This window comes from Martelella alba (assembly GCF_005217455.1).
In the GTDB taxonomy this organism is placed as follows: Bacteria; Pseudomonadota; Gammaproteobacteria; order Enterobacterales; family Enterobacteriaceae; genus Acerihabitans.
On record NZ_SZPQ01000009.1, the window covers coordinates 57,672 to 172,010 of the forward strand.

At 57.5% G+C, this 114,339-nt stretch carries 109 protein-coding genes, 1 other RNA gene and 1 pseudogene (1 of these 111 cut by a window edge); 60 read left to right on the plus strand and 51 right to left on the minus strand.

What is annotated here, in order from left to right; translation table 11 throughout:
* Positions 1–12 carry the 5' portion of a dermonecrotic toxin domain-containing protein gene (locus FCN80_RS07990; RefSeq protein WP_136989636.1) on the minus strand. Its footprint begins 3,600 nt before the window's first position, so the window shows 12 of its 3,612 coding nt (coding positions 1–12); its start codon is at positions 10–12; the stop codon falls past the left edge of the window.
* Positions 13–1,199: 1,187 nt separating this feature from the next.
* On the opposite strand from FCN80_RS07990, the gene FCN80_RS07995 reads away from it, so the two are divergent.
* The 9 genes and pseudogenes from FCN80_RS07995 to FCN80_RS08035 all read left to right on the plus strand — a co-directional run bounded on the left by FCN80_RS07995 (position 1,200) and on the right by FCN80_RS08035 (position 8,207).
* Positions 1,200–1,547 (plus strand): PRD domain-containing protein, encoded by a 348-nt coding sequence (locus FCN80_RS07995; protein WP_230492558.1) that lies wholly within the window; start codon positions 1,200–1,202, stop codon positions 1,545–1,547.
* A gap of 16 nt (positions 1,548–1,563) precedes the next feature.
* A complete protein-coding gene (locus FCN80_RS08000) occupies positions 1,564–1,929 on the plus strand; it encodes a glycine-rich SFCGS family protein (RefSeq protein ID WP_136989637.1) in 366 nt (121 codons plus the stop codon).
* Positions 1,929–2,225, plus strand: coding sequence for a DUF4312 family protein (locus FCN80_RS08005; protein ID WP_136989638.1), 297 nt, complete (start codon positions 1,929–1,931; stop codon positions 2,223–2,225). The genes FCN80_RS08000 and FCN80_RS08005 overlap by 1 nt, the downstream gene beginning before the upstream one ends.
* 68 nt (positions 2,226–2,293) lie before the next feature.
* Positions 2,294–2,650: a DUF4311 domain-containing protein gene (locus FCN80_RS08010; protein WP_306767860.1), complete on the plus strand. Its 357-nt coding sequence runs from the start codon at positions 2,294–2,296 to the stop codon at positions 2,648–2,650.
* 18 nt (positions 2,651–2,668) lie between these two features.
* A pseudogene (locus FCN80_RS08015) lies at positions 2,669–3,106 on the plus strand (DUF4310 family protein); the annotation flags it as partial.
* Positions 3,107–3,158: 52 nt separating this feature from the next.
* Positions 3,159–4,298 (plus strand): amidohydrolase/deacetylase family metallohydrolase, encoded by a 1,140-nt coding sequence (locus FCN80_RS08020; protein WP_136989639.1) that lies wholly within the window; start codon positions 3,159–3,161, stop codon positions 4,296–4,298.
* Positions 4,282–5,400, plus strand: coding sequence for a DgaE family pyridoxal phosphate-dependent ammonia lyase (locus tag FCN80_RS08025; protein ID WP_136989640.1), 1,119 nt, complete (start codon positions 4,282–4,284; stop codon positions 5,398–5,400). Before FCN80_RS08020 ends, FCN80_RS08025 begins: the two co-directional genes overlap by 17 nt.
* A complete protein-coding gene (dagF, locus tag FCN80_RS08030; RefSeq protein WP_136989641.1) occupies positions 5,397–6,137 on the plus strand; it encodes a 2-dehydro-3-deoxy-phosphogluconate aldolase in 741 nt (246 codons plus the stop codon). The genes FCN80_RS08025 and dagF overlap by 4 nt, the downstream gene beginning before the upstream one ends.
* A gap of 78 nt (positions 6,138–6,215) precedes the next feature.
* Positions 6,216–8,207, plus strand: a complete 1,992-nt coding sequence (locus FCN80_RS08035) for a BglG family transcription antiterminator (RefSeq protein WP_196239153.1) — start codon at positions 6,216–6,218, stop codon at positions 8,205–8,207.
* 7 nt (positions 8,208–8,214) lie between these two features.
* Here FCN80_RS08035 and npr read toward each other — a convergent pair whose 3' ends face one another.
* The 11 genes from npr to FCN80_RS08090 form a co-directional block, all read right to left on the minus strand.
* Entirely contained in the window at positions 8,215–8,487 is a 273-nt protein-coding gene (npr, locus tag FCN80_RS08040; protein ID WP_136989642.1) for a PTS phosphocarrier protein NPr, read from the minus strand.
* Positions 8,484–9,335 (minus strand): RNase adapter RapZ, encoded by an 852-nt coding sequence (gene rapZ, locus FCN80_RS08045; protein WP_136989643.1) that lies wholly within the window; start codon positions 9,333–9,335, stop codon positions 8,484–8,486. Before rapZ ends, npr begins: the two co-directional genes overlap by 4 nt.
* A 106-nt stretch (positions 9,336–9,441) precedes the next feature.
* Positions 9,442–9,921: a PTS IIA-like nitrogen regulatory protein PtsN gene (gene ptsN, locus FCN80_RS08050; protein WP_136989644.1), complete on the minus strand. Its 480-nt coding sequence runs from the start codon at positions 9,919–9,921 to the stop codon at positions 9,442–9,444.
* A gap of 96 nt (positions 9,922–10,017) precedes the next feature.
* Positions 10,018–10,305, minus strand: a complete 288-nt coding sequence (hpf, locus tag FCN80_RS08055; protein WP_136989645.1) for a ribosome hibernation promoting factor — start codon at positions 10,303–10,305, stop codon at positions 10,018–10,020.
* A gap of 23 nt (positions 10,306–10,328) precedes the next feature.
* Complete coding sequence (gene rpoN / locus FCN80_RS08060) at positions 10,329–11,762, minus strand: RNA polymerase factor sigma-54 (RefSeq protein WP_136989646.1); 1,434 nt, start codon at positions 11,760–11,762, stop codon at positions 10,329–10,331.
* Positions 11,763–11,811: 49 nt separating this feature from the next.
* A complete protein-coding gene (gene lptB / locus FCN80_RS08065) occupies positions 11,812–12,537 on the minus strand; it encodes an LPS export ABC transporter ATP-binding protein (protein WP_136989647.1) in 726 nt (241 codons plus the stop codon).
* An 18-nt stretch (positions 12,538–12,555) separates the two neighbouring features.
* Positions 12,556–13,113, minus strand: a complete 558-nt coding sequence (gene lptA, locus FCN80_RS08070) for a lipopolysaccharide ABC transporter substrate-binding protein LptA (RefSeq protein WP_136989648.1) — start codon at positions 13,111–13,113, stop codon at positions 12,556–12,558.
* Positions 13,082–13,660, minus strand: coding sequence for an LPS export ABC transporter periplasmic protein LptC (gene lptC, locus FCN80_RS08075; protein WP_136989649.1), 579 nt, complete (start codon positions 13,658–13,660; stop codon positions 13,082–13,084). The genes lptA and lptC overlap by 32 nt, the downstream gene beginning before the upstream one ends.
* Positions 13,657–14,220 (minus strand): 3-deoxy-manno-octulosonate-8-phosphatase KdsC, encoded by a 564-nt coding sequence (gene kdsC / locus FCN80_RS08080; protein ID WP_136989650.1) that lies wholly within the window; start codon positions 14,218–14,220, stop codon positions 13,657–13,659. Before kdsC ends, lptC begins: the two co-directional genes overlap by 4 nt.
* A 16-nt stretch (positions 14,221–14,236) precedes the next feature.
* On the minus strand, positions 14,237–15,223 hold the full coding sequence (gene kdsD / locus FCN80_RS08085) for an arabinose-5-phosphate isomerase KdsD (protein WP_136989651.1): 987 nt from the start codon (positions 15,221–15,223) through the stop codon (positions 14,237–14,239).
* 30 nt (positions 15,224–15,253) lie between these two features.
* Positions 15,254–16,210, minus strand: coding sequence for a calcium/sodium antiporter (locus FCN80_RS08090; RefSeq protein WP_136989652.1), 957 nt, complete (start codon positions 16,208–16,210; stop codon positions 15,254–15,256).
* Positions 16,211–16,534: 324 nt separating this feature from the next.
* Here FCN80_RS08090 and mlaF point away from each other — a divergent pair, with 324 nt between their 5' ends.
* The 7 genes from mlaF (at position 16,535) to murA (ending at position 21,367) form a co-directional block, all read left to right on the plus strand.
* Positions 16,535–17,344, plus strand: coding sequence for a phospholipid ABC transporter ATP-binding protein MlaF (mlaF, locus tag FCN80_RS08095; protein ID WP_136989653.1), 810 nt, complete (start codon positions 16,535–16,537; stop codon positions 17,342–17,344).
* A 7-nt stretch (positions 17,345–17,351) separates the two neighbouring features.
* Positions 17,352–18,134 (plus strand): lipid asymmetry maintenance ABC transporter permease subunit MlaE, encoded by a 783-nt coding sequence (gene mlaE / locus FCN80_RS08100; protein WP_136989654.1) that lies wholly within the window; start codon positions 17,352–17,354, stop codon positions 18,132–18,134.
* A gap of 4 nt (positions 18,135–18,138) precedes the next feature.
* A complete protein-coding gene (gene mlaD, locus FCN80_RS08105) occupies positions 18,139–18,657 on the plus strand; it encodes an outer membrane lipid asymmetry maintenance protein MlaD (protein ID WP_136989655.1) in 519 nt (172 codons plus the stop codon).
* Positions 18,658–18,671: 14 nt separating this feature from the next.
* A complete protein-coding gene (mlaC, locus tag FCN80_RS08110) occupies positions 18,672–19,307 on the plus strand; it encodes a phospholipid-binding protein MlaC (RefSeq protein ID WP_136989656.1) in 636 nt (211 codons plus the stop codon).
* Entirely contained in the window at positions 19,300–19,608 is a 309-nt protein-coding gene (mlaB, locus tag FCN80_RS08115; protein WP_136989657.1) for a lipid asymmetry maintenance protein MlaB, read from the plus strand. Before mlaC ends, mlaB begins: the two co-directional genes overlap by 8 nt.
* 195 nt (positions 19,609–19,803) lie before the next feature.
* On the plus strand, positions 19,804–20,058 hold the full coding sequence (gene ibaG, locus FCN80_RS08120) for a BolA family iron metabolism protein IbaG (RefSeq protein WP_136989658.1): 255 nt from the start codon (positions 19,804–19,806) through the stop codon (positions 20,056–20,058).
* A gap of 49 nt (positions 20,059–20,107) precedes the next feature.
* A complete protein-coding gene (gene murA / locus FCN80_RS08125) occupies positions 20,108–21,367 on the plus strand; it encodes a UDP-N-acetylglucosamine 1-carboxyvinyltransferase (protein ID WP_136989659.1) in 1,260 nt (419 codons plus the stop codon).
* 56 nt (positions 21,368–21,423) lie between these two features.
* Here murA and FCN80_RS08130 read toward each other — a convergent pair whose 3' ends face one another.
* The 4 genes from FCN80_RS08130 to zapG form a co-directional block, all read right to left on the minus strand.
* Positions 21,424–23,628: a hypothetical protein gene (locus FCN80_RS08130; protein ID WP_136989660.1), complete on the minus strand. Its 2,205-nt coding sequence runs from the start codon at positions 23,626–23,628 to the stop codon at positions 21,424–21,426.
* A 337-nt stretch (positions 23,629–23,965) separates the two neighbouring features.
* Positions 23,966–25,033, minus strand: coding sequence for an outer membrane-stress sensor serine endopeptidase DegS (gene degS / locus FCN80_RS08135; protein WP_136989661.1), 1,068 nt, complete (start codon positions 25,031–25,033; stop codon positions 23,966–23,968).
* A gap of 95 nt (positions 25,034–25,128) precedes the next feature.
* Positions 25,129–26,508, minus strand: coding sequence for a serine endoprotease DegQ (gene degQ, locus FCN80_RS08140; protein ID WP_136989754.1), 1,380 nt, complete (start codon positions 26,506–26,508; stop codon positions 25,129–25,131).
* 161 nt (positions 26,509–26,669) lie between these two features.
* Positions 26,670–27,074 carry a Z-ring associated protein ZapG gene (gene zapG / locus FCN80_RS08145; protein ID WP_136989662.1) on the minus strand — a complete coding sequence of 135 codons (405 nt, stop codon included), beginning with the start codon at positions 27,072–27,074 and terminating at the stop codon, positions 26,670–26,672.
* A 208-nt stretch (positions 27,075–27,282) separates the two neighbouring features.
* Here zapG and zapE point away from each other — a divergent pair, with 208 nt between their 5' ends.
* The 5 genes from zapE (at position 27,283) to sspB (ending at position 31,005) form a co-directional block, all read left to right on the plus strand.
* Complete coding sequence (zapE, locus tag FCN80_RS08150) at positions 27,283–28,407, plus strand: cell division protein ZapE (RefSeq protein WP_136989663.1); 1,125 nt, start codon at positions 27,283–27,285, stop codon at positions 28,405–28,407.
* A 295-nt stretch (positions 28,408–28,702) separates the two neighbouring features.
* Positions 28,703–29,131: a 50S ribosomal protein L13 gene (gene rplM, locus FCN80_RS08155; protein WP_136989755.1), complete on the plus strand. Its 429-nt coding sequence runs from the start codon at positions 28,703–28,705 to the stop codon at positions 29,129–29,131.
* Positions 29,132–29,146: 15 nt separating this feature from the next.
* Positions 29,147–29,539 (plus strand): 30S ribosomal protein S9, encoded by a 393-nt coding sequence (gene rpsI, locus FCN80_RS08160; RefSeq protein ID WP_136989664.1) that lies wholly within the window; start codon positions 29,147–29,149, stop codon positions 29,537–29,539.
* A 325-nt stretch (positions 29,540–29,864) separates the two neighbouring features.
* Positions 29,865–30,503, plus strand: coding sequence for a stringent starvation protein SspA (gene sspA, locus FCN80_RS08165; protein ID WP_136989665.1), 639 nt, complete (start codon positions 29,865–29,867; stop codon positions 30,501–30,503).
* 4 nt (positions 30,504–30,507) lie between these two features.
* Complete coding sequence (gene sspB / locus FCN80_RS08170) at positions 30,508–31,005, plus strand: ClpXP protease specificity-enhancing factor (protein WP_136989666.1); 498 nt, start codon at positions 30,508–30,510, stop codon at positions 31,003–31,005.
* A 42-nt stretch (positions 31,006–31,047) separates the two neighbouring features.
* Here sspB and FCN80_RS08175 read toward each other — a convergent pair whose 3' ends face one another.
* Both FCN80_RS08175 and gltB read right to left on the minus strand, forming a co-directional pair.
* Entirely contained in the window at positions 31,048–32,466 is a 1,419-nt protein-coding gene (locus FCN80_RS08175; RefSeq protein WP_136989667.1) for a glutamate synthase small subunit, read from the minus strand.
* A gap of 10 nt (positions 32,467–32,476) precedes the next feature.
* A complete protein-coding gene (gene gltB / locus FCN80_RS08180) occupies positions 32,477–36,937 on the minus strand; it encodes a glutamate synthase large subunit (RefSeq protein ID WP_136989668.1) in 4,461 nt (1,486 codons plus the stop codon).
* A 691-nt stretch (positions 36,938–37,628) separates the two neighbouring features.
* Here gltB and mnmL point away from each other — a divergent pair.
* The 4 genes from mnmL (at position 37,629) to mtgA (ending at position 42,581) form a co-directional block, all read left to right on the plus strand.
* Positions 37,629–38,570 carry a tRNA modification radical SAM protein MnmL/YtqA gene (gene mnmL / locus FCN80_RS08185; RefSeq protein ID WP_136989669.1) on the plus strand — a complete coding sequence of 314 codons (942 nt, stop codon included), beginning with the start codon at positions 37,629–37,631 and terminating at the stop codon, positions 38,568–38,570.
* A 67-nt stretch (positions 38,571–38,637) separates the two neighbouring features.
* On the plus strand, positions 38,638–40,971 hold the full coding sequence (gene arcB / locus FCN80_RS08190) for an aerobic respiration two-component sensor histidine kinase ArcB (RefSeq protein WP_136989670.1): 2,334 nt from the start codon (positions 38,638–38,640) through the stop codon (positions 40,969–40,971).
* A gap of 225 nt (positions 40,972–41,196) precedes the next feature.
* The gene (elbB, locus tag FCN80_RS08195; protein WP_136989671.1) at positions 41,197–41,850 is read left to right on the plus strand and encodes an isoprenoid biosynthesis glyoxalase ElbB; all 654 of its coding nucleotides are present in this window, start codon (positions 41,197–41,199) and stop codon (positions 41,848–41,850) included.
* Positions 41,847–42,581, plus strand: a complete 735-nt coding sequence (gene mtgA, locus FCN80_RS08200) for a monofunctional biosynthetic peptidoglycan transglycosylase (RefSeq protein WP_136989672.1) — start codon at positions 41,847–41,849, stop codon at positions 42,579–42,581. The genes elbB and mtgA overlap by 4 nt, the downstream gene beginning before the upstream one ends.
* Positions 42,582–42,616: 35 nt before the next feature.
* Here mtgA and dolP read toward each other — a convergent pair whose 3' ends face one another.
* The 4 genes from dolP to FCN80_RS08220 are packed head-to-tail and all read right to left on the minus strand — an operon-like array spanning position 42,617 to position 46,297.
* Complete coding sequence (gene dolP, locus FCN80_RS08205) at positions 42,617–43,192, minus strand: division/outer membrane stress-associated lipid-binding lipoprotein (RefSeq protein WP_136989673.1); 576 nt, start codon at positions 43,190–43,192, stop codon at positions 42,617–42,619.
* A 9-nt stretch (positions 43,193–43,201) separates the two neighbouring features.
* Positions 43,202–43,792: a DnaA initiator-associating protein DiaA gene (gene diaA, locus FCN80_RS08210; RefSeq protein WP_136989674.1), complete on the minus strand. Its 591-nt coding sequence runs from the start codon at positions 43,790–43,792 to the stop codon at positions 43,202–43,204.
* Between the two features lie 37 nt (positions 43,793–43,829).
* Positions 43,830–44,225: a YraN family protein gene (locus tag FCN80_RS08215; protein ID WP_136989675.1), complete on the minus strand. Its 396-nt coding sequence runs from the start codon at positions 44,223–44,225 to the stop codon at positions 43,830–43,832.
* Entirely contained in the window at positions 44,183–46,297 is a 2,115-nt protein-coding gene (locus FCN80_RS08220; RefSeq protein ID WP_136989676.1) for a penicillin-binding protein activator, read from the minus strand. The genes FCN80_RS08215 and FCN80_RS08220 overlap by 43 nt, the downstream gene beginning before the upstream one ends.
* 61 nt (positions 46,298–46,358) lie before the next feature.
* On the opposite strand from FCN80_RS08220, the gene rsmI reads away from it, so the two are divergent.
* Together rsmI and rnpB are read left to right on the plus strand one after the other, a co-directional pair.
* Complete coding sequence (gene rsmI / locus FCN80_RS08225; RefSeq protein WP_136989677.1) at positions 46,359–47,228, plus strand: 16S rRNA (cytidine(1402)-2'-O)-methyltransferase; 870 nt, start codon at positions 46,359–46,361, stop codon at positions 47,226–47,228.
* A 25-nt stretch (positions 47,229–47,253) separates the two neighbouring features.
* Positions 47,254–47,627, plus strand: an RNA gene (rnpB, locus tag FCN80_RS08230) — RNase P RNA component class A.
* Positions 47,628–47,666: 39 nt separating this feature from the next.
* Here the strand turns inward: rnpB and FCN80_RS08235 are convergent.
* The gene (locus tag FCN80_RS08235; RefSeq protein WP_136989678.1) at positions 47,667–48,365 is read right to left on the minus strand and encodes a pirin family protein; all 699 of its coding nucleotides are present in this window, start codon (positions 48,363–48,365) and stop codon (positions 47,667–47,669) included.
* Positions 48,366–48,505: 140 nt separating this feature from the next.
* Here FCN80_RS08235 and FCN80_RS08240 point away from each other — a divergent pair, with 140 nt between their 5' ends.
* Positions 48,506–49,396, plus strand: coding sequence for a LysR family transcriptional regulator (locus tag FCN80_RS08240; protein ID WP_136989679.1), 891 nt, complete (start codon positions 48,506–48,508; stop codon positions 49,394–49,396).
* A 23-nt stretch (positions 49,397–49,419) separates the two neighbouring features.
* Here the strand turns inward: FCN80_RS08240 and FCN80_RS08245 are convergent, their stop codons facing one another.
* The 9 genes from FCN80_RS08245 to FCN80_RS08285 form a co-directional block, all read right to left on the minus strand.
* Positions 49,420–50,421, minus strand: a complete 1,002-nt coding sequence (locus tag FCN80_RS08245; protein WP_136989680.1) for a glutathione S-transferase family protein — start codon at positions 50,419–50,421, stop codon at positions 49,420–49,422.
* Between the two features lie 79 nt (positions 50,422–50,500).
* Positions 50,501–50,893: a DoxX family protein gene (locus tag FCN80_RS08250; protein WP_136989681.1), complete on the minus strand. Its 393-nt coding sequence runs from the start codon at positions 50,891–50,893 to the stop codon at positions 50,501–50,503.
* Between the two features lie 259 nt (positions 50,894–51,152).
* On the minus strand, positions 51,153–51,431 hold the full coding sequence (locus FCN80_RS08255) for a YqjK-like family protein (protein WP_136989682.1): 279 nt from the start codon (positions 51,429–51,431) through the stop codon (positions 51,153–51,155).
* Position 51,432: 1 nt separating this feature from the next.
* On the minus strand, positions 51,433–51,879 hold the full coding sequence (locus FCN80_RS08260; RefSeq protein WP_136989683.1) for a phage holin family protein: 447 nt from the start codon (positions 51,877–51,879) through the stop codon (positions 51,433–51,435).
* Positions 51,879–52,184 (minus strand): ElaB/YgaM/YqjD family protein, encoded by a 306-nt coding sequence (locus FCN80_RS08265; RefSeq protein ID WP_136989684.1) that lies wholly within the window; start codon positions 52,182–52,184, stop codon positions 51,879–51,881. Before FCN80_RS08265 ends, FCN80_RS08260 begins: the two co-directional genes overlap by 1 nt.
* Before the next feature lie 294 nt (positions 52,185–52,478).
* Positions 52,479–52,856, minus strand: coding sequence for an EnvZ/OmpR regulon moderator MzrA (mzrA, locus tag FCN80_RS08270; RefSeq protein WP_136989685.1), 378 nt, complete (start codon positions 52,854–52,856; stop codon positions 52,479–52,481).
* A gap of 2 nt (positions 52,857–52,858) precedes the next feature.
* Positions 52,859–53,533 carry a DedA family protein gene (locus tag FCN80_RS08275; RefSeq protein ID WP_136989686.1) on the minus strand — a complete coding sequence of 225 codons (675 nt, stop codon included), beginning with the start codon at positions 53,531–53,533 and terminating at the stop codon, positions 52,859–52,861.
* A gap of 394 nt (positions 53,534–53,927) precedes the next feature.
* Positions 53,928–54,713 (minus strand): transcriptional regulator ExuR, encoded by a 786-nt coding sequence (exuR, locus tag FCN80_RS08280; protein WP_136989687.1) that lies wholly within the window; start codon positions 54,711–54,713, stop codon positions 53,928–53,930.
* A 342-nt stretch (positions 54,714–55,055) separates the two neighbouring features.
* Positions 55,056–56,348, minus strand: a complete 1,293-nt coding sequence (locus FCN80_RS08285; protein WP_136989688.1) for an MFS transporter — start codon at positions 56,346–56,348, stop codon at positions 55,056–55,058.
* Between the two features lie 550 nt (positions 56,349–56,898).
* Here FCN80_RS08285 and uxaC point away from each other — a divergent pair.
* From uxaC to FCN80_RS08305, 4 genes are all read left to right on the plus strand, one after another.
* Positions 56,899–58,308, plus strand: a complete 1,410-nt coding sequence (uxaC, locus tag FCN80_RS08290) for a glucuronate isomerase (RefSeq protein ID WP_136989689.1) — start codon at positions 56,899–56,901, stop codon at positions 58,306–58,308.
* 91 nt (positions 58,309–58,399) lie between these two features.
* On the plus strand, positions 58,400–59,851 hold the full coding sequence (locus FCN80_RS08295; RefSeq protein WP_136989690.1) for a tagaturonate reductase: 1,452 nt from the start codon (positions 58,400–58,402) through the stop codon (positions 59,849–59,851).
* A gap of 18 nt (positions 59,852–59,869) precedes the next feature.
* Complete coding sequence (locus FCN80_RS08300; RefSeq protein WP_136989691.1) at positions 59,870–61,357, plus strand: UxaA family hydrolase; 1,488 nt, start codon at positions 59,870–59,872, stop codon at positions 61,355–61,357.
* A 132-nt stretch (positions 61,358–61,489) separates the two neighbouring features.
* The gene (locus FCN80_RS08305; protein WP_136989692.1) at positions 61,490–62,050 is read left to right on the plus strand and encodes a YgjV family protein; all 561 of its coding nucleotides are present in this window, start codon (positions 61,490–61,492) and stop codon (positions 62,048–62,050) included.
* A gap of 56 nt (positions 62,051–62,106) precedes the next feature.
* Here FCN80_RS08305 and FCN80_RS08310 read toward each other — a convergent pair whose 3' ends face one another.
* From FCN80_RS08310 to FCN80_RS08320, 3 genes are all read right to left on the minus strand, one after another.
* Positions 62,107–63,063 (minus strand): TerC family protein, encoded by a 957-nt coding sequence (locus FCN80_RS08310; protein ID WP_136989693.1) that lies wholly within the window; start codon positions 63,061–63,063, stop codon positions 62,107–62,109.
* Positions 63,064–63,790: 727 nt separating this feature from the next.
* Positions 63,791–64,516: a glutamine amidotransferase gene (locus FCN80_RS08315; RefSeq protein ID WP_230492559.1), complete on the minus strand. Its 726-nt coding sequence runs from the start codon at positions 64,514–64,516 to the stop codon at positions 63,791–63,793.
* The gene (locus tag FCN80_RS08320) at positions 64,513–65,514 is read right to left on the minus strand and encodes a Gfo/Idh/MocA family protein (RefSeq protein WP_136989694.1); all 1,002 of its coding nucleotides are present in this window, start codon (positions 65,512–65,514) and stop codon (positions 64,513–64,515) included. The genes FCN80_RS08315 and FCN80_RS08320 overlap by 4 nt, the downstream gene beginning before the upstream one ends.
* A gap of 324 nt (positions 65,515–65,838) precedes the next feature.
* Between FCN80_RS08320 and FCN80_RS08325 the strand changes: the two genes are divergently transcribed.
* The gene (locus tag FCN80_RS08325) at positions 65,839–66,138 is read left to right on the plus strand and encodes a hypothetical protein (protein WP_136989695.1); all 300 of its coding nucleotides are present in this window, start codon (positions 65,839–65,841) and stop codon (positions 66,136–66,138) included.
* A gap of 30 nt (positions 66,139–66,168) precedes the next feature.
* Here the strand turns inward: FCN80_RS08325 and FCN80_RS08330 are convergent, their stop codons facing one another.
* The gene (locus FCN80_RS08330) at positions 66,169–67,509 is read right to left on the minus strand and encodes a hypothetical protein (protein ID WP_136989696.1); all 1,341 of its coding nucleotides are present in this window, start codon (positions 67,507–67,509) and stop codon (positions 66,169–66,171) included.
* Between the two features lie 664 nt (positions 67,510–68,173).
* Between FCN80_RS08330 and FCN80_RS27220 the strand changes: the two genes are divergently transcribed.
* The 11 genes from FCN80_RS27220 (at position 68,174) to FCN80_RS08385 (ending at position 81,619) form a co-directional block, all read left to right on the plus strand.
* Complete coding sequence (locus tag FCN80_RS27220; protein WP_136989697.1) at positions 68,174–70,174, plus strand: methyl-accepting chemotaxis protein; 2,001 nt, start codon at positions 68,174–68,176, stop codon at positions 70,172–70,174.
* A gap of 233 nt (positions 70,175–70,407) precedes the next feature.
* Positions 70,408–70,956, plus strand: coding sequence for an RcnB family protein (locus tag FCN80_RS08340; RefSeq protein ID WP_136989698.1), 549 nt, complete (start codon positions 70,408–70,410; stop codon positions 70,954–70,956).
* A gap of 188 nt (positions 70,957–71,144) precedes the next feature.
* On the plus strand, positions 71,145–71,570 hold the full coding sequence (locus tag FCN80_RS08345) for a DUF3830 family protein (protein ID WP_230492560.1): 426 nt from the start codon (positions 71,145–71,147) through the stop codon (positions 71,568–71,570).
* Positions 71,570–72,115 carry a cucumopine synthase-related protein gene (locus FCN80_RS08350; RefSeq protein ID WP_136989700.1) on the plus strand — a complete coding sequence of 182 codons (546 nt, stop codon included), beginning with the start codon at positions 71,570–71,572 and terminating at the stop codon, positions 72,113–72,115. Before FCN80_RS08345 ends, FCN80_RS08350 begins: the two co-directional genes overlap by 1 nt.
* 152 nt (positions 72,116–72,267) lie before the next feature.
* Positions 72,268–73,182: a MurR/RpiR family transcriptional regulator gene (locus FCN80_RS08355; protein ID WP_136989701.1), complete on the plus strand. Its 915-nt coding sequence runs from the start codon at positions 72,268–72,270 to the stop codon at positions 73,180–73,182.
* 238 nt (positions 73,183–73,420) lie between these two features.
* Positions 73,421–74,947 carry a histidine ammonia-lyase gene (gene hutH, locus FCN80_RS08360; RefSeq protein WP_136989702.1) on the plus strand — a complete coding sequence of 509 codons (1,527 nt, stop codon included), beginning with the start codon at positions 73,421–73,423 and terminating at the stop codon, positions 74,945–74,947.
* 479 nt (positions 74,948–75,426) lie between these two features.
* On the plus strand, positions 75,427–76,146 hold the full coding sequence (locus tag FCN80_RS08365) for an ABC transporter permease (RefSeq protein WP_136989757.1): 720 nt from the start codon (positions 75,427–75,429) through the stop codon (positions 76,144–76,146).
* A complete protein-coding gene (locus tag FCN80_RS08370) occupies positions 76,146–76,874 on the plus strand; it encodes an ABC transporter permease (RefSeq protein ID WP_136989703.1) in 729 nt (242 codons plus the stop codon). The genes FCN80_RS08365 and FCN80_RS08370 overlap by 1 nt, the downstream gene beginning before the upstream one ends.
* A 48-nt stretch (positions 76,875–76,922) precedes the next feature.
* Positions 76,923–77,786, plus strand: coding sequence for a transporter substrate-binding domain-containing protein (locus tag FCN80_RS08375; protein ID WP_136989704.1), 864 nt, complete (start codon positions 76,923–76,925; stop codon positions 77,784–77,786).
* A 56-nt stretch (positions 77,787–77,842) separates the two neighbouring features.
* A complete protein-coding gene (locus FCN80_RS08380) occupies positions 77,843–79,930 on the plus strand; it encodes a hydantoinase/oxoprolinase family protein (protein ID WP_136989705.1) in 2,088 nt (695 codons plus the stop codon).
* Between the two features lie 3 nt (positions 79,931–79,933).
* On the plus strand, positions 79,934–81,619 hold the full coding sequence (locus FCN80_RS08385) for a hydantoinase B/oxoprolinase family protein (protein ID WP_230492561.1): 1,686 nt from the start codon (positions 79,934–79,936) through the stop codon (positions 81,617–81,619).
* 66 nt (positions 81,620–81,685) lie between these two features.
* Here FCN80_RS08385 and FCN80_RS08390 read toward each other — a convergent pair whose 3' ends face one another.
* From FCN80_RS08390 to fucA, 11 genes are all read right to left on the minus strand, one after another.
* On the minus strand, positions 81,686–82,162 hold the full coding sequence (locus tag FCN80_RS08390; protein WP_136989706.1) for an RcnB family protein: 477 nt from the start codon (positions 82,160–82,162) through the stop codon (positions 81,686–81,688).
* A gap of 304 nt (positions 82,163–82,466) precedes the next feature.
* A complete protein-coding gene (locus FCN80_RS08395; RefSeq protein ID WP_136989707.1) occupies positions 82,467–82,958 on the minus strand; it encodes a glycine zipper family protein in 492 nt (163 codons plus the stop codon).
* 9 nt (positions 82,959–82,967) lie between these two features.
* Complete coding sequence (locus tag FCN80_RS08400; RefSeq protein ID WP_230492562.1) at positions 82,968–83,303, minus strand: hypothetical protein; 336 nt, start codon at positions 83,301–83,303, stop codon at positions 82,968–82,970.
* Between the two features lie 175 nt (positions 83,304–83,478).
* The gene (locus FCN80_RS08405; protein ID WP_170975341.1) at positions 83,479–84,444 is read right to left on the minus strand and encodes a LacI family DNA-binding transcriptional regulator; all 966 of its coding nucleotides are present in this window, start codon (positions 84,442–84,444) and stop codon (positions 83,479–83,481) included.
* Positions 84,445–84,550: 106 nt separating this feature from the next.
* The gene (locus FCN80_RS08410) at positions 84,551–85,312 is read right to left on the minus strand and encodes a glutamine amidotransferase (RefSeq protein WP_170975342.1); all 762 of its coding nucleotides are present in this window, start codon (positions 85,310–85,312) and stop codon (positions 84,551–84,553) included.
* Between the two features lie 46 nt (positions 85,313–85,358).
* Positions 85,359–86,267 (minus strand): ABC transporter substrate-binding protein, encoded by a 909-nt coding sequence (locus tag FCN80_RS08415; protein ID WP_136989711.1) that lies wholly within the window; start codon positions 86,265–86,267, stop codon positions 85,359–85,361.
* A gap of 75 nt (positions 86,268–86,342) precedes the next feature.
* Positions 86,343–87,482, minus strand: a complete 1,140-nt coding sequence (gene solA, locus FCN80_RS08420) for an N-methyl-L-tryptophan oxidase (RefSeq protein ID WP_136989712.1) — start codon at positions 87,480–87,482, stop codon at positions 86,343–86,345.
* Between the two features lie 44 nt (positions 87,483–87,526).
* Positions 87,527–88,339: an amino acid ABC transporter ATP-binding protein gene (locus FCN80_RS08425; protein WP_230492568.1), complete on the minus strand. Its 813-nt coding sequence runs from the start codon at positions 88,337–88,339 to the stop codon at positions 87,527–87,529.
* Positions 88,340–88,344: 5 nt separating this feature from the next.
* Positions 88,345–89,223: an amino acid ABC transporter permease gene (locus FCN80_RS08430; protein ID WP_230492563.1), complete on the minus strand. Its 879-nt coding sequence runs from the start codon at positions 89,221–89,223 to the stop codon at positions 88,345–88,347.
* A gap of 584 nt (positions 89,224–89,807) precedes the next feature.
* Positions 89,808–90,956: a lactaldehyde reductase gene (gene fucO, locus FCN80_RS08435; RefSeq protein WP_136989713.1), complete on the minus strand. Its 1,149-nt coding sequence runs from the start codon at positions 90,954–90,956 to the stop codon at positions 89,808–89,810.
* Positions 90,957–90,984: 28 nt separating this feature from the next.
* Positions 90,985–91,632, minus strand: a complete 648-nt coding sequence (gene fucA, locus FCN80_RS08440; RefSeq protein WP_136989714.1) for an L-fuculose-phosphate aldolase — start codon at positions 91,630–91,632, stop codon at positions 90,985–90,987.
* A 567-nt stretch (positions 91,633–92,199) separates the two neighbouring features.
* Here fucA and fucP point away from each other — a divergent pair.
* From fucP to FCN80_RS08470, 6 genes are all read left to right on the plus strand, one after another.
* Positions 92,200–93,510: an L-fucose:H+ symporter permease gene (gene fucP / locus FCN80_RS08445; protein WP_136989715.1), complete on the plus strand. Its 1,311-nt coding sequence runs from the start codon at positions 92,200–92,202 to the stop codon at positions 93,508–93,510.
* A gap of 38 nt (positions 93,511–93,548) precedes the next feature.
* Positions 93,549–95,324 (plus strand): L-fucose isomerase, encoded by a 1,776-nt coding sequence (fucI, locus tag FCN80_RS08450; RefSeq protein ID WP_136989716.1) that lies wholly within the window; start codon positions 93,549–93,551, stop codon positions 95,322–95,324.
* Positions 95,325–95,377: 53 nt separating this feature from the next.
* The gene (gene fucK, locus FCN80_RS08455) at positions 95,378–96,820 is read left to right on the plus strand and encodes an L-fuculokinase (RefSeq protein WP_136989717.1); all 1,443 of its coding nucleotides are present in this window, start codon (positions 95,378–95,380) and stop codon (positions 96,818–96,820) included.
* A gap of 1 nt (position 96,821) precedes the next feature.
* Positions 96,822–97,244 carry an L-fucose mutarotase gene (gene fucU, locus FCN80_RS08460; RefSeq protein WP_136989718.1) on the plus strand — a complete coding sequence of 141 codons (423 nt, stop codon included), beginning with the start codon at positions 96,822–96,824 and terminating at the stop codon, positions 97,242–97,244.
* A 204-nt stretch (positions 97,245–97,448) separates the two neighbouring features.
* On the plus strand, positions 97,449–98,180 hold the full coding sequence (gene fucR / locus FCN80_RS08465; protein ID WP_136989719.1) for an L-fucose operon activator: 732 nt from the start codon (positions 97,449–97,451) through the stop codon (positions 98,178–98,180).
* Positions 98,181–98,294: 114 nt separating this feature from the next.
* The gene (locus FCN80_RS08470; protein ID WP_170975343.1) at positions 98,295–98,672 is read left to right on the plus strand and encodes a DUF3024 domain-containing protein; all 378 of its coding nucleotides are present in this window, start codon (positions 98,295–98,297) and stop codon (positions 98,670–98,672) included.
* A 97-nt stretch (positions 98,673–98,769) separates the two neighbouring features.
* Here FCN80_RS08470 and FCN80_RS08475 read toward each other — a convergent pair whose 3' ends face one another.
* Together FCN80_RS08475 and FCN80_RS08480 are read right to left on the minus strand one after the other, a co-directional pair.
* On the minus strand, positions 98,770–99,312 hold the full coding sequence (locus FCN80_RS08475) for an NleF caspase inhibitor (protein ID WP_136989721.1): 543 nt from the start codon (positions 99,310–99,312) through the stop codon (positions 98,770–98,772).
* A 418-nt stretch (positions 99,313–99,730) separates the two neighbouring features.
* Positions 99,731–100,225: a DUF1198 family protein gene (locus tag FCN80_RS08480; RefSeq protein ID WP_136989722.1), complete on the minus strand. Its 495-nt coding sequence runs from the start codon at positions 100,223–100,225 to the stop codon at positions 99,731–99,733.
* Between the two features lie 403 nt (positions 100,226–100,628).
* On the opposite strand from FCN80_RS08480, the gene FCN80_RS08485 reads away from it, so the two are divergent.
* Both FCN80_RS08485 and FCN80_RS08490 read left to right on the plus strand, forming a co-directional pair.
* Positions 100,629–101,264: a LysE family translocator gene (locus FCN80_RS08485; protein ID WP_136989723.1), complete on the plus strand. Its 636-nt coding sequence runs from the start codon at positions 100,629–100,631 to the stop codon at positions 101,262–101,264.
* Between the two features lie 323 nt (positions 101,265–101,587).
* Positions 101,588–102,847 carry an MFS transporter gene (locus tag FCN80_RS08490; RefSeq protein WP_170975344.1) on the plus strand — a complete coding sequence of 420 codons (1,260 nt, stop codon included), beginning with the start codon at positions 101,588–101,590 and terminating at the stop codon, positions 102,845–102,847.
* Positions 102,848–102,896: 49 nt separating this feature from the next.
* On the opposite strand, the gene idnO is transcribed toward FCN80_RS08490, so the two are convergent.
* Positions 102,897–103,661, minus strand: coding sequence for a gluconate 5-dehydrogenase (idnO, locus tag FCN80_RS08495; RefSeq protein WP_136989725.1), 765 nt, complete (start codon positions 103,659–103,661; stop codon positions 102,897–102,899).
* A 347-nt stretch (positions 103,662–104,008) separates the two neighbouring features.
* Here idnO and FCN80_RS08500 point away from each other — a divergent pair, with 347 nt between their 5' ends.
* The 8 genes from FCN80_RS08500 (at position 104,009) to FCN80_RS08535 (ending at position 113,323) form a co-directional block, all read left to right on the plus strand.
* Entirely contained in the window at positions 104,009–105,001 is a 993-nt protein-coding gene (locus FCN80_RS08500; RefSeq protein WP_136989726.1) for a LacI family DNA-binding transcriptional regulator, read from the plus strand.
* Positions 105,002–105,210: 209 nt separating this feature from the next.
* The gene (locus FCN80_RS08505; RefSeq protein WP_136989727.1) at positions 105,211–106,158 is read left to right on the plus strand and encodes a 2-hydroxyacid dehydrogenase; all 948 of its coding nucleotides are present in this window, start codon (positions 105,211–105,213) and stop codon (positions 106,156–106,158) included.
* 53 nt (positions 106,159–106,211) lie between these two features.
* Positions 106,212–107,519 carry an MFS transporter gene (locus FCN80_RS08510; protein ID WP_136989728.1) on the plus strand — a complete coding sequence of 436 codons (1,308 nt, stop codon included), beginning with the start codon at positions 106,212–106,214 and terminating at the stop codon, positions 107,517–107,519.
* Between the two features lie 300 nt (positions 107,520–107,819).
* Complete coding sequence (locus FCN80_RS08515; RefSeq protein WP_136989729.1) at positions 107,820–108,539, plus strand: DUF969 domain-containing protein; 720 nt, start codon at positions 107,820–107,822, stop codon at positions 108,537–108,539.
* Positions 108,536–109,522 (plus strand): DUF979 domain-containing protein, encoded by a 987-nt coding sequence (locus tag FCN80_RS08520; protein ID WP_136989730.1) that lies wholly within the window; start codon positions 108,536–108,538, stop codon positions 109,520–109,522. The genes FCN80_RS08515 and FCN80_RS08520 overlap by 4 nt, the downstream gene beginning before the upstream one ends.
* Positions 109,523–109,569: 47 nt before the next feature.
* Positions 109,570–110,571, plus strand: coding sequence for a DUF2891 domain-containing protein (locus FCN80_RS08525; RefSeq protein ID WP_136989731.1), 1,002 nt, complete (start codon positions 109,570–109,572; stop codon positions 110,569–110,571).
* Between the two features lie 509 nt (positions 110,572–111,080).
* Positions 111,081–112,316, plus strand: coding sequence for an Ig-like domain-containing protein (locus tag FCN80_RS08530; protein WP_136989732.1), 1,236 nt, complete (start codon positions 111,081–111,083; stop codon positions 112,314–112,316).
* 95 nt (positions 112,317–112,411) lie between these two features.
* Positions 112,412–113,323, plus strand: a complete 912-nt coding sequence (locus FCN80_RS08535) for an Ig-like domain-containing protein (RefSeq protein WP_136989733.1) — start codon at positions 112,412–112,414, stop codon at positions 113,321–113,323.
* Between the two features lie 205 nt (positions 113,324–113,528).
* Here FCN80_RS08535 and FCN80_RS08540 read toward each other — a convergent pair whose 3' ends face one another.
* Positions 113,529–114,218: a phospholipase D family nuclease gene (locus FCN80_RS08540; protein ID WP_230492564.1), complete on the minus strand. Its 690-nt coding sequence runs from the start codon at positions 114,216–114,218 to the stop codon at positions 113,529–113,531.
* Between the last annotated feature and the right edge of the window lie 121 nt (positions 114,219–114,339).

The following is a 114,339-nucleotide window of genomic DNA, read 5'->3' on the forward strand; positions in this document are numbered from 1 at the left end:
CAAATGGCCCATTGGCTTTTCCCCGGACCAAAGGCCGTAGCAATCACGTGCTGTAATCAATATCGATAAAGGAATATATATACCGGCACGAGATAAAGACAGAATGGAAAAATGTTCCGCTTCATGAGCCGTTACTATATTCATGAGTTGCAGAAATAGATGTTTAAGGTCATCGCGCAAGGGGGTATTAGGGACGGGGGGGGATTCATGGCAGTTTACATTAAAGGAACCATCCTGGTTACTGTTTTGTAGGTGTTCATCACGGTCATACAACACTTCTGATGAATCATTTTCCGCTATTATATAATAACATCCTTCTATGACGCGCATGTATTACTCTCCGTCGTTTCTTTTGAAGGACGTGATACGCGTTGTATTTCACGTCGCCTCTGGGTGGGTTGCTTTCGATCACCCCAACCTTATGGCTGTCATGCGCTGGATAATGTATGGCGCGGGAGGGTCGCAACCGAGAAGAAAATGTATCTCATGGCAAGCATTTTCGCGTGGTAATTTTTGCCGGCCGCGGTAAAAAACATTTTTCATTTCGTGGCGGGATACATACCGGCATGCATTGTGTTTTTAGAGCCGGCAAAAACGGATTTGTAATGGTTTCCCAAGCCCTTCGCCGTCGGCCATAAGTGTTGGCGATGGGTATTTTTTCCGTTCCCCCGACCATCGGGATAATGCCTTGAGGCGCAAAAAAATCGAAATTTCAGGGCTGACGGGGGCTGACGTTATGCCGTGGGGTAAAAAAACCGCGCTGGCGAATGGACTATATAAAATCCATTATAATATTAGCTTATTTTTTGTATTCAAATTTATATTCTGCCATTATAGAAATATATATATTTATATTCTATAAAAATTGTTTTTATATAGTATAACAACAATGCCATGGCTGCGCTGATATAAAGATAATAGGGTGAGAAATTCTTTCCGCTTCAAAGTGGAAAAATAACGTCTACACACTCTCCGGCAATAACGCTAGGGTAAATGACGATGGCATCGGTACTTGATGCGCTAGGAGCCTATCCCGGTAGACGTCATCGGCGCAACCGGTTTGGACATGGACAGCGCTCGCCGCGTTTTGTCCTCGGGCCGGCTCCGGCTGTGGGTCGCTTTCCCGATTTAAGCCGGCCGCGGCGGATGTCCCGGCTGTGAGACGTTATTTATTTCTGTGATTGAGGTGGAAGCAAACAGTGATCGACAAAGCCGTACCCGTGACAGGGAATAATAGCGAAGGCGACATGACCGCCAGGCTCGCCGACCAAACACTGTCGGGTATCATGGATATGCTGAAAACGCGCAACATCCGATTGAACGAGGTACAGGAACAAATGCTGACATCCCATGTGAAAGCCATGGTCCGGCGTTCCCTCACCGGCGAACCCCTGCCGGAAGTGGATGTCAGTCTGTTTGAGGAAATTTCGCCGGATTCCATGGACATGGCTCGGGAGATAGTAGCCCGACTGGCTAATTTACCGGTAGAAGAGGCTTACCTTCTATCAGTGCATTTCGAAGTGGCGAAAAGTAACGACGCCACCTAACGCTAAAGGAGAAGTTATGGGTCAGCTAACGGTGATCATCGGCGATCGTCTGGGGAAAGGCCAGAAAGTCGCCCAAGGTATCGAAAAAGCCGGCGCGAAAGTGGTGGTTATACCCGGAATGGCGGCGGATATGAAACTGGGCGACGTCATGCAAAAAGAACAGGCGGATTTTGGCATCTCCTTTTGCGGCAGCGGCGGCGCCGGCGCCATTACCGCCCAAAACAAATACGGCTACAAAGCCAAATACGGTATGCGTTCCATTGAAGAAGGCGTCACCGCTATTCAGGAAGGATGCAAGGTATTGGGATTCGGTTTTATGGATAAAGAAGAACTAGGCCAGAAATTGATTGAAACCTGGCGTAAAAAATACGGCGACGTCTGATGAAAGAACAGGCGGCGATGAAAGTCAGGGTGACGGGGCGCGGTGAGACCAAACAGAGCGCTCTGGCCGCCGCGCTCGGCCATGTCCAGTCGGCGGTAATGAAGCGCACCGGCAATATTTTGCTGCGTATTGAACCGGTGCAGGTGGACGTGGTGAAAGCGGAAGAAATATGTCGCGTGGAAAAATTTCTGTTTTTCTTTTTACCGCGCGAAAAGAAAACCTATGTCGTGGAGTTGGATATTAGCATCAATGTCGCCATGCTTGACCCCGAAAAACTGCATTTTTCCAGACGTTAAACAATCGGGCCTTAAAAAGGATAATTCGATGTTTCTCATCATTTTAATTAAATCACTCATTGACGGCGGTGAAAGTCCTGGTTCCCGCCGCCAATTTGCTGGTGAATATGGTCATGCCGGTAATCTTCTGGCTGGCGGCCATTGACGCCGGCCGGCGTTCGGGATTCTGGGCGACCGTTTTCGGCGGTCTGGCGCAATTGATTATGGGCAACGCCGTGCCGGGGCTGGTGTTGGGCATTTTGATCGGTAAAGGCGTGGAAGAAAGCGGCTGGAACAAAATCACCGCCATTATGATGACGGTCATTGTCGCCCTGTTTGTGCTAAGCGGATTTTTCCGCGGCTTCGATCTCAAAATGCTGCAGTCATTCAGTCTGGGTATCCCCGGCTGGCTGGACGTCATCCACAACCAGTTAAGCGGTAAATAACCGTAAGGAGAGACTGAAATGGAACAAGAACAACGCGGTTTTTGGTATGCCGACTGGTCATTCCCCTTCTTTGTCGGATTGCTGTCCGCCGGGATTTTCGCCGGCACCCACATGTATTACCTCTACGGTATCGGCGCCTTCAACGAAGTGGCGTTTGTGTCCATGCTGCGTACCGGTATCAATACCGGCGTGTATGGCGCGGTGGCGGCGTTTGGCGCCAGCTTTCTTTTCGCCCGGATTATCGAAGGCTCGCTGGTGGGTATTCTGGATATCGGCGGCGCCTTGCAAACCGGCGTGGGGCTAGGCGTGCCGGCATTGCTGCTGAGCGCCGGCCTAAAATTTCCGGTGGAGAATTTTGCCGCCTCGCTGGTGACGGGACTGGCGTTGGGCCTGATCATCGGTTACCTGATTATTCTGGCGCGCAAGTTCACCATCAATCAAAGCAACTCCACTTACGGGGCGGACCGGGCGGGACGACGGATGTCCGGCAGGGCAGGGAGGAAAACCCATGTACGATCTTTTGTTGCGTGGCGCGAAACTGGCCGACGGCGGCCTGACGGATATCGCGGTACGCGACGGAAAGTTCGCCGCGTTCGGCGCCATCAGCCGGGAAGCGACGGCGAAAACCACGTTGGCGTTGCGCGGCGCTGTTTATGCCAGCGCCGGATGGATCGATTCACATGTGCACTGCTATCGCAAATCGCCGGTCTATCACGACGAGCCGGATTGCGTGGTGGTGGCCGGCGGCGTCACGACAGTGGTCGATGCCGGCAGTACCGGGGCGGACGATGTCGATGACTTTTATCGCCTGGCTCGGGGCGCCCAAACCCGGGTCTATGCGTTACTCAATATCGCGCGGACCGGCATCGTCACCCAGGACGAACTGGCGGATATGGCGCGCATCGACGCCGACGCCGCCCAACGGGCCATTGAGAGTCGTCCTGATTTCATCATCGGCCTGAAAGCGCGCATGAGCAGCAGTGTGGTGGGCGGTAACGGCGTCAAACCGCTGATTCGCGCCAAAGAGATTCAGCGGCGCGCGGGCGGGTTGCCGTTGATGGTGCATATTGGCAACAATCCGCCGAGTTTGGATGAAATAGCCGATACGCTGACGGCGGGAGACATCATCACCCATTGTTTTAACGGCAAGCCCAACAAAATCCTTTCCGCGCAAGGGGGGCTGCGGACATCAATGCGACAGGCCCTGGCGCGCGGCGTTTGCCTGGATGTCGGCCACGGCAGCGCCAGCTTCAGTTTCGCCATCGCCCGACAGGCCATCGACCAGGGTATCTTGCCCTACACCCTCAGTTCCGACATTTATTGTCGCAATCGTCTGAAAGGGCCGGTCTACGGCCTGGCGGCGGTGATGTCCAAATTTTTGGCGCTGGGTATGACCTTGCCGCAAGTGATCGATTGCGTCACGAGTCATGCCGCCGAGATGTTGCGCCTGCCAATGAAAGGTCGGCTGGCGGTGGGCGCCGATGCGGATTTGACATTGTTCGCCATCAACGGCGAGTGCCGAACGCTGATGGATTCCGAAGGACAATCCGAAACCGGGCATCGCCACCTGGCGCCTCTGGCGGCGGTGGTGGCGGGGAAGGTTCTGTTAACCGATGAAGGTAAAGAAAAAAATGTCTTCGATTTATGAAAAGTACGGCCTGAAGGAAGTGATCAACGCGGCGGGCCGCATGACCATCCTGGGGGTCTCCACCCCGGCCGTGGAGGTGACCGAAGCGGTCAATGAGGGCTTGCATCATTACTTCGAAATGAAGGATCTCATCGATAAAACCGGCGCCTATATCGCCGGGTTGCTACAGGTAGAGAGCGCGGTGGTTGTCTCCTGCGCGTCGGCCGGTATTGCCCAATCCGTCGCCGCGACGATCGTTAAAACCGATCCTTGGCTGCTGGAACATTTGCATGGCGCCGACGTTTCCGTTCCCCGGGAAATCGTCCTGCCCAAAGGACACAATGTCAATTTCGGCGCGCCAGTGGGCACCATGGTGGAATTGGGCGGCGGCAAAGTGGTGGAGGCGGGATACGCCAACGCGTGCTCCGCCGATCAGCTGTCCGCCTGCGTGGGCGCCGAAACGGCCGCCATCCTTTACATCAAGTCCCATCACACGGTGCAAAAAAGTATGTTGATGGTGGCGGAGGCCGCCGCCGTGGCCCAGCGGCATCAGGTCCCGCTGATTGTCGACGCCGCCGCCGAAGAGGACCTGACCGTGTATTACCGGGCCGGCGCCGATTTGGTGATTTATAGCGGCGCCAAAGCCATCGAAGGCCCCACCAGCGGGCTGGTTATCGGTAGACAGCCCTATGTGGACTGGGTGAAACGGCAATCGAACGGTATCGGCCGGGCGATGAAGGTCGGTAAAGAGGGCATCCTCGGGCTGACCCGGGCCATAGAGCGTCATGTGTCCGCGCCGAAAACCGCCGGCCGGGAGATGGCCGATAAAATGGCGCCGTTTATCGCCCGGTTGAACACGCTGGAGGGGGTATCGGCAAGGGTGGTGTGGGATGCCGCCGGACGCGATATCGCGCGCGCGGAGATCGCTTTTGACGAGCACCAGCTCGGCCAGCGGACCACCGCTATCGTCGATGGGCTGAGGAACGGCGCAATCGCCATTTATTTCCGGGGCTATCGCGCCAACGAAGGCAAAATCGAGGTGGATGTCCGTAGCGTGACGCCGCCGCAATTAGCGGTCATCGCCGATTGCATTGAAAAACAGCTTGGAGGAGCCGCGGCATGACATTGACGCCGAATTATTATCGCCACCGGATTTGCCTGAACGTTCTGGCCGGATCCAAGGATAACGCCAGAGATATTTATGCCGCCGCCGAAGGTCATGTGCTGGTTGGCGTGCTGGCGAAAAATTATCCCGATGTGCCTTCGGCCGTGGCCGATATGCGCGCTTACGCGTCGCTTATCGACAACGCGCTTTCGGTGGGGCTGGGGGCGGGCGATCCAAGCCAGTCGCACAGGGTAAGCCTGATTGCCGGCCAGGTGCAACCGCAGCATGTTAATCAGGTTTTTACCGGCGTGGGGGTAAGCCGCGCCTTGCTGGGACAGCAGGACAGCGTGGTAAACGGGCTCGTGTCGCCCACCGGTAAGGCTGGGTGGGTGAAAATTTCCACCGGACCGCTCAGCGCCCACGCCCCCGACGGCATAGTCCCGGTGGCGACCGCCATTGCCTTGCTTAAGGATATGGGCGGCAGTTCCCTCAAATATTTCCCCATGGGCGGTTTGCGCGCCCGTGAAGAACTCGTCGCGGTGGCGCGCGCGTGCGCCGAACAGGATTTTTGGCTGGAACCCACCGGCGGCATCGATCTTGACAATATCGAGCCGATTTTGACTATCGCTCTCGAGGCGGGGGTCAGCCGGATTATTCCGCATGTGTACAGTTCGATTATCGATAACGCCAGCGGGCTGACCCGGCCGAATGATGTGCGGGCGCTGCTGGCGATAGTCAAAAAACTGCTGGGCTGATGGCCTGCGCCCTCGTCGGACAGGGGACCGGACGCGAATGCGTTCACCGAAAATAAGGAATGTGATGGAAATAAAAAAATGATGCCAATGCTCGCTTCTCTGGCTTCCCCGATACTTGCCGGCGGCGTCGCGCCGCTGTATGCCGACAATCGCCTGCATAAACAGCGTCGCGCGCATCGACGTCGACGAACAAGGCACCCTGGCTGGGCCGGCGAGGTCTGGACGCGCGGCGATTATCCGCGCACAATGACGTTGTCGCCGGACGGCGGTTATCTTTATGCCATGAATCAGCGTAGCGACAACATCACCCGGTTTCGGGTCGCCGCCGGCAGCGGCTACCGGCTAAAAATAGCGGACCCGCAACGGTTTGCCACGTTGCGGCAATCCGCCGGCCGGCTCGCCAACCCGACGCCGCGCACCGCCGCTGAACGCGTAAATCTGCTATTGGTGCGTTTTCTCACCTCGGCGTTTTCCCTCAAACTGGAAGATATCGCCGACGAATGGTTCGTCAGCCGGGGAACGCTGCAAAACGATATGGCCGAGGTGCGCGAGCGCTTGGCGCGTTACCGACTGCGCATCGAAACCCGGCCGCGCTACGGTATGAAGCTGTTTGGCGCCGAGCCGGCGATCCGCACCTGCCTGACCGATGTGCTGTTGACGCTTGATGCCCGCTATCAGACCCCGCCGCTGTTGGAAACCGATGGCTTAAACCGCGATGCCTTCGAGACGCTGTCCCGCTTTTTGCACCACCTGCTGGCCCAATCGCCCCTTCGCCTGACCGATGAAGGCGAACATTATCTGAGCGTCTACTGTACGGTGGCCGCCAGACGGATTGCCAACGGTTTTTCATTGTCCGATTTCGAGGCGGAAGAAAGCGATCCGGCGGTGACGCAGATCTCGGTACGGTTGGCGGAAGAACTGAAAGCGCGAGTGGGCAAAGAGATTCCGGCGGCGGAAGAGGCGTATCTGCGCGTGAACATTGCCGCGCGCCGGGTGGAGAATATTCTGCCCACCGATATCGGCGCAGATGATGACGAATCCCTGGTGGACTATATTCTGTCGTATATCAATACGCACTATTATTATAATCTGCGTGGGGATGAGCAGCTTTGCACTGATCTGCTCACCCATATCAAGACCATGATGACCCGGGTGAAATACCAAATTACCATTCCCAACCCGCTACTGGCCAATATCAAGCAGCACTACCCCATGGCTTATGACGTCACGCTGGCGGCGGTAACCAGCTGGGGCAAATATACGCCCTATGTCATCAGCGAGAACGAAATCGGTTTTTTGGTATTACATATCGGCGTCGGGCTGGAGCGCCACTACGATATCGGCTACCAGCGCCATCCCCAGGTGGTGCTGGTGTGCGACAGCGGTAATTCCACGGTGCGGATGATTCAGGCATTGCTTGTTCGCAAATACCCGCAAATCAGCGTAACCCGGGTGATCTCCTCGCGGGACTACGAAAAGTTGCCGCAGTTGGAGGAAGATTTCGTGGTTTCCACGGTGCGGCTCGAAGAAAAGAACAAACCGGTAATGGTGCTGGCGCCCTTCCCAACCGATTATCAACTGGAACAACTGGGCAAACTGGTTCTGGTGGATCGTACCCGGCCCTATATGCTGGAGAAATTTTTCGACGCGCGGCATTTTATGATCGTCGAAAAACCGCTGCGCCAGGCGGATTTATTCCGTCGGGTGTGCGGCCAGTTGGAACGCGAGGGATGGGTGGACAGGGACTTCCATCCGTCGGTGGTGGAGCGGGAGGCTATCGTAAGCACCCTACTGGGGGATGGCATCGCCTTGCCGCATTCGCTGGGGCTGCTGGCGAAAAAGACCGTTATTTACACCATCCTGGCCCCAGGCGGAATCCCCTGGGGGGATAACGAAACCGCCTATGTCATTTTCCTGCTGACCATCAACAAGACCGATTATGAAGAGGCCATGGCCATCTACGAGCTCTTCGTGAATTTCGTTCGGTCGCGCGCCATGCCTCGATTACGGGAAAGCCGCGACTTCGCCGCGTTCAAGGCTATCGCCATGGACAGCCTGAGCCGGGCCTGAAGCGGCGTCAGTCTTCGTCAAAGCCGGCGTTGAACAAATCAATGATGGCCGCCAGCGCCTGCTGCTCATCGGGCCCGGTGGCTTCAATCTCAATCAGCCCGCCCTTGGCGGAGTCGAGCATCAGCAGCGCGATGACGCTGCTGGCCTCCGCCACGGTACCGCTGTCGTTGCGCAAAAACACTTCGGCATCGAAGCTTTGCATCAGATCGAAAAGCTTCATGGCCGGCCGGGCGTGCATGCCCAGGCGGTTTTTGATTTCCACCGTCTGTTTGACTGTCATGAGCGTTTTTCCAGGGTTCGGTGTCTGGATTGGACGTTTTTACCGCGGGAGCGGAAATAATCCGCCAATTGTTCGGCGATGTACACCGATCGATGCTTGCCGCCGGTACAACCGATGGCCACGGTGAGATAGCTGCGGTTATTGGTTTCCAGCATCGGCAGCCATAACTCAAGATAACTGCGGGTCTGGTAGATAAAATTATGCACTTCGGTATGGCGATCGAGAAATGCCGCCACGGGTTTGTCCAGGCCGGTCATCGGTCTGAGCTTCGGATCCCAGTGGGGATTGGGCAGAAAACGCACGTCGAAAACATAATCGGCGTCGATGGGCAAACCGTGCTTATAGCCGAACGATTCGAACACCATGGTCAACTCGCGCTCGCGTTTGCCAAGCAGGCGGGTGCGCAGCATTTCCGCCAACTCATGCACCGACATCTCGGACGTGTCGATAATCAGGTCGGCGCGGGAACGCAGCGGCTCGAGCAATTCGTCTTCCCGGTCAATGGCGCTTTCCAGCGAGAGATTTTTGCTGGATAACGGATGCAGGCGGCGGGTATCGCTGTAGCGGCGGATCAGGGTATTGCGCTCAGCATCCAGAAACAGCAGTTGGGGGGCGAAATTTTCCGGCAAACTGTCCATGGCATGCTCGAATACCTCCGGCGTCTCGGGCATGTTGCGGATATCGATACTGACCGCGGCGGAGGTGTTGCGTTCCGCCAATGTCGCGGCCAACTGCGGCAGGAGCACCACCGGCAGATTATCGACGCAGTAAAACCCCATATCTTCCAGCGCACGCAGCGCGACGGACTTCCCTGAACCGGATCGACCGCTGACTATCATCAGCACCATGGCGACTCCCCTCTGGCATTGACATCGACGCATCGGCGAAAACGCCGCGTTCCCGCCGTTCCATGCGGCACGGCGAAGCTTTGGACCGGCGGTCCGCGGAGGATCGTTAAGACCCGTCTTCCGTTTCGGTCATGATTTCGTACAATTCTTCGTCGCTTTGCGCGGCCCGCAGACGGCGGCAGACGGATTTGTCCGCCAGGCGCTTGGCCACCAGCGACAACGTGTGCAAATGTGTTTTGCATTGCTCCGCCGGCACCAGCAAGGCGAATAGCAGGTCTACCGGTTGATTGTCGATGGCATCGAAAGCGATCGGTTGTTCCAGACGGATAAACACGCCCACGGCGCGCAGGGTATCCTCTTCCAGCTTGCCGTGGGGGATGGCGATTCCATTGCCGATACCGGTGCTGCCCATGCGTTCCCGGGTAAGTACGGCGTCGAACACCACCTGCGGCGATAAATTGAGTTGCCTGGCCGCCAGCTCGCTGATGATTTCCAGCGCGCGTTTCTTACTCTGGCAGCTCACGGCGCCGCGGGTACATTCGGGGCTTAACACCGTACTGATTTGCAATGCTGTATCGTTAGTCATTTCATTTCACTCAGGTGCTGTTTCACCTTTATGACGCATCGTCCCGCGATCAGCGGGACGATACGGGGTTAGATAGCAATAATGGCTACGCAAAAATTAAAACTGCTTCAATTTATCTTTATGCTTATTCAATTGTCGCGCCAGTTTATCAATCAATAAATCGATGGCGGCATACATATCCTCCGCCTCCGATGTCGCATGCAGCTCGCCGCCGTTGAGATGTAGCGTCGCTTCGGCGATTTTCTGGACCTTTTCCACTTTCAGCACAATATATACCTGATTGATCCGGTCGAAGTACTGTTCCAGCTTGGAAAATTTACCAGTAACGAAATCGCGTAATGCCTCGGTGATTTCAACATGTTGTCCGGCGATATTCAGCTGCATAGTGTCTTCCTTCTCTGATGAGGTCAAACCAATTGCTTGCGTTGGTTCGACGGCGGGATGGATAAAGACTCTCGGTATTTCGCCACGGTGCGGCGCGCCACCATGATACCCTGCTCGGACAGCAACGTGGTCAGCTTGCTGTCGCTAAGCGGCTTGGCCGGGTTTTCCGCGGCGATCAGTTTTTTCACCAGCGCGCGTATCGCCGTGGAGGAGGCCTCGCCGCCGCCCTCGGTATTAACGTGGCTTGAGAAAAAATATTTTAGTTCGTATATGCCGCGCGGGCTGTGCAGATACTTTTGCGTTGTCACGCGTGAAATGGTCGATTCATGCATGTCCACCGCCTGGGCGATATCCGCCAGTACCATCGGCCGCATATATTCTTCCCCCTGTTCAAAAAACGCCTGCTGCTGTTCAACGATGCAGCGGGTGACTTTCAACAGGGTATCATTACGACTTTCCAGGCTTTTGATCAACCACCGGGCTTCCTGGAGGTGGCTGCGGATAAACTGCCCGTCCGCGTCATTCCGCACGGAATTGCCCAACGCCGCATATTGCTGGTTGATTTTCAGGTTGGGGATGCTGTCGGTGTTAAGCTCCACGGTCCAGCGGTTATGGACTTTGCGCACCAGCACATCCGGGATGACGTACTGCGATTCGCTGGTATTGATGGACTGGCCGGGACGCGGGTCCAGCGACTGAATCAGCGCCATGGCCGATTTCAGCGTGTCTTCCTTTAGCCGCGTCGAACGAAGCAGGGTGCGAAAATCGTGGCTGGCCAGCAATTCAAGGTGGTCGCTGACAATCAGCCGAGCCTCCTCCAGACAGGGGCAGTCCGGCGGCAACTGGGATAACTGAATCAGCAGGCAGTCCCGCAAATCCCGGGCCGCCACGCCCACCGGATCAAAACGCTGCACGCGTTTGAGCACCGCTTCGACTTCCTCCAGCGTCACATCCTCATCGCCGATACTTTCCAGAATGTCTTCCAGCGGCACCGTAAGGTAACCGGTTTCATCCACGGCATCGACAATGGAGGTGGCGATGGCGGCGTCGGTGTCTGAGAACGGCGTCAATTCCACCTGCCACATCAAATAATCCTGCAGCGTCTGGATAGTCTCGCCCTGGTAAATGGGCAACTCCTCGTCGCGGTAGTCGGTGCCGGTGCCGGAAGGCGTCCCCGCCGAGTACATTTCGTCCCAGGTGGCGTCCAGCGGCAATTCGTCCGGCATGTCCTTTTGCTCCATGGCTTCCCGGGTGTCGAGCGCTTCGCTGTCAGGCGCGTCGCGGGACTCGATTTCATCGTGGTTGTCCGCCTGTTCGAGCAACGGGTTGCTTTCCAGCGCGGTTTGAATCTCTTGCTGGAGCTCAAGCGTGGACAATTGCAACAGACGGATCGCCTGCTGCAATTGCGGGGTCATGGCCAATTGCTGACTGAATCGGAGTTGCAAACCTTGCTTCATATGCTATGTAACTTGACCTCTTCTGGCCCTTAATATTCAGGACACCTTATCAGAGGCGGAACTCTTCGCCCAGATAAACACGTTTTACTTGCTCGTCCTGGAGTATTTCAGCCGGCGTACCGTGCGCAATCAATTGTCCTTGGCTGACGATGTAGGCGCGTTCGCAAACGTCCAGCGTTTCGCGCACATTATGGTCGGTAATTAATACACCGAGTCCGCTGTCGCGTAAATGCTCGATGATCTTCTTGATATCAATGACCGAAATCGGATCCACGCCGGCGAAAGGCTCGTCCAGCAAAATAAATTTGGGGTTGGCGGACAATGCCCTGGCAATTTCCACCCGCCGCCGTTCGCCGCCGGACAAGGATTGACCCAGATTGTCACGCAAGTGGGCGATATGGAACTCCTCCATCAGCTCGACAGCCCGATCCTCGCGCTGAGTATTATTCAGATCGCTGCGGATTTGCAGCACCGCCATCAAATTATCGTACACGCTCAGGCGGCGGAATATAGAGGCTTCCTGCGGCAAATAGCCGATACCGCGACGGGCGCGGGTATGCAGCGGCAGCAGGGTGATATCGTCCTCGTCTATCACAATGCGCCCGGCATCGCGCTGAATGATTCCCACCACCATATAAAATGTGGTGGTCTTGCCCGCGCCATTGGGCCCCAGCAATCCCACGATTTCGCCCGAACTGACCTTGAGGCTGACGTTTTCCACGACATGGCGGCCTTTATAGGCCTTGGCCAGATTCTCCGCGACTAATGTTGCCATAAAATTCTTACTCTTGTGTCATTGGGTGGCGGCGGGTTTGGGCGCCTTGGCGTTATTGCCTTTGTCTTGCAACTGGGAGGGCACCAGCACGGTGGTGACCCGCTTGCCCTTGTCGCTAAAGGCTTCCATTTTCTGCTGTTTCACCAGATAGGTGATGCGATCGCCCTTAACATTGCTGTCCAATTGTTCCAGATAGGCGTCGCCGGTGAGGATGACGTAGTCGTTGGCCAGCTCGTATCGGACTTTCAGGGCATGGCCTTTGACCGGCTTGCCGTTGTCCTGCATCTGATAGAACGTGACCGGATTGCCATAGCCCTCGACGATTTCCTTGCCTTGCTCGCCGTTGGGCCGGGTGATCACCACTTTGTCTGCGCGGATATCGATGGAACCCTGTCGAACCACCACATTGCCGGTGAGCGTGACGGTATTGGACAGCATATCGACGGACTGCTGGGCCGAATCGATTTTGATTGGCTGATCGGTATCGCCGGTCAGCGCCATCGCTTTGGCGCTAAACAGCAACAGCGCGCCAACGGCCATGCAACTACGGATTGTGCTGCTGGTTTTGAATTTCATAGGAGGTCTTGACCTTTTCAATCAACTGGGCAGTCTTGTTTCGCAGATTACCGCGCATCTTTTCGCCAACAGAGGTAAACCCGATGCCGTCGAGGGTGACCTCGTCATCGGAGGAAACGTCCTGCGTCACCAGGTTGACCACGGCATTATCGGTACGGATATGCTGTAGCTGCGAGGTGGCTATCAGGCTGTCCGCCTGAACATGGCCGTATAAATAAAGCATTTTGTCCCCGGTCAGCTTGGCCCGATCGGCCCTGACCGTCCAGGAGGCGACCTTGTTCTCATCGTACATCGTCGCCACCGGCCGGGTAAACCAGGTGATTTGTTCTAAGGCATAATGTTGGACATGATCCGCCACCAGCCGGTAGTTCAGCGCGCCCACCGGGTTGTATACCAGGGTCACGGTATGTTCGCTTTGGTAGGTGGGCTCGCCGTTATCGACCGCCACCGGCGCCGGCGCATTGTCGCTGTCCGCCAAATTCCAGCCGATAAGCACCAGCGCCACAATCACCAGCGCCAGGGTTACCCAGAACGTTGTCTTGCTCATACCGACAGACCTTTGGCGTCCTCAAGCTTCCCTTGCGCCAGCAGCAGTAAATCGCAGACTTCGCGCACCGCGCCCCGACCGCCGGCGATATGCGTCACATAGTCGGCCCTGGGCAGCAGCAGCGGATGGGCGTCCGCCACCGCGACGCTTAAACCGACCTCGGCCATTACCGGCCAGTCAATCATGTCATCGCCGATATAGGCGACGTCCCCAGGGGACAACGACAGCCTGGCCAGCAGATCCCGGAAGGCGGCAAGCTTGTCCGATTGTCCCTGGTAGAGGTGGGTAATCCCCAGCGTCCGGCAGCGATCCTCCACCAGCCTGGCGGATCGGCCGGTAATAATAGCGACCTCAATGCCGGATGTCAGCAGGCAGCGAATACCGTAGCCGTCGCGCACGTGAAAGGCCTTGAGTTCTTCGCCCTGGTTGCCCTGGTAAATCAGACCGTCGGACAATACGCCGTCCACATCGCAAATCAGCAGGCGGACGCCGCCGGCGCGCCGCAGCACATCCTGGTCCACCGGGCCGTAGCAGGTATCGATATGGGAGGTGTCAAGCATGGCCTGTTGTTCCTTGTTAAATGACGCCGGCGCGCAGCATATCGTGCATATGGACCACGCCCAGCAGCCGGTTTTGCTCCGCCACCAACACCGAGGTGATATGCCGGGACTGCATCAGATTCAAGGCCTCCACCGCCAGGGTTTGGGGCGTCACGCGGATGCCGCCCACCGTCATCAAATCCGCGATCCGCGCCTGATTGAGATCGATGTTCATGTCGAACACCCGGCGCAGGTCGCCGTCGGTGAAGATGCCGTCAATATCGCCGTCGCTATTGCAAATAACCGTCATTCCCAGGTTTTTCCGGGTGATTTCCAGCAGCGCGTCCCGCAAGGTGGCATCCCGTCCAATGACGGGGATGTCGTCGCCGCTGTGCATGATATCGGTGACCCGCAGCAACAGCTTGCGGCCCAGCGCGCCGCCGGGATGGGATAGCGCGAAATCCTCGGAAGTGAAACCGCGGGCCTGCAACAGCGCCACCGCCAGGGCATCGCCCATGACCAGCGCGGCGGTGGTGCTGGCGGTGGGGGCCAGGCCCAGCGGGCATGCCTCCAGCGGGACGCGGACGCAGATATGGATATCCGCCGCCCGGCCCATGGCGCTGTCGGGGTTGGCCGTCATGCAGATCAGCGGGATGTTCTGGCGCTTGAGTACCGGGATAAGCGCCAGAATTTCATTGGATTCGCCGGAATTGGACAGGGCGATGACGATGTCCCGATCCGACACCATGCCCAGATCGCCATGGGCCGCCTCGCCGGGGTGGACGAAAAAGGCCGGCGTGCCGGTACTGGCGAATGTGGCGGCCATTTTGCGGCCGATATGGCCGGATTTGCCCATGCCCATCACCACCACCTTGCCGCCGCAATAAAAGATTTTTTCGCAGGCGCGGCGGAAATCCTCGTTGATATACTGATCCAGTTGAGCAAGGCCCTCGCGCTCGATCTGGAGCACCTGCCTGCCCGCCGCCGGGAAGTCGAAATCCGGCGATAACGCAACATGTGACATACATTCATCCTGATGACCCGGAAGGCCGGGTTAAATAAACAGCGCCGTAAGATAAGCCGCAAAGCCGCATAACAGCAGCCCGCCCGTCAGTGGCGCGATCCGACGGCGTTTCCTCAGACAAAAAACGGCCAACAGCACGCTCGCCGCCAGCATCACCCAATAATCCCGCCGGATGATCGCCGGGTTAAAGGGACCCGGCGAGAGCAGGGCCGGAATGCACAGCACCATTGTACTATTGACAATATTCGAGCCGATGAGATTCCCCAAGGCAATGTCGTTTTCACCTTTCAGCGCCCCGGCGATCACTGTCGCCAGTTCGGGTAGGCTGGTCCCGACGGCCACCACCGTCAATCCGATGACCAAATCGCCCACCCCCAGCTGCCGTGCCAGTACCCCGGCGTTATCCAGCACCATATGCGAAGCCATCGGCATGATGATAAAACCGAGCGCCAGCCAGAGCACCGCCACAGTATTGCCGCCGCTTTGCGGCAGTTCCGCCATTTGCTGGCGGGTCAGACTGTCGTCCCCTTCGCTCGGCGCCGGACGGGAAATTTTCACCACCGCGGCGACATAGCCGGCCGCGGCCAAAAGCAATATTATACCATCCCGAAAGCTCAGAACGTTATTCGCCAGCAACAGTCCGTTTAACAACGCGGCGCCCAGCATCATCGGCAACTCCCGCCGCACGATGTCCGAATCGAACGTCAGGGGGCCAAGGAGCGCCGCGCCGCCGACAATCAGCAGAATATTGGTGATATTGGAACCGATAATATTGCCCAGCGCCAGGTCGATTTGATGATTCTGCGCGGCGGTCACCGATACCATAAGTTCGGGGAGGGACGTGCCGAACGCCACGATGGTGCAGCCTATCAGCCGGGGAGCGACGCCCAGCGAACGGCTCAGAACGGCAGCACTGTAAACCAATCTATCCGCGCCATAAACCAGTAGAATGAGTCCGACAACCAATAATGACGTGGCAACAAGCATGTAAAGTCCTTGATTCGACGTTAATCCTGGGCGAACGTCGGCATAAATGTCCGCGCCGCGCGGGCAGCGGTTCCGGGCCAAATCGGCGCAATAATCAATTTTGACCGCCCGCGCGCCAAAAGTAAAATCCGGCGGTTGCGCTTATCTTAGCGCCGATAGGTAAGATTTTGTAAAAGTTCGATGTTTGTGCGCCATTGCTTTACTATGTAAAGCAATGGCCTTGGTAAAACGTAGGGAAAGTGCAAATTTTATGAATCAGGCGGCACCTTTTATGAATATCCACGGTCTGAGCTTTTTTGGAAACCGAAGGACGTTGCAAATATCATGAATCAGACGGCACCCTTGGTGGATATCCGCGGTCTGAGCTTTCGGCGAGGCAGCCGGACCATCTTTGACAACATTTCCCTGCAGGTGCCCAAGGGAAAAATCACGGCCATCATGGGGCCGTCGGGCATCGGCAAGACCACCTTGCTGCGCCTGATAGGCGGCCAACTGCCGCCGGACAGTGGCGAAATCTGGTTCGATGGTGATAATATTCCCGCCTTATCGCGCCGTCGCCTGTATGATGTGCGCAAGAAAATCAGCATGTTATTCCAGTCAGGCGCGTTGTTTACCGATCTCGACGTGTTCGAAAACGTGGCGTTCCCGTTGCGTCAGCATACCCGTTTGCCGGAGCCTATTTTGCGCGCGACGGTGATGATGAAGCTTGAAGCCGTCGGGTTACGGGGCGCGGCGTCGCAGATGCCGTCTGAACTTTCCGGCGGCATGGCGCGGCGGGTGGCGCTGGCGCGCGCCATCGCCCTGGACCCGGAACTGATCATGTTCGATGAGCCGTTCGTCGGGCAGGATCCCATCACCATGGGAGTGTTGGTGAAGCTTATCGATGAGTTAAACCACGCGCTGGGCGTGACCTGTATCGTCGTTTCCCATGACGTGCCGGAGGTGCTGAGCATCGCCGATTACGCCTATATCGTGGCGGAACAGCAAGTGATCGCCGAAGGGACGGCGGCGCAATTGCGCGTCAACAACGACCCGAGGGCGCGCCAGTTCCTGGACGGTATCGCCGATGGGCCGGTGCCGTTCAATGTCCCCGCCGCGGATTACCAAACCCAGCTATTAGGTTCAGGGAGCTGACCGGGCCATGCTCATTCAAGCAATAGCGTCCCTGGGACGCCAGGGCATCAATGTCTGCCTGTCCTTCGGACGGGCGGGGCTGATGCTTTTCAACGCGCTGGTGGGCAAGCCGGATTTCCGCCAACAGGGACCGCTGCTGGTCAAGCAGCTTTATAGCGTCGGCGTGCTGTCGCTGGTGATAATCGTTGTGTCCGGACTGTTTATCGGCATGGTGCTGGGCCTGCAAGGCTATATTATTCTCACCACTTATAGCGCCGAAGCCAGCCTGGGCATGATGGTGGCGTTGTCGCTGCTGCGTGAATTGGGGCCGGTGGTGACCGCCTTGCTGTTCGCCGGCCGGGCCGGTTCGGCATTGACGGCTGAAATCGGCTTGATGAAAGCCACCGAACAGTTGTCCAGTTTGGAAATGATGGCGGTGGATCCTTTGCGCCGCATCGTGGCGCCGCGATTTTGGGCGGGGCTTATCAGCATGCCGTTGCTGACGGCGATTTTCGTGGCGGTGGGGATCTGGGGGGGCAGCGTGGTGGGCGTCGACTGGAAAGGCATCGACAGCGGCTACTTCTGGTCGGCGATGCAAAACGCGGTGGACTGGCGCGAGGATTTAGTGAACTGCTTGATCAAAAGCGTGGTCTTCGCGATTACGGTGACATGGATCGCGTTGTTCAATGGCTACGATGCGGTTCCCACCTCCGAAGGCATTAGCCGGGCGACGACCAGAACCGTCGTGTATGCGTCCCTGGCGGTGCTGGGGTTGGATTTCGTGCTGACAGCACTGATGTTCGGGAAGTGAGTGAATGCAAACGAAAAAAAGCGAAATCTGGGTTGGCGTGTTCATGCTTATCGCGTTGTGCGCCATCCTTTTCCTCTGCCTGCAGGTGGCGAATATCCGTTCGCTCGGGCATGTGGGCACCTATCGGATCTACGCGTCGTTCGATAATATCGGCGGCCTTAAGGCGAATTCGCCGGTGAAGGTGGGCGGCGTGGTGATAGGCCGGGTGTCATCCATCACTCTTGACCCCAAAACCTATACGCCCAAGGTGGCCATGGATATTGAAGATACCTATAACCAGATCCCCGATACCAGTTCCCTGGCCGTCAGAACGTCGGGGTTGCTGGGCGAGCAATACCTGGCGCTCAATGTGGGGTTCGAGGATCCGTCGATGGGAACGTCCATCCTCAAAAACGGCGGGACAATTCAGGATACGAAGTCGGCGCTGGTGCTCGAAGATCTGATCGGCCAGTTCCTTTATAAGAGCGGCGGCAATAACGGTAACGGCGGCGCACAGCAGCCTTCCGGCGCGGCGAATCATTAAGAGGAAATGTCTTTATGTGGAAATGTTTTGTGATGGTGCTTATGCTGGCGGCGGCGCCGCTGGCGCAGGCGGCCGACCAGTCGAATCCGTATAATCTGATGAGCGAAGCGGCGGCCAAGACCTTCAGCCGTCTCAAGGCCGAACAGTCGGAAATCCGGCAAAACCCCGATGTGCTGCGCGATATCGTTCGGGAAGAATTGCTGCCCTATGTGCAGATTAAATATGCGGGCGCCCTGGTGCTGGGCGCCTATTACCGCGAGTCCACCCCGGCGCAGCGCGAGGCCTATTACAAGGCATTCCAGTCCTATCTGGAACAGGCTTACGGCCAGGCGCTGGCCAGCTATCACGGTCAGACCTATCAGGTGGAACAGCCCCGACCCATCGGCGACGCCACCATTATCGCCATTCGCGTCACCATTTTCGACCAGAATGGGCGCCCGCCGATCCGTCTGGATTTCCAATGGCGCAAGAACAGCCAGACCGGCAATTGGCAGGCTTATGACATGATTGCCGAGGGGGTGAGCATGATCACCACCAAACAAAACGAATGGGCATCGACCTTGCGGCAAAAAGGCATCGACGGCCTGACGGCGCAACTGGCCGCCGCCGCCCGCCAGCCGATTACCCTGGATCGCCAGAATAATGGCTGAGCCGCTGAGCTGGCAAGTGGAGGGCGATACCCTGTCGTTGGAGGGCGAGCTTGACCGCGCGACGCTGTTGTCGCTGTGGGCGCGGCGCGCTAGCCTGCCGTCCGGGGTAAGCCGGCTGGATGTGTCCCGATTGCGACGGGTGGATTCGGCCGGCGTCGCGGCACTGCTGCATCTGTGCGCCTTCCAGTCCCGGCGCGGTGGTAGTCTTGCCGTGGCCGGCGCCACCGACAGACTGCGCACGCTGATAAGCCTCTATAAACTGGACGGCATCCTTCCTTGTCTTGATGCGCCTGCGCGGTAACGCCGTCCCTTGTCCGGCGCCTTTCGGCGCCGTTATTCCCTCTTTTCCGTGCCGGGCGCCAACCCGTTGTTCCGACTTGGCTCTTGTTCGCCGCTGCGTAAAGACCTGGCGAATATCGCAATGCCTGTTTCCGAAGAACGCGGATTCATCTAAGATAGCGGCTTGTTTCCCGACCCGTGACAGTGATGTGACCTTATGGAAAACCACGAAATCAAAGCAATACTCATGAGCGCCCTGCCTTTGCAGGAAGCCCATGTCTCGGGCGACGGCAGCCATTTCCAGGTCATCGTCGTCAGCGAGCAATTTGCCGGCATGAGCCGGATAAAAAAGCAGCAGGCGGTCTATGCCCCGTTGATGGAATACATTTCGGATAATCGCATACATGCGCTTTCCATCAAGGCGTATACGCCCGAAGAATGGCAGCGTGATCGTAAACTGAACGGTTTTTGAACCGACGGCGGCGTCCAGCGGCGTACCCGTAAAACAGAGAGCAGTTGTAATGGATAAATTTCGTGTCCAGGGGCCGACCCGGTTGAGCGGAGAGGTGATCATATCCGGCGCCAAAAATGCCGCATTGCCGATATTGTTCGCCGCGTTGCTGGCGGAAGAGCCGGTAGAAATACAAAACGTGCCGAAATTAAAAGACATCGACACCACCATGAAGCTTTTGCGCCAGTTGGGCGCCAATGTGGAACGCAACGGTTCGGTTCACGTGGATGCCGGCCGGGTAAATGTGTTTCGCGCGCCCTATGATCTGGTAAAGACCATGCGCGCGTCCATTTGGGCCCTCGGCCCCCTGGTGGCGCGTTTCGGCCAGGGCGAGGTCTCCTTGCCGGGCGGGTGCGGCATCGGCGCCCGGCCGGTGGATTTGCATATTTCCGGCCTGGAGCAACTGGGCGCCACCATCAAGCTGGAGGAAGGCTACGTTAAGGCGACCGTCGACGGGCGACTGCGCGGCGCGCATATCGTCATGGATAAAGTCAGCGTCGGCGCCACCGTGACCATCATGTCCGCCGCCACGCTGGCCGAAGGCACCACCGTCATCGAAAATGCCGCCCGTGAGCCGGAGATCGTCGATACCGCCAATTTCCTCTCCGCCATCGGCGCAAACATTACCGGCGCCGGCACTGATAAAATCACCATCGAAGGCGTGGCGCGTCTTGGCGGCGGCGTCTTCCGGGTACTGCCGGACCGCATCGAGACCGGCACATTCCTGGTGGCGGCGGCGATTTCCGGCGGACGGGTCGTTTGTCGCGCAACCCGGCCCGATATGCTGGACGCGGTGCTGGCCAAACTGCGCGAAGCCGGCGCGGATATTGAAACCGGCGATGACTGGATCAGCCTTGACATGCATGGCCAACGGCCCAAGGCGGTTAACGTGCGCACATCGCCGCATCCCGGCTTCCCCACCGATATGCAGGCGCAATTCAGCCTGCTTAACCTGGTGGCGGAAGGCACCGGCGTTATTACCGAAACCATCTTCGAAAATCGGTTCATGCATATACCGGAGCTGATTCGGATGGGCGCCCGGGCGGAGATTGAGAGCAATACCGCAATTTGCCATGGCGTGCAATCCCTGTCCGGCGCGCAGGTTATGGCGACCGATCTGCGCGCGTCGGCCAGCCTGGTGCTGGCCGGTTGTATCGCCGACGGGGTCACGGTGGTGGACCGCATCTATCATATCGATCGCGGCTATGAGCGTATCGAGGAGAAATTGCGCAAGCTTGGCGCCAATATCGAGCGCATGAGCGGGGAATAACCTCGCTGCCCGGCCGCCCCGGGACGCGAGCGGCCGATGTTGAACCGACCGGACGCCTACAGGGGAGCCGGGCGGCTCGCTACGGCAGCGATCGGATCGTCAGGGGGGCTCAAGACAGGTTGTCGCTTTAACGTGGCGTCCAGCTCCGGAATGGACAGACGAATCAACTTGCCGAGCACGACGGCGGTGGTGATGCCGCAAATTTTCGCCGCTCTGCGATGGTTGCCTGTCTTGCGCGCTTCCCGGGCCGCCCGTTCCAGCGCATGCTCTTCCAGCCCGGCCAACGCCTCGGTATCGGTGATGCCGTAGCGTTGGGCGGCGCGTCGACAGTCCATGCCCCGCCATACCGCTTTACCGGCGCAAATCCGTACTATCTCGTGTTGCAGCAGTACCAGTGAACCGGGCTGAGTAATGCCGTATTTCACGGCGATATCCCGGCAATGTCCTCCGGCGCGAATGTCCGTTTCAAACAAACCGCTTTTGATCAGATCATGTTCCCATCGGGCTATGACGGACCTGTGGGTAATACCGTAACATTTCAGGGTGCGGGGGAGATTCACGGGTGTTTCCAGCCGATTTGCGGCGCAAAGCTCCATCGCCTGGTTTTGCAACGACAATAACGCGGCGTGGGTGGCGATTCGGTATTTTTCAGCGATACCCTGGCAATTCAGGCCGGCGCGCAGCGCCTTACCGGCTATTTCCCGAATTTTATGCATTTCAATGGCGGTTTGTACACTTGGGGTGATGATGCCATATTTTTTAATAAGTTGTTCACAATTGAGCCGCTTGTTGCATTTGCGGGTGCTTAGCGCCTCGAAGGCATATCTTTCCAGAAACTGCCGGGGCATTGATTGAGTGATGCCGTACTTGGCGGCCAGCCGGTTGCAATTGTGTCCGCGGCAGGCATCTTCTTTGGCCGCGCCGCCGACGGCGTATTCCTCAAGCAATAGCCGAGCGCCCAACGTGGTGATGCCGAAACGTTCGGCAAGCTCCCCGCAGTGAAACCCCAACTGCGCCAACGCGCCAAGGGTATGGTTGACGATCCGCTTTTCCAGGCTGGCAAGAACATTATGTGTGCTGATGCCGTAAGTTTTGGCGAGGTCCTTACAGGTCTGGCCGTGCCGCAAGTTTGGCAGGATGTAGTTTTCAAGTACAAACCGTTCGATCAATTCACAGGCTTTCGGCGTGGTGATGCCATATTGGCGGGCGAGCTGCCGACAGTGGCAATCCGGCCTGATTTTTTCCAGAACGACATCGTTGACGATGTATTGCTCCAGCAGCCGCACGGCCGGTGGAGCGTCGATGCCGTAACGCGCCGATAGCGCCGAGCCGTTGGCGTTTTGACCTAATGACCCGCGAAGATGCTCGACCGTGTGCAGTTGCAGGGTAATGCGCCCGGCGGGGGTATGAATACCGTACCGTTTGGCGATATCGTGGCAGTGCGCCCCAAGGCGAATAGCGTGGATGCCCTGGTTTTCGATGGCGGCATATTCCAGCAGAACCAGGCTGTTGGTCACGATGATGCCGTATCGGGCGGCGACCTTGCGGCAATTCTCGCCGGTGGCGACCGCATCGCGGGCGTGTTTATCAATGAGATACATCTCGATGCGGGCCAGCAGCGCTTCGCTGTCGATATGGCAATCGGCGGCCACCGATCTCAGATCGCGCCGGGGCGTGATTTTCGACACTAAGAGCTGGAATAACCCCTCCTCTTGTTTTAAGCCCGCCAGCCTGTCGGCTAATGCGGCATCGGGAAGACATTGTCGGATATGGGCGTCGAACAACGTCTGGGCGGCGGCCCGATCGGAATGTTTTATCTCGCATATACGCGCCGCCAGGCCAATCAAAATCGGCTCCTGATATTTGGCCGGTAAGGTTTCGATATTCGCCAGAACGCCATCGACATCGGACACAGTGCGGACTTTGGGTAATAAGGCCGAGGTGACTTTGGCGCCGACGAGTTCATGGGCGATGTAATGCCGCTGCTCGGCGTCGAGAAGTTGCGCCAGGGACAGGCGGTCTTTGTCCGCCAGAAAGCGCACGATATTTTTAACCACCAACAAAGGCAATTCCCTGATTCGGTTGCGTGGCGACAGGTTAACGCGTAATTGCGGCGGCAGACGAAGCGTGGGGCCGCTGGTGATGGCCGGCGGGCGGCGGTAGGGTCGAAAGACGCTGCGCGTGCTGTGATAAAACCGATTGGATCCTGAGGGGGCGAGCGGGCAGGACTGGGTCGGAAAATGGGACCGTGACGGCAACATGATGAACTCCCTAGACATGATATGCTGCAATTAATTCGAGTCGCGTCGCGCCCGACAGAGAGACGACGTGAATATGACCAAGAAAAAGCCTTATCCAGCGCTCTTTGCTTTAAGGGGGCGAGGAGCGACACGGACCGGCCCGCGGTATGATCATTGCGATGGACGACTTTTTGAAAGAAAACCGGAGCCGGCATATCTAGCGATGTGGTATCACCGTGTCGCTAACGGAAAGATAAACCGCTTAAGGGAAAGGCGCTCATAAGTTAATTGCCGCCAAGATGTCGAACGGCGGCCTTGCCGGCCGCCGTTCGGGTTCCGCCTTGCCCGCCGGCAGGTTTTATTCGCTGGAAGGGTATTCCTGAACGGTGACATTCAAGGTCATTTTGGTGCCGTTGCGCAGGATAACCACCGGAATCACCGCGCCGGGGCGGATTTCCGCCACCTGGTCCATGGTTTCCAAAGCGGACACCGCCGGTTTGTTGTTAACGCTTAAGATGACGTCGTTCACTTGAATTCCGGCTTGAGCCGCCGGACCGCCAGGCGTCACCTCGTTAACGATAATCCCCTGAATCCGGTCCATATTGGCGCCGCTGGCATGCAACGGCGCCACATCGCGTCCGCCGATGCCGATATAGCCGCGGATCACCCGCCCGTCACGGATCAGTTTATTCATGACTTTGGTGGCCAGCGCGGTGGGGATGGCGAAACCGATACCTTCCGGCGTCTCGCCGTTATTGCTTTTATCGAAAGACAGGGTATTGATGCCGACCATCTCCCCCAGGGTATTAACCAGGGCGCCGCCGGAATTGCCATGGTTGATGGACGCATCCGTTTGCAGGAAATTCTGCCGCCCAGACGGGCTTAGCCCGACGCGTCCGGTGGCGCTGATGATGCCCTGGGTGACGGTTTGGCCGAGGTTATAGGGGTTGCCGATAGCCAGCACCACATCGCCGATGTGCGGCGCGCGGTGGGGATTGATGGGAATGACCGGCAAATCCTTGGCATTGATTTTGAGCACCGCCAAATCGGTCAGGCTGTCGGAACCGACCAGCATGGCTTCGTAAACCCGTCCGTCCTGCAACGCCACGATAATCTGTTCGGCATTATTGATGACATGCTTGTTGGTCAGCACATAACCTTTCTCGTTCATGATAACGCCGGAACCCAGGGTCCGTATCTGCAACTCATTGTGCGAATGGGTGTCCATGCTGCGGTTATAAACGTTCACCACCGCGGGCGCGCTACGCCGCACCGCCTGGTTGAAGCTAAGCGGTGTCTCGTCGTCCGTGGCGCTGCGCCCGCTGAATATCTCACCCGTGGTCGAGCGCAGTGTCGGCACCGCCAATAACAGGACGGCGGCGATGATCAACCCGGAAATAATCGCACGTATAAGCTTAATCAGCATGATATCCGACTATCGAACAAGAACGGTAAAAGGTAGCGGCAGGATAGCATGAGTTCATCGGACGCCGCAGCGCGGCTGTCCGATTTTTTTAAAAATCAACGCAATAACAGGAAAATATTCTCGTCGCCGCGAACGATGTTCATCGCCATGACCGGCGGCTTGGCCTCCAGTACCTTGCGCAGTTGATCCAGGTTTTCCACCCGCTCGCGATTGATGCCGATGATAACATCGTCCTTGTGCAGACCGATTTGCGCGGCCGGCGTATCCTTGGCCACATCGTCCACCTTGACGCCCTTGGTGCCGTCTTTAAGCTGCCCATTGCTCAAGGTGGCGCCCTGCAGCGCCGGAGACAGGTTATCGGCGCTGGTGGCGCTCGAGGCGCTGTCGTCCAGGGTAACCGTGACATCCAGAGGTTTGCCGTCGCGCAATAAACCGATCTTGACCACCTTGCCTGGCGCGGTGGTGCCGATTTTTACCCGCAATTCGGCGAAGCTGGTAATGGGCTTGCCGTTTACCGCGACAATGATATCTCCGGCTTTAATGCCGCCCTTGGCCGCGGCGGAACCGGGCAGCACCTCGCTGACGAAAGCGCCCCGCTGGGACTCGTCGATATGAAACGCTTTGGCCATATCGGCGTTCATCTCGCTGCCCTTGACGCCAAGGAGACCGCGTTTCACGGCGCCGTATTCAATAAGCTGCTGGCTTAAATTGCGCACCATATTGCTCGGAATGGCGAAACCGATGCCGATATTGCCGCCGCCGGGCGCCAGTATCGCGGTATTGATGCCGATGAGTTCGCCATTCAGATTCACCAGCGCGCCGCCGGAATTGCCGCGGTTGATGGAGGCGTCGGTCTGGATGAAATTCTCCAGGCCTTCAAGGTTAAGCCCGCTACGCCCCAGCGCCGAGATGATGCCGGACGTCGCCGTTTGACCCAGTCCGAAGGGATTGCCCACCGCCACCGCGAAATCGCCGACCCGCAGCGCATCGGAATCGGCCATTTTGATTTCCGTGAGATTTTTCGGGTTGGGTAACTGCAATAAGGCCAGATCGGTCTGTTCGTCGCGGCCGATCAATTTGGCGTCGAACTCGCGGCCGTCGTCTAATTGCACCTTGATTTTGTCGGCGCCGTTGACCACATGGTTATTAGTGATGACATACCCTTTGGCGGCGTTGATAATGACGCCGGAGCCCAGCCCCTCGAACTGGCGGGTTTCGCCCTGCTGGGGATCAACCGGACCGTTGGGGCCGAAAAAATATTTGAATTCCTTGGGCAAATCTTGCCGCTGTACCTGCTGCGTGCCCTCGACATGCACGCTGACCACCGCCGGCAATACCTTTTCCAGCATGGGCGCGAGACTGGGCACGGCCTGTCCCTGTACCTGGGCGGGCAACGCCGCTTCGGCGGAAAGATAGGGGATTGAACCGAGACCGACGCACAATGCCAATGTGCTCAATAGGTGAGTAGTTTTCATTAAAGTGGATGCTCGCTTGCTGTCTTTGGACGACGCCATTAATCATTCCTATTAAAACGCCACGTGGACTACCCTATGACCCTGCCATATTAGCGAAAGTTCAGTATTATCCGCTTAGCGCAGCGTGTTCCGGCGGCTTTGTCCCACCGGAACGAACCTGATTATTTACGTGTTTCCCGCGTGGTGCGCAACAGGCCGGAAGCGCTTTGGGGATAATCCCGCGGTTGCAGATCGGGGGGAACTTGATCATTGTCGGCTTCCGCCTCGGTCAGGCGATAGCGGAACGGACTGCTTTCCCCAGACTGGTTCGGCAGCAGGCTATCGGAGCTCTTGACCATATGCTGGTACAACTGACGGTAATCATGCGCCATGTTATCCAACAGTTCCGCGCTACGGGCGAAGTGGCTGGTCAATTCCTCGCGATATTCTTCCAGTTCCGCCTTGCTCTGTTCCAGTTCGTGCTGCAATGTCTGCTGCTGACGAAGTTTCCGGTTGCCGAACCGCATCGCGACCGCACCGATGATAATACCAACCACCAAACCAATCAGCGCATATTCCCAGGTCATAATGACTCCTATATTTGACTTCGTTGTCCCGTAGGGTTTTTCAGACTCTACCATCCACTATAACCGTTTAGCCGGCCGGAGTGGAGCCTTGTTAGCACGCGTCCGCCGCCGACGGGGGAGATGTTAACGGGTTGTGTTCCGCCGCCGGGGTGTTTAGGATGTTCGCAACGAAAATGCTTAACCGTTCCTTCAGCCAGGATCCCTTTTCATGCAAGAAACGTCGCCATTGCGCCTTTACCAGCGTCTGCTGGCCGAGGGCGAATTCCAGGCCGATGCCGTTCAGGCCGAGGCCATAGGCAAATTGGATGGAATATCTCGGCAATTGGCCGAACGCCGCGGACAAACGGCGCAAGCCGGCGGGATCCTGGGCAGGCTTAGCCGCAAGTGGCTGGGCAAAGGCGGCGAGACGGCGGTACCGGTACGCGGGTTGTATATGTGGGGCGGGGTGGGGCGGGGCAAGACCTGGTTGATGGACCTGTTTTTCCAAAGCCTGCCGGCCCAAAGAAAGCTGCGATTGCATTTCCACCGCTTTATGCTGCGGGTGCATGAGGAACTGGCGACGCTGCAAGGCCGCGAAGACCCGCTGGAGATCGTCGCCGACGGCTTTAAAGCCCAAACCGATGTGCTGTGTTTCGATGAGTTTTTCGTTTCCGACATCACCGACGCCATGTTGTTGGGCACGTTGATGCAGGCGTTGTTCGCCAGGGGCATCACTCTGGTCGCCACCTCCAATATTCCGCCGGACGACCTGTATCACAACGGGCTGCAACGCGCGCGTTTCCTGCCGGCCATCACCCTTATCAAGCAATATTGCGAGGTGATGAACGTGGACGCCGGCGTGGACTACCGGCTACGCACGCTGACCAAGGCCAATTTGTACCTGACGCCGAACGATGCCAGGAGCGCCGCCGCCATGGCCGCGATTTTCGCCAAGCTGGCGGGGAAGACGCCGGAAAATGCCCCCGTGCTGACGGTAAACCACCATCCATTGCCGACGCTTGGCGCCGAAGGGGGCGTGGCGGCGCTGGATTTCAATGTGTTGTGCGCCGAGGCGCGCAGCCAGAACGACTATATCGTCCTTTCCCGGCTTTATCACAGCGTGCTGCTGCACAATGTCCATGTGATGGGCGCGGCCGAGGAGAACACCGCTCGTCGGTTCATCGCCCTGGTGGATGAATTTTACGAACGTCGGGTCAAACTGGTGATGGCCGCCGACGCCCCCCTGGAGGAACTGTATCAGGGCGCGTTACTGGCCTTCGAATTCCGCCGGTGCCTCTCGCGCCTGCATGAGATGCAAAGCGAAGAGTATCTCCGTTTGCCGCATCAGCCGTAACCGGCGTGCAAACGGCGGCGGCGCGCGCCGTCTTTATCATGTCGATGGGCCGGAGGGGGTGAGGCGGCCGAACGCCGTGCCGGCCCGGCTTTCGCCGCAAATAATTGTCGACCTTTTGCGCAGACTTCTCTATAATCTTGCGACCCCACGTTACGGGAGGTTTTTTCCCAAAACTTCCATCGCGCCGGCAAGGCTACTCGAAGGGGTAGGTCTGTCGGACCAGAAAACCGCGTGAGCTTCATGATAGGCAGTTTAGTCGCTCACCAACGTGTAACTTAAATTGGGTAAGTTTTTAATGAAAACATTTACAGCGAAACCAGAAACTGTAAAACGCGACTGGTATGTTGTCGACGCCAGCGGCAAAACCCTGGGTCGTCTTGCCACCGAATTGGCTCGCCGCCTGCGTGGGAAGCATAAACCGGAATATACGCCGCATGTGGATACTGGTGATTATATTATCGTGTTGAACGCCGAAAAAATCGCCGTTACCGGCAACAAGCGCAACGACAAGATTTATTATCACCACACCGGTTACATCGGCGGTATCAAAGACGCGACCTTTGAAGAGATGATTGCCCGCCATCCTGAGCGTGTGATTGAAATCGCGGTTAAGGGCATGCTGCCGAAGGGCCCGCTGGGTCGTGCCATGTACCGTAAACTGAAAGTTTACGCCGGTACCGAGCACAACCATGCGGCTCAGCAACCGCAAGTTCTGGACATTTAATCGGGATTATAGTCAATGGCTGAAAATCAATACTACGGCACTGGTCGCCGCAAAAGTTCTTCCGCTCGCGTCTTTATCAAGCCGGGCAGCGGTAATATCGTTATCAACCAGCGTAGCCTGGAGCAATACTTCGGTCGTGAAACCGCCCGCATGGTGGTCCGCCAACCGCTGGAATTGATCGGCATGGTGGAAAAGTTCGACCTGTATATCACGGTTGCCGGCGGCGGCATCTCCGGTCAGGCCGGGGCTATCCGTCATGGCATCACCCGCGCGCTGATGGAATATGATGAGTCTCTGCGCAGCGAATTGCGTAAAGCCGGTTTCGTCACCCGCGATGCCCGTCAGGTTGAACGTAAGAAAGTCGGCTTGCGTAAAGCGCGTCGTCGTCCGCAGTTCTCCAAACGTTAACCTCTGGTTGCGTACCTTAAAAACCCGGACTGGTCCGGGTTTTTTCATGCTTCGGATTTCTCTGGGCAAGCTTTGATTTGCCGCCAAATCTCTGATTGCGTCCATTCATTCAACATGAATTACCCTTGCCACCCACCTAAATACCCAAAAATCTGGTACACTATTCCACGCTTTTGTGCCTACTGACTTCGCCGGCGCGAGCGCCAGTAGGGTCGAGCGCCGTGATGCCGGATGAAGCAACGATGGGTAACGGCGACACAATTCAGGATAGTAGCCGGGGTATAGGGCTATTTGCGGTAATTACTCAATAGACTTGGAGGTTTTCATGGCTGTCGCTGCCAACAAACGTTCGGTGATGACGCTGTTTTCCGGCCCGACCGACATTTTTAGCCATCAAGTACGGATTGTACTGGCGGAAAAAGGTGTCAGTGTCGAAATTGAGCAGGTGGAAATGGATAATCTGCCGCAAGACCTGATTGATCTCAACCCTTACCGCACCGTGCCTACCCTGGTCGATCGCGAACTGACCCTGTATGAATCCCGCATCATCATGGAATATCTTGATGAACGTTTTCCTCATCCGCCGCTGATGCCGGTTTATCCGGTCGCCCGCGGCACCAGTCGCCTGATGATGCACCGTATCGAAAACGACTGGTATTCCCTGATGCATAAAATCGAACAGGGTGGCCAGGACGCGGATAGCGCCCGGCGGCAATTGCGCGAGGAATTACTGGCGGTGGCGCCGGTGTTCAACGAAGCGCCCTATTTCATGAGCGAAGAATTCAGTCTGGTGGATTGTTATCTGGCCCCGCTGTTATGGCGCCTGCCGCAGATGGGCATTGAACTGACCGGTAGCGGCGCCAAAGAGTTGAAAGGTTATATGACGCGCGTTTTCGAGCGTGATGCCTTTCTGGCCTCCCTTACTGAAGCCGAGCGCGAAATGCGCCTGCAAACCCGGGGCTGAAATTATGGAAGTCTCGCAACTCACCCCTCGTCGTCCCTACTTGCTACGGGCTTTTTACGAGTGGCTGCTGGACAACGACCTGACGCCGCATCTGGTGGTGGATGTCACGGTGGATGGCGTATCGGTGCCCATGGAATACGCGCGCGACGGGCAAATCGTCTTGAACATTGCCCCGCGCGCGGTGGCCTCGCTGGAGATGACCAATTCCCATGTGAGCTTCAACGCCCGTTTTGGCGGCATACCCCGTCAGGTCAGCGTACCCGTGGCCGCGGTTTTGGCGATCTATGCCCGTGAAAACGGCGCCGGCACCATGTTCGAACCCGAAGTCGGCTATGAGCAGTACAGCGCCGAGGAAGACGCGCCGGCCGCCGAGAGCGGGTCGGAAACCACCATGTCGATTATCGACGGCGATCGCCCCGATAGCCAGGATGACCATCATCCGGACGACGAACCGCCAACACCGCCTCGCGGCGGGCGCCCTTCCTTACGTGTGGTAAAATAATCGTTTGCCGCCGCCCCGCCCGCGAAAGCGGGCAGGGTTTGCTCAGACTTCCAGAAAATTCATGATGCCGTCGGCGGCTTTGCGGCCTTCGGCAATGGCCGTCACCACCAGATCGGAACCGCGCACCGCATCGCCACCGGCGAAAATCTTCGGATTGCTGGTCTGAAAAGCATTTTCGTTGTTTTCCGGTGCGAGGACTCGTCCCTGTCCGTCCAGTTCCACGCTGAAATCCGCCAACCACGGCATGGCGTGGGGGCGGAAACCGAACGCCAGAATCACGCTGTCGGCGGGTAACACATGCTCCGAGCCGGGAATGATTTCCGCGCGACGGCGCCCGTGGGCATTGGGCTCGCCCATCTCGGTGCGCACCATTTTCACGCCGCACACCCGGCCCGAGGCATTGATTTCGATACTGACCGGCTGCAAGTTGAACATAAACTCGACGCCTTCCTCGCGGGAATTTTTCACTTCCCGCCGTGAGCCGGGCATGTTTTCCTCATCGCGGCGATAGGCGCAGATCACCTCGGTCGCGCCTTGGCGGATGGATGTCCGCACGCAGTCCATGGCGGTATCGCCGCCGCCCAGCACCACTACCCGCTTGCCCGCCATGGAAATATAAGGCGCCTCGGGGGCGTTCTCGAACCCCATCAGTTGCTTGGTGTTGGCAATGAGAAACGGCAAGGCCTCCACCACCCCGGGAGCCTCTTCGTTATCCAACCCGCCGCGCATGGATTGATAAGTGCCGACCCCGAGGAAAACCGCGTCGAATTCCCCCAGCAAATCACTTAACATGACATCTTTGCCCACCTCGGTATTCAGACGAAACTCAATACCCATTTCGCTGAAAATCTGCCGGCGTCTCACCATCACCTCTTTTTCCAGCTTGAACGAGGGAATGCCGAACGTCAGCAAGCCGCCGATTTCCGGATGACGATCAAACACCACCGCTTGCACGCCGTTGCGGGCCAGCACATCGGCACAGGCCAAACCGGCCGGACCGGCACCCACAATCGCCACGCGTTTGCCGGTGGGCGTCACGTTGCCGACGCTGGGCTTCCAGCCCATCTCAATGGCCTTGTCGTTGATGTAGCGTTCGATATTGCCGATGGTAACGGCGCCGAACTCGTCATTGAGGGTACAGGACCCTTCACATAAACGATCCTGGGGACAAACACGACCACACACTTCCGGCAGACTGTTGGTTTGGTGAGAGAGCTCGGCTGCTTCGATAATACGGCCTTCGTTCGCCAGTTTAAGCCAGTTGGGAATATAGTTGTGTACCGGGCATTTCCATTCGCAATAAGGATTGCCGCAAGAAAGGCACCGGTCCGCCTGTGCTTTGGACTGCGAGTCGGAGAAAGGCTCATAGATTTCAACAAATTCAATTTTCCGAATTTTCAGCGGCTTCTTGGGGGGATCAACCCGCTGCAAATCGATAAATTGATAAACATTTTGACTCATTATTAACCTCTTACTGCGCTTGTACGCGTAGCTCCGCCGCGGAACGGCTACGGTGACCCAGCAACGCTTTGACATCGCTCGACTTCGGTTTGACCAGGGTAAACCTGGATGCCCAGGCCGGCCAGTCCGCCAGGATTTCCTCCCCGCGGTTCGAACCCGTCAGATGCACATGCTCGGTAATCAGGCCGCGCAAATGTTCTTCATGGATGGCCAGTTGATCCACATCCAGCACCTCCACCAGCTCGGTATTGACGCGTTTGCGGAAATCGCCGCTTTCATCCAGCACATAGGCGAACCCGCCGGTCATGCCGGCGCCGAAGTTGACGCCGGTACGGCCCAGCACGCAAACGATGCCGCCGGTCATGTATTCGCAACCGTTATCACCGATGCCTTCCACCACGGTGATAGCGCCCGAATTGCGCACGGCGAAACGTTCTCCGGCCCGGCCGGCGGCGAACAGTTTGCCGCCGGTGGCGCCGTAAAGACAGGTATTGCCGATGATGGTGCCTTCATGACTGCGGAACGCCGAACCTACCGGCGGACGGATAACGATGCTGCCGCCCGCCATGCCCTTGCCCACATAGTCATTGGCGTCGCCGGTCAATGTCAGTTCCACGCCGCCGGCGTTCCATACGCCGAAGCTCTGGCCGGCGGTGCCGGTGAAGAAGGCCTTGATCGGATCGGCGGACAGGCCCTGATCGCCATGACGGGCGGCTATCGCGCCGGACAGGGTGGCGCCCACCGAACGATCGGTATTATGGATATCGTGGTAGAACGTCTTGCTTTGCCGCGCTTGCACATAAGGAGTGGCTTGCTCCAGCAGCGTCGCGTTCATCAGCCCTTTATCAAATGGCGGATTACTCGGTTCCGTGCAGTAGGGCGCTTTGCCCGGATGCGGCGTCGCGGTTTGCAGCAGCGGCGACAGATCCAGTTTCTGCTGGCGGGCGGAAATGCCATCCAGCGCCTGTAGCAAATCAGTGCGGCCGATAAGATCCACCAAACGGGTGACGCCAAGCTCCGCCATGATTTCCCGGGTCTCCCGGGCGATAAAGCGGAAGTAATGCGCCACCAGCTCGGGCAGCCCGCGGTAATGGTCGCGCCGCAGTTTTTCATCCTGGGTCGCCACGCCGGTGGCGCAGTTGTTCAAATGGCAGATGCGCAGGTATTTGCAGCCCAACGCCACCATGGGGCCGGTACCGAAACCGAAGCTTTCCGCCCCAAGGATCGCGGCCTTGACGATGTCCTGGCCGGTTTTCAGACCGCCGTCCACCTGTAGCCGGATTTTATGGCGCAGACCGTTGGCCACCAACGCCTGTTGGGTTTCCACCAGACCCAGTTCCCAGGGGCAGCCGGCGTATTTTACCGACGACAACGGGCTGGCTCCGGTACCGCCGTCGTAGCCGGCGATGGTGATAAGATCGGCATAAGCCTTCGCCACTCCGGTGGCGATGGTGCCCACGCCGGGCTCGGAAACCAATTTCACCGAGACCAGGGCCTTTGGATTGACCTGTTTGAGGTCGAAAATCAGTTGCGCCAGGTCTTCGATGGAATAGATGTCGTGATGGGGCGGCGGCGAAATCAATGTCACGCCGGGAACCGAATAACGCAGCCGGGCGATATACGGCGTGACTTTGTCGCCGGGCAACTGGCCGCCCTCGCCGGGCTTGGCGCCCTGGGCGACTTTGATTTGGATGACATCGGCGTTCACCAGATAGGCCGGCGTCACGCCGAAACGGCCGGAAGCCACCTGCTTGATGCGCGAAACCTTATTGGTGCCGTAGCGGGCGGGATCCTCGCCTCCTTCGCCGGAATTGGAAAAGCCCCCCAGCCCGTTCATGGCCTGAGCCAGGGACTCGTGCGCCTCCGGACTCAGGGCGCCGATGGACATCGCGGCGGTATCGAACCGTTTGAACAGGTTTTCCGCCGGCTCCACCTGGTCCAGCGCCACCGCCTGACCATTGGGTTTAATGGCCAGCAGATCGCGCAACGTGGTCACCGGACGTTCGTTCACCAGCTTGGCGTACTGTTGGTAATCATGGTAATCGCCGCTGCGTACCGCATGCTGCAATGCTTTTACCACATCCGGGTTATAAGCGTGGTATTCGCCGCCATGGACGTATTTCAGCAGGCCGCCCTGATCCAGCGGTTTGCGTTGCAGCCAGGCGCGTTTCGACAGATTAAGCAAATCCTGCTCGAAATCGCTGAAATTGGCGCCGCCAATCCGGCTGGCGACCCCCTGAAAGCACACATCGGTTAACTCGCGATGCAGGCCCACCGCCTCGAACAGTTTGGAACACCGGTATGAGGCCACGGTAGAGATGCCCATCTTGGACATGATCTTGTACAGGCCTTTGTTGATGCCGTTACGGTAGTTCAGCATCACGGTGCGGTAGTCTTTCTCGATGGTGCCGCTGTCCACCATGGCCGCCAGGGTTTCATAGGCCAGGTAGGGATAAATGGCCGTCGCGCCGAAACCTATCAGTACCGCGTAGTGATGCGGATCGCGCGCGCTGGCGGTTTCGACGATGAGGTTGGCGTCGCAGCGCAGGTTTTTCTCCACCAGCCGGGTGTGGATCGCCCCTACCGCCATTGGCGCCGGGATCGGCAGGCGGCCGGGGGCGATAGCCCTGTCGCTTAGCACCAGCAGCACCGTCCCGCCGCGGACCTTTTCCACCGCGTCGTCGCACATGCGCAACAGCGCCTTGCGCATGTCCTCCTCGGCCGGTTCGTAGGTAATATCCAGCTTGTCGGCGCGATAATGGCTCTCTTCCCGGGTGGTCAGTTGGGTAAAGTCGGAATACAGCAAAACGGGGGATTTAAACGCCAGCCGATAAGCCTGGCCTTCCGCTTCGCAAAAGACATTCATTTCCCGGCCGATGCAAGTCGCCAGCGACATGACGTGTGCCTCGCGCAACGAGTCGATGGGCGGATTGGTGACCTGGGCGAATTGCTGGCGGAAGTAATCGTAAATCACCCGCGGGCGGCTGGAGAGCACGGCGAACGGCGTATCGTCCCCCATGGATCCGGTGGCTTCCTGGCCATTTTCTCCCAGCACGCGCAACACGGCGTCCAGTTCTTCGTTGGAATAGCCGAACTGTTTTTGATAGCTGGCCAGCCGGGTATCGTCCAGGTCGCGATAGCCCACCTGGTCGTCGGCAAGCTCTTCGAACGGCGTCAGACGCCGGACGTTCTTTTCCATCCACTCTTTGTACGGGTGGCGGCTTTTGAGGTCATTGTCGGTTTCCGCCGAATGCAGGATACGTCCCGCGCGGGTATCGATAACCATCAGCTCGCCGGGACCAACCCGGCCTTTTTCCACCACTTCGTCCGGCTGGTAGTCCCAGATACCCACTTCCGAGGCGCAGGTGATAAGCTTGTCGGTGGTGATAACGTAGCGGGCCGGACGCAGGCCGTTGCGATCCAGGTTGCAGGCGGCGAAGCGGCCGTCGGACATGACCAGGCCGGCCGGCCCGTCCCACGGCTCCATGTGCATGGAGTTGAAATCGAAAAAGGCCCGCAGTTCCGGATCCATATTGGGATTGTTCTGCCAGGCCGGCGGCACCAGCAGGCGCATGGCGCGGATAAGATCCATCCCGCCGTTCAAGAACAGCTCAAGCATATTATCCAGCGAGCTGGAGTCCGATCCGGTCTCGTTGACAAACGGCGAGGCGTCCTGCAAATCGGGGATAAGCGGCGTTTTGAGTTTATAGGCGCGGGCCCGCGCCCATTGCCGATTGCCGGTAATGGTGTTGATTTCACCGTTATGGGCCAAATAGCGGAAAGGTTGCGCCAGGGGCCAGCGGGGCACGGTATTGGTGGAGAAGCGCTGGTGGAACAGGCAGATGGCCGATTCCAGCCGCAGATCCGCCAGATCCAGATAGAACCGCGGGAGATCCGCCGGCATGCACAGGCCTTTGTAGACGGTAACCAGATTCGACAGGCTGCAGACATAGAAGCTGTCGTCAGTGATCCGCTTCTCGATACGGCGGCGGGCCACATACAGGCGCCGTTCCAGATCGCGCGGCTGCCAGCCGGCCGGGGCATTGACGAAAATCTGCTCGATACGCGGCAGGGATGATAAGGCGATATCCCCCAGCACGTCGGCATTAATGGGCACCTCGCGCCAGCCGATGATGGACAGGGTTTCGTTTTGCAACTCCTCTTCCACGATTCGCCGGCTTACACTGGCTTCCTCCGGGTCCTGACTCAGGAATATCATGCCCACCGCATAGTTTTTCGCCAGGCGCCAGCCGCGCTCCTGCGCCACCATGCGATAGAACCGATCCGGTTTTTGCAGCAGAAGGCCGCAACCGTCGCCAGTCTTGCCGTCGGCCAGGATCGCGCCGCGATGCTGCATACGGGCCAATGCATGAATAGCAGTACGCACCACTTTATGGCTAGGCTCGCCTTCTATATGGGCAATCAGGCCGAAGCCGCAGTTGTCCTTTTCTTGGGTTTCATCGTACAACATATCATGGACCTCCCCAGGCTCCAGGTAACTCTTACAACCTACTGCGAAAAGGCGTATCGGTATTGAGCGGCAGCGAAACGAGCGTTTTGGCGCCTCGGTTTTTTGCTGTCCCTCTCTGCGGGTATCCTCGTCGTGGCGGTGTTACGAACAGGTAAACGAAATGCTTTAGAAGGAAACGCCATAATTGCATAATTATGAAGCGTCGTCAGCCCGCCCGAAATTCTTCCAGCGGCCTTCCAAATTAACGAGAAACCGCACGCAGGTCAAATGTCCCGCTTATGGATGCAAAAAACCGCAAAACCTGACTAATCACCTGAAAACAATCACAATAGTGACTTCCCCTTCCGACCCGACGTCGGCATACGCCCCACCATGTCAATGCGCTGTCGCACTATGGTGCAGGGCAAAAAGCTCTGCACCATGCTAGTGCGGAGATAATTTTTAGCATTTTATGCTAATTTGTGCATTTTCTACGCTTTTTGTCTCTTTTTTTACACTTCAGTGACGATATGAATCAACAGGCAGGGGGGAATAAGAATTATTAATCCGAGTAAATATGATTAATCCTGCGTCAAATATGCATATTTATTCTTGTGGCAAACGCGCGGGAAGGGATGTTGATCGATATCATCATGCCGGGCGGGGTTTTTGACTACCATGGGCGGCCTCGACCGGACCGGATGTACAGAATATGCAGTTACCGCAGGTAGTCAATATGTTTGGCGCGGATCTTTTACGGCGATATGGACAAAAAGTCTATAAATTGTCGCTGCATGGGGGGTTTAGCTGCCCCAATCGCGACGGCACCCTGGGACGGGGCGGTTGTACCTTTTGCAATGTGGCCGCGTTCGCCGATGAAAACCGCCGCGCCCAGACCCTGGCCGAACAGTTTGCCGGGCAAAAAAAACGCATCGACCGGGCCGCGCGCTACCTGGCCTATTTCCAGGCTTATACCAGTACTTATGCAGAAACGAGGATACTCGACCAGTTGTATCGCCAGGCGTTGTCGCAGGCGGATATCGTTGGTCTGTGTATCGGTACCCGTCCGGATTGCGTACCGCCGGCGGTACTGGATTTACTGGCGGGATACCGGCAGGAAGGCTTTGAGGTATGGCTGGAGCTGGGGTTGCAGACCGCGCAGGATAAAACGCTGCACCGGATCAATCGCGGTCATGACTTCGACTGCTATCGCCACGCCGCGCGGCAGGCCCGGCAACGGGGGCTGGCGGTATGTACGCATTTGATCATGGGACTGCCGGGAGAGGGGCGCGTCCAATGCCGCGATACCCTGGCCAAGGTGCTGGAAGTCGGTGTGGACGGGCTGAAACTGCACCCGCTACTGGTGGTGGAGGGCAGCATTATGGCGCGCGCCTGGCGGGCGGGCCGGTTGCCGGTGTTGACCCTGCCAGCCTATACCGACCTGGCTGGCGAACTTATCCGCCACACGCCGCCGGAGATCATCTTTCATCGGGTCTGCGCCAGCGCCCGCCGTCCCACTCTGCTTGCGCCATTGTGGTGCGAGAACACCTTCAGCGGTATGAACGCTCTTTATCAGGACTTGCTGTGCAAGGGGGCGCAGGGCGCGGCGCTTGGCGCTCCTTACCGCCCGCCGGCCCAGGCCGCGGGGGAATAACCCGGATTTCGCAAGGATCGCTCTTTTTGCGGTATGATTGCTGGCAATCCCTTTCAAGGAAGCCGCTATGAAGCAAATCCGCCTGCTGGCGCAATACTATGTCGACTTGATGGTCAAACTGGGTCTGGTGCGCTTCTCGCTGCTGCTGGCATCGGCGCTGGTGGTGTTGGCGATGATAGTCCAGATGGCCGTTACCATGTTGTTGCGCGGCGAAGTGGAAAGCATTGATGTGGTGCGGTCCATATTTTTCGGCCTGCTTATCACGCCCTGGGCGGTGTATTTCTTATCCGTGGTGGTCGAACAGTTGGAGGAATCGCGTCAGCGACTGTCGCGGCTGGTGGACAAGCTTGAGGAGATGCGTAATCGCGATCTGCTGCTCAACCAGCAATTACAGGATAATATCACCCACCTCAATCAGGAAATCGCCGATCGCGGAAAGGCCGAGGAAGCCCGCCGGGGCGCCATGGGCAAACTGACCGAGGAAATGGCGCGCCGTGAACAGGCGCAGATTGAACTGGAACAGCAATCCTCCCTGCTGCGTTCGTTTCTGGACGCGTCCCCCGACCTGGTGTATTACCGCAACGAAAATAAGGAATTTTCCGGCTGCAACCGGGCGATGGAACTGCTGGTGGGGAAGAGCGAAAAACAACTGATCGGCTTGACGCCGCGGGACGTTTATCCGCCGGAAACCGCTGAAAAGGTGATTGAGACCGATGAAAAGGTCTTCCGGCACAATGTGTCATTGACCTATGAACAGTGGCTGGTCTACCCGGATGGCCGCCGGGCCTGTTTTGAACTGCGCAAGGTGCCGTTTTACGATCGGGTCGGCAAGCGGCACGGCCTGATGGGATTCGGCCGTGATATCACTGAGCGCAAGCGCTATCAGGACGCGCTGGAAAACGCCAGCCGGGAAAAAACCACGTTTATCTCTACCATCAGCCATGAATTGCGCACGCCCTTAAACGGCATCGTCGGCTTGAGCCGCATCCTGCTGGATACCGAACTCGACAAAGAACAGTTGAATTATCTCAAGACTATCCATGTCAGCGCCATTACGCTTGGCAATATCTTCAACGATATTATCGAGATGGATAAAATGGAACGCCGGCATGTTCAACTGGACAACCAGCCTTTGGACTTTACCGCCTTCCTGGTCGATCTGGAGAATCTGTCCGGCCTGCTGGTGCAACCCAAGGGGTTGCAATTGGTCACCGAAACCCAAGATCCCTTGCCGCGCAATATCCTTGCCGATGGCACCCGGTTGCGACAGATTCTGTGGAATCTGATCGGCAATGCGGTGAAATTTACCCGCGAGGGCCGCATTACTTTGCGTGTTCGCCGCGAGGAAGGGGATGTGCTTTGTTTCGAGGTGGAGGATTCCGGGATTGGCATTCCCGATGAAGAACAAAACAAAATTTTCGCCATGTACTATCAGGTCAAGGACCAGCAAGGCGGCAAACCGGCCACCGGTACCGGTATCGGCCTGGCGGTATCCAAACGGCTGGCGCAGGCCATGGGCGGCGATATTCGGGTCAAAAGCGTTCTCGGCAAAGGCTCCTGTTTCATCCTGACAGTGGTGGCGCCGGAAGTGGAGCCGGCACAACCGGATCAGGACGACGCATTGCCGTTGCCGGCGCTGAATGTGCTGTTGGTCGAGGATATTGAACTCAACGTGGTGGTGGCGCGCTCTGTGCTGGAAAAACTGGGCAGCAGCGTGGATGTGGCCATGAACGGCCGCGATGCGCTGGCCATGTTCGATCCCGACGAATACGATCTGGTCTTGCTGGACATTCAATTACCCGATATGACTGGCCTGGATATTTCCCGCCAGTTGCGCCAACGCTATGGCGACAGGCCGCTGCCGCCGCTGATTGCCCTGACCGCCAATGTATTGAAAGACAAAAGGGAGTACCTGGACGCCGGTATGAATGACGTGCTGAGCAAGCCGCTGGCGGTACCGGCGCTCACCGCCATGATACAAAAGTTCTGGGATCGGCCGGCCGGCCGGCCGGCGGCGTCTTCGGCGGCGGCCCCGGACCCCGTCGCACGGGACATTCTGGATATCCCCATGCTTGAGCAATATCTGGAATTGGTGGGGCCGTCGTTGATAACCCAGAACCTGGAAATGTTCGAAAAGATGATGCCAGGCTATTTGGCCGCACTGGACAGCGCTTTGCAATCCGGCGATGACAAGGCTATTGCCGAGGAGGGCCATAAAATCAAAGGCGCCGCCGGTTCCATTGGCTTGATGCGTTTGCGACAGGTGGCCCAGTGCATCCAGGCGGACCAGGAGCCGGACTGGCGGAAGCATGTGCGCGGCTGGGCGGACGAACTGCAAAGCAAGTGGCAAAACGACGTGGACGTGCTGCGGGATTGGGCGGAACAAGCTGGGAAAAAATGACCCCGACCTAAGCCGGGGTGCGCGAATATAGCGCCAACACCAGGGAAACTGATTCTCGCCGTGCGTTCTTGGACATCATTGTCGGCAAGTGCAAAATTCGATTAGCGGTAGTATCAACATAGCAAAAGAACGAGATAATGTTACAAGAACCATTAAAATTTGGGATGTAGAATAGACTTTGTCAATAGAAATAATATTTTGACCCCTATGACAGAAGGTAGATCTATGCAACGGGTGGGCCTGGTTCTGTGCGGCTGCGGCGTCAATGACGGCAGCGATATCCATGAAACAGTACTGACGCAACTGGCTTTGGAGCGGGCCGGGGCCGAGGTGATCTGCTTCGCGCCCGACCGGCCGCAATCCATGGTTATCGATCATATCACCGGCAATGCGGTGACGGCGTCGCGCGGCATGCTTGCGGAATCGGCGCGTCTGGCTCATGGCCCGGTACATCCGCTGGCGGCCGCCCGAGCTGATGAACTGGACGCCTTGATTGTACCCGGCGGCGCCGGCGCGGTCCGCAATTTTAGCGATATCGCCGAACAGGGGGTGGAGGGGGACGTCGATGATGATTTACGACAGTTGGCCCGCCAAATTCATAAGCAGGGAAAGCCGTTGGGCTTTATTTGCATTGCCCCCGCCTTGCTGCCGAAAATTCTGGATGTGCCGCTGCGGTTGACTATCGGCAATGATAACGACACGGCGGAGCTTATCGACGCCATGGGCGCGATTCATGTGGTGTGCCCGGTGGAGGATATCGTGATTGACGCCGAGCACAAGGTGATAACCACGCCGGGCAATATGCTGGCGACCTCGCTTTGCGATCTGGCCAAAGGCATCGACAAACTGGTGAACCGCGTGCTGGAAATGTGTGAATGAGGCCCCGGTTCCGCCTTATACCGTCTTGGGCGCGGTGGGTATCGCGCTGGTTGCTGCGCGGGTGCGTCGTACTGGCGGCGGTCTGGCTGGCGGCCATTGCGCTGTTTTCGTTCTTGCCGGTACCTTTTTCGGCGGTGATGGCGGAGCGTCAGATAGGCGCGTGGTCGCGCGGCGATACGCACTATGTCGCGCATTCCGATTGGGTGGCGATGGATGATATCGCCCCGGCCATGGCCCTGGCGGTGATAGCGGCGGAAGATCAGAAATTTCCCTGGCATTGGGGGTTCGACATTGAAGCCATTCAGGCGGCCGTCGCGCATAACGAGCACAGCCAGCGTGTTCGCGGTGCTTCGACCCTATCGCAGCAAACCGCTAAGAATGTGTTGCTCTGGGATGGGCGGAGTTGGCTAAGAAAGGGATTGGAAGCCGGCCTGACCTTGGCGCTGGAGGCTGTTTGGACCAAACGGCGGATCCTGACCGTTTACCTGAATGTGGCTGAATTCGGCCGGGGCACATTCGGCGTGGAGGCGGCGGCGCGGCGTTTTTTCCACAAACCGGCCAGCCGACTGACCCCGGCGGAGGCGGCGCTGCTGGCGGCGGTGCTGCCCAATCCGCTGCATTATCGCGTCGACGCGCCTTCAGCCTATGTTCGTATGCGGCAACAGTGGATTTTGCGGCAGATGCGCCAGATGGGCGGCGATGGGTTCCTGCGGCAAAACCATTTGCGCTAGCCGGTTCATGGCGGCGATGAACCGGCGATAACGGTCTATTTCACATAGGTGAACGCGGTAGTGACATGGGTCACGCCGCTGACCCTGCTGGCGATTTGCGCCGCTGCCCGCCCTTCTTGTTCGGTAACCAGTCCCAGCAGGAAGACCTCTCCGTTTTCCGTCGTCACCTTCACGTTGGAGGATTTCACCTGATCGCTGGCCAGCAACTGCGAGCGGACCTTAGTGGTAATCCAGGTATCCATTGAGGCGCGGCCGATGCTGATGGGTTGGCCCCGGCGTATTTCGTTGTACACCTCGCTGGTGCCCTCAACGCCGACGGCGATCTGTTTGGCGCGGTTCGCCAGCGCATCTGAAGGCGATTGGCCGGTCAACAAGACTTTGCCTTGATAGGCGGTGACCGATATACGGGTTTCTTTCTTTAATTGCTGATCCTTGCCCAGCGCATTGCTGACACGTGCTTCCAGCGTGCCGTCGTCGACCTGGGTGCCTACGGTACGCGGATCCGTGGCGGCCTTGGTGGCCACCGCGGCGCTACCGACCACCACGGCGCCAAGGCATCCCTGTAGCAGCAGGGCGGTACACAGTAGTACAAATGGGTAAAACACCTTCATTTGAGCTCCTTAATCGTCCTGGTGAGGAAATAATGCATTATCAATTAAATCGCATAAACAGTTCACCGTCAGCATGTGCATTTCCTGTATGCGCGCGCTGCGGTGCGAGGGAATGCGGATTTCCACATCCTGCGGGCCGAGCAGGCCGGCCAGCTCGCCGCCATCATAACCTGTCAAGGCGATAATGGTCATGTCCCGGGTCACAGCGGCTTCAACCGCCTGAACGATATCACGGCTGTTGCCGCGAATGGAGATGGCGAGCAAAATATCACCGGCCTGGCCGAGGGCGCGAACTTGCTTGGCGTAGATTTCCTGATGCAGCCTGTCGTTGGCGATTGCGGTCAGTACAACGCTGTCGGCGTTTAGCGCCACGGCGGGCAGACTGGGGCGTTCGGTCTCGTAGCGGTTAATCATACTGGCGGCGAAATGCTGGGCATTGGCGGCGGAGGTTCCGTTACCGCAACAGAGAATTTTATTGCCATTGAGCAACGTATGAACCAGCGCGGTGGCGGCGCGGGAGATGGCGTCCGGCAGCGCTTCGGCCGCCGCGATCTGGGTTTGGATGCTTTCCGTGAAACAGCCTTTGATTCTTTCCAGCACAGTCGTTAACCTAATCTAAATGATGAATAAAACGCCTTTATCCTGAGGCGCCGAAGGCGTCCTGCACCCATTCTATCCGGTGACGGGTGATGGCCAGAACATCGAAACGGCAAGCGGATGTGTCAAAACTGCCGCCCTGGCGCAACAGCCAAATCGCCGCCGCCCGCAATAAGCGACGCTGTTTACGCGGCGTGATACTTTCGGCGGCGTCGCCAAAGTCGCCATTTCGGCGATAACGCACTTCGACGAACACCCAGGCACAATCATCCTGCATGATTAAATCGATTTCGCCGCCGCGAACCTGCATATTGGCGGCGACAAACCGCAGGCCGGCTTGTTCCAGATAACGGCGCGCATGGGCTTCCGCCAGCGCGCCGGATTGTCGGCGGCTCAGGACACCGGCACCAGTTGTCCTTGTTGATATTTCAGCCAAGACAGCTTCCTGTGAATAACGCAATCCGAATCGGCCGTCAGCACGCCGGTATCGCCGTTCACCTGATAACCGGGAAGCTGGCGGATTTCCGAGAAGTGATTGGCCAACGTCCAGGCATCCATACCCATGGCGTACAGCCGCACCAGCGAGTAATCATCTTTGAACTGGGCGCTCGCCTGTTGCATCAGCGCCGGATTGGCCCCCGTCAGCAGCGGGATATCGCTGAACTCCAGCCCTTCCATTTCCAGCCGGTAGTCCGGCCCGGCATCAGCCTGATAACTCCGCGAACTGGCATACAGGCCCAACTGCGCCCGAGAACTGACCCGTAAATCGATCATGGGCTTGATCAGCGCGAGATCGGACGGCGGCGCGATAATATAAACCGCGTCCACCGGACCGCCGCTGGCGGAGGGCGAAACCGCCGCGTCGTCGGTCGGGGCCGGCAGGGTCAGTCCGGCAACCGAGACCGCCTGCGGCTGCGCGCCGGCGGCCGGCGTCGTCGGAACCGGCTGACCGGTAAGCTGGATCCCGCCGCCGCCGTTAAGCGCCTGCTTGAGTTCGGCTCCCGTGCCGATGCGCTGTTCCAGCACCGTGCCGCCGCCGGCCTTGGTCCAGGCATCGGCGAAGGCTTTAACGATCCGATCGCCGAGCGAGCCGTAAGGCACCAGCAGCAAGGGTTGTTGTCTGTGCTGCCGAAAAATGTGATTGGCCGCGTCGCGCGCTTCGTCCTCGGGCGAAAGCGAGAAGTAGCAGATATTCGGCCGGTTTTGCAAATTCTCCGGCTGATTGAGCGCCAAAACGTTCAGCGGGCTGGAACGGGTATAAAGCTGCTCCACCTCGCTCTTGAGCAGCGGACCGACAATCACCTTGGCGCCGTCTTGTTGCGCCTGGGCCAGCAATGCCGGCAGGGGTTGCGACGCGGTATCGTAGATTTTCACCGCCGGTCCGCCGCTTGTCCCCGACAGCGTTTGGGCGGCGGCCTGGGGCGCGGCGGCGATGGCCGGTTGGCCCGTCGCATCCGTCTGGCCGGTCGGCGACGAGGGCGCGGGGGCGGCGGACGGCGGTTCGCCGTTCGCCGTGGCTTGACCGTTCACGGGCAGGCCGTTCGCCGTGGCTTGACCGTCTACGGGCAGGCCGTTCGCCGTGGCTTGACCGTTCACGGGCAGGCCGTTCGCCATGGTTGGACCGCCCGCGGGCTGCCCGATGGCTGAGGCGCCGTTTTTCGCGGCGTTGAAGCCTTGTTCAATGGCGTTGGCGAACACCAGCGCCTGACCGCTCATGGGCAGGAACAACGCGATTTGCCCGGTGGCCGAAGGCTGGTAATTCTGCACCTGGGTGAGCTGGGCGGGCAGGGATTTGGCCGCCGGATTATGCGGATAACGGGTCTGCCAGTCCTTGATGCCGGCTTGCAGCAGCGTGGGATTCTGTCTGTTGTCCTGATAGACGTGCAACAGATCCAGCCAGCCTTGCAGAACATTCTCATCGGCGTTGATGGTGAGGTTATTCAGCGTCTGGGGCGGCAAAGACAGCAACGTTTGCCAGGTACGGTCGATATTTTGCTGATGAGCCTGGCCTTGCAACAGCGGCTCCTGGGCGATATAGGCGCGGACCAGGTCCAGGGAGGGTTGCGACTGGCCGGCGGCGATCATCGCCTGATAATAACGCGCCCGTTGATCGGCGTTAAGCCGGGTGCTGTCCAGCTTTTGCAGCAGGTTGGTCGCGTCCTGGGGGCGATTTTGCGCCACCGCCAGCTCGGCGGAAAGCAGCAGGCTTTCGCGCCGCTGGGCATCGCTGATTTGTTGCGGCAGCGCGCCCAGTTGCTGTTGCGCCTGATCCAGACGCCCCTCTTTGATTAATGCGCCGATGGCGAGCAATTGGTAGGCGGTCTTGTTATCATTGCCCGCCTGTCGCATTTGTTGTAAGTAATAGTCGGCGTTGGCGCCGGGCTGGATGGCGGTGGTGCCGGCCGGGCTTTGCGGCGCCTGGCCGGAACAGGCGGCCAATATCAGTGCGGCCAGCACGGCGGGTAACAGACGTCCTGTTTTGAATCCCATAACAGATGAGGAAGGCATGCTGTGTCCAGTGATGTTTTTCCAAGATGCTCAATATTAAATCGGCAATCCGGATGAGACAATGAATCAACACCAACAAGCGGATATTTCCGCATCAACGCTTTATGTGGTACCGACTCCCATCGGTAATCTGGAAGACATCACCCAGCGGGCGTTGTCGGTGCTTCAGGGCGTTGATCTGGTCGCCGCCGAAGATACCCGTCATACCGGTTTATTGTTACAACATTTTGCCATAAATGCGCGCTTGTTCGCGTTACACGATCATAACGAACAGCAAAAAGCGGATGTACTGCTGGCGAAATTGCTGGAAGGGCAAAGTATAGCGCTGGTTTCCGATGCCGGCACGCCGCTTATCAATGATCCGGGCTACCATCTGGTGCGCCGTTGCCGCGAGGCCGGCGTTAACGTGGTGCCCCTGCCGGGGCCTTGCGCCGCCATTACCGCCCTGTCCGCCGCCGGCCTGCCTTCCGACCGGTTCTGTTATGAAGGCTTTTTGCCGGCCAAAAGCAAGGCGCGCCGCGATGGATTGCTGGCGCTGGCGCGGGAGCCGCGAACGCTGATTTTCTACGAATCCCCCCATCGACTGCGGGAATGCCTGCAGGATATGGCCGATGTCTGGGGACCGGAGCGCTACGTGGTGCTGGCGCGGGAATTGACTAAAACCTGGGAGAGCATTTACGGCGCGCCGGTGGGCGAATTACTGAACTGGGTGCGGGAAGATGACAATCGCGCCCGGGGCGAAATGGTCTTGATTGTCGAAGGCGCGACGCCGGCGCGAGACAGCCTGCCGCCAGAGGCCTTGCGGACTTTGGCGTTGCTGCAAGAGGCGCTGCCGTTGAACAAGGCCGCCGCGCTGGCGGCGGAAATTCATGGCGTGAAAAAAAATGCGTTATACCGCTATGCCTTGGCGCAGCTTGGGGATGACAATTAAGCCAAAAGCCCTTATACTCCGCGCCGGAGTTGACCAGACAGTCGCCGCATAGCCGTTTTCCCTTGGGAAAACGGGCATGGGGAGGAAAGTCCGGGCTCCATAGGGCAGGGTGCCAGGTAACGCCTGGGGGACGTAAGTCCACGACAAGTGCAACAGAGAGCAAACCGCCGATGGCCCGCCATGCGGGATCAGGTAAGGGTGAAAGGGTGCGGTAAGAGCGCACCGCGCGGCTGGCAACAGTCTGCGGCACGGTAAACTCCACCCGGAGCAAGGCCAAATAGGGGTTCATAAGGTACGGCCCGTATCGAACCCGGGTAGGCTGCTTGAGCCAGCGCGCGAGCGCTGGCCTAGATGAATGACTGTCCACGACAGAACCCGGCTTACCGGTCATCTCCGCTATTGCGTTAACCCCATGCCCGACATGGCATGGGGTTTTTTTTAACTTGCAAGCTCAATGAGCAACGCCCGCAACGGGGTTTGGGCATGCACCCGCACTTGCCGCTCGTCATGGATAAACGCGCCGTCGCCGCAGGTCAGCGACGCCAGACTGGCGACGGGGCCGGCGATATCCGCGCTGCCGTGGATGGATTGCAGATAGGCCCGCGCGCCCGTTAACTCCTGGGTCAGGCGTTGTCCGGCGTCCAGGGCGATATGCCGAATCCAGGCCTGCTGGCGCAACTGGGCGCTGCCGTAACAGCCGTCGGGGGAAGCCAGCAGCGTTTGCGCCCGGTCGTCGATCGACAGGCGCTGGATCGCCGGATTATCCCGCCCCGGACAGGCATCCAGCCAGAGCTGCATCCGGGTGAGGGCCGTGTCGCCGATGTTATGTTCGCTGTAGTTGACGCCGGGCTGGGCGGAAATGACGATGACGTCGCCGGTGCGGGCCAGGGTGTGATGGCCTTCGCTGTCGCGGTATTCCGCCTGGCCTTGCAGGATCAGGTTGAGGATGTCCACCCGTGGATAGGTCCGCGGCTGGAAAGCGGCGCCGGGTGCCAGCACTTCCTGATTGAGCACGCGCAACGCGGCGTAACCGAGCATGCAGGGATCGAAGTAATGTCCAAAAGAAAAGGTATAGCGCGCCTGCAGCCAACCGTAATCCGCATGGCCGCATTGCTTGGCCGTTCTATATGTAATCATGGCGCTTTCTGCTTCTTATCGTTGATTGAGTTGTCATACTTTACTGTCGAAATTCACTCTTAAGATTGTAAGGGTCTGGACGGCGCATTGTTAGCAAGTTAATCTGGCTGCCATATTCAAATTTTCTGAATGTGATTGAGATGGCAAAAGAACGGGCGCTAACGCTGGAAGCATTGAGGGTCATGGACGCGATCGACCGGCGCGGCAGTTTCGCCGCGGCCGCCGACGAGCTGGGGCGGGTTCCCTCGGCCTTGAGCTATACCATGCAGAAGATGGAAGAAGAACTGGACGTGGTGTTGTTCGATCGCTCAGGTCACCGCACCAAATTCACCAATGTGGGCCGGATGCTGCTGGAACGCGGCCGAATCCTGCTGGAGGCGGCGGATAAGCTCACCGCCGACGCCGAGGCGCTGGCGCGGGGCTGGGAGACGCATATCACGCTGGTCACCGAGGCGTTGGTGCCCAGCGAAAAATTTTTCCCCCTGATCAATAAACTGGCCCTTAAGGCCAATACCCAGGTGTCCCTTGTCAAGGAAGTGCTGGCCGGCGCCTGGGAACGCCTGGAGCAGGGCCGGGCGGATATCGTCATCGCGCCGGATTTGCATTTTCGCGCCTCGGCGGAAATCAACAGCCGCAAGCTTTACACCGTGCTGAATGTGTATGTGGCTCACCCGGATCATCCCATCCACCAGGAACCCGAGCCGCTTTCAGAGGTTACCCGGGTTAAATACCGGGGCATCGCCATCGCCGATACCGCCCGCGAACGCCCGGTTCTGACGGTTCAATTGCTCGACAAGCAACAGCGTCTGACGGTCGGCACCATGCACGATAAACACCAGGCGCTGCTGGCCGGTCTGGGCGTCGCCACCATGCCCTACGATCTGGTGGCGGAGGATATCGCCGCCGGCCGCTTGCGGGTGGTCAGTCCGGAATACAGTATGGAAAGCGACGTTATCATGGCCTGGCGACGCGACAGCATGGGCGAGGCCAAATCCTGGTTTTTGCGGGAAATTCCGCGCCTGTTCGCCTAGGGGCCAGCAGTCCCTATGCCGCGTCAATCGGCTCGCCCGTGGCCGAAACGGTGGTCGCGTCCGTGTGGTTCGAGCAAATGTTGTTCCGGTCCGATGGAGATAATGCCATGGGGATTGAGGCTGGCGTGGCTGCGATAGTAATGATGGCGGATATGATCGAAGTTCACCGTATCAGCGATACCCGGCATCTGGTAAATATCGCGCAAAAAACCGGATAAATTCAAATAATCACTGATTCGGCGGCGATCGCACTTGAAATGCGTGACATACACCGGATCGAAACGGATAAGCGTCGTCCACAAGCGCAAGTCCGCCTCCGTGAGCCTGTCGCCGGTCAGGTAGCGGTGCTGGCCGAGAAGGGCCTCCAGCCGGTCCAGCGCCGTAAATACGCCGGCGACGGCATCGTCGTAGGCGGCCTGGGAAGTGGCGAAGCCGGCCTTGTAGACGCCATTGTTTACGTATTCGTACACCCAGCCGTTGATTTCATCGATTCGCGGCCGCAAAGACGGCGGATAATAATCGCCCGCCAACGCGCCGGCGACATCGAAGGCGGAATTGAACATGCGGATGATATCAGCGGATTCGTTACTGACAATCGTCTGCTGGTGTTTGTCCCAAAGCACGGGTACCGTGACGCGCCCGCTATAGGCGCTGTCCGCCCGCAGGTAGAGCTGATAGAGAAAATCGTGGCGATAGAGCGGGTCGCCGGTGGCGGCGGGAAAATCATCGGCGAAGGTCCAGCCGTTTTCCAGCATCAGCGGATGCACCACGGATACCGGTATGAGATGCCGCAATCCTTTCAGGTGCCGCATCAGCAGCGTCCGGTGGGCCCAGGGGCAAGCCAGCGACACGTAAAGATGATAACGGTCGGCCTGTGCCGCGAAACCGTCCCGGCCGGTGGGGCCGGGGCCGCCGTCGGCCGTAATCCAATTGCGAAATTGCGAAATCGAGCGTTCGAACCGGCCGCCGGTGGATTGGGTATCGTACCAGCGGTTTTGCCATTGACCATCTACCAGCAGGCCCATAATGGTTTCCTTATTCAGGCGACGGACGCCGTGCGCGCCCGATAGGATGAGTATAATTCAACGCCCGTTCGCCGGCGCGTTACCACTTTTTGTTCAGTAGCCGGTCGATGCTGAAATAACCGGCGCCCAATACGCCCAGTAGCAGATAGCCGCCGGAAATAGAGAGGTTTTTCATAAAATTGATCTGATTACCGACTTGTGAAAAATCGCTATGAAAGATAAACGCGGTCAGCAAAACGAATACCACGGTGACCAGGGCCACGGTGCGGGTCAGGAAACCGAACAATATAGCCAGGCCGCCGCCGAATTCCAGCAGAATGGTCAAGGGCAGAAAAAATCCCGATACGCCCATGGATGCCATATATTGCTCCGTGCCGGCATAATTGCCGATTTTGCCGAACCCGGAAACGATAAACAATATCGGCATCAGAATCCGCGCAATGAGGATGGCGGTATCATCTAATTTTTTCATCTTCTTCCTACCCGGTGTGAAAAGTGACGCACCTGCTGGTAAAATAGGCAATGCCTTAAGCGAACGGGCAAAAACCGGTTTCAGGTGCCTGAATTCTCTGACGGGAGGAAGTGTATCCGGTGCGGGTGAAAGGCGATAGCAAGTAAAACTGTCGCTTACTGTCAAAAAAACTGATTATTGCCTTCAAGGCGTTGCCCCGCGCCCACGCCTCTAGGCGGGTGGCGGAAAAATCGCCGAGGGCTTGAGCCGCGGCCCGGCGTCACCGTAGCTGGAAGGTGGAGCGCAGCAATTTCAACGTGCCGATCACGCTTATCAGCCGCTTGGTCCAGCGCACCATCCGGCTGGGATGGCGGATGTTGTACAGCGCCAGCAGACTGGAACCGACCACCAGGTATTTTCGCCAATGCAGCACGCGCACCCAGCCACGGTCAAAGCGGGATGTGGCGTGCAGCCATTGATCCTTCGCCGCGGACATCTCCTGGCGTTGCCGATGGATGCGGGCGATAAGCATAGCCTTGCGCTGCCGGTGATGGGGCATATCAGTCGTGCCTCCGGTCGTCTTTGCGCCGCTGTTCTTCCTGATGAATTTCATCCTGAATTTTCTCCAGAATATTGCGATCGACTTGCAGTTCTTCGCGGGAGGCGCCCAACAGGGAGGATTTGCGTGCTTTGCCAAGCGTCCACAACGCCCCGATAATCGCCAGCACGAACAGCAGGGCGGTGGTGGTGGCGATGGCGGTCAACCGGTATTGCGGATCGATGGCCCAAATCACCAGCACCAGCAGACTCATCAGACCGAAGGCGGCCAGCAACAGCGTAATGCCGGCCATCATCAGTATCTGGATGATGTTGTTCTTTTCTTCCTCCAGTTCCGCCACCGCCAGGCGCAAACGGGTTTCCGCCATGCCCACCAACAGCGTGAGAATCCGCTGGGCGATATTGAATATGCCCTGTCCAGGGCCTTGGTTTTGCGGCTCAGTCATCATCACCGCCGCGATATCAGCGCACCAAGGACAAACCCCGCCAGGGCGCCGATACCGATCCCGGTCCAGGGATTTTCATGGACATATTCATCGGCGCGCTCCGCGACGACCCGGGTTTGTTCAGCCAGTCGCTCGCCGCCTTCCCCCAAACGGCTACGGGTTTCTTTCAATGCGCTTTCCGCTTTGCTGCGCAGGTTTTCGAATTCGGCTTTGGATTTTTGCGAAGACCCGCGCAAGACCTCTTCCAGGGTGTCCGCCAGCGATTTCAACTCAGCGCGTAAATTTTCAGAGGTGGCATCTTTAACCATGTTGTTTTACTCCTTAGACGATGACGAATTTCCCTGCAACGGACGATCGTGCGTGCGCGGCGCAGACCGCACGGCATTTGCGGCGAACAACATCGCGCCGTACCACATCAATCCTCAACCCTCCCTGGCATCGAATACCTCTGCCGAATAAATGCCCGGTATGTACTCATATTTAACACATACTTAAGCGTAGCCCCGGATTTAACAAACCGCAAAACTCATCATGTTGAATCGGCGTTGAATACCGGCCGAAATTGGCGCGGGACGGGAACGAAGCGGTGGAACGGACCGCCGTCACCCCAGGTGGGCCATATTCCGGTCAAGGCGGTAAAGCCAGATCCAGCGTGGATATTGGCGGCTGCGGGATATGCTGTAGTCGCGGGGCAAGAGATCCCGCAGGGCGGATAGCGCGGCTGGAGCCTGATCCGGCGATTCCAGTAAAATGACCATGCCGTCTTTGGCCGGGGTGATGCTTTTGATACGGATCCCCCGTTCGTCCAGCCGCTGGTAGAGGTAAAAACCGTCGGGCAGCGAGCCCTGATCGCCGGCCAGGGTGATTTGCAGGGCCGTTTCCTTGCGCAGCAGTGCCAGCGCCGCAATCGCCGCCACTAGCAGGACGGCCGCCGCCGCCAATCCCAGCCGCCAGGGAAGGGGATTATGGGCGGAACGCACCGCTAACCCCCTTTTCCCATATCCGGCGCGATTTTTTTGCGCCACAAAATCACCAGTGAACCCGCCAGGCCCGCCACCAGGAACACCAGCGGCAACAACATCAGGCAGAGCATCAGTTCATCCTCGTAATATTGAAACAGCGCGGTCTTGCCCAAAGCGAAACCCACCGATGTCAGCAGCAAAACCCATATCAGGGCGCTAAGCCAGTTGAACAGTTGAAATCGGGTGTCGCTCAGTCCCGACAAACCGGCGATAGTGGGCAGCAAGGTGCGCACGAAAGCGACGAACCGGCCGAGCAGCAAGGCCGACAGACCATGGCGGTGGAACATCAAATAGGCGCGTTGATGATAGTGGGTGGGCAGATGCGCCAGCCAGCCGCGTACCAGGCGGGTATTACCCAGCCATTTGCCCTGAATGTAACTTATCCAGGACCCCAGACTGGCGGCGGCGGTCAACACCAGCAATGTCATGGGGAAGCCAAGCGATCCTTTGGCAATTAATACGCCCACCAGGATAAGCAGGCTGTCGCCGGGCAGAAAGGCCGCCGGCAGCAGTCCGTTTTCCAGAAAAAGAATGGCGAACAACAGCAGATACAGCGTCCAGACCAGCGTCGGGTCGGATAAGGTTTCGAAGTCCTGTTGCCAGAGGGCGTGAACCAAGGCTTTCAGTATATCCATACGACAATTCTACCTGTAAAACGGAAAACGGCTCCCCGAACAGGCCATAACGCGCGATGTGCGAATCGGGGACGGCATGGCAGGGCGCGTTAACGTTGCCCAATGGCAGAGCCGGCGTGGTCGGGTCAACAACGCGCCTTAGGGACGGATGCCGGAAATACGAGGCGCCGGATTGCTATACCGGGTTTGTCGAGCAAATGTAAAAAAACGAATTTACTGTGACAAAATGAGACCTGCCAAGTCAGTGGAATATACCTGAGATCGCCGGAAACGGGTGGTTTTTTTTGAAAAAAAAGGCCTAATGGCAGCTGATTTTACCTGGGCTGACAGAAAAAAACATTAATTGACTCGCCCGGCGCGTGCGCAAACGCGTCACGGGCAACAGGAGCGGGCGTTATTTAGCGATGTTGGCCGCGTTGGCCACGTTGTCCAGATGGACGACCGGATTTTCGGTAAACATATACCGATCGACATTGAACTCAAAGTCGTCGGTGGTGGCGTGAAACAGCATTTGCTTGGTGTTTTCCAGGTGCTGCCACATCGCCAGCTTGGCGGCATAGGGGTCTTTGCGGATCAGCGCCTTAAGGATATGGTCGTGATCATCGCACCAGCTCAGAATGGATTCGTCGTCGATGTGCTCGTGCAATTTGCGCCAGTAGGGGTTGTGCAGCCGCTGGCTCCACATTTGCTCCACCAGAATGGCCATGGCGGTGTTTTGCGTCGCCAACGCCACCTGAACATGAAATTTCAGATCCCATTTCGAATCACGGAAACGATCTTCCTGCCGGGCGTTTTCCTGGATTTCCATTAATTGAACGATATCCTGGCGGGTCACCTGCGTTGCGGCGAATTCGGCGATATTGCTTTCAATCAACTGCCGGGCTTGCAGCAGTTCGAAAGGGCCGGGCGTGGTGAACTGCACCGCTCCGCTGGGCAGCAGCAGGTTTTTTTGCTGACTGGAGACCACATGGATGCCTGAGCCTTTGCGTACCTCGACGTAACCTTCGACCTCGAGCATAATGATGGCTTCGCGCACCACTGTGCGGCTGACATTCATTTCTTCCGAGATAAAACGCTCCGCGGGCAGCTTTTCCCCGACGCGGTAGACACCAGACTCGATCCGCTTTTTCAGCTCAGCGGCCAGCTGTTGATATAATCGCCGGGATTCTGTGAATTCCATAATGCATGCTCTTTAGGGTAGGTAAACGTATCATCCGTTCACGTTCAGTCTTTCGGCGTTTGGATGTCATGAGAACTGACGGGAACCCGATATTTGTTATACCACTTATAGCCTTCAACGCCTAGTTGACGCTTTGGCGCCGATCATGTTTTTCGATATAAGTCCAACCGGAAGGGAAAAATCCCCGGCGCGTTGTAGCAAGACCGGGGATATTCAATATACGCCGTGACAATCCCTTTGACTTTGCCGGTAGTGCATCATCGCCCGGTTTATGTGAAAGACATTGTCCGGTCTGATATTTCCTCGGGCTGGCGGCCATTGCCGCCGGCCCGAACGGGGGACTCAGCCGTGGGCCGGTTTTAGCGGACTGACGGAGGTTGCCGTCGACGGACGATTGCGCAGCACGGTCCAGACCACCAGCACAGCCAGCAGGTCGAAAACCGACAATACGGCGAACAGCGGGCTAAAGCCAATCTTGTCGGCCAGCGCGCCCACCACCAGGGCGAACAGCGTGCTGGCGGTCCAGGCGGCCATGCCGGTGAAGCCGTTGGCGGTCGCCACTTCATTGCGGCCGAACACGTCGGAAGACAATGTGATCAGCGCGCCGGACAAGGACTGGTGAGCGAAGCCGCCGACGCACAGCAAGGCGATGGCCACATAGGGGCTGGCGAACAAGCCGATAAGACCGGGGCCTATCATCAGGAAGCCGCCGAGGGTAACCACCAATTTACGGGAGACAATCAAGTTGACGCCAAACAGGCGCTGGAACAGCGGAGGCATATAGCCGCCCAATACGCATCCCAGGTCGGCGAACAGCATCGGCATCCAGGCGAACAGCGCGATTTCCTTCAGGTTAAAGCCATAAGCTTTAAACATAAACAGCGGGATCCAGGCATTAAAGGTGCCCCAGGCCGGTTCCGCCAGGAAACGCGGGATGGCGATGCCCCAGAAATCGCGGGTGCGCAGAATCTGCCAGGCCGACATTTTTTTGCTGTTGTCGATTTGATGTTGCGCTTCCTGACCGCCCAGGATGTATTCGCGTTCTTCACTGCTCAGTTTGCTCTGATTTTTCGGGTGTTTGTAGTAAATCAGCCAGGCGATGGCCCATACCAGGCTCAAGGCGCCGACGATGACAAAGGCCAGTTGCCAACTGTGGACGACAATGGCCCATACCACCAGCGGCGGAGCCACCATGGCGCCGATGGAGGACCCGACGTTGAACCAGCCCACCGCGATGGAACGTTCTTTGGCCGGGAACCATTCGCTACTGGCTTTCAAGCCGGCGGGGATCATGGCGGCTTCGGCCATGCCCACAGCGCCGCGGGCGATAGCCAGTCCGCCCCAACTGCTGGCCAGCGCGGTGGCCATACAGAACAAGGCCCAAACGATGGCGAATACCGCATAGCCCACTTTCGTGCCCAGCATGTCCAAGATGTAGCCGGCTACCGGTTGCATAATGGTATAACAAGCCGAATAGACCGCCACGATGTAGGAATATTGCTGTGTGCTAATGTGCAGTTGTTGCTCCAGCGTCGGAGCCGCCACCGCAATGGCGTTACGCGTCAGGTAACCCAATATTGTGCCAATGGTTACCAGGCCTATCATGTACCAGCGTAACCCTTTGATTTTACGCATTACTGCTTCTCCCGATGAGTATGTCCCGTCATCCTCACCCCAGACTACGCGGGACGACGGATACAGAGCCAGCCGGAGGACTCGCCCTCCGGGTATTGTTATAGTCTGGCGGGCCGAGGACCACTACGTGCCGACGCATGGCTTGTCATACCGGCGGGCGCCTTGCCAACGCCGCCGCTACCTGTGCATGACCGTCTCATCATCGGCGGAATTCCCGGGCCCCGACCTGCCTCATGACGCCACGACCTAAAATGCGGTCGTCTCATCAAAATGATTGAGCTCAGACTCAATGTGGCGTTACGATAACTTGTCATACAGATTTAAAAGTTGAGAGCCATCACAAAAACCATTTTTTATTTAAGGGATAATAAATTCGTCCATCAGAGGGGCGGATGCCCTAAGCTGACCAATAAATATTGAGTTTTTGTTGATATTGGTAGAAAAGGCTATAACCGTTTAGGCTAAAGGGCTATTCTCTAGCTAAATTGGTATAACACCTTTTACAATCCAGAAACATTGCTCAAGAGAAATGAAGGTGAGGAGCCTGAAAATGTCCCAGTTTCTGACTGAAGATTTTTTGCTGGATAGCGAATTCGCCCGTCGTCTGTACCATGAATTCGCTGTCGATCAACCGATTTTCGATTATCATTGCCATTTGCCGCCCGAACAGATCGCCGGGAATTACCGTTTCAAAAATCTGTATGATATCTGGCTCAAGGGCGACCATTACAAGTGGCGGGCCATGCGCACCAATGGCGTGGCTGAACGGTTTTGCACCGGCGACGCCGGGGATTGGGAAAAATTCGAAGCCTGGGCGCAAACAGTGCCGCATACCATCGGCAACCCTCTTTATCACTGGACGCATCTTGAACTGCGCCGCCCGTTCGGCATTACCGACACATTGCTTTCCGCCGATACCGCCCGTCAGGTCTGGGACCGCTGTAACGCCCTGCTGGCCCAGGATAACTTCACCGCGCGCGGCATCATCGGTCAGATGAACGTCAAGGTCATCTGCACCACCGACGATCCGGTGGATTCCCTGGCGCATCACGAAACCATCGCCGCAGACGGCGGGTTCAAGACTAAAGTATTGCCGGCCTGGCGTCCGGATAAAGCCTTTAATATCGAAGCGGACGGGTTTGTTGAGTATCTGCATCGCCTGGAAGCGGCCGCCGATACCGCTATTACCGATTTCGCCGCCTTCCGCGATGCGTTGCATAAACGGTTGGATCATTTCGCCGCCCACGGCTGCAAACTGTCCGACCACGCCCTTGACGTGGTGGTTTACGGCGAAGCGGACGAGCAGACCCTAAACGGTATCCTGACTCGCCGCCTGGACGGCAAACAGCCGACCCCGGAAGAAATCGCGCAGTTCAAGACCGCGGTGCTGGTGTTCCTTGGCGGCGAATATGCCCGTCGCGGCTGGGTTCAACAATACCATATCGGCGCGTTGCGCAATAACAACAGCCGCATGCTCAAACTGCTCGGCCCGGATACTGGATTCGATTCCACCAATGATCAACCGGTCGCCATGGCATTGTCCCGTTTGTTGGACGCCCAGGCGAAAAACGACGCGCTGCCGAAAACCATCCTGTACTGTCTGAACCCCTCCGACAATGAAGTGATCGGCACCATGATCGGTAACTTCCAGGGTGAAGGCATGGCCGGCAAAATGCAGTTCGGCTCCGGCTGGTGGTTCAACGACCAGAAAGACGGCATGCAGCGCCAAATGACGCAACTCGCCACCCTGGGGCTGCTCAGCCGTTTCGTCGGAATGCTGACCGACAGCCGCAGCTTCCTGTCTTATACCCGCCACGAATATTTCCGTCGCATCCTGTGCCGGATGATAGGCCACTGGGTACAAGACGGCGAGGCGCCGGCCGACATCAAGCTACTGGGCGAAATGGTGAAAAATATCTGTTTCGATAACGCGAAAAATTACTTTGCCGTTGAAATCTGATGGCCCGGGCGGGCCGATGCCCGCTTTGTTTCAGTTATCAATCAGTGGATTATCGCTCCTCGGCGGGCGATTTATTTAAGGTGAATTTCGAATGAAAACGTTAAACCGTCAAAACTTCCCGGGTCGTCAATACACTAACCGTGTGATTCAGTTCGGCGAAGGTAACTTTTTACGCGCTTTTGTCGATTGGCAACTTGATCTGCTCAATGAACACACCGACCTGGATGCCGGCGTCGTGATCATTCGACCGATAAATACCGATTTCCCGCCGTCGCTGGATACGCAGGATGGGCTATATACCACGATTATCCGCGGTTTGAACGAGCAAGGGGAAGCCGTTCGCCAACCCCGGCTGATCCGTTCGGTCAACCGTGAAATCAATATCTACAAGCAATACGACGAGTACCTGGCGCTGGCCCATGACGCCAATATTCGTTTTGTGTTCTCCAATACCACCGAAGCCGGCATCAGTTACCATGCCGACGACAAGTTTACCGATACGCCGCCGGCCAGTTATCCGGCCAAATTGACCCGTTTATTGTTCGAGCGTTTCAGTCATTTCGATGGCGCGGCGGACAAGGGCTGGGTGTTGTTGCCGTGCGAATTAATCGATTATAACGGCGAGGCCCTCAAGGAACTGGTGCTGCGCTATGCGCGGGAATGGTCATTACCAGAACGGTTCGTCGCCTGGCTGGAACAGCACAATACCTTCTGTTCGACCCTGGTCGACCGGATCGTCACTGGCTATCCTCGCGGCGAAGTGGAAACGTTACAAGCCGAACTGGGCTACCAGGATACATTCCTCGATACCGCCGAGTATTTCTACTTGTTCGTCATCCAAGGCCCGCAGTGGCTGGCGAAAGCGTTACGCCTGGACCAACTGGCTCTCAATGTCCGCATTGTCGACGACATCAAACCCTACAAAGAACGCAAGGTCGCCATCCTGAACGGCGCCCATACCGCGTTGGTGCCGGTGGCGTTCCTCTCCGGACTGGATACGGTGGGAGAAGCCATGAGCGATGCGCAAATCAGCGGCTTTGTGGAGAAAACCATCGCGGAGGAAATCGTGCCGGTGCTGGATTTGCCCCATGACGAACTGACGTTCTTCGCCCAGGCGGTACTCAGCCGTTTCCGTAATCCCTTTATCAAACACCAGTTGCTGTCCATCGCCCTAAACGGCATGACCAAATTCCGTACCCGTATTTTGCCGCAACTGCTGGCTTATCGCGAAAAACACGGCGTTCTGCCCGCCCGTCTGACTTTCGCCCTGGCCGCATTGATCGCTTTCTATCGCGGAGAGCGCAACGGTCAGTCTTATCCTTTACAAGATGACGAGAAATGGATCGCCCGTTACTCATCGCTATGGAGCCAAGTGCAAAACGGGGATATCCCCCTCACCACCCTGGTCAATGATGTATTAAGCGATACCGAACATTGGGAACATGATCTTCTTCAGGTTCCCGGCTTGGCGCAGCAAGTCGAACAACAGGTTCAGGCCATCCTGGATCTGGGCATGCGCGCCGCCGTTGCCGGCTATTGCTGAACGTATGAAGGTTATGTCATGAATATTATTAAAATTCATTCTTTAGACAATGTGGCGGTCGCCCTGCAAGATCTTGACGCACTCGAAACGGTGGAAATCGGCGGTGCGGCAATAACGTTGCCGCAACCCATCGCTCGCGGACATAAATTCGCCCTGACGCCGATAGGCGAAGGGGAGATGATAGTCAAGTACGGTCTGCCCATCGGCCATGCTCTGCGTGATATCGCGCAGGGGGAGCATATCCATTCACAGAACGCCAAAACCAATCTAAGCGATCTGGATGAATATCAATACCAGCCGGCGTTTAGGGATCTGCCGCCGCAGATGCCGGATCGCGAAGTACGAATTTTCCGGCGGGCCAATGGTCAGGTCGGGGTGCGCAACGAACTCTGGATCCTGCCCACCGTCGGATGCGTTAACGGCATTGCCCGGCAGATCCAGCAGCGTTTTCTCAAAGAGACGGCGGGTGCGGAGGATATTGACGGCGTTCATTTGTTCACTCACCCGTTCGGCTGTTCGCAACTGGGCCAGGACCATGAGAATACCCGGACCATGCTACAAAACATGGTGCGCCACCCCAATGCCGGGGCGGTGCTGGTCATTGGACTGGGTTGTGAAAACAATCAGGTGGATGTTTTCCGCGCCACGCTGGGCGAATATGATCCCGAACGCGTCACGTTTATGGTTTGCCAGCAGCAACAAGACGAGGTGGAAGCCGGCCTGGAATGCCTGCGCGGCCTGTATGAGCGGATGCGTGGCGATAAACGCCAGCCCGGTAAGCTCAGCGAGCTGAAATTCGGTTTGGAATGCGGCGGTTCGGATGGATTGTCCGGTATCACCGCCAACCCGCTGTTGGGCCGTTTTTCCGATTATATCATCGCTAACGGCGGCACGTCGGTGTTGACCGAGGTGCCGGAAATGTTCGGCGCCGAACGGATTCTGATGAGCCGTTGCCGGGATGAGGCGACATTTGATAAGACCGTCCGGATGGTCAATGACTTTAAGAAGTATTTTATGGCCCACGACCAGCCGATTTACGAAAACCCCTCGCCGGGCAATAAGGCCGGCGGCATCACCACGCTGGAGGAGAAATCCCTCGGCTGCACACAAAAAGCCGGCCAAAGCAAAGTGGTGGATGTGTTGAAGTACGGAGAACGCCTGCGGGTACCGGGGCTGAACCTGCTCAGCGCGCCGGGCAACGATGCGGTGGCCACCAGCGCCCTGGCGGGCGCCGGTTGTCACATGGTGCTGTTCAGTACCGGCCGCGGCACGCCCTACGGCGGTTTCGTGCCGACGGTTAAGCTGGCGACCAATAGCGAACTGGCCGCCAAAAAGCCGCACTGGATCGATTTCGATGCCGGTCGACTGATTCACGGCAAAACCATGGAAGAAATCTTGAGCGAGTTTGTGGATTTTATTGTGGCGATCGCCAACGGCAAACCCACCCGCAATGAGATCAACGATTTCCGGGAACTCGCCATTTTCAAGAGCGGCGTGACGTTGTAAGTCCGGACGTGGATCATTAAAATAGAACGGCGTTTCAGATATTGAAGCGCCGTTTGTTTTATCAGGTGCGCGGCGTACCCCGCCTTACAGGGCGGGGAGGATGCCAAGGTTCAAGCAAGGAATGACAGAGTCATGAACTTCTATTGGTTTGCCCAGGCGGTGGGCGGGGTGGCCTTTCTGGTCGGCATCACCATGTTTTTCAATCGCAACGATAAACGCTTCAAGTTGCAATTGGCGCTTTACAGCGCGGTCATTGGCTGCCATTTCTTTTTGATGGGCGCCGCCGCCGCCGGCATGGCCGCCGAACTCAACGCCCTGCGCACCCTGATAGCCACCCGCACGCGCAGTATGGCCGTGATGTTCATTTTCATTTTTCTGACCTTGGTATTGGGCCTAAGCCAGGTGCACCATCTGGTGGAATTACTGCCGATAGCCGGTACGGTAATCAGTACCTGGGCACTGTTTCGCACCCGGGGTCTGACGACCCGCTGTGTGATGTGGTGTTCCACCGCCGGGTGGGTCACCCATAATATCTGGCTGGGCTCCATCGGCGGTTCGCTTATCGAGGGCAGCTTTCTGATTGTTAATGGCCTGGCGATCATTCGTTTTCGGCGGATGCAATTGCGGGGCATTGATCCGTTCCAAAACGAACCCCAAGTGGCGACCGCCGGCAAACCCATCGGTACGCATTAAACGACGTCCGGCGGCGAACGTACATCGGCGCCGTGGGCGAAAAGGGGGTGATCCGGTCAACCATAATGCCGGTGTTTTTGCCGTTGCCGGTTCAGCCAGATATTGATGCCAAGCGTTATGGCCAGAATGGCGGCCACCACGCCCAGCGAGACGGCGATGGGGATTGAGATCAGGTCCATAAGCAGCATTTTGGCGCCGATAAAAGCCAATACCGCCGCCAGTCCGTATTTTAGCAAAGAAAATTTTTCCGCCACGCCGGCCAGCATAAAATACATGGCGCGCAAGCCAAGAATGGCGAACAGATTGGATGTCAGCACGATAAAGGGATCGGTGGTTACCGCGAAGATCGCGGGAATACTGTCCACGGCGAAGATAACGTCGCTGAACTCCACCAAAATCAGCGCCAGTAGCAATGGCGTGGCAAGCCATGCGCCGTCGCGCTTGATAAAAAATCGTTCGCCGTGCAACTGATCGGTCATCGGCAGATGGCCGCGCAGCCAGCGCACCAGCGGTTTGTCTCCCCAATCGACCGGGTCGTCGCCGCCACGGACCATTTTGATGCCGGTGAGCAGCAAAAACGCGCCGAACAGATAAAGCAGCCAATGGAACTGGGTCACCAGCCAACTGCCGCCGAAAATCATCAGCGTCCGCAGCACGATGGCGCCCAGCACGCCATAGACCAGTACCCGTCGCTGTAATTGCGCCGGAACGGCGAAGTAGCCGAATAGCATCAGCCAGACAAACACGTTGTCCACCGCCAGCGCTTTTTCGATAAGATAGCCGGTGAGGAAAGCCAGCGCCTGGCTATCGGCTTCGGCCCGGCCTACCGTGACGGAAAGGTACCACCATAAAGCGCCGTTGAACGCCAGGGAGAGCGTCACCCACAACACGGACCACCAGGCGGCCCGTTTAAGCGTCATGGCGCGACCTTGCAGCAGCAGGTCAACGGCCAGCATGACCGCCACCACCAGAAAAAATCCACCCCACAACAAGGGTGTGCCGACAGTATTCATCAAGATTATCCTTACAAAAAAAAACGGCTGACATCAAAAGGCGTCAGCCGTTAATTCCCCAGGGGCCTTGCCTTTAGGCAAGGTCTCACTTGCAACCCCTTTACCCGTCATATTTCCCGCTGCGGCTGTGTTGGCTACACTCACTCACCCCGGTCACTTGGTAATCCAAGCTCCCGGGGGTTCGCTCGCTTGCCGGCGCAATGCGGAAATCATCAAGGTGTTTGGTGATTGCCCGGCGACCGGATGCGTATGCACCGTAATGACGGCCGGCCGGCGAAAAGTTACTCCCCTTTGCTTTTTGAACGATAATGTAAAAATTTGCTACCGTCAACTGGCACTAAGGCCAGTTGGCAAACCTCGGTCGGATGCGGAAAATGGCCGGCGTCGCTTTCGGGCGCAAACGGTCGTTCAGGGAGGCAGGGAAAGCCGCAAACCCAGCGGGGCGGGCAAACTAAGCGAAAAGGGCGAATTAGGCCAGTTGAGCGAAGCCCACTCTCCATACGTCAAGTTGCATCGCGGCGGCAAGCGAGCGGGTCACCAGGCGCATAGCCGACTGTGTGACTGGGGCGAGCGAACACAGCCAAAAGAGGCAACGTGAAGTATGACGAGGATATGCCTACCGCGCAAGGCAAGCGAGAGCATCGGCCGCAAGGATAGCCGGGACGCGCAGCAGTATCAGCGAGGGATCGGAGTGTAAATCAGCAGCCAAGGGATATGGCTGCGTTAATTATTCCGTCATGTAAGTTCTGACGAAACGCGCCATCAGCGATCGGCTAACCGGGGTCTCCGCCACCTGCCGGCCGATATTCGCCAGTTCGTGTTGTTGTTCTGGCATGCTTTGCGCCATGCAACGCACGAAACCGCGCATGACGTCGGCGGTAAATTCGGGATGGAATTGCACGGTCAACACATTGTCCCGATAACGCAGGATCTGGTGGGCATCCTGGCTAGAGCGGGCCAGCACGGTGGCGCCCGGCGGCGGCACGGTCACTGTCTGTGAATGAATGAGATGGGCGCCGAACCGGGCCGGCAATGAGCCCAACAGCGGCTCCCGGGCCGCCTCGTCCAACATGTCAATGCGCTGGGTGCCGACCTCCATCCCGTCAGGATGGAAGTCGACTTCGCCGCCCAAGGCGTAGGCCAGTAGTTGATGTCCATAACAGACGCCGAAAATCGGCACTTGCGCCGCCATGGCGCGCCGCAGCCAGTCGGCCGCGAATTCGCTCCAAGGCAGGCGGTCGGTCACCATGGCGGAGGAACCGGTAATCAGGATACCACGGTAATCGCCGGGATCGCCCGGCCGCTCTCCGGCCGGTAAATGCACGACTTCCACCTCTCCGGTCTTCAATTGGGCTGCGTCGCTGAATAACCGGTCGTAATTACCGGAAATCCGTTCCACATCGGGCGGCGCGTCGCCGGTTTGCAGAATCACTATGGCCCGCGGCGGCATCATCCCCTCTCCACATCGCTATTCGGCCGGTCGGCCGGAAATATCACGCCGGTCTGCCGGCGGATTTCCGTCAACAGCTTGGCGGTGCAGCGGGAGACCGTCAGCCCCTCATGGTTTATCTCGCCGTTTTCCACCAGCGCGGCGAACTTTTCCGCCTCATATAGCATGGTGTTGATATGCTGTGGCTGCGTCAGATTTTGCTTATCGCCGGCGCGCGGCACAAAAACCAGTTGTTGACACTCGGAGAGTTTATCAATCACCAGCGATCCTTCTTCACCCTGGATCTCGCTAGGCAAGGCGGTCTGGGTCACCTTGGAATGGAGCAAAGTGACGTCGAAATCACCGTAAGCCAGGCATACCGCGCCGTGCCCGTCGACTCCGCTTGGCAACAGCGACGCCGTGGCCAACACGGATTGCGGTTCTCCCCAGAGCGCGACCGCGCTGGCCAGCATATAAAAGCCGATATCCATGATTGAGCCATTGGAAAACGCCGGATTGAAAGCATTAGGCATTTCCCCCGCCAGGTATTGCGCATAACGGGACGAATATTGGCAATAATTGAACAGCGCCTTGCGCATTTTGCCAATCTTGGGCAGCGCCGCTTTCAATGCCAGGAAGTTGGGCAGGCTGGCGGTTTTAAATGCCTCGAACAATACGACCTGATTATCCCGCGCGCAGTTTATCATTTGTTCCGCTTGCGCCAGATGCGACGCCAGGGGTTTTTCGCAAATGACGTGTTTGCCATGGCGCATAAACAGCAAGGATTGTTGGCAATGCAGGGAATTGGGGCTGGCGATATACACCGCGTCAATGGCATCGGAGCGGGCCATGTCTTCCAGCGCGTCGAAATAATGGGATACCGGATAATCGATACCCAGGTGGCGAGCCTGATCAATATGGCGTGAATAGATGGCGGTCAGTTTCATTTTACCGCTTCCGTGGGCGGCATCGATAAACTGGCGCGTAATCCAATTGGTACCTATTACGGCAAAGCGAATCATACCTGTCATCATCCTGCGCGATATTTGTGAAGAGTAGATTAACATGCTAATTAATCAAGGCCAATCATCCGCCTCGCCGCGGCGGCGGGGGACGGGAGGTTTCTCATTTCTTCCCTGACGCGGGGTCCTGTTTGCGAGCGAGGCCGGTCAACGTGGCCGGCAAAGCGGCAACCTGCGGTATGTCGAGTATAAACAAACGACAAGGTGTATGACGGGTATAGAGCGGGGCGGGGAAGACGGGGTAAGATAGCGCTGAATTGGCGTTATGCGCGGATCCATCGGGGTTAAGCCATATTTGCCAAAGATGAATGTCGAGGACTTATTATGTTGCTGCAAGAAATGGAAACACGTATCGATAATGCGCTGACGGAGCTGGAGCAAAGCTTCGCGCGGCATCAGCGGCAATGGCAACTGGAGCACCAGGCGCTGGAGCAGCAATTGCAACAAAGTTTGCAGCGCGAAGCGACACTGCGCGAGCAGAATGCGCTTTTGGTTCGCAAGCTCAATAATCTCGACGGCTCTTCTGATCAAAATCCCCTTATCAACCGGATGAAAATTCTACGCGCCCATGTGGATGCCTTGGTGAAAGATGCGGCGGCGTTCCATCAGTCGTGCCATCACTAGCCCCGTTTTTTCCTTTCCGCGCCGGGTGGCTTATTGTCCGGCCGCATTGTTATTATCTGTATTGCGCGTAAATGGAACCCAATTGAGCAAACCGACGCCAATGGACCGCCAGAAGCTTTGCCGACCGGCGTGTTCTCTTGCGAACGCGGATTTATCGGTTGCGTCGCCTTGATGGAACCGGGTCAGTATCTGAAGATTGGAGAGTAACCCGTCATTATAACCGTCATGGATGCAATCCAGCATAAATCGCATCCGCAGCAGTCGGCTGGCGGCCCGGGTATTGTCATACAGCGTCGCGTTCATGACGTGTTGCTTGGCCACATATTCCCTAAACAGTTTTGCCAAGGGGGCGGAGTTGTAAAAGAATTCTTCAGGGGCGGTTATGCATAATTTGAAAAAATTATAAGTATGAATGCCGCAGTCGTTATTATATTGAAACGCATCGCAAAATAAACAGATATGGCATTTTTCCCCCTTTTTTAAATCAATAAGCTGGGTTATCATAGGTTTGATATCATCGTAAATCTCAGGGGAGTTCTTACTGTCGAAAATGCAAAAACGATAGCCTTGTCCCGTTTTGATAGCGATGGCCGCGCTGAAATGGCCCACAAATGTCGAATATGCCGTCGACGGGTATATTACGGAAAGCAAGGGAATCAACAGTTTTTGGCCGGGCAGCATTTGCGCCAGTTTTTCCCGGGCAAGACGCTTTGCCGACAATGCTTCGGTCTGCACATGTTTTTGACGGCTGGAAATATGAAAAGGGGCTGTTTTATTCTGCGGGTTGAAGATCACGGTGGCGGTGGAGCAGAAATTACCGGCGCGATCGGTCAGCAAATGCAGGGCGATATCAAGGACGGCGCTTTCAATCATGGTATCGGCCGGTAAAATTTCAAGCAACGTGGCGGGGGCTTGCAGAAACGCGGTAATTTGTCCCTGCCGCTCAATCATATACGCCAACGCGTCCATGACACCCGGTATGGCGATATAGGATAACGCCATATCGCATAACCGGGTCTTGCAGGCGCTCGGCAGTGTGTCCAGCCGAAGAGAATGGCGGTTTACGCTTTCAAGCAGCAACCCGGCCGCCTCGTTAATCCGATGCGCCACTTCGTAGGTTTGCTCCGCGGCGTGCATAATGTCGTAGAGCTGCAAACCCAACCGAATCCTGTTGCCGATGTCTTCAGAGGACGGCTCCTGCGTTGCGCCATTAGCGGTGGGCTGCCAGAGTTCGATAATCATATCCGCCCGCGCGGCGACATCGCTGGCGGAAAAAGTTTGATAAAGGCGATGACTCTCGTCAACGAAATCAATATCTGACTGACTCAACCATGATAACGAAATAGTATTGCTTATATTATTCCTGAGCATTCTAATCCTTCAAATAGATTATCATTTTTTCCTAAGAAAAAACTAATGCAATGAACATCAGTTATTTCGCTAATAAACTTATATACGCTAAATAATTCAAGTTGCATCGCGGCGGCAAGTGAGTGCGTCCCAGTCACAAAGCTGGCTATGTGACTGGGATGGGCGAATGCAGCCAACAAAGAGGCAACTTGAAGTATGACGAGTAGAGATTCGCCATATCGCCTGTTTGTTGAAAAACGAGGAGTATATTCGGGTTAAAGAGCAAAGATTTATTCTTGTTCAAGAAACGATCTTGGTCCGGACGCCTATTCCCCCGCTGGGTCGGACAAGCGTCGCCGACAAAGCGGCAACGCGAAGTATGACGAGTATAACGCCGAGTTTGTCATCCTATCCTAAATAGTCCGGTTTGCATTGCGCCGGTAAGCGGGGACGATCCCGGCGCGGACGGCGGAGAATTTTCGCCACGCGGCGCGGAAGTATTTTTTTTCGACAGGCTAATTTTTCCCACGACGATGCCGATAATCCGAGCACTGCCAGTCTCTCCGGGCATATCTTCCCGACTGTCGGGTTTGCTGGGAATCCCGGTTCATCCTCCAGCAATCGCCGGCCATCATGGGCATAGTGTTAGGTAAGCGCAGCGAAGCCGCATTGCAAAGGTATCCGTATGATTTTTCTGAAAAATATAAAGATAAAATTGGTGCTGATGGTCATTTTGGTGTTTTCCTATCTGCTCTGGGGGGGCGTATCCGCGTATACTTTTTATTCTCTCAAGCAAGTTAACCAGACCCTGGGCTTAAGCAACAATGAGCAGGAAAACAGCGACATCATCAACGGCGCCAACGAACAATATTATCAGGCCGTGACGGCGTTGGAGCGCGCGGCGCGCGCCGGGCAGGGCAATGATTCGGCGGATTTGGCCACCGCCGCCAGCGAGCTGGATGCCATAGGTCGCGGGCTGACGCAATTTAAAGCCATTGATCACGGTATGCTCGATCCGTCGCTGGTGGACAAAATTTATAACAGCTCACAACAACTGTTTACCCTCGGACTCCAGCCGCTGTATGCGGCCGTGAAGGAGGGGCGGATGGACGATTTCAATCGGGGGCTACAGGAAACCTATCTGCCGTTGCGCAATGGATTCTCCACAGTGATACGGGATTACAATTCGGCCATCAACGCGATTAAAAACCAGTCCACCGTGCGTATCGATCAATTGATGATGTGGTGTCAACGCGTGATTGCGGTCGCGCTGGTGATCGGTATTTTACTGCTGGTTTTTACCCATCGCTATCTGGTTCGTTATATGAACCGGCCGCTGGATACCATCAAGGATTATTTCCGGGCCTGGGCCAACGGTCATTTAGGCGTACAGATCGTGGATTTAGGGCGTAATTGCATCGGTGAACTGGTGCCTTTTCTGAGCGAGATTAAAACCAATTGGTTGAATACCGTCTCTCAAATCCGTGATAGCGCACAGACCATTTACCAGGGCGCCAGCGAAATTTCCCAGGGCAACAACGATCTTTCCTCGCGTACCGAACAGCAGGCTTCCGCTTTGGAGCAGACCGCCGCCAGTATGGAGCAGCTTAATTCCACCGTTAAGCACAACACCGAGAACGCCCACCAGGCCAGCAAACTGGCCACGGAGGCCTCGCAAACCGCCAAGAAAGGCGGCGCCATTGTTGAAGACGTGGTGGCGACCATGGGCAGTATCACCGCCAGTTCCAAGAAAATCGTCGAGATTATTGATGTCATCAACGGCATCGCTTTCCAAACCAATATTCTGGCGCTCAATGCGGCGGTTGAGGCGGCCAGGGCCGGTGAACAGGGACGCGGATTCGCCGTGGTGGCCGGCGAGGTCCGTAACCTGGCGCAACGCAGCGGCCAGGCGGCCAAAGAAATTCAGAACCTGATCCAGGAATCGGTGGAGCGGGTGGAAATGGGGTCGCAACAGGTTGCGCATGCCGGCGAAACCATGAGCGATATCGTAAAGGCCATCACCCATGTCACGGATATTATGGGGGAAATCGCATCGGCATCCGACGAACAGGATAAAGGCATTAATCAGATAAGCCAGGCGGTGACGGAAATGGACGGCGTGACCCAGCAAAACGCGGCATTGGTACAGCAGTCGGCCGCCGCCTCGGCTTCGCTGGAAGAACAGGCGCAATATTTGACCGAACTGGTGGCGGTTTTTCGGCTGGAGAGCGTGGGGGATGGGGACAATACCGCCCTGGCCGGGGAATTCATGGCCCGTGAGCGGGCCAAGGCGCCGGCTGGCCAGGATCGCTCAAGAACCCTGGCGGGGGAAGCCGTGGTTCATGGCCGTGCCAAGGAATTGAATGACAAGTCGCGGGCTAATGCGCTTAACAATATGGCGCCGGGCGCCGCCGCGCAAACAGGTGAATCCGCGCCCGCGCGTACCCGGGCGAAAGATTCCGGTGACATTCCGCCGGCGCGGACCAGGACCAAGGATTCGCCAGCGATGCCCGCCGCCCGTGGCCGCGCCGGCGCATTACCGGACAAACCCCTGACAAGCCGGAACCCGACCCCTTCCGGCGCCGCCCATGAATTGAAAAGACCGGTGGTGAAAAAAACCCGTACCGACCCTCCGCGCGGTCAGGGACGCACTCCCGCGCATGAGGAAAACTGGGAAACCTTCTAAAGGCGCTTCCCGCCATCGCCAGGCCGCCATTGGCCCACAGCTTGCCGTTCTCCCGGTTCGGCGGTCTGGCTTTCGTCAATCAGTCTCGTTTCGCCGTTAAGAATCCGAAAAGCAGATTTCTATATGTAACATTAAGATTTTTTTAGGATTTTTCGTGATTTCCCTTTCAATTGGCTGACGTATTATGGCGCCATTCCGGTGTTAGCCGGTCATCATTGATTAGGAGCATGACGATGAACAAGACAACGTTGGCAATAGTCATCACCCTGATTACGACAAGCGCCGGTCTTCCTGCCGCCGCGTATGCCGATGGCGCCCCCGGTCATCAGGATGAGCAATGGCACCAACAACCGGGCGCCCAGGGGCATTCCGGTCCGCAAGGGCACTCCGGTCCGCAGGGGCATTCCGGTCCGCAGGGGCATTCCGGTCCCCAGGGGCATTCCGGTCCGCAGGGGCATTCCGGTCCGCAGGGGCATTCCGGTCCCCAGGGCCATCCTGAGAACCATTACCGCCAGGGCCCTCCGGGCGGCGGCCCGGCGCCGCACCATTTTCAGGGCAGGGAACGGGATCATTTCGCCTGGCGCGGTCACGATTTCTGGCGCGGCCGTCCATTGCCGCCGCCCTATCGCGGGCCCCATTACCGGATCGACGACTGGCGCACCCGTGGTCTGTATGCGCCGCCGGCCGGATACTACTGGTCCTATGTCGACGGTAACTATATGTTGGTGGCCGCCGCCACCGGCATCATTACCGCTATTTTGCTTGATAGCGCTTTGCATTGATGCGCCTGATCCCCTAAACCTCCCAACACATTGCCTCAAGGCGGCCGGCAAGGAAAGCGGCCGCCCTGGGCGTCGATTTCATCTCTCCCTCCTGATTTTTGTTTTGTGAAAGAATTTATTTATTCATTTACTTTAAGAATGTAATTATTCATAATAAAAAAATGCAACAACCCCTATCACCGGAGAAGATGATGTCATCCACGGATACGCTTGAGTTTCACGTGCCCGAACTGGCGCTGACCTTCAGGGCCAGACTTCTGCATGATGAAAACCCCGATGTCGTACAACAGGTATTGGCCCAGTTGCCGCTGCGCAGTGTCCTGGGGCATGTGGTGGTCTCTGGCGAGGCCGTCTGGATGCCGACCCGGATCGTACACCTGGGTCGCAGCAACATGGTGCAGCGGACGCCGGGCGCGGTCTATCTTTACGCCCCCGGTCAAACCATTTGCCTGACCTACGGCCGTATCACGGAAAGCGCAAAGGTGAATAAATTCGGCGAAGTGCTCGCCGAGGATTTGCAAACCTTGAGCCGTTTGGGCGCGCATGTCTGGGAACGCACGGTTGCGCAGCCGAGGCGCACTACTGTTGAAATCATCGTAAGGAAGGCCGCCTGATGACCATTACCCGCTTTACCGGCCACTGGCGCGAGGCCAAAGTCGCCATTGAACAAGAAATCGATCGCGTCTGGCTGGAGGAGCCGGAGGAAATCCGCAAAATTCGCTGGGGCGTCATCGACAGCGGGGCGGGCAGCGGCGAGCAGTCTTTTTCCGTGCTGGTCCATCTTGAGGCGTATTTGATGCTGGTCGGCGCCGATGTGATGTATCGGTTTCTGAAAATATCCCAATATGAGGATATGCAACTCGCCACGCTAACCCGAATCACGCGCGAGTTTTTGACCGCGACATTCAATGTCTTCGAATTTATGACTGATCTGGGTCTGACCCATATGCACCAAATCGGTCAAATGTACTCCGATGCGCTGGATACATTGGAATCCAAAGAGGATTATGTGGAATTGACCGGGGCCATGATGACGTATGTGATTCGGATGCACCGCTGGATCCATTATATTTTCCCTTGGAACCTGGGCGTCGCTTTTCCGCATCGCAAGCCGGGAGAATTGCTCTCCATGGCCTCGGTGGTCAAACCGGCCGTTTGACGCGGTATTCAGCGGCGCGTTCGCGCGCCGTCGACGCCGTCCGGTAGCGATAAATTGTAAAGTTGTATAGACTGCGGGCTTATCAGGCGGTGTTAACCGGGGCCGACAGGGATCTTATCGCTGAGCTCGGCGCCCTTCGCACAGGAATAACCATGGCTGACAGCGAACTCGAAAAGACGACTCCCCTTCCTGATTTGCCAAACGGCGGTTCCGCCAGCGCGCAAAACGAGCGGCAGGCCATCTATGCCGAGCTGGACCGGCGCGCCCAGGGGCAACGGCTCACGCCGGCGCAGCGGCGCATTGCGCAATGCCTGATTGAAAACAGCAACGAAATCGGTTTTCTTTCCAGTCTCGAACTGGCGAAACTGGCCAATGTCAGCCAGCCTTCCGTCACCCGCTTCGCCACCTCGTTGGGGTTCGACGGCTATCTGGAAATGCGCCGGCATCTTCGCTCCGGCCTCAGCGTCGGCGAACCCCGGGCGGAAATATTGACCAACCGTTATCAGGCGGCGGCGCAGGCCGAGATGCATAATCTGGAAGAGCTGAGCAACATGCTGGCCGATGACAGCCTGATAGATCGTTTCGGCGCGGCGCTGGCGTCCTCCCGGCCTCTTGCGGTGCTTGGTCTGCGCGCATCCTGCGGTTTGGCGGCGCAATTCGCTTATTTCGCGGCGAAGGTGCATCCGGATATCCGGCTGCTGACCGGCGGCGGCTCCATTAACGAGGACCGGCTGGAACAAGTTAAGGCCGCCGGGGGCACATGCGTGCTGGCGTTCATGATGCCGTTGTTTCCGCGCGAGACGGTACGCGCGTTGGAATTCGCCAGGGAGATCGGTCTGACGGTGGCGCTGGTGGCCGATGCCAGTCTGGCGGATTATTCGCGCTGGTCTGATATGTTGCTGCAAGTACCTATTAACACCAGTCTGGTCTTTGATTCTTATTCCGCTCCCACAATGATGGTGTCGGTTTTGCTGGATGCCATGTGCAATCACATGAAAAACGAAGCGCAAAGCCGTCTGGATCATCTTGACCATTCATCCAGAAAGCGAAAAGTTTTTACCCGTTAACCCTTCCGCCGGCCAGGGGATTGGCCGGCGCGTCACATAGCCGATGGATTCCACAACCGGGCAAAGCGGTAGATTCTCCTGTCTCCAGGCGTGAAAATTCAAGCGACTGGAAGGGGCGTGTGTTGCCGGCAGGCCGGTAACGCGCAAATAAAGGGCGCAACCCCTTTTTATTCCTCAATGGCGAAAATCGTTTTCGTCCGAGGCCGACGTATTCGGTATTTTTTATTTCGAGGTGGTTATGAGCATCCTATTAACACCGGGGGAGGTCACCCAGGCCATGCTGGAATCCGTGTACTGGACGGGTGAACCGGCCCGGCTGGATGGCGAATTCGATAAATATGTCGCGGCGGGCGCCGCCCGCATCGCCGCCATCGCCACCGGCGATGCGCCGGTTTACGGGGTCAATACCGGTTTCGGCAAGTTGGCGTCGATCAAGGTCAACAGCCAGGATGTGGCGACGTTGCAGCGTAATTTGATTTTGTCCCATTGTTGCGGCATGGGCGCGCCTTTGCCGGAAAATATCGTCCGGCTTATTATGTCGCTCAAGCTGATTTCCCTGGGCCGCGGCGCTTCCGGGGTGAGGCTCGAACTGATACGGTTGATTGAGGGCATGCTGGCTAACGGCGTTATCCCGGTCATCCCCGAAAAAGGCTCAGTGGGCGCGTCCGGCGATTTGGCGCCGCTGGCTCATATGGCCGCGGTGATGCTGGGCGAGGGCGAGGCTTTTCATGAAGGCGTTCGTTTGTCCGGCGCCGACGCCCTGACCCGTGCCGGTCTGAAGCCGGTGGTCCTGGCCGCCAAGGAGGGGCTGGCGCTTATCAATGGCACCCAGACTTCCACCGCGTTGGCGCTGGCGGGATTATTCCGGGCGCAGCGCGCCGCCGTGACGTCGCTGATTACCGGCGCCATGTCCACCGATGCGGCCATGGGTTCCGCCGCGCCGTTTCATCCCGATATCCAGACGCTGCGCGGCCATCGCGGCCAGATCGACGCGGCGGCGGGATTGCGGGCTCTGCTGGCGGATTCGGCTATTTTGGTCAGCCATACTGACAATGACGAGCGGGTCCAGGATCCGTATTGCATCCGTTGCCAGCCGCAGGTGGTCGGCGCCTGCCTGGATCTGTTGCGCTCCGCGGCCCTGACGCTTATCACCGAGGCCAATGCGGTCACGGATAATCCTTTGATCCTGTCGGACGGGACCACGGTGTCCGGGGGGAATTTTCATGCCGAGCCGGTCGCTTTCGCCGCCGATCAAATTGCCCTGGCGGTCTGCGAAATAGGCGCCATCGCGCAGCGGCGTATCGCGTTGCTGGTGGATCCCGCGCTCTCCTACGGTTTACCGGCATTTCTGGCGAAAAAACCCGGCTTGAATTCCGGAATGATGATCGCCGAGGTGACGTCGGCCGCGCTCATGTCGGAAAACAAGCAGATGTCCCATCCGGCATCCGTGGATTCCACCCCCACTTCGGCCAATCAGGAAGATCATGTTTCCATGGCCTGCCATGGCGCGCGCCGCCTGTTGCCGATGACCGACAACCTGTTTGCCATCATCGGCATTGAGGCGCTGGCCGCCGCCCTGGGCATTGAATTCCGCGCGCCGCTCGCCACCAGCGCGCCGTTGCAACGGGTGATAGACCGGATCCGCGCGGCGGTTCCCGCCCTTGAAGCCGACCGGTATATGGCCGATGATCTTGAGCAGGCCCGCCAACTGGTGCGCTCCGGCGTGTTGCGATCGGCGGCCGGCATCGGCGGTCTGCCGCAATGACGGTCGCCCCGGTTCCGGTCGGACGGTCCGCGCCGCCCGGATACGGATTATCGGCCTTATGACACAGTCGTAAAAGCCGGCCCGAAAACGGCGTATTTTCTCTTTTCCCGTCGCCCACCGCATCCCCCGGGGCGGCGGTTGCCGTGTCGTTTCCCCCTGGCCCCGCGCCCTGCAAAGCGGGTAAATCACTCTTAATCCCGGCGGCGGCCGTGCTCGCGGCCACCGCGTTCCAAGGCCGCAAGACGCAGTCGGCCAGGTCGCCGTTTTCCCGTCGCCCTGCTTTTCGAAGGCGCTGCCACAGGCAATTTCCGCTAGGCATGACTCTTTGGCGGCGCCTGGCGCGTCAGTGTTTGAATGATTTTTTTCTTAAAAATTTATTATTGCATTTATTATTCACATAATTTAGATTGATTAAAGTGGTTGAGTTTTGAACGGCCTTCCGATCCCCGTCAGCGCGTCATAAAGGATGGAAACCTGTGGTGAATAACGAAAGCTTTTTCAGTTTGGTCGGCTTCGGCGCCAACGGTTGGGGGGCGATTTTGCTCTCCGGGGTGGCGGTGACCCTGGCGGCCTCCCTTAGCGGTCTGGTGCTGGGTTTATTGATAGGCACCTTGGGCGCTTGGGCGAAAATCGCCGGCGGCCGTTTCATTCGCGCACTGGCCGATACCTATACCACGGTATTGAGGGGCGTCCCCGATCTGTTGGTGATCTATTTGTTTTATTTCGGCAGCAGCACCGTTTTGACCGCCATTGCCGGCTATTTCGGCAAACAGGGATTTTTCGCGTTGCCGGGGTTTATGGCGGGGACCATCGCCATCGGCGTTATCGCCGGCGCGCTCAGTACCGAAGTATTGCGCGGCGCGTTTCAAGTGGTGTCCCAAGGCGAATTGGACGCGGCCAAAGCTTACGGTATGCGTTTCTTCCAGCGTTTTCGCCGAATCGTGACGCCGCTTACCCTGCGCCACGCCTTGCCAGGACTCGGTAATGTCTGGCTGGGGTTGTTGAAGGAATCCTCGCTACTGTCGGTCACGGGCGTGGCGGAGTTGATGCGTCAGGCGCAGGTGGGATCGGGTTCCACCCGCATGCCGTTCAACTTCTTTCTGGCGGCCGCCGTGCTGTATGTAGTGATGGCGTCCCTCTCCGGTCTGATCGTGCATTTTACCGAACGGCATTACGCCCGCGGCGCCAGGAGGGCATGATGGATATGCCGTTTATCCTCGATTGCCTGCGCCGGATGTTGGCCGGCATGCCACTGACGCTCCAACTGGCCGCGTTGTCGCTGGTGTGCGGCGCGTTGCTGGGATTGCTGATTGCTTTTTGCCGTTTGGCGGGCAATCGTTTGCTATCCACCTTCGGTTGGATTTACGTTCAAGTTATCCGCAGCACGCCGTTGTTGGTGCTGTTGTTTCTTATCTATTACGGGCCGGGTCAGTTCCCGGCGATCCGCCATAGTTTTCTTTGGCCGATATTGCGCGAACCCTATTACTGCGCCTTGCTGGGGTTATTGATCAATAGCTCGGGTTATGCGGCTGAAATTATCCGCGGCGGCCTGCTTTCCGTTTCGCACCAGGAAAAAGAGGCCGCCGCCGCTTGCGGCATGTCGGGATGGCTGTTGTACCGCCGGATCATTCTGCCCATCGCTATCCGGCAGGCGTTGCCCGCGTTCAGCAATGAAATCATCGCCATGGTGAAAGCGACCTCGCTGGTGTCGCTGGTCACCTTAATGGACATTACCGGCATTGCCGCCGATATCGCCTCGGAAACCTACCGGCCGATCCCGGTTTTCATCGCCGCGGGGGCGATCTATCTGGCTATTAATTTTGTTCTGACCCGTATTGTGATGTTTATCGAATACCGGTTGACGCCGCACTTGCGTCCGGCGTCGGTTAAAACCGTATTAAAAGCAACCCGCTATGACCATAACTAGACTTCATTTTTCACCGTGCTCACGTTCACTCACACAGGAAAATCACCCATGAAAATGTCTGTCGCCACCCGGGCCGCTTTCGCCGCCGCCATGACCTTGTTGGGCAGCCTTACCGTCCATGCCGAGCCGAAAAAATGGACCGAGGTAAAAATCGTCACGGAAGGCGGTTTTTATCCCTGGAACTTCACCAAGCCCGACGGCACGCTGGGGGGCTTCGAGATCGATCTGGCCCATGATCTGTGCAAGCGCATGGGGGTGACATGCACCATCACCGCCCAGTCCTTCGACAGCATGATCCCGGCGCTGAACGCCGGCAAGTTCGATGCCATCATCGATGACGTGGCCATCACCCCCAAACGCAAGAAAGCCATCGCCTTCTCCGTGCCCTATGCCTCGCTGTGCTATACCTTCGCCGCCGCCAAAGGCAGTGATCTGGCCAACATGCTGCCGCCGCAAAACAAGGTCATCTCCCTGGAAGACGCCGCGCAAACCGCCGCGGCGATGGATAAGGTCAAGGCGGCCATGAAAGGCAAAACCATCGGCACGCTGTCGGCCGGCACATCGGTGACGTTCGTGGATACCTATCTGAAGGACGCCGTACAGGTTCGCCAATACAAAACGCCGGAAGCGCGGGATTTGGATTTGGTGTCCCAGCGGGTGGATGTGATTGTCGGTTCGAAAGACGCCCTGCTTGGGGTGGTGAAAAAACAGGGCGCCGATAACGTGGTTTTGGCGGGGCCGTGTTTCCAGGGCGGGGTGGTGGGCGAGGGCTCCGGCGTCGGTCTGCGCAAAGGGGATACCGAACTCAAGGCCATGTTTGACAAGGCCATCAAAGCGGCCCAGGCCGACGGTACCATCAAGAAACTGTCCGAAGCCACTTTCGGCATGGACGTGACGCCAATGCAAAAATAGCCCTGCCAAAGGGGATGCCCCAGGTAGATCAGGTTTATTCACAGGAGAGGATTACAATGGCCGCAACTGCCGAAGCGCTACGCCGTGTCAGGATCGGGGTCGATTCAGGCGGTACCTTTACGGATATCTGCCTCTATGATATCGCGCAAGGCACCCTTCACGTCTGGAAAGTGAGCAGCACGCCCGAAGACCCGTCCATCGGCATCGCCGACGGTATCGCCCAAGGCATCGAGTCGCTGGCGCATGGCGCCGGCGACGCCGTGCGCGTCGACTACTTCGGCCACGGCACCACCGTCGCCACCAATGCGCTGATCGTCGGCAGCGGCGCGCAAACCGGCATGCTGACCACCGAGGGCTTTCGCGACATCATCGAATTGCGCCGGCAAAAGCGCGATGCCCTCTACGATATGCAAACCGAAAAGCCGCGCCTGCTGGTCAGCCGCGATCTTCGCCTGGAAGTGCGTGAACGGGTGCTGTTCGACGGCCGCGTTTTCACGCCGCTGGATGAAGACGGCGTCCGCCGCGCGGCCCGCCGGCTGCGTGAGGCGGGTGTGCGCGCCATTGCCGTGTGCTGCTTGTTCAGCTATATCGAACCTCGGCACGAGCAGCGCATCAAAGCCATTTTGGCCGAGGAAATCCCCGACGCCTTCGTGAGCGTGTCCCATGAGGTCAACCCGGAATTCCGCGAGTACGAGCGGTTTTCCACCACCGTGGTCAACGCGTACCTGGGGCCTATCATGCGGCGCTATCTGCAACGGCTGCAACCCCGCTTGTCGGCCATTGGCGTTGAGGCGAGTCCCCATCTCACCCAATCCAACGGCGGGGTGATTTCCGCCGAGACGGCGCAACGGTTCCCGGCGCGCACCGTGCTGTCCGGTCCGGCGGCCGGCGTTATGGGCGCCACCACCATCGGCGCCCTTTCGGGATTCCAGGATATCATCACCTTTGATATGGGCGGCACGTCCACGGATGTTTCGCTTATCGCCGGGGGCAAGCCGCAAATGGCCAACGAATCCTTTGTACACGGCTATCCGTTGAAATTGCCGATGCTGGATATCCATGCCGTGGGCGCCGGCGGCGGTTCCATTGCCTCTATCGACGCCGGCGGGTTATTGCAAGTGGGGCCCCAGAGCGCCGCCGCCGATCCCGGCCCCATCTGTTATGGCCGGGGCAATGAGGATTGGCCTACCGTGACCGACGCCAATGTGGTGCTGCAAGTCCTGAATCCGACGCATCTGCTTAATGGCCGACTGCCCATTGATCGCGAAAAGGCGATGCGGGCCATCGAGCGGCTCGGGGCCGGTATCGGCATGGATGCCATGGCGACGGCCCAGGGGATTATCAGCGTGGTGGTGAGCAATATGGCCAAGGCCATCCGGGTGATTTCCGTGGAGCGGGGCTATGACCCGCGGGATTATACCCTGTTCGGTTTCGGCGGCGCAGGCCCGATTCATGCCTCGCGTCTGGCGCGCGCCCTGGATATGCCGAGGGTGGTGATCCCCAAGCATCCGGGCATTATGTGCGCCATTGGCCTGCTGTTGACCGATTTACGCACCCATTTCTCCGTCACCAGGCTGCTGCCCCTTGATGAAAACGGCCTTAACGCCATCGAACAGGGTTTCGCCGAACTGGAGCGGCGGGCCGACCACTGGTTTGAGCAGGAACATATCGCCGACGGTCATCGTGAGATTATCCGGGCGGCGGATCTGCGTTATGGCGGCCAGGGCTACGAGTTGACCGTGCCCTGTCCGGCCGGCGCGCTGGATGCGCAAGGGCTGGCGAATGTGCGCCAGGCGTTCGAGCAGGCTCACCGGCAGATGTACGGCTATGCGGCCGAGGGCGAACCGATTCACCTCACCACGTTGCGTCTGGACGTGGTGGGACGGGTGCCGAAGGCCGAATTACGGCCGCAACCGCCGGCAAGCGCCAGCGTCGAAAGCGCCCTGCGCGGCGAACGCCAGGTCTGGCTGCCGGAAAAACAGGGATTCGCCGCATGTTGTCTGTACGACCGAGAACGCCTGGGGCCGGGCCATATCATTCGGGGGCCGGCCATTATCGAGCAGATGGATTCGACCACTATGATCCTGCCGGATCAGCGCGCGACTATCGATCAGTACCTTAACATTATCATTGAGGAAGAATAGGTCATGTCCGAGAGCCTAATGCCGGCGTCCGCTCCGTGTCCGGACGCGTGCGACCCGATAACCGTCGCCGTCATCGCCAGCGCGCTGTCCACCATTGCCGAGGAAATGGGCAAATCCGTTATCCGTTCGGCCTATTCCACCAATATCAAGGAGCGCCAGGATTGCTCCACCGCCGTCTTCGATCCTGAAGGACGCACCATTGCGCTGGCCGAACATATTCCTATCCATCTCGGTTCGCTGCTGGGCATCGCCAAATATGTCCTGGCGCATCATGATATGGCGGATCTGCGTCCGGGCGACGCCTTTATCGGCAACGACGCTTATACCGGCGGCGGGACGCATTTAAACGACTTTGTACTGATGGAGCCGGTTTTTCACGGCGATACGCTGGTGGCCTGGGTGGCGAACCTGGCCCACCATTCCGATTTCGTCGATCGCGGCCATAAACATATCTTTCAGGAAGGGCTACGGATCCCGCCGGTCCGGCTATACCGCGCCGGGGTCTTGCAACAGGATATCCAGGAACTGATTTTGCTTAATTGCCAGGTGCCGCGGGAGCGCATCAATGATTTGCGGGCGCAAATGGCCGCCAATCATCTGGGGGTGCAGCGGGTGCGCAACCTGTGCGACAAGTATGGTCGCGATCGGATTGCCAGGGCCGCGCGGGAATTTCTCTTATCCACCGAGCGGCGCACCCGGGCCGGGATCGCCGGTATTCCCGACGGCATCTATGCATTTCGCCACGACTTCGACAGCAATTTGATTGATGGGGTTTTGGATTTGCAAGTGCAGGTGACGGTACGCGGCGATGAGATTTTTTTCGATTTTCCCGCGCCGCCGCCGCAGGCGCCCGCGCCGATCAACATGGTCTATACCGCACTGTTGGCGACCCTCTATTTCGCCGTCAAAGCGTTGATTGACCCGGATATCGCCGTAAATGAAGGCTTTTATCGTCCCATCCATGTCCACGCCGACGAAGGCAGCGTATTGAACGCCTTGCCGCCGGCCGCGGTCTACAGCCGCACCGATATCGCCCAGCGCTTGGTCGATATGGTCTTCGCCGCGCTGTCGCCGGTGATTCCGGAACGGGTGGCGGCGGGATCCACCGGCGGAACGCTGCTGACCACCAGCGGTATGCACCCGCGTACCGGACGATTCTATGTCTACAATGAGATGCAGGGGGGCGGTATGGGGGCGCGGGCCGGCAAAGACGGGCTGGACGGCGTACAAGTCAATATCACCAACACCGCAAATCTGCCCATCGAGGCGCTGGAAAGCGAGCACCCGATCATGATAGAGCGTTATGAACTGGTACAGGACTCGGGCGGACCGGGACAGTTCCGCGGCGGTATGACCATGCGACGGCGGGTACGGGTACTTGATCATACCGCCACCCTCTCGGCGGGCGGCACCAATAGCCAGATTGCGCCATTCGGCCTGGCCGGCGGCCAGCCGGGGCTTACCGCCCGGGTGGTCATGCCGGTCGACGCGCCGCCATTGCGTCAGCGGGCCGGCGTGTTGCGGGCGGGGCAAAGCGTGGAGATGATTGCCGCCGGCGGCGGGGGATTCGGCGATCCTACAGCGCGGGATCGCGCCCTGGTGCTGCGCGACCTGAAAGAAGAGCGCATATCGCTGTCCGCGGCGATTGACATCTACGGGTTGGATCCCGACGCCATCCCCGATCGCTGATTTCCGGGGGCGGCCATGATGGGGGGCGGACGGCATATGGGCCCGCCCGCGCATCAGGGTTGGCCGTTAACCGGCAAAGAAGATGTCGCCGGACTGCACTTGGAGAATTTTACCGATATCGTCGGTGATCATGACATAGTTGCCGGCGATATAAGTCCAATGCGAGCCGGCGTCCGGAGCCGGCAGGTGCCTTAGCTGCCATTGCACGATTTCATAGGGCTTGCTGCGGTAGATATCGGGCACGATGTCGCCGATTTTGTATTGCTTGGAATCGAGATAGAACGACTTCAGTTCATAGGAATGCGGGCCGGCCGGCGCCTGTGCGTCGGAAGGCGTCTGGGCGCCGGTCGACGGCGCCTGAGCGTCGGCGGGTGTCTGGGTATCGGTCGCCGGCGCTTGCGCGTCGGAAGACGGCGTCTGCAAATTGGCCGGGGGCGCCGGCACATCGGTGCCCTGTCCATTGTCAGCAAAGGCGGAAGGCGTTAAGGGTAACGTTCCTGCCAATAGTAAAACGGAAAATAACGCGGCCTTGGACTTACTCATGGTTTCTCTCAATTTTTACCGCCTTGACGGTTTTTACTGGGTAATAACGGACAGATCAATTGATGGCATCAATGCTGACGACAGTTGCGCAGTGGTGCGCGGGGCATTTGCCGGTATGTTGTTCCCCCCTGGCAAACGCAGGGGTAGAAGATAATGGTTATTAACGTCGCCCGAACAGAATTTTTGTAAAAAAACATAACAATTCCCGCGACCGGGCGCAAATATTGTTTCGCTAAATCCAGCATAAACCCTTGCTCGGGGCGGACGGCGGTAACGGATGTTACCGCCGGGGGACGATGAACGCTCAGGGATGATAATCGGGAGGCACTGCGGCCGGGTCTTCTTGCTGCGCCCAGGCATAGGAGGCCGGGACCTTTTCTCCCTTGGCATACATGCACTGGATATAAATCATATCATACTGATCCTGTAAGGCGCCCTGGCTGTTATTGCCGCCCGCCACCGCCGTGCCGGCCAGCAAACCGCCCGCCGCGCCGACGGCGGCCCCATTGGCGGTGCCGCGGGGCCCCCCCGGCGAACCGAGCAGGGCGCCGGCCGCCGTGCCGATGGCGGTACCCGCCGCGACCGTGGCCAGCGCCCGGCCATTGGCGTTATCCGCGGCGCCGCTAAGAGAGGAATACGCCGCATTGCGGCAGGTGACATCGTCATATCGGAACTGATCATAGGTTTTATTGCTGCCCGGCAGCGCCATGACCGACGGCGCGGTAGGCGTCGAGGCGCAGCCGCTCAGCGCAAGGCCGGCCAATAACGGTAATGCCGTGATGAGTGTGCGATTCATAGTGGACCCTTATTGTCCGGACTGGCCGGCGACTTTTAACCACCCCTTGGGGCAACGGCTGACGGCGGGATAATAGCCGGCCGGCTCAGGGCAGTAATAACGGTATTGCGGACCTTTCTCGATCCATTGCCGGGGCGCAGGGGGCGTAACATAAATCACTTGCGGGCCTGGCGGCTCGGGCGCGACCAACAGTACCGGCCCGGGTGGTCCGGGCGGTCCCCAGGCGAACGCCGGGTCCGGCCAGGGGTAGGGGTTATAGGGCCAGGCCGACGCCGGCGCGGCGGCCCCGATGGATAGCAAAATGATCAGGCCGGTGAAAAACTTCAGGTTTGCGCGTCGCATCATGTCCTCCGCTGGATTGAGATATCCGGCAAAAAGGATAAGCGTTTGCGACGTAGGCTTCTCTCAGGCAATGGGCAAGGAATCGACAAGAATGCGCAAAAAATGTTTGAGCGGATATAGACGCCGCTTATCCCCCGTTGCCGGAGGGCGGCCCGTGCGGGAGGCAAGGCCGGGACGGTTATAATGTCCAGTTCAGCCCGCCCAGCGTGGGGGTAAACTCAAACAGCTCGGCGATGGCATTGCCTTGCTCCTGTTGCTGAAACAGGATGCGTTCGCCGGCCAGCCGGCCCATATCCAGGGGGTTTTGGTCAATGGAAGCCATGCGTTTGCCGGCCAGTAACGGGATCTCATTCAGATCGAACCCCACGAAACCAAGATGATCGCGGGACATGGCCGCCCAGTCGTCCAACGCCTTGATAACGCCGATGGTCATCAGGTTGTTGGTGGCGAACACCGAATCAAAGACCACGCCTTCTTCCAGCAGTTGGCGGATCACCGCATAACCGCCCTCAATACGATTATTGCCGTATTTAACGCTGACTATCTCCAGCATAGCGTTTTTTTCCACCGTGGCGGCGAATCCCGCCAGGCGCTGTTCGCTGGTGGGGTTCGGCGAGCCGGCGATACAGACGGTTTTACGATAGCCGGCGGACGTCAGGTAGTTGGCGGCCAGCGCGCCGCCGGCGAAATTATCGGTCAGTACCGTATCATAAGGATTGCCGGGCAACGCCCGGTCGACAATCACCACCGGAATACCGGCATCAATAAGCCCGGACAAATCCGTATTGTCGGATGAGGGCGCGATGACTACGCCGCCGACCCGTTCGGCGATGGCGACATCCAGGTAATGCCGTTCCTTTTGCGAATCGTCGTCGGAACTGCCGACGAACACGCAGGTATTGCGCGGCAAACAGATCTGTTCAAGCCCGCGGGCCAGCCGGGTAAAGAACGAGTTTTCGAAATCGGGAACAATCAGCGCCCAGAGATGAGAGGTGGTCAACCTGAGACGCTGGGCGGTACGGTTGGGACGGAAACCCAAAATGGCGACGGAGGCCAATACCCGTTTGGCCAGATCCTCGCGTACCTTCTGACCGTTCACCACCCGCGACACTGTCGCCACGGAAACGTGCGCGTGACGGGCCACGTCGTATATCGTTACAGCTCGATGATCAATCGTCATGAGGGTCTTATATTCGCCGTCCGGGCGGCCCGGCAAACCGGACCGTCCGTTCAGTGTTCCATCGACATCGTTAAATTTCGCGCGCGGCCCATTTCACCATGCGCTCCCAGAGCAATCCGTAATCGGCCCATTCGTGCAGATTACCACACCAGTGATAGACCGGATCGGTGGTATAGGCGACGGTGCGGCCTTTACCGGGTTCGGTGACCGCCAGGAACACATCGCCGCGCGTTTCCATCAGCAATTTGGCGTCGGGCTTCAAAAAGACCCGGTTGTAGCCAAGAATGATCCGCTCCGGGTCAAAGGTCACGCCCTGAAGAATCGGGTGCTCCGGCTGCAGCACATCCAGCTTGGCGCCGTCGGGGACTTCTACGCGATCGTCGATGCCGCGTTCGCAAGTGACCGGCAGCAGAGCCTCAATGGGCGTACCACCCCAAATCCCCTTGCCTTCGATACCGGAAAAGGTGGTGTAGCCGCCGGCCATGATCAGTCCGCCGCCGTTTTCCACCCATTTGCGGAAATTACCGATGCGATCCGGCCCCATCGGCACGATACGCTCGCGGTTTCCGGGGAGCAGCGCGAAGTTATTGTAACCCACATCACTGAGGATAATGACGTCCCACTCGGCGAATTGTTCCTCCGTCATGGGGAATTCGGCGCGGATCCGGTCCGCGGACATGTGCGTTAGCGCGATACCGGGCCGGGGCGACAGGGTGTCGCGCAACACTTTGGCGGAATCCCGGTAGTAGTTGAGAATAAACGTGTCTATGCCTTTGGCGGATATCAGGGTTTCCGTTTGCGTGTCGCCGCAGTATAAAACGCGAATAGCCATTATTTTCTCCTGTGTACAAAAACGAGGGTGAAGCATCGGGAAAACATCAACCGGCCGGCTGATTGAAACGCAGACCGTCATTGATGGTGAATTTATCCAGCCCGTTGGCTTGCATGCCCCAGGCGGTCAGGATCTTTTGATAGCTGCCGTCTTTTTTCATCTCGGTCAGCGCTCCCTGGACGGCGTCGCGTATCGCGCTATCGTTTCGGCGGAACGGCATGGCGTTATAACCGGTGCCGTACTGCTCGAAAGACAGGAGCTCCAGGCCGGCGGCATCCAGCGAAGTCTTGATGATGTAGGCGGCTATGCCGTATTGATACATGGTGGCGTCAGCCCGGTGGGTGCGGACTTGCAAGAGGGCCTGATTGATGTCCTGAAAGACCTGGATATCGATCTTGGTGGCGCACTTTTTATTTTGTCCTTCCACCAGGCCCTGCATGACGCTGCCCTGCAAGAGCGCGACGTGCTTACCGCACAGATCGCCGATTTTCTTGATGCCGCTCGGATTGCCTTTCGCCACCACGATGGCGTTGCCGTCCGTGGAATAATCAACGAAATCCACTTCTTTTTCCCGGGCCGGCGTATCTCCCATGGCGCTAAGGGCGGTGTCGATCCTGCCCGCCTTGATAGCCGCCAGAATGCCGGGGAACTTCAGCGTTTGCCATTTAACATGCAGGCCGAGTTTGGCGGCGATGGCATTGCCCAAATCAATATCCAGCCCAACCAGGGTCAACCCGTCCTCCTTGTAGTAGGAATAGGGCGGCGAGCCGGGATCGGTGCCGATCGTGAGCGTTCCGCCCGGATGGGGCACCTTGCCGGCCAGGGCGGTGGAGGCATTGATGGTCAGCGGCTCGCCTTTGGGACCGATATGTAACTCGGCGGCGAAGGCGGCGTGAGCGCACCAGAATGTCGCGGCGACCAGCGTTGTCCGCCAGGTATTGACGAATAAACTCATGGTGTAGACCTCTAAAGAACCGCAAACCGCGGTGGATTAACCGGCCAACTCCGACCGGGCTGTGAGAAATCGATTTCAGAAACCTTGCCGAAAAACGCTATTAAGAGAGAAATACCGGCGGACATAAGGATCGCCGCCGCCGTCAATCAGATCGGCGACCGCCGAACCCACCGCCGGACACATTTTGAAGCCATGTCCGGAAAAACCGGCGGCGATAACGATGCGCTCGGTTTCCGGGTGGTAGTCGATAAGCGGACGATCATCGGCGGTAAACCCGTCAAGGAACACCCCGCTGCGCACCGGCTCGGGATCCATGCCATGTAAAAGCGTCCGGGCCACTCGGCGCATAATGGCGGTGTCGGCGTAGGCCACCGTTCTGTCCACCGTGGACGGATCGATATTGCTCAGGTAATTCACCGGCGGCATGATTTTGACGGTCCAGCCATCCATACAGGGAAAGCCGGAATATTCGGTTTCCGGCGTGCGCCGGATGCAGACCGGAAAATGAGCCGGCAGGTAATCCTCGGTCCGATCGACGGCGAACCAGGTTCCCACCAGGCGACGGGCGATAAAGCGCGGCGAAGGGACATCGATCATGCGCGTTCCCCAGGCGCCGCCGGCGACCACCACCCGATCAAAACGCTGCGTATTGCCGTCATAGGTGATATCGACCCCATCCCCGTGGGGATGGATTCGGGTGACCTCGCAGCCCTGATGCAGTGTGGCGCCGGCCGCCAGCGCGGCCTTGACGGCCGCCCGCACCGCCAGTTCCGGTCGCAGCAGGCCGCCATCCAGATCCAATAGGGCGAATTCGCCGCCGTTGAGCCGATGCTGGGGGAAACGGGCGCGCAACGCCTGTTCATCCAGCACTTCATGGCGCACCTGATGCTGGCGCGCGCCTTCCAGCGTGCCGTTAAGCCACTCCGCTCCCCGCTCGCCGATATACAGGCAACCGATGGGATAATGGAATTGCCGGTCCGAGGCGGACTGTAACTCGCGCCATAATGCCAAGGAGTGTTTAAGCAGAGGAATATATTCCGCGCCTTCTTTATAGGCGAGACGGAAAATCCGCGATTCGGCGCCGTGGGCGCTGGTATCGTGCGGTACCCCCATACGATCAAAACCGGTGACTTTGTATCCGCGCCGGGCCAGTTGCCACAACGACATGCTACCCATGGCGCCGACGCCGACCACCGCGACTGTTTGCGATGACATAACGATCTCCTGTGCAAAACAAACGGTTGAAGAAAACGCGCGTGTTATTTGATTTTCGACAGAAACGCGCGTGTCCGCGCCTGTGCCGGGGCATTGAGCAACTGCGCGCTGGGCCCTTCCTCGACGATCCGGCCATGATCCATAAACACCACCCGATTGCTGACCTGACGGGTAAATCCCATCTCATGGGTCACTACCACCATGGTCATGCCCTGCCGGGCCAACTGCGTCATGACCGACAGCACTTCATGGACCAGTTCCGGGTCCAGGGCCGAGGTCGGTTCATCGAACAACAGGACTTTAGGCTGCATGGCGATGGCGCGGGCGATGGCGACACGCTGTTGCTGACCGCCCGACATCTGCGTCGGGCGACGATGGGCGAAACTGTCCATGCCGACCGAGGCCAGTACCGCCGTGGCGTTTTCTTCCGCCTGACGGCGGGAGATTTTCAACACATGGCGCATCGCCAGGGTGACGTTATCCAGAGCGCTCAGATGCGGAAACAGATTGAATCGCTGAAATACCATGCACATCGCCGCCCGCTGACGGGCGAAGGCGGGTGGCGGAAGTTCCCACAACACGCCGTTTTTTTCCTGGCAGCCGAAGCGTTCGCCGTCCAGCCAGACACCGCCGCTGTCGGGTAATTCCAGGAAATTCAGGCACCGCAGAAAGGTGCTTTTGCCGGATCCGGACGGGCCGATGATGCATACCACTTCACCGCGATCGACATTCAGGGACACATCGGTCAGCACCTGATTGGCGCCAAAGCTTTTGCAAATGTCCCGCGCGCAAAGCATGGGGCGTTTCGGGGCGGAGGATTGCGCCGTATCTTTTTCGGGAGAGAGCAGGGCGGCCATCATCATCACACCCCCGTCTCGGAAAGCAAATTGTGGGCAGTCTTGCCCTCCAGGTGCCGCTCAAGCCAATATTGCAGGCCGGAGGCCACCGTGGTGAGGATGAGATACCATATCGACGCCACCACCAGCAATTCGATGACATGGAAATTACGGGCGTAAATGTCTTCGGATCGCGTCAACAGTTCCTGGGCGCCGATAACCGACACCAGCGAAGTGTTTTTCAACATGCCGATAATCTGATTGGCGGTGGGCGGCGTGATGATCCGCAAAGCCTGCGGAAAGACCACATGGGTCATCACTTTGGTCCGGCTAAGCCCCAGACTGTGCGCGGCTTCGGTCTGTCCGCTGTCAACGGCATTCAGACCGGCCCGGACGATTTCCGCCATATAGGCGCCTTCGTTTAGTCCCAGTCCCAACACCGCGGCGATAAACGGCGTTATCAGGGCATTCACCGAAATTTGCCAACTGCCGAAACCAACGACCGGGAAAACCAGGGCGATATTGAACCAGAAAATTAACTGCACCAGCAGCGGGGTGCCGCGAAACAGCCAAATATACAGCGCGGCGGCGCCATTCACCACGCGGTAGCGGGAAATGGACATGGTGGCCAGCAAGGTGCCGAGGATGATGCCCGCCAGCATGGAAAGCACGGTAAGCTGTAACGTCATCACCAGACCATTCAAAATAGCCGGATGGAAGAAAAAAGCGGCCGTCACCGGCCAGTTGATCGCCCCGCTGATAACGATACGGATGATAAGCAGCAATATAAGGATGCTTATCAGCGCGGTAATGATCAGGCGTTTATTACGGCCCGGGATACGGGGTTTGCCGGAGATATAGACCTGAGGAATACCCGTGTCGGTTAAAAAAGTTTTCGTCGTCACTCGCTACCTCGCTTGCTAGAGGAGAAAGGTAATCCCGAGTGTCAGAAATCGATTTCTCAGGATGGCGAATTTTCACAGAAATTTGTCGTATAAGCATGATGGAGGATATTAGAAATCGATTTCTTGTCAATACGGTCCCGACGGCCGTAGACCGCTAAAAGGCAAAGGTGACCAGGGGTTTGTGTTGGAGTAAACCGGTGTACATAAAATATTCATCCAGACAGAGGGGGGATTACAGTGGCGATAAGTTATGTATCATTGCATTAACATTGTGATTACATCAAATTTGACTAAAATGTGACATGGATAAATCACACATGATTTAATTTCATTAAATTCAATTGGTTATATTTTATTTGTCACGAAGGCCAGTGCGGATCATTTTCCAATGATAACTGTGATGGTCATCAAAATTTCTTATTTTTTTAACATGGGTAAATGGGTAGGGTTAAGGCGGGGGCCTTCACCGATTATAATTAAACGGAGTCCGATCCGGTTTATGTGCTGGCGGAGTTCGTCGAGCGAGTCTTTGCGGCGCCGCGCCGTCAAGACATATGCGGGCGCCTCCGCCATTCCCTTACGACTTACCATGCCTGGCGGTATAATGCCTCGATATCCTCCAGGCTGGCTTCCCGCGGATTGCCGCCGGTACAGACATCCGCCAAAGCCGCCTGGGCCAGCGCCGGAATATCCGCCTCCCGCACCCCTACCGTTCGCAGGTTCTCCGGGATCCCCACATCGCGATTGAGGTCAAACACCGCCTGCACGGCCGCGCCGCGGGCGTGCTCCAGACTCAGACGCTCCACAAAAACACCCATCGCGCGGGCGATATCGCGAAATTTCTCGCCGGTATCGGCGGCGTTGTAGCGCATCACATAAGGCAGCAGAATGGCGTTGGCCACACCGTGAGGGGTATCGTAAAACGCCCCCAGCGGATGCGCCATACCGTGCACCAGTCCAAGCCCGACATTGGAAAAACCCATGCCGGCCACGTATTGGCCCAGAGCCATGGCCTCGCCGGCGTTTTTATCGCCGGCCACCGAACCACGCAGCGCGCCGGCGATAATCTCAATGGCCTTAATGTGCAGCGCATCGGTTAGCGCCCAGGCGCCGCGGGTGATGTAACCCTCAATGGCGTGGGTCAGGGCGTCCACGCCGGTGGCGGCTTTCAACGCCGGCGGCATGCCGTCCATCATATCGGCGTCGATGAATGCGGCGGCCGGGATATCATGGGGATCGACGCAGACGAATTTACGGCGGCGCTCCTCATCGGTGATCACATAATTGATGGTGACCTCCGCCGCGGTGCCCGCCGTGGTCGGCACCGCCATAATCGGCACGCTGGACCGGCGGGTGGGCGACAGCCCCTCCAGGCTTCGCACATCGGAGAACTCGGGATTATTGTGGATGATACCGATTGCCTTACAGGTGTCTTGGGGCGAACCGCCGCCGATGGCGATCAGATAGTCCGCGCCGCTTTTCTCGAACGCCGCCAGCCCTTCGCGCACCACGGCAATGGTAGGGTTCGGCACCACGCCGGTAAAACTGTCCCAGGCCAGTCCGGCCTCATCCAACCGGTCGGTGACCTTGGCCGCCGCGCCGCAGGCCATGAGATTTTTATCGGTTACAATCAGCGCCTTGCCATAACCCCGTCTCTTGACCTCATCGGCCAGCGACGCCACCGCGCCGCGGCCGAACCAGGCCGTTTCATTAAGGATCATTCTGTTAGCCATTGTTTTCTCCTGTCATCGGTCCTTGCGGCTATTCCTCAATCCGCAAACCGTAGGTTTTGAACTTTTCCAGCACAATGGCGATGGATTCGTCATCCAATACCGGGACCGGGTCCTGAATCGTCAGCGTCGTAAGATAAAGCTGCGCCAGGACTTCCACTTCCTGCGCCAGCCACAGGGCTTTCTCCAAATTGGTTTCGCAGCCGATATAGCCATGATGCTGCAAGAGGGTGGCCTTGCGATTTTTTAACGCCGCCGCGACCTGAACCGAGAGCTCACGGGTCCCGAAGGTGGCGTAGGGGGCGCAGGGAATGGAGTTGCCGCCGGCCACCGCAATCATATAGTGAATGGCCGGAATGGGGCGGTTGAGGATGGAGACGGCGGTGCAATGCACGGCATGGTTGTGAATGACCGCATGGGCGTCCGGCCGGGCCTGATAGGCGGCCATATGAAATCGCCATTCGCTGGATGGCAGTTTACCCTCTTCGTGCCGGCCATCGGCATCGATATACACGATGTGCGATTCGGTCAATTTTTCATAAGGAATGCCGGTCGGCGTGATCAGCATCCCATCCCGATAGCGGACGCTGACATTGCCCGCCGTCCCCTGGTTCAACCCGAGGCGGGTCATGGCGAGGCAGGTATCGATAATCTGCCGCGCCAGGATTGCTCTTTCCATTATTTACCTCTCTGTATGATAACCCATGCGCACAACCCTGCTTTGTTGCGCTTATGCCCAATCTTGTCAGTCGAAAATAGAATGCCATCATCGGATGCTATTTAAATAAGGGAAACTTTCTCGTGTTAATTTGTGACGGATATCAACTCTTGCGTCTAATTATCACCGCTGGTCAAGAAAATAGTGATAATAAAAATGTCCGTTTGGGTTGACTGAATTTAAAACGGTCAAAATTCTGAAAAAACAATGGAATTGACCGTTTTCAAGGCAAAAAAATAAATCGGTCATTCATCGCGTGGGTTTGCATTTAATTTTGTCGCAAACGGTCATGATTTAATGAAATTAAAAGTGATCGTAATCACAGAATAAGTTCAGCATGACGATAATTGTGACTGAGCTCATATTACCGCGGCTTTTTTATTTGAGAATGAACCCACGAGTTCATTTACAAGACAGGCTGGCAAGCGCGCACAGCGACCTGAACTCTTGAGTAATACGCGGTTTGTACCGGCCAGCAGCCGCAAAGACACGGGTTGTTGAAAACGCTTCTTATTTTACGAGGACGCTATGGGCAATATTTCTATTCAATCGCAAAACTACCGGGTCGCCGCCGGAGAGCGAAGCAAAAGCTATGTTATTCCGTTCGCTTTGCTCTGCTCGCTGTTTTTTCTCTGGGCGGTTGCGAATAATCTTAACGATATCCTGTTGCCACAATTCCAACAGGCTTTTACTTTAAATAACTTCCAGGCTGGGCTTATTCAGTCTTCATTTTACTTCGGCTACTTTGTGATTCCCATCCCCGCCGGTATTCTCATGAAAAAAATGAGCTATAAAGCAGGGATAATCACCGGCTTATTGTTTTACGCTATCGGCGCGGCCTTATTCTGGCCAGCCGCGCAGGGGATGGATTATACCTTGTTCTTGCTAGGTTTATTTATTATCGCCGCCGGCCTTGGTTGCCTGGAAACCGCCGCCAACCCCTTTGTCACGGTATTGGGACCGGAGGAAGGGGGACATTTTCGCCTGAATCTGGCGCAAACCTTCAATTCATTGGGCGCCATTATCGCGGTGGTGTTCGGGCAAAGTCTGATTCTGGCGCATGTACCGCACCAGCCGCAGGCGGTACTGGACAAAATGGCGCCGACGCAGTTAAGCGCCTACAAACATAGCCTGGTGCTGGCGGTGCAAACTCCCTACATGATTATCGTGGCGGTGGTGCTGGTCGTGGCTTTGTTTATCATGTTCACCACCTTTCCGGCCATACAAAGCGACAGCCATGATGACTCAGGGCAGGGATCATTCGTCGCCTCGCTGGGTCGGCTGGCGCATATTCGTCATTGGCGTTGGGCGGTGCTGGCGCAATTTTGCTATGTGGGCGCGCAAACCGCCTGCTGGAGTTATCTGATCCGCTACGCCATTGAAGAAATTCCTGGCATGACACCCGGTTTCGCCGCCAATTATCTGACCGGCACCATGGTGTGCTTTTTCATTGGCCGCTTCACCGGCACCTGGCTTATCCGCCGCTTCGCGCCCTATAAGGTGCTGGCCGCCTATGCCCTGATCGCCATGATCCTGTGTCTGGTATCCGCCCTGGCCGGCGGCCATATCGGTTTGCTGGCGTTGACCCTGTGCAGCGCGTTCATGTCAATTCAATACCCGACCATTTTTTCCCTTGGCATCAAGCAGCTCGGCCAGGATACCAAGTACGGATCGTCTTTTATTGTGATGACCATTATCGGCGGCGGTATCGTCACGCCGGTAATGGGCTATGTCAGCGATGCGGCGGGACGGATCCCCACCGCCGAACTGGTGCCGGCCCTGTGTTTCGCCGTCATCTTCATCTTTGCCCGTTTCCGCTCGCAAGCGGCGACCTGTTAATAACGACTTCCACGGATTTACCATAAGAGGAACCTGTCATGAAGCAAAATAACTTACCCAAAATCGGTATTCGTCCGGTAATCGACGGACGCCGCATGGGCGTGCGAGAATCGCTGGAAACCCAGACCATGGATATGGCCAAGGCCACCGCCGCGTTGCTCACGGAAAAACTGCGTCACGCCAGCGGCGAACACGTGCAGTGCGTGATTGCCGATAGCTGCATCGCCGGTATGGCGGAAGCGGCCGCCTGCGAGGAAAAATTCGGCGGCCAGAATGTCGGTCTTACCATCACGGTGACGCCGTGCTGGTGTTACGGCGCCGAAACCATTGATATGGATCCGCTGCGGCCCAAGGCCATCTGGGGTTTCAACGGCACCGAGCGCCCCGGCGCCGTCTATCTGGCCGCCGCGCTTGCCGCCCATAACCAGAAGGGCATTCCGGCGTTCTCCATTTACGGCCATGACGTGCAGGATGCCGACGATACCTCGATTCCGGCCGACGTCGAGCAGAAATTATTACGCTTCGCCCGCGCCGGGCTGGCGGTGGCGGGCATGAAGGGCAAAAGCTATTTGTCCCTGGGGGGCGTTTCCATGGGGATCGCCGGCTCCATTGTCGATCATAATTTCTTTGAATCCTGGCTGGGCATGAAAGTGCAGGCGGTGGACATGACCGAGTTGCGCCGTCGTATCGATCAGAAAATCTACGACCAGGCGGAACTGGCGCTGGCGCTGTCCTGGGCCGACGCGCATTTCCGTTACGGCGAGGACAAAAACGCCCAGCAATACCGGCGCAATACGGAGCAAAGCCGCGCCATTTTGCGTGAAGGCCTGCTGATGGCCATGTGCATCCGCGACATGATGCGGGGCAACCCCAAACTGGCCGATATCGGCCGGGTGGAGGAATCGCTGGGCTATAACGCCATCGCCGCCGGTTTCCAGGGCCAGCGCCACTGGACGGATCAATACACCAACGGCGATACCGCGGAAGCCCTGCTCAACAGTTCTTTTGACTGGAACGGCGTGCGCGAGCCCCTGGTGGTGGCCACGGAAAACGATAGCCTAAACGGCGTCGCCATGCTGCTTGGCCACCAACTGACCGGTACGGCCCAGGTGTTCGCCGATGTGCGCACCTATTGGTCGCCGGAGGCGGTACGCCGTGTTACCGGCCAATCCCTGACCGGCGCGGCGGAACATGGCGTTATTCATTTGATCAATTCCGGCTCGGCGGCGCTGGACGGCACCTGTACACAGCGGGACGCCGAAGGCCGGCCCACCATAAAACCCCATTGGGAAGTCAGCCAGCGCGAGGCGGATGCGTGTCTTGCCGCCACGCAATGGTGCCCGGCTATTCACGAATATTTCCGCGGCGGCGGCTTCTCGTCTTGTTTCCTCACGGAAGGGGGCGTGCCTTTTACGATGTCGCGGGTGAATATCGTCAAAGGATTGGGGCCGGTACTGCAAATCGCCGAGGGGTGGAGCGTGGAATTACCGAAAGACGTCCATGACATTCTCAATAAACGTACCGATTCCAGTTGGCCCACCACCTGGTTCGCTCCGCGTTTAACCGGCGAAGGGCCATTTACCGATGTCTACTCGGTAATGGCTAACTGGGGCGCCAACCACGGTGTGCTGACCGTGGGGCATGTCGGGGCGGATCTGATTACGCTTGCCGCCATGCTGCGTATTCCCGTGTGTATGCATAATGTGGCGGCGGCGCAAATCTATCGGCCCACCGCCTGGGCGGCCCACGGTATGGATAGCGAAGGACAGGATTACCGCGCCTGCCAGAATTACGGCCCGCTGTACAAACGTTAACCCATTCGCCCCCTTCCCGGCAAAGGGGGCCATGCAGGGTTTCAGGAGCGATTATGAAGCAAGAGGTCATTTTGGTGCTCGACTGCGGCGCCACTAATGTGCGCGCCATCGCCGTCGACCGCCAGGGCAAGATTGCCGCCCGGGCATCCACGCCCAACGCGAGCGATAGCGCGGCGGAGAACAGCGCCTGGCACCAATGGTCGCTGGAGTCCATTCTGCGCCGTTTTGCCCGCTGTTGCCGCGAGTTGTCGCCGGCGCTGGCCGACTATCGGGTGCGGGGCCTGACCGTGACCACCTTCGGCGTGGATGGCGCGCTGGTGGACGAACATGGTGAACTGCTCTATCCCATCATCAGTTGGAAATGCCCCCGTACCGCCGAGGTCATGGCGGGTATCGGCGACATGATTTCCCCGCAGCGTTTGCAACAGACAGCCGGCGTCGGCGCGTTCAGCTTCAATACGCTCTATAAGCTGGTCTGGCTGAAGCAAAATCACCCGCAATTGCTGACCCGGGCTCATGCCTGGTTGTTTATTTCCTCTCTTATCAACCAGCGGTTGACCGGCCGGTTTACCACCGACGTTACCATGGCGGGCACCAGTCAATTGCTGGATATCCGCGCGCGTGATTTCAGCCGGGAGATTTTACAGGCCGTCGATATTCCGTCCCGGTTGTTTCCTTCCTTGACCGAGGCGGGCGAACCGGTGGGCGTTTTGTTACCGCAAGCGGCGCGGGCCCTGGGGTTGCCCGAAGGCATTCCGGTGATCTCGGCCGGACACGACACCCAATTCGCCTTGTTCGGCGCCGGCGCCGGCCGCGATGAACCGGTGCTCTCGTCCGGGACCTGGGAGATTCTGATGGCGCGCAGCGCTCAGGTCGATACGCCGCTGCTTTCCCGTTTCCCCGGTTCCACCTGTGAGCTGGACAGCCAGTCCGGGTTGTTCAATCCGGGGATGCAATGGCTGGCGTCAGGCGTGCTGGAATGGGTGCGCCGGTTGCTCTGGTGCGATGACACGCCCTGGGAAACGCTCATCGACGAAGCGCGGCGCATCCCGCCGGGGGCCGATGGGGTGCGTATGCAATGCGACCTGTTGTCCGGGGTGAACGCCGGTTGGCAGGGCGTCACCCTAAACAGTACCCGCGCCCATTTGTATCGCGCCGCGCTGGAAGGGCTGACCGCGCAGTTGCGCGGTCAGTTGCGCACGCTGGAGCAAATCGGCGGTTTCCATACCCGGGAACTGCTGCTGGTCGGCGGCGGCAGCCGCAATACATTGTGGAACCAGATCAAAGCCGATATGCTCGGCATACCCGTCAAGGCGCTGGAGGAAGCGGAAACCACGGTAACCGGCGCCGCCATGTATGCCTGGTACGGCGTGGGCGCATTCGACAGTCCGGCTCAGGCCCGCGATCAGGTGTGCCGCCAGTATCGTTACTTTTATCCGGAAACCCCCGCCGCGCCGTTGGCCGCTGCGGTGACCGAATCGCTGCAAGGAGAATAATATGCTGAAAACCATTTCGCCGTTAATTTCCCCGGAACTGCTTAAAACGCTGGCGGAGATGGGACACGGCGATGAAATCGTTTTTTCCGACGCCCATTTCCCGGCGCACAGTCTGGGGCCCAAGGTGATCCGCGCCGATGGCCTGGCGGTGGATGCGCTGTTGGCGGCCATTATTCCGCTGTTCGAACTGGACAGCTACGCGCCGCCATTGGTGATGATGGCGCCGGTGCAAGGCGACAGCCTGGATCCCGCGGTGGAAGCGCGTTATAAGAAAGCGTTGTCCGCCCAGCATCCCTGCCCGGAGATAACCCGTATTGATCGTTTCGCGTTTTACGAGCGCGCCCGGCAGGCTTACGTGATCGTTATCACAGGCGAGTGTGCGAAATATGGCAATATCCTGTTAAAAAAGGGGGTAACGCCGTAATCTTTGGGCGAGATGCCCGTCGGCGCGAGTCGCCATGCCCGGCATGATCCCCGTTGCTTTCCGGTGGCAAATGAACGGCACATGCGCCGCAAACGCCTGTGAACCGCCGATGGCGGGAGGGATACGTTTTCGACGGATGTGTCGCCCTACCGCCGCTTCACCGCAGCTCGACACCTTTGGGTATTACGCATGACGGGGGAAAACATGAAGGCGTCGCGCCAACAGACCATCGTTGAATTACTCTTCCAATATCAAAGCCTGACCACGGAAGAATTGTCCCATCGGCTGGGCGTCAGCCAGGAAACGGTTCGCCGCGATCTGAACGCGCTTCAGGCCCAGGGAAAAATACTGCGCAATCATGGCCGCGCCAAATATATCCGCCGGCAAAGCCAGGATAGCGGCGATCCGTTCCTCACCCGTCTGAAAAGCCATTATGCCCATAAAGCCGATATTGCCCGGGACGCCCTGGCCTGGATTGACGCCGGTATGGTTATCGCCCTGGACGCCAGTTCCACTTGCTGGTATCTGGCCCGGCAATTACCGGATATCGAGGTGACGGTATTCACCAATAGCCAGCCCATTTGCCATGAACTTGGCAAACGGGAACGGATCCAATTGATCAGCTCGGGCGGGATGCTGCAACGCAAGTATGGCTGCTATGTGAATCCGGCGCTGCTGTCTCAATTGAAATCCATGGATATCGACTTGTTCATCTTTTCCTGCGAAGGCATCGATCATCACGGGGAACTCTGGGATTCAAACGTCTATAACGCCGAGTTCAAGTCCCTACTGCTCAAACGCGCTTCCCAATCGTTGTTGCTGATTGATAAAAGCAAGTTTAACCGCTCCAGCGAAGTCAGCATCGGCCACCTGGATAGCGTGACCCACATCATCTCCGATATTGAGGCGGAAAACGGATCGCTTAATCCAGTCTGACCTAAAGGTACTGTGCAAATATCAGGATTAATGTCTGGCTATCCGGCCGGTATGCTGGAGTGAACGGCGTAGGGATGCCGGTTTGCCCCGTCATGCACAGACAGGAAAATGGCTATGGCGCTCAGTGAGAGTGAATACCAAAGCGTTCGGGTTGAGTTAACGCGCTTTCTGCAATCCCGCCTGGGGCGGTCGGACAAGGGCGGCGATGGCGAGCTGCTATACCAAATTACCGGCCAGAGCGTGTGTTTGTTTGCACTGCGGCAGAATGCGCAAGGAGAGCCTGGCGAGAAAGCTCCGTTGGCGGTGGCGAAAATCAATTTCCTCCGGCCTTCTGGTGTCTGGAAGCTGTTCTGGATGAACGATGCCCTGCGCTGGCACGCCTATGAAGGCGGTACGGTAAAAAGCCTCGGCAAGGCGCTGGAGATTATCGAAGCCGATGAACGGGGGCGCTTTTGGCGTAAGCGACCCCCTTCGCATCGGCAAGCGCATTGAATTGCGCCCGTGCGTTCCAGGGCCGGCGGGGTACGCCCGAACCAACGCCCGACGATGACCGGTTGGCGGCAGTCTGGCGAAACCCCGTGCGAACCGGTTAACCGAATTGCTCGGCGCCTTGATTATACGTCAGTGCCGGGATCTGTTGCGCCTCCCCGCGCATCACTGCGGCAAGCGCTTGCAAATCGCCATACAGGGCCGTGCTGTGATGATGACGAAGCACACGCTCGATATCGTCCAACCGCAGCTCGTTTTTCTCCATCATGTCCTTTACTTCACAACGCAGATAATGGTAATTGATAAGTTCGCGGATATAGTCATCGCGCTGAATCTCGCTGCAACCTGTTTTGAGACGGCCCGCGACCTCGCTTGTCCCTGTATTGATAATATCGAAAGTATTAAATCGCAGGGTATATAAGCTTCTTATTATTTCCGAAATGTGTTCGCAAAGGGGGGTACGGGCTTTTACCCCTCGGGTTTCCTGAATGGCGTGCACCAGATCGGCCCTTTCTTTATTTTTAAACTCGGCCGGAAAGTGGCAGGCGGCGAGTTCGGTAACATAAGTGTTGATATTATTTGCAGGCAAATAGGGATGTTGTTCATGAAAAACGGTATTGAGTGAATCGCAAGAAATATTCATATAATCCAAATGGTAGTGAGGGAAATAATAGGCTCGTCATACTTCAAGTTGCCTCTTTGTTGGCCGCGGATGCTCCCCCTTGAGACAACTTGAATTATTTAGAGTATGGAGGTTCATCATGTGTTTGACGGGTAAAGATTAGGCCGCCAGACAGTCAGAAATAAAATACAATGTAATTTGAGAAACGTCTAATTATTAAATGTGAGACTGATTACGAAATAAACCTGAACTCGCAATACGTCGAGTCGCATCGCGGCGGCAAGTGGTCGGCGTCTGTCTTGGGAACGAATGCGAACCGCCAACGGCGGCCTGGGGTAACGGCACCCCCTCCGCGCGTGGCCCGCCCTGAATGGCGATTGAGAACCGGGCGTATTCTTGCGTGCGGCAGCCGATAATACCGGTCTTTTACCCGGCGAAGTCAGTTCTTTGGCGAGATGCCGTCGATATAATAAACATTACTGTTGGCCGCCTGATCGGGACCGATAACCTCGGCGAAACGGGCATTATAACGCAGCCGGAAAGCGGCCAGTTCCTCCGCCGCCGGTTCAAGCTCGCGTAAAAACGACAGCGCCAGGCGGACATGCTTGTGCGTCAATTCAATGGGCAGCCGCGCCTTACGCAGCACCCTGTGCCAAAACTCCAGGCTGTCCTCGGATTCATCGATGATAAAGGTTTGATAAATAAGCAGGACGCTTGCGGCATTGCCGATATGGGATTCGTCATTGCGCAGGAGATACTCGACAAATTCCCTCCCGGGGATTTTGCCCATGTGGCTTATCAGAGATTCAACATACACGGGTTCGATGTTCAACCGCTTGGTCAATGTCTGCGCCGCCCGGCGTGAATCGGAGTTAAGTATGCGAAAACCGACGAGGAAAACGATTATCAATGTTGCCAGTATTAGCCAGATCATGAAACGTCCTTAAGCAAAGCACCACCCATCATAAGGGGAAATGGCTGCCGAGAAAACAGGCGCGTTTCTGGAAAATCGTCCGGAATACCTCAGGGGCTGGCGGGGAGGATAACGTATAATAGACGGGTTTAATGGCGATTCTTTTTATGAAAAACACGGAGGCCCAATCCGGTTGTCAAAGCCACATCTGACACAATACGGGGAAACCCGGTTGTCCGCGGCTATCGCTATGGCGGGTTATTCGCTTCCGGCGCCAAGATCCTTTAGACTCGGGGTATTTCTACGCTATATCATTCACGTCGCGGCGGCGAGCGGGCGCAACCCGCCAACAGGCAACTTGAAATAGGACGAGAATAGGGTGTATAGGGTATAAAAGACAGACCACATTCGACAGGGTAAAGGTATGCCGGAAACACATGCAATAATAAGCCTTCTGGTAACGTCGTTCGTTTTTGCGTTTATTCCCGGACCGGCGTTGCTCTATACCGCCGCCCAGACCCTTTCTCGGGGGCGTCGCTCTGGATTGATGGCGGCGTTGGGTTTGCATTTGGGCGGATATATGCACGTGATCGCCGCTGCATCGGGACTCACGTTGCTGCTGCGTACCGTGCCCGTCATGTACATGGGGGTAAAATTCGCCGGCGCCGCGTATCTGATGTGGCTGGGTATTCAAATGTTTCGGCGGCGTTCCCAAGCCGAGCACGCGCCGGTGGTCAAGGGGGCTAAGCCGGCGAAGCGCGCATTTCTCGAAAGCATGACCGTTGAAATGCTTAATCCGAAAACCGCGATTTTCTACCTGGCTTTTTTACCGCAGTTCATCAACCTTGCTTCCGGCTACCCGGCGTGGCTGCAATTCGCCGTGCTGGGCTGCGCGGTAAACGTGATCTTTTCCTCGGCCGATATTGTCTGCGTTCTGACTGCATCGGTGGTGATGTCGACGTTGGGCAAATCCAACCGTAGCCAACGCATCATGCAAAAGCTCGGCGGCATGACTTTTATGGGGTTGGGTATGCATTTGGCGTTACAGCGGGTCAAATAACCGGAACATAATGGCGGGGGGCGTCTGCCCTCAGGGTGAAATGGCCGTTTACGCCTCGGCGGTGGTAGCTCAAGCCATCAAGAGGGTATTTACATTTTGTATTTAAAACATACATTATGTGATAGTAAATACATTAATTTTCCAGGAATGAGGTTTTCAAGATCTATTAAAGTCCTACTTATCGATTGATAATAACTTTCTCCAGAGTGCTGTTCGCGCATGCTTATTCAATGGGTGATGCTGCGGGCGTATCGGCTGAACAAGCCGGGTTGTGCTCGTTTTTGGCGATAAGACAAACAGGTCGGGTTGCGAATGGCAACGCCATGGATATGAAATCAATCGAAAATACCGCTGGTGGCAAACACCCGATACGGTCGCGGAACAGCGCATTAACCGGATTAAAAGTCGCCGCGTTTATCGCTTTGGCGGTTAATCTGCGCGCGCCGCTGACTTCCCTGCCTTCAGTTATCGACGCGGTCCGCGGGGATTTACGCATAAGCGCGGCGGCGGCGGGGCTGTTGACCACAATCCCGGTGCTTTGTTTCGGCGTGCTGGCGCCGTTGGCCGCCGCGGCGCTGCGTCGTCTGAGTATCGAGCGCGCGGTCATGCTGACGCTGGCGGGGGTGATACTGGGGTCGGTAGCGCGCTCGCTGGGGGGCATGCCTCTGGTGGTTGCCGGCACCGTCATTTTGGGCGGGGCGCTGACGCTTGGCAACATCGTCAGCCTGATGGTGATAGCCCGTGACTTTCCGCGCCGCGCCGGGTTAATGACCGGCGTGCTGGTGATGGCGATGAGTATCGGCGCCATGCTCAGCGCCGGCTTGACCGCGCCGCTGACCTCGCTGTTCCATTGGCGCGTCGCCCTGGCGAGTTGGGCGGCGTTGGCGGTGATAGGTTTACTGCTTTGGCTTGCCGTCGCCCATGGGTCCGCCGGGCAAAAAGACACGCCACCCCCCGCTTTTGGACCGGCGAAACCGGTCGCCACCAGGCAGGCGTCTGGCCGGGTATGGCGCCAGCCGGCGGTGCGCCGGCTAACCCTGGCTTTTGCGTCGCATACCTTCATGTTTTACGGCTTGACCGCCTGGCTGCCCGATTATCTTATGCAGGCGGCGGACATGAACGTCCATCAGGCGGGCATCAGCGCGTCGTTGTTCCAGATACTCGGGATCCTCGGTTGTTTTGGCGTACCCTGGCTTAAGTCGTACCTGGGGTTCGATGCGCTCCGGCTTTTTTGGGTGGTGGGCGTCAGTTGGCTGTTGATGCCGGCGGGGCTGCTGCTGGCGCCGGCCGCCTGGCCGTTATGGGTGGTTTTGGGCGGCATAGGCTCGGGCGGCGGTTTTTCGGTGGTGTTTATGCTGGTGATGAGCCATGCGGCGGACCTGGATGAAAATCGCCGCATATCGTCTTTTGTGCAAGGCGTCAGTTATATTGTCGCCTCCACAGCGCCCGTGGTGGTGGGCGGCGTCCATCAATTTACCGGCGAATGGGGACTGGCCTGGGGAATTGTGATTGCCGCCGCGCTGTTAATGCTTTATGGCGGTTCGACCGCCTCGCGGTTGATGCGACTTGACAATAACCGGTGACGCCGCAATGCCCCAGCCGCAACGCCATGGCGGCGGGTTACGCGTTTTTTTAAACCGCGACCAGCATACCGCCGTCGACGAACAGCACATGGCCGTTGACAAAATCCGACGCCTTTGAGGAAAGGAAAACCGCGGCGCCCACCAATTCTTGCGGATCGCCCCATCGGGCGGCGGGCGTGCGTTTACATAGCCAATCGGTAAACGCCTGGTCATCCACCAGCGCCTGTGTCATGGCGGTTTTAAAATAACCGGGCGCGATACCATTAACCTGGATATTGTATCTGGCCAGTTCAACGCACATCCCGCGCGTCAGCATTTTGACCGCGCCTTTTGCCGCGGCGTAGGGGGTGATGGTATCACGGCCCAGTTCGCTCTGCATTGAGCAGATATTGACAATCTTTCCTTGCCGGCGGCCGACCATCCGTTTGGCCACCGCTTGCGAAACAAGAAATACCGCGGTTTGATTCACTGAAATCACGTCATTCCATTCCTGTACCGGGAATTCGGTAAAGGGGTGGCGGCGCTGAATACCGGCGTTGTTGAATAAGGCATCAATGGGTCCGAAGTCTTTTTCGATATCTCCGATGGCCTGCTCAACCCCTTGCGGATCCGTCACGTTAAACACGGCGACATGCGCTTTTGCGCCGCTCTCGCGTAATTTCACCGCTGCTTGTTCCGCGCGTGTCGGGGAAATATCATTAATAATGATTTCCGCGCCATAATTTGCCAGTCCCTGCGCCATGACAAGCCCTATTCCCTGTCCGGAACCGGTAATTAAAATACGTTTATTTTCCAAGTTAAAAAGATCGTTCATGTGTTTTCCTGTCATATCCACAACCCGTCATCGGCAAGGCCGGATAAGGGTTTAAATCGCGCCAAGAGACTGGCCGCCCGCGGGAATGCATCGGGAACATGACGCATGGCCGTACAGCCGCCGGCTGTTTCCGCTACCTATCACACGGTTTTTGCCGGGGTGAAACTGTGACGAAGATCACTTAAGGTGATGTTACGAAGTACGGTTACGCCAAGTGTGATCCGACCGGGAAAACCCGTCGGCCATGGGCCTTTCCGGCCGGCCATCGACGACGCGCGCGGATTTTCTTTTACCGGTTCAGCAGGCATAATAACCGGATACCATGGACGTCTTGACTGGCATCGAAAATGAAAATGCAACGCATCACATTGGATGATATCGCCGAACTGGCGGGGGTAACCAAAATGACCGTCAGCCGTTATCTACGTACTCCGGAAAAGGTCAAACCGGAAACGTCCGAGCGGATCGCCAGTGTCATCGCGGAAGTCGGCTACCAGCCTGATCCGGATAATCCCGCCATCAGCGGCCATGCGTTGCCGCGTATCGGTATTCTGGTGCCCTCTTTCAATAATCAGATATTCGCCGATCTGCTGGCGGGCATCGAATCGGTCACCGCGCCTCAGGGCTATCAGACGCTAGTGGTCAATTATGATTACGACAGGCAGAGGGAAGAGGAGCAAATCGCCACGGTGTTGGCGTTCAACGTCAAAGCCTTGTTATTGACCGAGTCGGTGCATACTGTCCGTGCCGAGAAATATCTCAAAGCGTCGAAAATTCCCATCGCCGAGGTGATGGGATTGGCCGATAATCCTGATCGCGTCAATGTGGGTTTCGATAATTACGGCGCGGGTTTCGACATGACCAATATGTTATTGGCCAGCGGTAAACGGCATATCGTCTATTTCGGCTCCATGTCGGATGTGCGCGACGAGCAGCGTTTCGCCGGCTACTGCAAAGCAATGGCGGATGTCGGGTTGCCGAGCGGGCGGATTGCGCCCAACAAGATCTCCTCCGTATCCATCGGAGCGGGAATGATGACCCTGGCACGGCAGATGTATCCGCAACTGGACGGTATTTTATGCACCAATGACGACCTGGCGGTGGGCGTGTTACAAGAGTGTGTCGCCTCCGGCATCCGCGTGCCGGAGAACATGGCTATCGCCGGCTTTCACGGGCTGGAAATCGGCCAAGTCACCACGCCGAAACTTGCCAGCGTTCTGACTCCCCGCTTTGCCATGGGTAAAGCAGCCACCGAAATATTAATCAAGAAAATCAAAGGGATTCCCTGCATCGACAAAGTGGATTTGCATTATCGCCTATTGATGGGCGAGACCATCTGACGCCGCCGGCATACCGGCCGGGCCCAGGCATTATCCCGAGGCGCCTACGCCTGCCCAGGCGGTATCCCCCCGATTTGCGCTTCCGATCACGTCCCTGGTAACAGCTCAGCTTAACACGATTCAGCGTGACGAAGATCGCAAAAATCCCGCCAGGGAAACCGTTTGATAGTAGCCAGTCACGTTAACATACTCTCAAACAGGTCCTCCCCATGAATACACCCCAAAACCCTGCCGTGCTGTTAATCGCCCCGGTCAGCGAGACGCTGCAAGAGCGCCTCGCCTCGGTGTCCGTCGTGCATCGTCTTTACGAGCAACCGGCCCCGCAAACCTTTTTGCAGAAATATGGGCCGCAGATAGGCGCCGTGGTCACCCGCGGCGATGTCGGCGTGGACAACGCCACATTGGCCCTGTTGCCGCGGGCCGGCCTGGTTGCCATTTTCGGTGTCGGCACCGATGCGGTGGATTTGGCCTATACCCGCGCGCGCCGCATCGCGGTGACCATCACCTCCGGCGTGCTGACCAATGATGTGGCCGATTTGGCCATGGCGTTATTGCTGGCGGGCGCCCGACGGCTTTGCGGCAACGATCGGTTCGTGCGCGAGGGGCGCTGGCTGGCTTCGTCGCCCGGTCTGGGCACTCAGGTCAGCGGCAAGCGGATCGGTATTCTGGGGATGGGCAATATCGGTAGGGCTATCGCCCGGCGCGCCGCGGGCTTTGATATGCAGATACGTTATCACGACCGTGAGCCGCTGCCGGAACGGGAATATTTGTGGCGCGACTCTGTCGATGCCCTGGCGCGAGACAGTGACTTTCTGGTGATCGCCGCTTCCGGCGGCGCGGCCAACCGGGGGCTGATAAACGCGGCCGTGCTCAACGCCATGCCCGCCCACGCTTGGCTCATTAATGTCGCGCGAGGCTCGCTGGTGGACGAAGACGCGCTGATTCAGGCGTTGCAAACAGGCGGTATCGCCGGCGCCGGTCTGGATGTCTATGCCGATGAACCGCATGTCCCGTCGGATCTGCTTGCCCTGGATAATGTGATTTTGCTGCCCCATGTGGCCAGCGCCACGGCAGAAACGCGTCAAAAAATGGGCGATGTGCTGTTTGCGAATGTGCAGGCGTATTTCAACGGGGCGGTATTGCCTAACGCAATTTGATGTTGCGCGATGCGTTTTTTTAAAGCAAAGGTGTCTCCCTCTGAGGAAAAAATATGAACGAAAATATACCCGGAACACGCTGGTTTCGTATTATCGCGCCCGTTCTGTTGGCCTGTATTATTTCATTTATGGATAGGGTGAATATCAGTTTCGCTTTGCCGGGCGGACTGGAGCAGGATCTGGGTATCACCAGCCAGATGGCGGGCATCGCCAGCGGGATCTTTTTTATCGGCTATTTATTTTTGCAAATTCCCGGCGGCCGCATTGCCGTTCATGGCAGCGGTAAACGATTCATCATCTGGTCGCTTATCGCCTGGGCCGTCGTGTCCATCGCCACCGGATGGGTCACGCACGGGTACCAGCTACTGGCGTTGCGATTTATCCTCGGCGTATCTGAAGGGGGGATGCTGCCCGTTGTGCTGACCATGATAAGCAATTGGTTTCCGGAAAAAGAACTGGGGCGGGCCAATGCTCTGGTGATGATGTTCGCTCCCCTGGGCGGGATGTTGACGGCCCCGATTTCGGGGGGGATTATCGCCGCGCTGGATTGGCGATGGCTGTTTATCATTGAGGGCCTGCTCTCGCTGGTGGTGTTGTTGATCTGGTGGCATCTGATAAGCGATAGACCCGAAGAGGCCCGCTGGCTGCCCGCTCGGGAACGCGATTATCTGGTGAGCGAACTGGCCCGGCAACGCGAGGCCAGGCTGGCGGAAGAACCGGCAAGCAAGGCGCCGGTAACGGACGTTTTCCGCAACCCCGGGTTGCTCAAGCTGGTGGTGCTGAATTTCTTTTACCAGACCGGCGATTACGGCTACACCTTGTGGCTGCCCACCATTCTCAAGAATCTAACGGGAACCAATATGGCCGGCGTGGGGGTGTTGGCGATTTTGCCCTTTATCGCCACGATGGCCGGCATCCTGCTCATCTCCTTGTTTAGCGATCGTAGCGGCCGGCTTCGTCTGTGGGTGCGTCTATCCCTTTATTGCTTCGCCGCGTCGCTGCTGGCTTCCGTGGCGCTAAGGGAGCATGTGGCGGCGGCCTATATCGCGCTGGTGTGCTGCGGGTTGTTCCTGAAAGCGGCCACCGGTCCGTTCTGGTCAATGCCCGGCCGTATCGCCTCTCCCGAAGTGGCCGGCAGCGCCCGCGGGGTCATTAACGGTCTGGGCAACCTGGGGGGATTTTGCGGTCCCTATCTGGTGGGGGTGATGATTTATCTCTATGGGCAGAACGTGGCGGTCTGCGCGCTGGCGGGGTCGCTGTTTATCGCCGGGACAATCACCTTCTTTCTGCCGGACAACTGCGATTTGGCGGACAATGACGGGAAACCGCTGCTAAAAAGCAAACGATCCGCCAGCATGTGACTCTCTGGCCGAGGCGATCCCGGAACCGGTCTTTGAGCACCAAAATTGTTCCCTTTGCACAATAGGATGGCAATGTGCCGGCTTAAGGCCGGTCGTTCGCGGGAGAACCACGACGAGACGATGCATGCCCTTTGCGCGGTAACGGCGCCGTGACGCGCCATCCGCCCGCCCGTCACCCTTCGCGGCACGAATTATGCAAATCCATGCCTGGTCGCGTGCCCGGGAGCGGCCCCGCTGCGGCGCTTTTCGCGCCCCGCGGACGACATCTATATCGGGTCTCTTCTGAAAGGGTGAATGTGTATGGATAGCTCGACTTTACTGCCCTTGATCGGCATCCCCGTCGTGGTTCTTGGTTTCGCGCTGCGTTTTAATCCTCTGCTGGTGGTGGTCATCGCGGGCCTGACGACCGGTCTTGCCACGGGAATGGATCTGGGCATGTTGCTGGAAACCTTCGGCGAAAAGTTCGTCAGCAGCCGGTCGCTGGCGACGTTTATCCTGATTTTGCCGGTGATTGGCCTGCTGGAATATTACGGACTGAAAGAGCGCGCCCAAATGTGGATAGCGCATATCGCCAGCGCGACGTCGGCGCGTATCCTGATGCTGTACTTTCTGGTGCGGGAGGGCACGGCCGCGCTCGGCCTCAATTCGCTGGGCGGTCATGCGCAAACGGTACGCCCATTGCTGGCGCCGATGGCCGAGGGCGCCGCGCTCAACCTGTATGGCGAATTACCCCGGCATATCCGTGATAAAATTCGGGCCCATGCCGCCGCGTGCGATAATATCGCCGTCTTTTTCGGCGAGGACATTTTTATCGCTTTCGGCGCCGTGTTGCTTATCGATGCGTTTTTGAGGGAAAACGGCATCACCAACATCGAGCCGTTGCATATCGGTCTGTGGGCTTTGCCCACGGCGCTTTCCGCGCTGGTTATCCATTTCTTCCGGCTCGCCCGGCTGGACGCCGCCATCCGGCGCGATGTCGAAGCCTGGCGGCAAAGCCAGGGCGCGGGAGAACAACAATGAGCACCTTGCTGACGATTAATCGCGTCTATTATTTGATTGGCTTGATTGTTATGGTGCTGGTGGCGATGACCCTGCGTGACCGGGGTCATCCGAAACGCTTCACCACCGCGTTGTTCTGGTTCCTGTTCGGCGCGATATTCCTGTTCGGTGATTTGCTGATAGCCCATCTGGGTCAATCCCTGGGCTACCGTATCATCGGCGGCGCCGTGGTGGTTATCGCGCTATTGGCCGGGTCAGGCCGGGTCGGTATGGGGCGCTATGCCATGTCTTCGCTGCAAGAGCGGGAAACCTCGGCCCGCAAGCTGAAAAACGGACTATTTGCGCCGGCGTTGCTGATTCCGGTCGTGACGGTGGTCGGCACGCTGACGATGAAGGGCGTGTCCATCGGCGGCGTCTATATTCTCGATCAACGGCAGTTGACGCTGGCATCCCTTTGCGTCGCCTGCGTGATTGCGCTTTTGTGCGGCTGGGCGCTGACCCGCGGGACGCCTTTGCACGCCATTCGCCAGTCGCGCCGCCTGGTGGACACCATCGGCTGGGCCATCATTTTGCCGCAAATGCTGGCGATGCTGGGGGGCGTGTTCGTGGTGGCAAAAACCGGCGATGCCGTACAGCATGTGGTGAGTCAGTTCATCAACCCGGAAAACCGCTTTATGCTGGTGGTGATATACTGCGTGGGAATGGCGCTGTTTACCATGATCATGGGAAACGCGTTCGCGGCGTTTCCGGTGATGAGCGCCGGTATCGGCCTGCCGCTACTGGCAATCCACCACCATGGCGATCCGGCGCCGCTGATGGCCATCGGCATGTACGCCGGCTATTGTGGAACGCTGATGACCCCCATGGCGGCCAATTTTAATATCGTGCCCGCCGCGCTGCTGGAACTGAAAGACAAGTATCAGGTCATTAAAGTCCAGATCCCCACCGCTATCGTATTGCTGGTGGTCAATATCTTCCTGATGTATTTCATTGTATTCCGTTAGCCATGTCCGCCGCGCCCGATGCATCGCGGCGGCGAGAGGAGTGAACCATGCCGCTTACCCGACAACAGGCGGAAGATTTCGCCCGTATGCCCTTGACCTATCTCCGCCAGGAATATCCAAACCATATCATGCATTTGCTTAATGGCGCTCAGGATATCCAGTCCCCCCGGGAACTGCATCCGATATTCTATGGCTGTTTCGACTGGCATTCGGCGGTGCATGGCTATTGGCTGTTGCTACGCTGTCTGCGTCATTTCCCGACGCTATCCTGCCGCGACGCCATCGCCGCGCTGTTTGAGCAACATTTCACCCGACCCGGCGCCTTGCGGGAGAGGGATTATTTTCAGGCGCCTTTTCGGGCGTCCTTCGAGCGGCCCTATGGCTACGGCTGGCTGTTGGCGCTGGATCAGGAACTGGCCGCATCGGCATTTCCCGGCGCGGCGCGATGGCGCGAGGCGCTACAGCCGTTAACCGGGGATATACGCGAACGGTTAATAAACTACCTGGATAAACTGAGCTACCCGGTCAGAGTGGGCACCCATTTCAATACCGCCTTCGCATTGATACTGGCGATGGATCATGCCCGGTCGATGCGGGACAGGGCGCTTGAACAGGCAATCGCCGCGGCCGCGGCGGGATATTACCAAGCGGATACCGACTATCCGGCCCATTACGAGCCGGCCGGCGACGACTATCTTTCCGGCGCGCTAACCGAGGCACTGTTGATGAGCAAACTGCTTGGCCGGGAATTCGCTCCCTGGTTCGATAAATTTTTACCGGGTATCGAGCGCATCACGCCGTTGCTGCAACCGGCGCGGGTCAGCGATCGCACCGATCCGAAAATCGCCCATCTCGACGGCCTGAATCTGAGCAGGGCCTGGTGTTTGCGGCGTATCGGCCAATGCCTGCCGCAAAAACACCCCGCCCAACCCTGCTTACGGGAAGCCACCGAACGCCATCTATCCGCCAGCGTCCCCCACGTGGTCGGTAGTCATTACAGCGGCGGCCATTGGCTGGCCAGCTTCGCCATGCTGGCGTTGGAGGAATAGCCGGCCGCGGCGGCCGGCTTCCCATGGCTCAACACGCGGCGGGCCGGCCCTGGGACGTTAATCGGCAGGGGGTGCCCCCGCGCGGGGGACACAGACAGGCCGACTCGTCAAGGCGGGATGTCCCTCTGTGAATTTTGGCAATCCAAACATTAAAAAAGCGCATTGAAATTTTCCACGCTAATGCGATAGTGATGATTATCAAGGTGCAGTTTGTATATTCTCTATCACATTGCCGTTGTGATATTTTAATTACGCCGATTGGAAAATAAAAATAGGGGTAATTCCTCTATTTATTTTTCAATATTACCGCATGATCAATGAATTATAAACTGGCCCAATACGGTTCTACCATGCTCTCGAATATTTGAACGCCATCAGGGCGGTATTGCCGGTACGGTACAATTCGACCTATTTAAAATCGCCATTTAGGAATAACGTTTGCCAACTATTTTGGCTCATTTCCAAGGAGAAATAGCCGCACTCTTTGAAAACTCTCACAAGAGGTCATTATGTCAAATATCAATAAAGAAGGCGCGATGCCGCCATCAGATTATCGCTTGACATTAGAGACAACTTCTCATGCCGTGGCCAATGGCCATGACAGAAATCATGCCACGGCGCGATTAACCCGCAACGATATCCCCTTGGCCGGGCAAGAGGTGATGTTTGCCGTGGACGGCGATGCCAAGTTCACCAATGGCGCCCAGCAGGTGACGGCGGCGACTGACCGCCAAGGGGACGCGGTGGCGTCGTTTACTGATACGCTGCCGGAAACCGTACAGGTTTTATGCCACTACCATCAGCTCTTCACCAGCCGAAGCGCGACGTTTCAACCTGGGCAGAGACTGGATGCCCGTAACATTTCCGTGGAACAAATCGTCGACGATGTCCCCGCCAACGGAAATGATGCCAATCTGCTCCGCTATCGGGTCTTTGACGGGTCAAATCAGCCTATCGTCGGTATTTTCATCACCTTCAGCGCGAATCCTGCCAGCACTCACCTTTCGGCGACGGAGGGCATTACCAATGCGAACGGGACTTTCGATTTATACATTCGCAGCCAGCAGGCCGGCCAAGCGTTGATCATCGCGCGACTCACGCAATACCCCGCCGTCGATAACTATACCTATGTAAATTTTATCCCTGTCACTTATTATCAAATCGATTCCTTTACCAATGAAAATTACGCGCCAATAAACAGTGGCCGCAATCGCATTACCTTTACGTTGTCGCAACGCAATGGCGTCCCTGTTGCCGGACAGATCTTGTTATTCGCCGTTCCCGTCGGCTCCGGCGCATCGGTCACTCCCACATCCGGCGTGACCAACGCGCAAGGCCAGGTGGAAGTCTCCATTACCAGCAGCGTTGTCGGACTGGTATTGGTGCAAGCGAGATTGAATAGCGATTTGTCAGTCAGCACCGGCGTATTCGTCGAATTTACCTCCGGGTTACCTCAATATAGCATCGTCAACGATCCGCGCGTGAATAACTCGCCGGCAAACGGCATCGCCCAGAATGTCATTGTCTATACCTTGTTCACCCGTTTTGATCAAATTGTTCCCAATCAAACGCTGCTATTCGATGTTACGGGCGACGCGCAGCTTTCGGCATCCCAGGGTATCACTGATTCGGCGGGGCAATTTACCTTGCAATTGACGAGCCGGACCGCGGAAGACGTCACGGTGACCGCCCGGGTGCAAAGCGATACCGCATCGGTAAGCCGGGTCGTCATGACATTTGTCTGATACGCCTGACATTGTCCCTGAGGGACTTTCCGGCGATCCGGGTCTTCCAATGACCTGGATCGCCAATGCGGCCGATTTTTAGCGAGGAACACCTCATGCAGCATGAAACATTTCCTATCATCATCGATGGTCGTGAATATGATCTAAAACTGTCGGCGACCTCCAATGCCGCCGCCGACGGATGTGAATCCAATAGCGTTACCGCCATGGTGACATGCCAGGGCGCGCCCGCGGCCGACCGGCCACTGTTTTTCTGTGTGGGCGGGTCGGCCGCGTTCCACAATAAGACGCAAACCGTGAAAACCCGAACCGACGATTTGGGGCAGGCAACGGTATTTTTCACTGATACGGTAGTCGAGGACGTGTTGCTTTCCTGTCAGATTGAAAATATTACCCAATTTGCCCAATCCCACTTTGGTGTCAGGGCGGCGGTGACATTGAGCGTCATGGTGGTGGCCAATAACGCGCCGGCGGACGGCCAAAGCAGGAATATTCTCGAGTATGCCGTCCGGGATGCCGCAACCGGCCGCCCTGTGCTTTATGAAGTCGTTGATTTTACCGTTACCGGCAGCGCGACATTATCGCGGGGGGCGGCATTAACCGATTATTTCGGCAGTACCCATGTGGAGGTGGTCAACACCGTCGCCGAATCCGTTATCGTCAATGCGCGGGTCCGGCACACGATGACGGCGGTCAACCACACCCTGGTTCATTTCAGAGAGGGACAGGCACAATATCGACTGACCAGCGAAGTCCGCCGTGACGCCAATGGCAGCAACGAGGTTTTCCATACGTTAACCAACATCGCCACCGGTGAAGGGGTTCCCGGCGAGCGGATGCGGATATTTTGCAGCGACGTTCATAACTTCCTGCATACCACGTCTCGCACCAATGACAATGGCACGGTAAGGGAGTATTACGGTCGCGTGGGCCACGATGTGGTCATGTTTGCCGTTTGGGAACAAGATCCCGCGGTGAATGCGACGTTTACCTTGCGGGCCTTATGAGCATCCCCATGGTTCCGTGCCATATCCGGTTGCCGCTTTACCGGTTCTGTCCGCCCGCCCCGGTCCCCCCATCCGCCCGTGCGGCCGGGGACCGGCCGTCGTGGCGCAAGCCGGAGCCGCGGGCGGGGGATCCCGTTAACGCGCCGGCGCGGGATCAGCGGGTGTGCCGTAAGACCCGGTCCTTCCGGGCGGGGAGGATGTCAAATCAATAGCTGCTGGCGTAATCCCTGCCCCGATTCCAACGATCCTGCCAATGCGCCAGATACTGTCTGGCCAACGCCGGATCGTCATCGATCAGGATGGCATTCTCGGAGTTGGATTTGTTGGCGCTGGCGGTGTAGTTGTAGCTGCCGGTTTCCACCGACTTGCCGTCGATGATGATCACTTTGTCATGCTGAATTTTGAAATCGCTGTCAGTACGCAGCGGAATGCCGCTATTGACCATCAAATTCATGGCGGCCTTGCTGGCCTTGCTGTGATTGCCTTTTTCATCAATCACGATTTCGACATCCACACCGCGTTTTTTGGCGGCCATCAACGCCTGCATTACCGTCGGATCGGTGAAGGAGTAAGCCATCATGCGGATCGAGCCACGGGCGGATCCGATGGAATCCAGCACCAGTTGGTGCGCGGAGCCTTCCGGCGAGAAACCCACGCGGAGGGTTGTCGCGCCGGCCGGCGCGATGATACCGCTGGCGGCCAGGAGAATAAAAGCAAGCAGAGTCCGTTTCTTCATGGTGTATACCCGTGTGATATGTCGCTGGGCGTTAACGTAAGCCATCCGGCGCACAACCGGATGGCCTTTGGCGATAAACCGATCAGCCCGGCCCGCCGCCGGGGCCTCCACCGCCGGGGCCTCCACCGCCAGGGCCCCCGCCGCCAAAGCCTCCGCCACCTGGCCCGCCGCCCGGCCCCCATCCCGGTCCCCACCAAACGCAGCCGCCCAGAGAGGATGCCAGCAGCATTGCGGTCAACAATAAAACAATTTTTTTCATGCAATACCCCTTTTTGTGGAA

What these genes read in the sequence shown, in the direction of transcription:
- FCN80_RS08000 (WP_136989637.1), top strand. Translation starts at nt 1,564, where the DNA reads ATGGGTCAGCTAACGGTGATCATCGGCGATCGTCTGGGGAAAGGCCAG.
- FCN80_RS08005 (WP_136989638.1), top strand. Translation starts at nt 1,929, where the DNA reads ATGAAAGAACAGGCGGCGATGAAAGTCAGGGTGACGGGGCGCGGTGAG.
- FCN80_RS08020 (WP_136989639.1), top strand. Translation starts at nt 3,159, where the DNA reads ATGTACGATCTTTTGTTGCGTGGCGCGAAACTGGCCGACGGCGGCCTG.
- FCN80_RS08025 (WP_136989640.1), top strand. Translation starts at nt 4,282, where the DNA reads ATGTCTTCGATTTATGAAAAGTACGGCCTGAAGGAAGTGATCAACGCG.
- dagF (WP_136989641.1), top strand. Translation starts at nt 5,397, where the DNA reads ATGACATTGACGCCGAATTATTATCGCCACCGGATTTGCCTGAACGTT.
- FCN80_RS08035 (WP_196239153.1), top strand. Translation starts at nt 6,216, where the DNA reads ATGATGCCAATGCTCGCTTCTCTGGCTTCCCCGATACTTGCCGGCGGC.
- npr (WP_136989642.1), bottom strand. Translation starts at nt 8,487, where the DNA reads ATGACAGTCAAACAGACGGTGGAAATCAAAAACCGCCTGGGCATGCAC.
- rapZ (WP_136989643.1), bottom strand. Translation starts at nt 9,335, where the DNA reads ATGGTGCTGATGATAGTCAGCGGTCGATCCGGTTCAGGGAAGTCCGTC.
- ptsN (WP_136989644.1), bottom strand. Translation starts at nt 9,921, where the DNA reads ATGACTAACGATACAGCATTGCAAATCAGTACGGTGTTAAGCCCCGAA.
- hpf (WP_136989645.1), bottom strand. Translation starts at nt 10,305, where the DNA reads ATGCAGCTGAATATCGCCGGACAACATGTTGAAATCACCGAGGCATTA.
- rpoN (WP_136989646.1), bottom strand. Translation starts at nt 11,762, where the DNA reads ATGAAGCAAGGTTTGCAACTCCGATTCAGTCAGCAATTGGCCATGACC.
- lptB (WP_136989647.1), bottom strand. Translation starts at nt 12,537, where the DNA reads ATGGCAACATTAGTCGCGGAGAATCTGGCCAAGGCCTATAAAGGCCGC.
- lptA (WP_136989648.1), bottom strand. Translation starts at nt 13,113, where the DNA reads ATGAAATTCAAAACCAGCAGCACAATCCGTAGTTGCATGGCCGTTGGC.
- lptC (WP_136989649.1), bottom strand. Translation starts at nt 13,660, where the DNA reads ATGAGCAAGACAACGTTCTGGGTAACCCTGGCGCTGGTGATTGTGGCG.
- kdsC (WP_136989650.1), bottom strand. Translation starts at nt 14,220, where the DNA reads ATGCTTGACACCTCCCATATCGATACCTGCTACGGCCCGGTGGACCAG.
- kdsD (WP_136989651.1), bottom strand. Translation starts at nt 15,223, where the DNA reads ATGTCACATGTTGCGTTATCGCCGGATTTCGACTTCCCGGCGGCGGGC.
- FCN80_RS08090 (WP_136989652.1), bottom strand. Translation starts at nt 16,210, where the DNA reads ATGCTTGTTGCCACGTCATTATTGGTTGTCGGACTCATTCTACTGGTT.
- mlaF (WP_136989653.1), top strand. Translation starts at nt 16,535, where the DNA reads ATGAATCAGACGGCACCCTTGGTGGATATCCGCGGTCTGAGCTTTCGG.
- mlaE (WP_136989654.1), top strand. Translation starts at nt 17,352, where the DNA reads ATGCTCATTCAAGCAATAGCGTCCCTGGGACGCCAGGGCATCAATGTC.
- mlaD (WP_136989655.1), top strand. Translation starts at nt 18,139, where the DNA reads ATGCAAACGAAAAAAAGCGAAATCTGGGTTGGCGTGTTCATGCTTATC.
- mlaC (WP_136989656.1), top strand. Translation starts at nt 18,672, where the DNA reads ATGTGGAAATGTTTTGTGATGGTGCTTATGCTGGCGGCGGCGCCGCTG.
- mlaB (WP_136989657.1), top strand. Translation starts at nt 19,300, where the DNA reads ATGGCTGAGCCGCTGAGCTGGCAAGTGGAGGGCGATACCCTGTCGTTG.
- ibaG (WP_136989658.1), top strand. Translation starts at nt 19,804, where the DNA reads ATGGAAAACCACGAAATCAAAGCAATACTCATGAGCGCCCTGCCTTTG.
- murA (WP_136989659.1), top strand. Translation starts at nt 20,108, where the DNA reads ATGGATAAATTTCGTGTCCAGGGGCCGACCCGGTTGAGCGGAGAGGTG.
- FCN80_RS08130 (WP_136989660.1), bottom strand. Translation starts at nt 23,628, where the DNA reads ATGTTGCCGTCACGGTCCCATTTTCCGACCCAGTCCTGCCCGCTCGCC.
- degS (WP_136989661.1), bottom strand. Translation starts at nt 25,033, where the DNA reads ATGCTGATTAAGCTTATACGTGCGATTATTTCCGGGTTGATCATCGCC.
- degQ (WP_136989754.1), bottom strand. Translation starts at nt 26,508, where the DNA reads ATGAAAACTACTCACCTATTGAGCACATTGGCATTGTGCGTCGGTCTC.
- zapG (WP_136989662.1), bottom strand. Translation starts at nt 27,074, where the DNA reads ATGACCTGGGAATATGCGCTGATTGGTTTGGTGGTTGGTATTATCATC.
- zapE (WP_136989663.1), top strand. Translation starts at nt 27,283, where the DNA reads ATGCAAGAAACGTCGCCATTGCGCCTTTACCAGCGTCTGCTGGCCGAG.
- rplM (WP_136989755.1), top strand. Translation starts at nt 28,703, where the DNA reads ATGAAAACATTTACAGCGAAACCAGAAACTGTAAAACGCGACTGGTAT.
- rpsI (WP_136989664.1), top strand. Translation starts at nt 29,147, where the DNA reads ATGGCTGAAAATCAATACTACGGCACTGGTCGCCGCAAAAGTTCTTCC.
- sspA (WP_136989665.1), top strand. Translation starts at nt 29,865, where the DNA reads ATGGCTGTCGCTGCCAACAAACGTTCGGTGATGACGCTGTTTTCCGGC.
- sspB (WP_136989666.1), top strand. Translation starts at nt 30,508, where the DNA reads ATGGAAGTCTCGCAACTCACCCCTCGTCGTCCCTACTTGCTACGGGCT.
- FCN80_RS08175 (WP_136989667.1), bottom strand. Translation starts at nt 32,466, where the DNA reads ATGAGTCAAAATGTTTATCAATTTATCGATTTGCAGCGGGTTGATCCC.
- gltB (WP_136989668.1), bottom strand. Translation starts at nt 36,937, where the DNA reads ATGTTGTACGATGAAACCCAAGAAAAGGACAACTGCGGCTTCGGCCTG.
- mnmL (WP_136989669.1), top strand. Translation starts at nt 37,629, where the DNA reads ATGCAGTTACCGCAGGTAGTCAATATGTTTGGCGCGGATCTTTTACGG.
- arcB (WP_136989670.1), top strand. Translation starts at nt 38,638, where the DNA reads ATGAAGCAAATCCGCCTGCTGGCGCAATACTATGTCGACTTGATGGTC.
- elbB (WP_136989671.1), top strand. Translation starts at nt 41,197, where the DNA reads ATGCAACGGGTGGGCCTGGTTCTGTGCGGCTGCGGCGTCAATGACGGC.
- mtgA (WP_136989672.1), top strand. Translation starts at nt 41,847, where the DNA reads ATGAGGCCCCGGTTCCGCCTTATACCGTCTTGGGCGCGGTGGGTATCG.
- dolP (WP_136989673.1), bottom strand. Translation starts at nt 43,192, where the DNA reads ATGAAGGTGTTTTACCCATTTGTACTACTGTGTACCGCCCTGCTGCTA.
- FCN80_RS08220 (WP_136989676.1), bottom strand. Translation starts at nt 46,297, where the DNA reads ATGCCTTCCTCATCTGTTATGGGATTCAAAACAGGACGTCTGTTACCC.
- rsmI (WP_136989677.1), top strand. Translation starts at nt 46,359, where the DNA reads ATGAATCAACACCAACAAGCGGATATTTCCGCATCAACGCTTTATGTG.
- FCN80_RS08235 (WP_136989678.1), bottom strand. Translation starts at nt 48,365, where the DNA reads ATGATTACATATAGAACGGCCAAGCAATGCGGCCATGCGGATTACGGT.
- FCN80_RS08240 (WP_136989679.1), top strand. Translation starts at nt 48,506, where the DNA reads ATGGCAAAAGAACGGGCGCTAACGCTGGAAGCATTGAGGGTCATGGAC.
- FCN80_RS08245 (WP_136989680.1), bottom strand. Translation starts at nt 50,421, where the DNA reads ATGGGCCTGCTGGTAGATGGTCAATGGCAAAACCGCTGGTACGATACC.
- FCN80_RS08250 (WP_136989681.1), bottom strand. Translation starts at nt 50,893, where the DNA reads ATGAAAAAATTAGATGATACCGCCATCCTCATTGCGCGGATTCTGATG.
- FCN80_RS08255 (WP_136989682.1), bottom strand. Translation starts at nt 51,431, where the DNA reads ATGCCCCATCACCGGCAGCGCAAGGCTATGCTTATCGCCCGCATCCAT.
- FCN80_RS08260 (WP_136989683.1), bottom strand. Translation starts at nt 51,879, where the DNA reads ATGATGACTGAGCCGCAAAACCAAGGCCCTGGACAGGGCATATTCAAT.
- FCN80_RS08265 (WP_136989684.1), bottom strand. Translation starts at nt 52,184, where the DNA reads ATGGTTAAAGATGCCACCTCTGAAAATTTACGCGCTGAGTTGAAATCG.
- FCN80_RS08275 (WP_136989686.1), bottom strand. Translation starts at nt 53,533, where the DNA reads ATGGATATACTGAAAGCCTTGGTTCACGCCCTCTGGCAACAGGACTTC.
- exuR (WP_136989687.1), bottom strand. Translation starts at nt 54,713, where the DNA reads ATGGAATTCACAGAATCCCGGCGATTATATCAACAGCTGGCCGCTGAG.
- FCN80_RS08285 (WP_136989688.1), bottom strand. Translation starts at nt 56,348, where the DNA reads ATGCGTAAAATCAAAGGGTTACGCTGGTACATGATAGGCCTGGTAACC.
- uxaC (WP_136989689.1), top strand. Translation starts at nt 56,899, where the DNA reads ATGTCCCAGTTTCTGACTGAAGATTTTTTGCTGGATAGCGAATTCGCC.
- FCN80_RS08295 (WP_136989690.1), top strand. Translation starts at nt 58,400, where the DNA reads ATGAAAACGTTAAACCGTCAAAACTTCCCGGGTCGTCAATACACTAAC.
- FCN80_RS08300 (WP_136989691.1), top strand. Translation starts at nt 59,870, where the DNA reads ATGAATATTATTAAAATTCATTCTTTAGACAATGTGGCGGTCGCCCTG.
- FCN80_RS08305 (WP_136989692.1), top strand. Translation starts at nt 61,490, where the DNA reads ATGAACTTCTATTGGTTTGCCCAGGCGGTGGGCGGGGTGGCCTTTCTG.
- FCN80_RS08310 (WP_136989693.1), bottom strand. Translation starts at nt 63,063, where the DNA reads ATGAATACTGTCGGCACACCCTTGTTGTGGGGTGGATTTTTTCTGGTG.
- FCN80_RS08315 (WP_230492559.1), bottom strand. Translation starts at nt 64,516, where the DNA reads ATGATGCCGCCGCGGGCCATAGTGATTCTGCAAACCGGCGACGCGCCG.
- FCN80_RS08320 (WP_136989694.1), bottom strand. Translation starts at nt 65,514, where the DNA reads ATGATTCGCTTTGCCGTAATAGGTACCAATTGGATTACGCGCCAGTTT.
- FCN80_RS08325 (WP_136989695.1), top strand. Translation starts at nt 65,839, where the DNA reads ATGTTGCTGCAAGAAATGGAAACACGTATCGATAATGCGCTGACGGAG.
- FCN80_RS08330 (WP_136989696.1), bottom strand. Translation starts at nt 67,509, where the DNA reads ATGCTCAGGAATAATATAAGCAATACTATTTCGTTATCATGGTTGAGT.
- FCN80_RS27220 (WP_136989697.1), top strand. Translation starts at nt 68,174, where the DNA reads ATGATTTTTCTGAAAAATATAAAGATAAAATTGGTGCTGATGGTCATT.
- FCN80_RS08340 (WP_136989698.1), top strand. Translation starts at nt 70,408, where the DNA reads ATGAACAAGACAACGTTGGCAATAGTCATCACCCTGATTACGACAAGC.
- FCN80_RS08345 (WP_230492560.1), top strand. Translation starts at nt 71,145, where the DNA reads ATGATGTCATCCACGGATACGCTTGAGTTTCACGTGCCCGAACTGGCG.
- FCN80_RS08350 (WP_136989700.1), top strand. Translation starts at nt 71,570, where the DNA reads ATGACCATTACCCGCTTTACCGGCCACTGGCGCGAGGCCAAAGTCGCC.
- FCN80_RS08355 (WP_136989701.1), top strand. Translation starts at nt 72,268, where the DNA reads ATGGCTGACAGCGAACTCGAAAAGACGACTCCCCTTCCTGATTTGCCA.
- hutH (WP_136989702.1), top strand. Translation starts at nt 73,421, where the DNA reads ATGAGCATCCTATTAACACCGGGGGAGGTCACCCAGGCCATGCTGGAA.
- FCN80_RS08370 (WP_136989703.1), top strand. Translation starts at nt 76,146, where the DNA reads ATGGATATGCCGTTTATCCTCGATTGCCTGCGCCGGATGTTGGCCGGC.
- FCN80_RS08375 (WP_136989704.1), top strand. Translation starts at nt 76,923, where the DNA reads ATGAAAATGTCTGTCGCCACCCGGGCCGCTTTCGCCGCCGCCATGACC.
- FCN80_RS08380 (WP_136989705.1), top strand. Translation starts at nt 77,843, where the DNA reads ATGGCCGCAACTGCCGAAGCGCTACGCCGTGTCAGGATCGGGGTCGAT.
- FCN80_RS08385 (WP_230492561.1), top strand. Translation starts at nt 79,934, where the DNA reads ATGTCCGAGAGCCTAATGCCGGCGTCCGCTCCGTGTCCGGACGCGTGC.
- FCN80_RS08390 (WP_136989706.1), bottom strand. Translation starts at nt 82,162, where the DNA reads ATGAGTAAGTCCAAGGCCGCGTTATTTTCCGTTTTACTATTGGCAGGA.
- FCN80_RS08395 (WP_136989707.1), bottom strand. Translation starts at nt 82,958, where the DNA reads ATGAATCGCACACTCATCACGGCATTACCGTTATTGGCCGGCCTTGCG.
- FCN80_RS08400 (WP_230492562.1), bottom strand. Translation starts at nt 83,303, where the DNA reads ATGATGCGACGCGCAAACCTGAAGTTTTTCACCGGCCTGATCATTTTG.
- FCN80_RS08410 (WP_170975342.1), bottom strand. Translation starts at nt 85,312, where the DNA reads ATGGCTATTCGCGTTTTATACTGCGGCGACACGCAAACGGAAACCCTG.
- FCN80_RS08415 (WP_136989711.1), bottom strand. Translation starts at nt 86,267, where the DNA reads ATGAGTTTATTCGTCAATACCTGGCGGACAACGCTGGTCGCCGCGACA.
- solA (WP_136989712.1), bottom strand. Translation starts at nt 87,482, where the DNA reads ATGTCATCGCAAACAGTCGCGGTGGTCGGCGTCGGCGCCATGGGTAGC.
- FCN80_RS08425 (WP_230492568.1), bottom strand. Translation starts at nt 88,339, where the DNA reads ATGGCCGCCCTGCTCTCTCCCGAAAAAGATACGGCGCAATCCTCCGCC.
- fucO (WP_136989713.1), bottom strand. Translation starts at nt 90,956, where the DNA reads ATGGCTAACAGAATGATCCTTAATGAAACGGCCTGGTTCGGCCGCGGC.
- fucA (WP_136989714.1), bottom strand. Translation starts at nt 91,632, where the DNA reads ATGGAAAGAGCAATCCTGGCGCGGCAGATTATCGATACCTGCCTCGCC.
- fucP (WP_136989715.1), top strand. Translation starts at nt 92,200, where the DNA reads ATGGGCAATATTTCTATTCAATCGCAAAACTACCGGGTCGCCGCCGGA.
- fucI (WP_136989716.1), top strand. Translation starts at nt 93,549, where the DNA reads ATGAAGCAAAATAACTTACCCAAAATCGGTATTCGTCCGGTAATCGAC.
- fucK (WP_136989717.1), top strand. Translation starts at nt 95,378, where the DNA reads ATGAAGCAAGAGGTCATTTTGGTGCTCGACTGCGGCGCCACTAATGTG.
- fucU (WP_136989718.1), top strand. Translation starts at nt 96,822, where the DNA reads ATGCTGAAAACCATTTCGCCGTTAATTTCCCCGGAACTGCTTAAAACG.
- fucR (WP_136989719.1), top strand. Translation starts at nt 97,449, where the DNA reads ATGAAGGCGTCGCGCCAACAGACCATCGTTGAATTACTCTTCCAATAT.
- FCN80_RS08470 (WP_170975343.1), top strand. Translation starts at nt 98,295, where the DNA reads ATGGCGCTCAGTGAGAGTGAATACCAAAGCGTTCGGGTTGAGTTAACG.
- FCN80_RS08475 (WP_136989721.1), bottom strand. Translation starts at nt 99,312, where the DNA reads ATGAATATTTCTTGCGATTCACTCAATACCGTTTTTCATGAACAACAT.
- FCN80_RS08480 (WP_136989722.1), bottom strand. Translation starts at nt 100,225, where the DNA reads ATGATCTGGCTAATACTGGCAACATTGATAATCGTTTTCCTCGTCGGT.
- FCN80_RS08485 (WP_136989723.1), top strand. Translation starts at nt 100,629, where the DNA reads ATGCCGGAAACACATGCAATAATAAGCCTTCTGGTAACGTCGTTCGTT.
- FCN80_RS08490 (WP_170975344.1), top strand. Translation starts at nt 101,588, where the DNA reads ATGGATATGAAATCAATCGAAAATACCGCTGGTGGCAAACACCCGATA.
- idnO (WP_136989725.1), bottom strand. Translation starts at nt 103,661, where the DNA reads ATGAACGATCTTTTTAACTTGGAAAATAAACGTATTTTAATTACCGGT.
- FCN80_RS08500 (WP_136989726.1), top strand. Translation starts at nt 104,009, where the DNA reads ATGAAAATGCAACGCATCACATTGGATGATATCGCCGAACTGGCGGGG.
- FCN80_RS08505 (WP_136989727.1), top strand. Translation starts at nt 105,211, where the DNA reads ATGAATACACCCCAAAACCCTGCCGTGCTGTTAATCGCCCCGGTCAGC.
- FCN80_RS08510 (WP_136989728.1), top strand. Translation starts at nt 106,212, where the DNA reads ATGAACGAAAATATACCCGGAACACGCTGGTTTCGTATTATCGCGCCC.
- FCN80_RS08515 (WP_136989729.1), top strand. Translation starts at nt 107,820, where the DNA reads ATGGATAGCTCGACTTTACTGCCCTTGATCGGCATCCCCGTCGTGGTT.
- FCN80_RS08520 (WP_136989730.1), top strand. Translation starts at nt 108,536, where the DNA reads ATGAGCACCTTGCTGACGATTAATCGCGTCTATTATTTGATTGGCTTG.
- FCN80_RS08525 (WP_136989731.1), top strand. Translation starts at nt 109,570, where the DNA reads ATGCCGCTTACCCGACAACAGGCGGAAGATTTCGCCCGTATGCCCTTG.
- FCN80_RS08530 (WP_136989732.1), top strand. Translation starts at nt 111,081, where the DNA reads ATGTCAAATATCAATAAAGAAGGCGCGATGCCGCCATCAGATTATCGC.
- FCN80_RS08535 (WP_136989733.1), top strand. Translation starts at nt 112,412, where the DNA reads ATGCAGCATGAAACATTTCCTATCATCATCGATGGTCGTGAATATGAT.